This window comes from Limnohabitans sp. 2KL-17 (assembly GCF_003063415.1).
Classification (GTDB): domain Bacteria; phylum Pseudomonadota; class Gammaproteobacteria; order Burkholderiales; family Burkholderiaceae_C; genus Limnohabitans_A.
Window position 1 is genome coordinate 1 of the sequence record NZ_NESK01000007.1, and the last position, 113,271, is coordinate 113,271.

Genomic DNA, 113,271 nt, shown 5'->3' on the forward strand with positions numbered 1-113,271 from the left:
CGCATCGTGAAAAGGCTCTCGGTGAAGGTGTCAGCGCCGCGCATCATGTGTCCGTGTAGTTGCTCAACAATTAACGTTTCTCAGGGGCTCGGCGTGGACCTAAACATGGGAGTATTTCAGCAGCCTGATAGATGTCGCTGGGTCTGGGGGCGGGCAGCAAACGCCGCTCCAGACTGGCCTCATCCATGGCAGCGATGGCAGGCCAATCCAGGCGAGCGGCCACGGCCAGGCCGACGTATTTGGTGACAACGCCTTTGGAGATGCCCAAAGCGGTGGCGATTTGCTGGTGCGACTGCTGGCCTTCGAGTTTGAGACGCAAGGCGTCTTTGAGTTTGCGCATGTTGATCCTTGGGGCGGGCATAGCGGTCCGGCAAAAAGGATTGACGCTAACCCGTAAGCGTCCGGCCGTCCCATCTAGATTTTCGATTTACGCCTGCTCTTAGCAGATACTTGTCCACTTAAAGATCGTGGACACGTAGACACTAAGCCTGGCTCCAGCGGTGCGGCAGCAGCTCGTCAATCCGGCTGTTCATGTGCATCGGCAGCCTCGTCAACACATCTTTCAGGTAACCATGCGGGTCGTGCCCATTCAGCTTGGCCGCATCGTGCCGCTCGATTCGCGCCATGTGCTTCAACAGGCCGTGCAGCGCCTGGTCGAACGCGGCTGGCAAATGCGCTGCGGGCTCGAAGTCGAGTTCCACATCTACCGCCTGAAAGACCCGCTGCATGGACATGACCTCGACCCGGACCGTGCAGGCTGGCCCGGTCCCGCGCCCGAAGTCAGCTTGATTCACCCGGGCTTCAACCTGCTGACCGAGGCCTGGTTCGACCGGGCCGAGGAGCCCCTGCGCATCGTGCAACGCACCGCACAGGCGCTGGGCCTGCCCCTGATCTCGCTCGAAATTGAACTGGGCCCCAGCCAGGTGGAGGCGGTGTTTGACGTGAGCGATGCGCTGACGGCAGCCGACAACATGGTGCTTTTTCGCAATGCCACGCGCCAGGCCCTGCGCCGCGCGGGCTACCACGCCACGTTCATGTGCCGCCCCCCGTTTGAACACATCATGTCGAGCGGCTGGCATTTGCACCAATCAGTGTGCGAGCAGGCCACGGGCCGCAACGTGTTCATGCGCGATGCCCCCGCGCCCGGCAGCAGCCCACTTGATGCGCTTCAGGTGCTGTCTGATGCGGGTGCCGCTTATCTGGCGGGTCTGCTCGCCCATGCCCCGGCGCTCACGGCTTTGTGCACCTCCACCAGCAATGGCTATGGGCGTTTCAGGCCCAACGCGATGGCGCCGCAGTCCATCTTGTGGGGGCGCGACAACCGGGGCGCGATGCTGCGCGTGATTGGTGCGGCGGGCGACGCGGCCACGCGCATTGAAAACCGCTTGGGTGAACCGGCGGCCAACCCCTATCTGTACATGGCCTCGCAAATCCATGCCGGGCTGGCCGGTGTGGACGCGCAGCTGAAAGCCCCCGAAGCCACCGAAACACCTTACTCACCCGGTGCGACCCTCATCCCGACCAGCCTGGCCAATGCCGTACGGGCACTGCAAAAAGACCCCACCCTGTGCCAGGCTCTGGGCCAGCCCTTTGTCGATTACTACAGCACCCTCAAACTGGCCGAACACCAGCGCTTGGCGCAGGCCGAGGACGCGCAGGAATTCCACCGCCGTGAATATTTCGGGCGCATTTGAAACCCTCTTGAAGGACAGCGCCAGACGGCGACGCATTGAACATGATCACCATCCACCTGCAACCCCACGACCCCACACAAGCCGCACGCAGCCTGCAAGTCCAGGAGGGCCAAAGCCTGATGCAGTCCGCTGTCGATGCCAATCTACCCGGCATTCAGGCCGATTGCGGTGGGCTACTGACTTGCGCCACCTGCCATGTGGTCGTGCCTGTGAAATGGTTGGCCCAGCTGCCAGCCATGAGCGGCGACGAGGACAGCATGCTGGCCTTTACCGCCCAGGCACGCGAGCCAGGTAGCAGGTTGTCGTGCCAGATCGTGCTGACCAAGGCACTGGACGGCCTGCGGGTCACGCTGCCCGAGAGCCAGTACTGAGAGGGCAATTCAGCGCGGCATACCGGGGAACCCGCCGCCACCGCCCATCAGGCCTTTCATGGCGCCCATGCGTTTCATCATCTTCATCATCCCGCCGCCGGACATTTTTTTCATCATGTCCTGCATCTGCTCAAACTCCTTGAGCATGCGGTTGACGTCTTGCACCTGAACACCTGCGCCAGCTGCGATGCGGCGCTTGCGGGTGGCCTTGATCAACTCCGGCTTTCTGCGCTCCTGAGGCGTCATGCTGTGGATGATGCCTTGCTTGCGGCCAATGTCTTTTTCGACCTTGCCCATGTCCATAGAAGCGGCTTTGGCAGTCAGCTGCGACGGCAATTTATCCATCAGGCTCGACAGGCCACCCATTTGTTTCATCTGCTGAATTTGGGCCAAAAAGTCATTCAAATCAAACCCACCACCGCTTTTGACCTTGGCAGCCAGCTTTTGCGCCGCTTCCATGTCCACGCCCGCAGTGACCTGCTCGACCAGGGCCAGGATGTCGCCCATGCCCAAAATACGCCCGGCGTGCCGCTCGGCGTCGAACACTTCCAAGCCATCAATTTTTTCACTGGTGCCGGCAAACTTGATCGGCACGCCGGTGATCTGGCGCACCGAGAGCGCTGCACCACCGCGTGAATCGCCGTCCAGCTTGGTCAGCACGATGCCGGTCAGGGGCAAGGCGTCACTGAAGGCCTTGGCGGTGTTGGCCGCGTCCTGACCCTGCATGGCATCCACCACAAACAGGGTCTCGACCGGTTTCAGCTCTGCATGCAAGGCCTTGATCTCGGCCATCAGAGCCTCATCAATGGCCAGCCGGCCTGCAGTGTCCACCAGCAACACATCAAAGAAATGCTTGCGGGCGTAATCGATGGCAGCGCGGGCAATGTCGATCGGCTTTTGATCCGGCGTGCTGGGGAACCATTCGGCCCCGGCTTGCGCGGTCACGGTTTTCAGCTGTTCAATGGCGGCGGGGCGGTACACATCGCCAGAGACTGTGAGCACTTTCTTTTTGCGTTTTTCAATCAGGTGCTTGGCCAGCTTGGCGGTGGTGGTAGTTTTGCCGGCACCTTGCAAGCCCGCCATCAGGATCACGGCAGGCGGTTGTGCGGCCAGATTGATGTCGGACACACCCTCGCCCATGGTGGCGGCCAGCTCACGGTTGACAACACCCACCAGTGCCTGTCCGGGTTTGAGTGAGCCCATGACCTCCTGACCCAGGGCTTTTTCTTTCACACGGGCAATGAAATCGCGCACCACCGGCAAGGCCACGTCGGCCTCCAGCAAGGCCATGCGCACCTCGCGCAGCATGTCCGCCACGTTGGATTCGGTGATGCGGGCCTGTCCGCTGAGGGTTTTGACGAGGCGCGAAAGTTTGTCGGTCAGGGCGGAGGCCATGGGGGAATCCAGAAATATCCGGTCAAGCATGATGGCGGAGCCCCTGTGGCTGCGCCTGAAAGGCTAAACTCGGTGCCATGATTTTAGCGAGTCCCCCATTTTGGATGTTGCCTGCCACCGTCCTAGCTGCTTTGGCCTACGGCTTGCCAGCCTTAGCGGGTGAGCGGCTTTCCCACACACATGCTCGTCGCCTTCTTTGGCTGGCATGGGCCGCGCATGCCGTGGCTTTGCTGAGCTTGCTGGTCGGGCCGGTCCACTTCGGGTTTGCACCCGCGATATCGGTGACTGCCTGGCTCGTGGTGAGCGCCTATATATTAGAAAGCCAGTTTTTCCCCAAATTCAAAGCACGATGGGCTATGGGCAGTTTGGGAACCATCGCCGTTGTTCTGGCCTGGTTTTTCCCGGGTACGCCCTTATCAGCGCAAGCATCGGCTTGGTTGCCTTTGCATTGGGCTTTGGGTTTGTCTGCTTACGGCATGTTTGGTGCCGCCGTGGTGCACGGCTGGATGATGACCCGGGCTGAACGCGATATCCGGATGGCCCAAGATGCCGGAAGCGGCGTACCGCTGTTAACGCTGGAGCGACTTACCTTCCGGTTCGTCTTGGCAGGTTTCTTTTTGCTGACAGGCACGTTGGTGGCAGGCATTTTGTTTGGCGATGCGCTCTACGGCCAAGGGCAAGGCCATTGGCGCTGGGACCACAAAACCATTTTTGCCTTGCTGTCTTGGTTGACCTTTGCCATCTTGCTGATCGGTCGCAGCCAGTGGGGCTGGCGAGGCCGCCGCGCGGTCCGGGTGCTTTACATCGGGGCGGGGTTGTTGCTCTTGTCTTATGCCGGCTCCCGATTTGTTTTGGAAGTTTTGCTGGGGCGCATGGGATGAAATACCTGTTTTTACTGCTGGTGGTTGTGCTGATCATCTGGGCTTTAAAACGTGGGCGTTCGGCCAACAAGACCAATTCGCCTCAAAAAACGGATGCCCAAACGCCATCGGAAATGGTGACTTGCACCCATTGCGGGATCCATTTGCCTTCAGAAGAAGCCGTCTCTGGTCAAAAAGGGCTTTACTGCAGCGCCGAACATCGGACTGCAGCACAAGACCGCAACCCCGGCTAAAACCACTGCGGCCATGTTTGAGTCCGCGCCAGAGACAATGCCACCTTGGCAAAAAGGTTGGCACCCTCAAGCGGTACGACTTGACTCCCCCAACTTCGGTTCTCGTCCCCCACTGGCATGCATTGACCTGATCGTTGTCCACTCTATAAGCCTTCCGCCAGGCCAATATGGTGGCGATGCCGTGCAACGCCTTTTTACCAACCAGCTCGATTGGGAGGCCCACCCCTACTTCCAGTCCATCCGGGGACTGGTGGCCTCATCGCACTTCTACATACGTCGCGACGGATCGCTGTGGCAATTTGTCAGCTGCAATGACCGCGCCTGGCATGCGGGGCAGTCCCATTACCGCGGGCGAAGCAATTGCAATGACGACTCGATCGGCATTGAACTCGAGGGCCTCGAGGGTGATACTTTTGAAGACGCGCAATACCTGCGCTTGGCCGAACTTTGCCGGGACATCCAGCAAAACTACCCCATCGCTCACCTGGCGGGGCATGAACACATCGCGCCAGGCAGAAAGCAGGACCCAGGTCCGGGCTTCCACTGGGCACGTCTGAAGCAGTTGTTGGATTTTCCGCCTCAGGTTTTTCCCTGATCCCGATCTCTGGCGAACCATACCCAAAAATATTTACGCGTTTCAGGCTCAGTTCGAAATTGACTTTTGGATCAAAACAACAGCCACGCCATCGCCGTGCAGCCCAAGACTATCAAGGTATTTTCAGCACAATTGCTTCGCAGGCCGCATCAGGACTGATTTGGCAGATCAAAAGCATTGAAAACAGGCGAATCGAGCCCTCTTTTCAGAAAATGAAAGGCGATCACAAAAGGCCTCGGCAACAATTTATTTGGCACGATCAAGCCAGACTCACAAAACTGACCGGTACACTACCTGTAGTGGCTTGTGCTAATGCCAGACACCAGATATAGTGCTTCTTACAAATTCTCACAACTAAACAAATCGCCCATTGAAGCGGCTTGTTCCAGATTCAACGATCACAGAAATCCAACGATATGACCATGCAAACAGATCTGAAAATCGCCTCCCCATCCCCTGCCCATTTGCACCAGCCTGAAGCCAGGCAAAACAGTATCCCCGGCCTGCAGGCACTGGCCCACTACCAAATCATTCGCCGCAATGGCGCTGTCGTGCCTTTCGAGCCGAGCAAAATCGCTGTGGCCCTGATGAAAGCCTTTTTGGCGGTTCACGGCACACAAGGCGCCGCATCAGCCAGCGTCCGCGAAGTGGTTGAAGAGTTGACACAAAACGTGGTCCGCGCTTTGGTGCGCTCTCGTCCTGGCGGGGGCACATTCCACATCGAAGACGTGCAAGATCAAGTGGAGTTGGGCTTGATGCGCAGCAGCAACCATGAAGTTGCACGCGCTTATGTGCTGTACCGCGAGCGTCGCACCCAAGAACGCGCTCAACAGCAGCAACAAGCAGCCCCCAAGCCAACTGAACCACGCCTGCATGTCATTGATGGCGGCCAACGTGTCGCCCTGGATCTGGATTACCTCAAATCACTGATGGTGAATGCTTGCGCCGGCTTGGGTAAGGACGTCAGCCCCGAACCTATCGTGGCAGAAACCATGCGCAACCTTTACGACGGCGTGCCGATGGAAGAGGTCTACAAAGCATCGATCCTGGCATCACGCACATTGATCGAAAAGGATCCTGACTACACCTATGTGACGGCTCGCCTGTTGATGCACACCATCGCCAAGGAAATTTTGGGTAAGGAAGTGACGCAGGACCAGATGGCCGAAGAGTACATCAATTACTTCCCTCAATTCATCAAAAAGGGCGTAGACAACGACCTGCTCGACGAGAAGCTGCTGCAGTTTGACCTGAAAAAGCTGGCGAATGCACTCAAGCCCGAACGCGATTTGCAATTTGATTACTTGGGTCTGCAAACCCTGTATGACCGTTATTTCCTGCACGTGCGCAAGGCACGCATCGAGATGCCTCAGGCTTTCTTCATGCGCGTTGCCATGGGTCTTTCGCTGAACGAAATCAACCGCGAAGCACGCGCCATCGAGTTCTACGAAATCCTGTCTTCGTTTGACTTTATGTCTTCCACGCCAACGCTGTTCAACAGTGGCACATTGCGATCACAGCTGTCGAGCTGCTACCTGACCACAGTACCCGATGATCTGGACGGCATTTACGAGTCCATCAAGGAAAACGCTTTGCTGTCCAAATTTGCGGGCGGACTGGGCAATGACTGGACTCGTGTGCGTGCCATGGGCTCTCACATCAAGGGCACCAATGGCGAATCACAAGGTGTAGTGCCTTTCCTCAAAGTGGTCAACGACACAGCTGTCGCCGTGAACCAAGGCGGCAAGCGCAAAGGCGCGGTGTGCACTTACCTGGAAACTTGGCACTTGGACATCGAAGAGTTCTTGGAACTGCGCAAAAACACAGGCGATGACCGCCGCCGCACTCATGACATGAACACGGCCAACTGGATTCCCGACCTGTTCATGCGTCGAGTCATGGAAAAAGGCAGCTGGACCTTGTTCTCGCCGTCTGATGTTCCAGATCTGCATGACCTTTTCGGCCTGGCTTTCGAAAAAGCCTACGTTGTGTACGAACAAAAAGCCGAGCGTGGCGAAATCAAGCCCAGCAAGACGGTGCCTGCGACCGACCTGTGGCGCAAGATGCTGTCGATGCTGTTTGAAACCGGCCACCCATGGATCACATTCAAGGATCCTTGCAACGTGCGCTCACCTCAGCAACACGTTGGCGTGGTGCACTCTTCCAACCTTTGCACCGAAATCACCCTGAACACCAGCGACACAGAAACGGCCGTCTGCAACCTGGGCTCGGTCAACCTGTCGCGTCACCTGAAAGACAGTGCCAACGGCAAGATCATTGACCACGAGAAACTGAACAAGACCATCACGATCGCCATGCGCATGCTGGACAACGTGATCGACATCAACTACTACGCCGTGAAAAAGGCCCGTGACTCCAACATGCGCCACCGGCCAGTCGGCCTGGGCTTGATGGGCTTTCAGGACTCGCTGTACGAAATGCGCATTCCTTATGCGTCACAGGCAGCTGTGGAATTCGCAGACCAATCGATGGAGGCCATCTGCTACTACGCTTATTGGGCCTCTACCGAGCTGGCGAAAGAGCGCGGCCAATATGCCACCTACAAAGGTTCTTTGTGGGATCAAGGCATCTTGCCTCTGGACACCCTGAAGCTGCTGGAGCGTGAGCGCGGTGGTTACGTTGAAGTCGACCGCTCATCCACCCTTGACTGGGATGCACTGCGCAAGAAGATTTCATCTGATGGCATGCGCAACTCCAACTGCGTAGCCATTGCGCCGACCGCTACCATTTCCAACATCATTGGCGTGGACGCCTCGATTGAGCCTTGCTTTGGAAACCTGTCCGTCAAGTCCAATCTTTCGGGCGAGTTCACCGTGATCAATGGTTACTTGGTACGAGACCTCAAGCGTCTTGGACTATGGGATGACGTGATGGTCATGGACTTGAAGCATTTTGATGGTTCATTGCGTCCGATCGATCGCGTACCGCAAGAAATCAAAGCCCTTTACGCCACCGCATTTGAAGTTGAAACTACTTGGCTGGTCGAGGCTGCTGCTCGTCGCCAAAAATGGATTGACCAAGCCCAGTCATTGAACATCTACATGGCAGGCGCATCAGGCAAAAAGCTGGACGACACCTACAAGCTGGCTTGGCTGCGTGGTCTCAAAACCACTTACTACTTGCGCACATCCAGCGCCACACAAGCTGAGAAATCTACGGTGCAAGCAGGCTCACACAATGCAGTTTCTTCCTCGGGTTCGCCTACTGGTGGCATGAGTGCCATGGAAGCTGCCGCAGCTGCAGCACAAGTTCAGATGAGTGCATCACCAGCGACCGATATCAAGTTTTGTGCGATCGATGATCCCGGCTGCGAAGCCTGCCAATGATTTCAAAAACATTGCACTTTGCTGTGATAAGCCAAGTGCGATGCAATTGAACAACACTTAACGGTTGTTCAATGCAAAAAAGTTCATCGCTTCTTTGCATTTGATCAGCTTGCTTTCATAATTTGAGAACTGGAATTTTTTATGTTGTCCTGGGACGATCAAGTCAAATCTGCGCCGCAAACTGCGATGCCTTCTTTTTCTGGTGCTGATGAAACAACAGCACCTGCCGCCGCATCTTCAACTGCAAGTCCTCGCCGCATGAATGCGGCTGACAAACGCATCATCAACGGCCAGACCGACGTCAATCAACTCGTGCCTTTTAAATACAAATGGGCTTGGGAAAAATACCTGGCTACCTGCGCCAACCACTGGATGCCGCAGGAAGTGAATATGAACCGAGACATCGCCCTCTGGAAAGACCCCAACGGTCTGACCGAAGACGAGCGGCGCATAGTTAAACGAAACCTCGGCTTTTTTGTGACAGCCGACTCTTTGGCTGCTAACAACATCACGCTGGGCACTTACCGCCACATCACAGCCCCGGAATGCCGTCAGTTCCTGTTGCGCCAGGCATTTGAAGAAGCGATTCACACCCACGCTTACCAATACATCGTGGAGTCGCTGGGTCTGGACGAAAGCGATATCTTTAACGCTTACAACGAAATCAAATCCATTCGCGACAAGGACGAGTTCCTGATCCCGTTCATCAACGTGATCATGGACCCTCATTTCAAGACTGGAACCTTGCAAAACGACCAGGTTCTGCTGAAGTCTTTGATCGTCTTTGCTTGCCTCATGGAAGGTCTGTTTTTCTACGTCGGATTCACACAAATTTTGGCATTGGGGCGCCAAAACAAGATGACGGGTGCCGCAGAGCAATACCAGTACATCCTGCGCGACGAATCCATGCACTGCAATTTCGGTATTGATCTGATCAACACCATCAAACTCGAAAATCCACAACTTTGGACAGCAGAGTTCAAGGCGGAAATCAAAGATCTTTTTCTTCACGCGGTTGAACTCGAATACCGTTACGCCGAAGACACCATGCCCCGTGGCGTGCTGGGCATGAATGCATCCATGTTTAAAGGCTACTTGCGTTATATCGCCAACCGACGCGCCGTGCAGATTGGCCTTGAAGCACTGTTCCCGAATGAAGAGAATCCGTTCCCATGGATGAGCGAAATGATTGATCTGAAAAAAGAACGTAATTTCTTTGAAACCCGGGTCATTGAATACCAATCCGGTGGGGCCTTATCCTGGGACTGATTTTCTGAAAACCTGTCGAATGAAACCCCTTTTCAAGCCACACTCCAAATTGCCCTCGGGCGATATGCGGTGTGGCTTTACTGCGTTCATGGTGTTGAGGGCCTCCTCAGCACCATGGATCGCTTTGTGCAATCCAACAAGCACCAAGCGTTCCCTTTCCGTTGAGTTCTCAACTTGATCAAGGAGAAAACCATGGCAACTGCAAAAAAAGTAGCGGCAAAAAAAGCTGCTCCAGCGAAAAAGGCCGTTATGGCCAAAAAACCAGCCGCTAAGAAAGCGGCTCCGGCTAAAAAAGTAGCCGCCAAAAAGCCAGCAGCCAAAAAAGCTGCACCGGCTAAAAAAGCTGCTCCTAAAAAAGTAGCCGCCAAAAAGCCAGCAGCTAAAAAAGCTGCACCGGCTAAAAAAGCTGCTCCTAAAAAAGTAGCCGCCAAAAAGCCAGCAGCCAAAAAAGCTGCACCGGCCAAAAAAGCTGCACCGGCTAAAAAAGCAGCCGCCAAAAAAGCTGCACCGGCTAAAAAAGCTGCGGCCAAAAAAGCTGCTGCTAAAAAGCCAGCTGCTAAAAAGCCGGCTGTGAAAAAGGCTGCTAAAAAGCCGGCTGCAAAGAAGGCATCCAAAGCACCCGCTGCCCCCGCTGCACAAACCACACTGAATCCTCAAGCTGCATGGCCGTTTCCTTCGGCCGCAAAGCCCTGATTCAACTGTTAGGCGCGCGTAGCCCTAAAGCCCAACACTGGAAACGGTGTTGGGCTTTTTTATGGTTTGCGTGCATCGAGGATAAACCTCACATGCTCAGGATTTCAAAATCAGGGGTAAAAACTAAGGAGACGGTAACCTGATGGCGACAAACCTGCTTCGGGCATGACTTGCAATTTGCCCTCCAAAATTTCTCCTTGTGCCAGCGCTGCAGGCGCCTCAAGTTCCGACACAGAGAAAACGCGCCGCACAAGGGTTTTATCCTGAGCATTCAACAGTGTCAACTCAAGGGCAGGCATCTGCAACTGATGCGATGTGGCGTTGCGCACTGACCAACTTAGCAAAAACCCATCCCCCTGCGGCATCAGACTGGAGTTTTCGATGACCACGCCATCGCGAACTTGCAGCGGCAAGATTTCACAGGCAAGTACACGACAGACCACATGCAATATTTTGGCGACATGTGGGTTCTTTTCCACCAGCGTTTGCCGCTCCATCCAAAGCCACTGAAATGCGAGAGTGAACAACAAGACTGCAGCAAACCATTTGGAGGCCCACGAACCCGACTTACTTCGCTGAGGCTGGGATGTATCCGTCTGATCTGCCCCACGCTCCAATGGCAATGGCGAAAGTGGCTTGAATGTAGAGAGCGCATCTTCGAAGGAAGCGACAGCAGAAACTGTCTGAACATCAGAGGATCGATCTTCCTGCTTGAGCAACTCATCAACGATGAGTCTTTCAACTGCCACCTCAGCAACAATTTCGCCTGGTAAACCATGGACTGCTTCGGGCCAAGCCACGATCAAGCCTGTGCTGTCAAATGCATGCTGGCATTGACCACAACGCAGCCACCCCTGTGCAATTTTCAGTTGATCGGACACCACTTTGTAAGTGGTGCCACATTTCGGGCAGCGAGCGACCCAACTCATGGCATATGAAAGATCATGGCCAACACCAGCACCCCACAGGTCAAGCCAGAGCGACTGGCGATGTGGCCGTCATCAGAATCCAGCCGTCTTCGCTGTCGGCAACTTCCAATTGGATCCAGGGAGCGTACGCGGCCTTCAGTTCATCGGCCTGGCGCTCCAATATGCCTGCGAGCACCAAGGAACCACCTGAGGCCACATAAGAAACCAACAAGGGTGCCAAAACCTTGAGCGGCGAAGCCAGGATGTTGGCCAGAACCGTTTGGTATTGACCTTGTGCTTTGTCAGGTAAGCCAGCGACCAAGTTCACGCCGTTGGCTTCGGCATTGAGAACTGTGGACGTTACGGCGGCAACGTCGATGTCAACGGCGTCGATTTCCCGCGCACCGTATTTGGCAGCCCCAATGGCAAGGATGCCCGAACCGCAACCGTAGTCCAGCACCCGCTGGCCCTGCACGCCATGCTGTGCAATCCAGCGTAAACACATGCGGGTGGTGGGGTGCGTCCCAGTGCCAAATGCCAGGCCAGGATCGAGCCTAATGATCTGCCGGGCTTGCGCCGGTGGTTGGTGCCAAGTAGGCACGATCCAAAAATCGGGCGTAATTTCAACCGGTGCAAACTGCGATTGGGTTAAACGAACCCAATCCTGATCAGCGACAGTCTGAACACCGACCATGTGACAAGCTTCAAAGAAGTCTTGCGCAGAAAGTAGCTGAAGCGCCTCTCGGGCTTGTGACTCTTGCGCAAACAGTGCCGTCATGCGAGACCGTTGCCACCCGTCTTTGGGTGGCGGCATGCCAGGCTCACCAAACAAAGCCTGCTCCGCAGGGGTCTGCGCATCGGCATCTTCAACCGACACGCTCAAGGCATCCAGGGCGTCCAGGGCATCACTCAGAACATCCACACGTTCCTCGGGGCACAACAGGCTCAGTTCAAACATGACGTTTCAGCGCTTGTGCTGGCTCAACCAGTGTTCAAGATAGTGAATGTTGGTGCCGCCCTGCATGAATTTGGCATCCACCATCAACTCGCGGTGCAAGGGGATGTTGGTATTGATCCCCTCGATCACGGTCTCGGCCAAAGCCGTCTGCATCCGGGCAAGGGCCTGCTCGCGGGTATCGCCATGAACAATCAATTTACCGATCATTGAATCGTAATTGGGCGGCACGAAATAATTGTTGTAGGCATGCGAATCGACACGCACACCAGGGCCACCGGGCATATGCCAAGAAGTGATCCGGCCAGGGGATGGCGTGAACTTGAAGGGGTCTTCTGCGTTCACACGGCACTCAATGGCGTGGCCACGAATCTGAATTTGGCGTTGGGTAAAGGGCAGTTTTTCGCCCGCAGCCACCATGATTTGCGTCTTCACGATGTCAATGCCAGTGACCCACTCAGTCACCGGATGCTCGACCTGCACGCGGGTGTTCATCTCGATGAAGTAGAACTCACCGTTTTCATACAAGAACTCGAAAGTTCCAGCACCCCGGTAGTTGATTTTTTTGCATGCCGCCACGCAACGTTCACCGATTTTCTCGATCAGCTTGCGGGGAACGCCAGGCGCTGGCGCTTCTTCGATCACCTTTTGGTGGCGGCGCTGCATGGAGCAATCGCGCTCGCCCAGATAGACCGCGTTCTTGTGCTTGTCGGCCAGGATCTGAATCTCGATATGGCGCGGGTTTTGCAGGAATTTTTCCATGTAGACCGCAGGATTGCCAAAAGCAGCCCCCGCTTCGGCCTTGGTCATCTGAACGGCATTGATCAATGCGGCTTCTGTGTGCACCACACGCATGCCGCGACCACCGCCGCCACCTGCTGCTTTGATGATCACCGGGTAACCAACCGACTTGGCAATGCGGCGAATCTGAACCGGATCATCGGGCAACTCGCCTTCCGAGCCCGGCACGCAAGGCACGCCGGCACGGATCATGGATTGCTTGGCCGAGACCTTGTCTCCCATGATTCGGATCGAATCGGGTGAGGGGCCAATGAACTGGAAACCGCTTTTTTCGACACGCTCGGCAAAATCGGCGTTTTCGCTTAAAAAGCCATACCCAGGGTGAATCGCTTCGGCATCGGTCACTTCGGCGGCCGAGATGATGGCGGGCATGTTGAGGTAGCTCAACGGCGAGGCCGCAGGGCCTATGCAAACAGCCTCCTCGGCCAATTTGACATATTTGGCTTCTTTGTCGGCTTCGGAGTAAACCATCACCGCCTTGACGCCCAGCTCACGGCACGCGCGCTGGATGCGCAAGGCAATTTCGCCTCGGTTGGCTACCAGGATTTTCTTGAACATGAAATCCCCGTTTGCTTATTCGACGATGAACAAAGGCTGACCGTATTCCACCGCCTGGCCGTTTTCACAGAGGATCTGTGTGACCGTACCGGCCTTGTCGGACTCGATCTCGTTCAGAATCTTCATGGCTTCGATGATGCACAGGGTGTCGCCCTCTTTGACCACAGAGCCAATCTGGATGAACGGGGCAGACCCAGGACTGGAAGATCGGTAAAAAGTGCCCACCATGGGTGATTTGACCGCATGGCCAGCAGGCGCCGCAACGGCAATGGGGGCTTCAACCGGGGCCACTGGTGCAGGTGCCAGAGCCGCAGCAATGGGTGCGGCTTGTTGCATCACCACAGGTGCGGCTACGCCCATGCTCTTGACGATCCGGACTTTGCCTTCAGCTTCGGTGATTTCCAGCTCCGACACATTCGAATCGGACACCAAGTCAATCAGGGTTTTAAGTTTGCGTAAATCCATAGAGCCTCCAAAGCAACAAACACAGATAGTTGGCTGAATTTACACTAAATTTCAACAACGTCCATTGAAATTGTCTTTAAAGTTTGGAATTGGGTTTGCTTTCAATGCAAGCAGACGCATCATCAAATGACGGCATGCCCCGCCTCCAACCTGCAAGGCCTCAGCCTTGTGCACCGCGCCATTGCGCGAGATCATCTGGCGTTAATTGCCCCATTTTTTGTCTCCAAATGCTGCCATCTGCCTTGAAAAAAACCGTAAAAGGCAATCCTCCTGAAGCATTACCCAGTAATTTGGCCAACTCGGTTCCTTCCAGTCCGGCCATACCAATCGGAAATCCGAGGGGTTGCCGGGCGAGAAAACGGCGCACAGCACTGGGCTGATCGATGGCCAAAGCCACGACTTGGTGGCCGTTGGCTGAATTTTCGCGCCAGAAGGCGTCAATCATAGGCAGTTCATCGACACAAGGCGGGCACCATGTGGCCCAAAAATTCAGCAAAAGGGGTTTGCCCTGAAAACTGGCCAGCCCCAGCCCCTCGCCAGATGGCGTCTCAAACTGCTGGGCCCAAACTAAGTGAGCAGCCGTTGCGGTCACAGGCAGGGGCTCAAAACGACGCAGGGCCACCCCCACACCTGCCACGGCAGCAGCCGCACCGACACCCAAAATAAGATTGCGCCTTGAAGCACCAGAGCTTTGATTCTTCATGTCCAAATTGTCTTTCATGCGGCCAACAGGCGCTCAAGCGCCTGCAAATCCCCCCGGGGCGAGCGGCCTTGTTTATCGGGCAACAAGGCCCCGCGCAGATCGTCCAGATCGTAAATGCGCAGGTGAACCCCGACATCTTCGTTCAGAGGCTCACAAAAGCTGTGCAAGCTCAACACATCCACGTCATCACCGTGCAGGCCCCGAACGGTTTGCACCTCATAACGCTGGTCCTGGTTGATCAAGGCAATCTCCGCTGATTTGGGGTCATCGCAAAACAAGGCCAGGTCGATGTCACACAAACGTGTGGCCCAACCTTGCCAAACAGCCCCCCCTAAGTGCGGACGAAACTCCTTCAGGCGCAGCATCCAGACCCGGGCCAGTTCGCGCAAGGCCCGCAACTCGGCTGGCTGGGTATCGGCGCAAAACAAGGCAATGTAGTCGCGCACCTCGGACTCGACCACGTCGTTGGTTGGCAAGGCAGTCCGGCCAGGCAAGCCCAGCACTTTGAGGGCGCGGTGCTTGGCAGGACCAAAAGCCAGGCCTTCTTCCACCACCAGGCGGGCGGCAGTGGCTGCAATTTCGAGGGCAACATCGTTCATGGACATGGATTGTGCCCGGCTGAAAGCCGGGAAAGCGCTTGCATCCCCCCTAAAATCCGGACATGCATATACATATTCTGGGCATTTGTGGCACCTTCATGGGTGGATTGGCCGCCTTGGCGCGGGAAGCCGGACACCGGGTGACCGGTTGTGACGCGGGCGTCTACCCCCCCATGAGCGACCAATTGAGCGCTTTGGGCATTGGCTTGATAGAGGGCTTTGGTGCCGAGCAGCTGGCCTTGAACCCCGACATCTACGTGATCGGCAACGTCGTCAGCCGTGCCCGCCTGGGCGATGGGAGCCCCAAATTCCCACTGATGGAAGCCATTCTGGAGGCTGGTGCGCCCTACACCAGTGGTCCGCAATGGCTGTCAGAGCAAGTGTTGCAAGGACGCCATGTGCTGGCCGTTGCTGGCACGCACGGCAAGACCACCACCACCTCGATGCTGGCCTGGGTGCTGGAGCAAGCCGGTCTGCAACCCGGCTTCCTGGTCGGTGGCGTGCCCCTGAACTTTGGCGTCTCCGCCCGCCTGGGCAGTGGCAAGTATTTCGTGATCGAAGCCGACGAATACGACACAGCATTTTTCGACAAGCGCAGCAAGTTCGTGCATTACCGCCCACGCACGGCGATTTTAAACAACCTCGAATTCGACCACGCCGACATTTTTGACGACCTGGCCTCCATTGAGCGCCAGTTTCACCACTTGGTGCGCACCATGCCCAGCTCAGGCCGGGTGGTGGTCAATGGCTTGGAGGAAAGCCTGACGCGCGTGCTGGCACAAGGCTGCTGGAGCGAAGTCCGCAGTTTTGGATCGACCGTGAGCGACTTCGTCGCCGAAGGCGAACCGTCCAACTTCAAAGTGTTGCAGGCGGGCCAAGCCGTGGCCGGCGTGCAATGGTGCATCGGCGGCGTGCACAACCAGCTCAACGCGCTGGCAACCATTGCTGCCGCAGAGCATGTCGGCGTGAGCCCCGTCTTGGCGGCGCAGGCGCTGGGCACTTTCGAGAACGTCAAACGACGCATGGAACTGCGTGGCACAGTGAAAGGCATCACCGTCTATGACGACTTTGCCCACCACCCCACGGCGATCCGCACCACAGTCAATGGCTTGCGCCGCCAGATTGGCAAGGCGCGCATCCTGGCCATCTTTGAGCCACGCAGCAACACCATGAAACTGGGCGCCATGAAAGCCCAGTTGCCTTGGAGCCTAGAAGAAGCCGATCTGGCTTTTTGCCATTCAGGTGGTCTGGGCTGGGATGCCGCAGCCGTCCTCGCACCCATGGGCGCAAAAGCGCAAGTGGGCGCCAACATTGACGAAGTGATCGCACAGGTCATGGCCCAGGTGCAGCCTGGCGACCAATTGCTGTGTATGAGCAATGGCGGCTTTGGCGGCGTCCACGCCAAGCTGCTGGAAGCCTTGCAGCGCTAGCGCATATCACCCATGAAAAAGCCCGCAGATGCGGGCTTTTTCATGGCGCAAGACCTGTGCAATTCAGCGTGACCGTCGTGCCTTCACTGCATCAGACAGCACCTGCAAAACGCCCATGCTGTCATCCCAGCCGATGCAGGCGTCGGTGATGCTCTGGCCGTAAGTCAGCTTTGTCACGTCATCTTTGCCGGCCGTGAACTTCTGGGCGCCATCGACGAGGTGACTTTCGACCATGACACCGAAAACCTGGCGCGAACCGCCGCTGATCTGCGCTGCGATGTCTTTGGCCACGTCGATCTGGCGTTCATGCTTTTTGCTGCTGTTGGCGTGGCTGCAATCGACCATGAGAGTGGCTGGCAGCTTTGCGGCTTCCAGCTCCTTGCAAGCTGCGGCCACGCTCTCGGCGTCGTAATTGGGGGCTTTGCCGCCACGCAATATCACATGGCAATCCTTGTTGCCTTGAGTCTGCACCACAGCGACCTGGCCATTTTTATGCACCGACAAAAAGTGGTGGCCACGCGCTGCGGCCTGGATCGCATCGGTGGCGATCTTGATGTTGCCATCCGTCCCATTTTTGAAACCAATGGGCGCGGACAGGCCGGAAGCCAGTTCACGGTGCACCTGGCTTTCAGTCGTGCGAGCGCCAATGGCTCCCCAGCTGATCAGGTCGCCGATGTATTGGGGGGATATCACGTCAAGAAACTCGCTGCCAGCAGGCACGCCCTGGCGGTTGATTTCGATCAGCAACTGGCGCGCAATGCGCAGGCCTTCGTCGATGCGGTAGCTCTCATCCAGGTAGGGGTCATTGATCAGACCCTTCCAGCCCACGGTGGTGCGCGGTTTTTCAAAGTAAACCCGCATCACGATTTCGAGGGTGTCTGCGTATTGGTCTCGCAGGGGCTTCAAGCGGCGGGCGTAATCCAGCGCTGCAGCTGGATCATGAATGGAACAAGGCCCGATGATGACCAGCAGGCGGTCATCCTTGCCGTGTACGATTTTGACGATCGATTGGCGGGTTTGAGAGATCAGCGTTTCCGTGGCCGTACCGGAGATCGGGAAGAAGCGAATCAGATGTTCGGGTGGAGGAAGCACAGTGATGTCCTTGATGCGTTCGTCATCGGTCTGACCGGTGCGGTCGGCAACATTCGAATACCAGCTTTCAGGGGCTGTGGTTTTGGCGTTCATCGTGGACTCCTCGGATATAAAAACAGGTCAAAAAAAACCGCCGGGCTTTGAGGCTCCGGCGGTGTGTGTCGAGATGTTCGGGTGCTTACGCGCTCGCCTCTCGTCCGCCGGGGACTGAGAACCAAAAATAAAAAAAGTAAAAGAAAGCGCTGCACAAAGACATGGATTCAATGTATCACAGCTTGATGACCGTTCCTGACACGCAGGCACGCGGACAAACCCGAAGGCCCGTTCAAGCCGTGCCGCCCACGGTCAGGCCATCGATGCGCAAGGTTGGCTGCCCCACACCCACAGGTACGCTCTGGCCTTCCTTGCCGCAAGTGCCTACGCCCGAGTCGAGCTTCATGTCATTGCCGATCATGCTGATTTTCTTGAGCGACTCCGGGCCGCTGCCAACCAGGGTCGCCCCCTTGACGGGATAGAGGATCTTGCCGTTTTCCACCCAGTAGGCCTGGCTGGCCGAGAACACGAATTTGCCGCTGGTGATGTCCACCTGACCACCGGCAAAGTTGGTGGCGTACAAACCCTTTTTGATGCTGGCCACGATTTCTTCGGGGCTCTTGTCACCACCCAGCATGTAGGTGTTGGTCATACGCGGCATGGGCACATGGGCATAGCTTTCGCGGCGGCCATTGCCCGTAGGCTTGACGCCCATCAGACGGGCGTTCATGGCGTCCTGGATGTACCCGCGCAGAATGCCGTCTTCGATCAATACGTTTTTCTGGCTGGCATGGCCTTCGTCGTCCACGTTCAGCGAGCCACGCCGGTCGGCGATGGTGCCATCATCAAGCACCGTCACACCCTTGGCGGCCACGCGCTGGCCAATTCGACCACTGAACGCACTGGAACCCTTGCGGTTGAAGTCGCCCTCAAGGCCATGGCCAACGGCCTCATGCAGCAGCACACCCGGCCAGCCATTGCCCAACACCACGGTCATCTCCCCTGCAGGCGCAGGGCGGGCTTCGAGGTTGATAAGCGCGGCAGATACGGCCTCTTGCACATAGGTTTCGACCATGGCATCGTCGAAGTAGGCCAGGCCGAAACGGCCACCACCACCCGCACTGCCCACCTCGCGGCGACCGTTTTGCTCGGCGATCACTGTGACAGACAATCGAATCAAGGGGCGTACATCGGCGGCCAGCGTGCCATCGGCACGGGCGACCATGACCACGTCGTATTCGGTCGCCAAGCCCGCCATGACCTGCACCACGCGTGGGTCCTTGGCTCGGGCGGTCTTTTCCACGCGGCCCAGCAGCTTGACTTTGGCCGTGCTGTCCAGGGTGGACATCGGGTCCAGCGAAGGGTAGAGCGAGCGGCTGGCAGAAATTTTGCGGGCCGGCACCTTGATGCGCTTGTTTTGCGCTGCCGAAGCGATGGTGCGCACCGTCATGGCAGCGTCCATCAGGGAGGCTTGTGAAATATCGTCAGAGTAGGCAAAGGCGGTTTTTTCACCTGACACCGCACGCACGCCCACACCCTGGTCAATGCTGAAACTGCCAGTCTTGACGATGCCCTCTTCCAGGCTCCAGCCTTCGGAACGGGTGTACTGGAAGTACAAATCGGCATCGTCCACAGCGTGCGCTTTGATGGCGGCCAAGGCTTGGCTCAGGTGGGTTTCGTCAAGGCCAAAAGGCTCAAGCAACAGGGACCGGGCCGTGGCCAAGCGTTCGATGGTGGGTTCGCGTGAAATCATGACACTCATTGTAGGCATGGATCAAGACCCTTGCCCGGGCCGGAAAGAACCAAGCCCCCAGCGACAGGCAAGCCCCTGACGGGCAAGCCCGCAGACCTCCTCAACGCTGGCGCATCAGTTGCAGCAAGGCGGCATCGTCCAGATCAGCCCAGCCCATGCCCAGGGCCTGTGCAAAAAGGTCCTTGGCTAATCGGCCCAAAGGTGGGTCAAAACCCGCCTCTTCGGCAGCCTGAACGGCCAAGCCAGTGTCTTTGGCCAACAGCGTGACGTGAGCGCGTGGCGCAAAATCATCTTGCAAAGCGCGATGCATACGGTCTGAGCCGATCCAGCTTTGGCCACTGGAGGCCTCAATGACCGACAACGTGACCCTCGGGTCCAGGCCCAGGCGCTCGGCCAAAGCCATAGCCTCGGCAGCACCCACCAAATTGACCGCCGCCAGCAAGTTGTTCACCAGTTTGGTTCGCGCACCGTCACCGGCACGGGTGCCGACCCGGAACACCTTTTGGCTCAAGGCATCCAGCAGGTTTTGGCTGCGCGCCCACAGCACATCCGAGCAGGCCACCATCAAACTCATGCTGCCGTCTTGGGCCCGCAAGGGGCCGCCCGACATGGGTGCATCAATGCAACCAATGCCCAGCAGCGCCAGTCGCTCGGCCTGAGCCTGCACAGTGCCAGGCCCCAGGGTCGGACAAAGCATCACGGCCTGGCCTGGTTGAAGCGCAGCGCACGCGCCGCCCTCACCCCAGAGCACAGCCTCGGTTTGCGCCGCATCGACCACCGCCACCAGCAACACGCCATCGGGTGCCAGCTTGCGAGCGGCTTCCAGGGCCGAAGGGCAAGGTATGGCCCCCTTCAGGACCGCGCGGGAATGGGCCAGCGGGTCGGTGTCATGCACCCCGACAGACCAACCCAGTTCACACAAACGGGAAAGCATGCCGCCACCCATGTTGCCGGCGCCAACGATCACAACGGACAGGTGTGTATTCATGTTTGAAGCAGTTGTTTGGACTTGGCAATCGACATCAGTATCCCTAGCGCCAAGCCCAGGGTGACCATGGCGGTGCCGCCGTAGCTGATGAAAGGCAGAGGCACCCCCACCACCGGCAAGATGCCGCTGACCATGCCCATGTTGACAAAGGCGTAGGTGAAAAAGATCATGGCCATGCTGCCTGCCAGCAAACGGCTGAACAAGGTGGGCGCGTCGGCCGCAATCATCAGGGCCCGATACACCAGAAAAAAGAACCAGAAAATCAGGAACAGTCCGCCCACAAAACCAAATTCTTCGCCATAAGCGGCAAAAATAAAGTCCGTCGTGCGCTCAGGAATGAACTCCAGGTGGGTTTGTGTGCCTTGCATGAAGCCCTTGCCCCAGAACCCGCCCGAACCGATGGCGATCATCCCTTGAATGATGTGAAATCCTTTGCCAAGCGGGTCACGCGCCGGGTCCAGCAAGGTGCAAATACGTTGCCGCTGATATTCGTGCAAAACCCGCCAGTCCAAGCCGTCAGCACACAAGGTCGGCTCCATGATGACCAAAACCACCACCCCGATGACGCCCAAGGCCACGGGTGGCAAGATCCACCGCCACTGGAGCCCCGCAAAGAAAATCACGGCCAGCCCTGCAGCCAGGACCAGCAAGGCCGTGCCCAGATCAGGCTGCTTCATGATCAGGCCAACGGGAATGCCCAAAATGAGCAGCGCCACCGCAAAATCAAAAGGCCTCAATTGACCTTCGCGTTTTTGAAACCATGCCGCCAGCATCAAAGGCAAGGCGATTTTCAAAATCTCACTGGGCTGTATGACTACGCCCAGATTAACCCACCGCTGTGCGCCTTTTTTGGTGATGCCAAAAATGGCCACCGCCACCAGCAAGACCACGCCGATCGTGTAAACCGGCACGGCCCAAGCCATGATCTTTTGGGGTTGCATTTGAGCCACCACAAACATGATGGCGCCCGCCAGCAGCATGTTGCGCCCGTGGTCAACGAAACGGGTGCCGTGGTCATATCCAGACGAGAACATGATCAACAAGCCCGCGCAGGCGAGCATGAACACGGCAAATGCCAACGGGCCATCAAACCCCTTGAGCAGATACCTCAGGCGCTGAAACAGCGTCGGTTTTTGAATGACTGAACCCATAGGGAAGATTATCTCAGGCTGGGTTTGAAAAATACGGCCCAACCACCGCCTCAGTGGCTTCGCCCACTCCGGAACATGCCGTGGGTTTTACGATGAAGCACACCTTGAGCGGCCAGTTTGTTCATGGACGGGCTGGCATGGGCGTGTGTGATGGCCATGCCCAAGGCATCGGCGGCATCCTGGCGCGGGACCACGGGCAATTGAAGCAAGCGTTTGACCATTTCCTGGACCTGTGATTTTGCAGCCCGCCCGTGTCCAGTGACCGATTGCTTCATTTGTAAGGCGGTGTACTCGGCCACGGGCAGATCACACGACACCAGGGCCGTCAAGCAACATCCTCTTGCCTGACCCAGCAGCAGGGTCGCTTGCGGGTTGATGTTGACAAACACGATTTCGACCGACGCCACATCCGGTTGGTAGCGGGCATGGATTTCACGGATTCCGTCGTAAATCACCTTCAGCCGGGCGGGTAAATTGCCCATGTCTCCCCGGGTGGTCTCGATCACCCCGCTGGCCACATATTGCAGGCGTGAACCGGTCATGTCCAAAACACCAAACCCCGTGGTCTGCAGGCCAGGGTCAATGCCCAAGATGCGCACGGTTTGGGGAGCGGGTGTTGTCAATGCACTCATGGCAACACCACATCACCCATGCGAGCCATGATCGTTTCGGCCCTGCTGGCCAGATAAGCCGACTGCGCCCGTTGCTCAAAATACCGGGGACGAGGCAGCATCACGGACAGTCGCGCGGCCTCCCAATCATTCAGCTGTGCCGCGCTTTTCCTGAAGTAATGTTGCGCAGCCGCCTCGGCGCCGAAAACGCCCTCACCCCATTCCACGCTGTTCAAATAAATCTCCAGAATACGCCGCTTGGACAGCACGGTTTCCAGGGTCAATGTGATCAACATCTCCTGGCCTTTGCGCCACAAGGTGCGTTCACCAGATAAGAAAAGATTTTTAGCCAGTTGCTGGGTGATGGTCGAGCCGCCCACAATTTTTACGTGGGTGGATTTGGTATCCGGTCGTCGCTGGGCACGCTGCTCAGCCACCGCTTTGGCCTTGGCATTTTTTTCCCAGGCCTTTTCCAAAGACTCCCACCAGACACCGCCATGCTGGGTGAATGCACTGTCTTCGGAAGCAATGACCGCTCGCTGCAAACCGGGTGAGATTTTTTTGTAATCCACCCACTCCTGGCGCCAGGGCAAGCGGCCTTGCCGACTCACGATTTGCCAGATCTGCGAGCGCTCAAAAGAAGTCGATTGCGGTGCCAGCGCGTTCATGCTGGCGATACGGAAAACAAAAAATACCTGCAACACCAACACGGCCAGCAAGACCAGAAAAAACCACCGCACAAAAGCCCGCATTGACATCCTTTCTCTTTTTGTTTCAAAGTACAGCCCGACCTGTCAGGGCTGTAACTCATCGGCAGCCAGCATGCGCGTGTCCAATGTGCCCTCTTTGGAGAACTGAAATCTTGTAACGACCACAATTTGTGTCGCCTGACGCCGCATGGTAGCGCTGAACACCTCAAACGGGGCTGCACTGCGAACAATCGCCACCGCCCGTTGGTCCAGCAAGGGTTGGCCAGAAGTTTGGGCAACCTCGGTCTGAACGAGGCGCCCACGGCCATCGACCGTGATCACCATGGTCAATTGGCCATAGAGTCTTTGCCCCCCCACCTGAGGGAAATTGAGCGTGCCGCGCGTTTCTATGGTCTGCCTCAGTTTGTCATAGTACAGCGCATAAACAGCCTCTTGGGTAGCCGGACTGATGAAACGCTTGCGGGGGCCACTTTGATTTTTTTGGACCTGTTGGTCAATCCGTGTCAACTGGCTGGCCAACTGCTGTTGTCGCTCTTGCATTGCCTGACGATCTGGCGCCTGAGCGCTTTCGCCTGAAGGGTCCCGGGTCAATGCCGACAACTCCTGCTGAAGCTGGGTCAACAAGCGAATTTGCTGCAGCCGCAGTGCTTCAATCTGGCGCTGCATGGCTCCGATGTCAGTGCCCAATTCCTGGGTTTCAGAAGGTGGCAAGGGTGAACTTGAAGTTTGCGATCGGGTCGTTTGACCTCCCCCTGCCAGTTGCACCTGGGCCAGGGCCTGCGTCCGTTCAGGGGCCTTTTCGCTGCGGGCGTTGACCAGCAGAACCTCCAGAGAGGTGTCCTCAAAAACACGGTTGAAACTTTGCGGATCGGCAAAGCGCCAGGCGATCAGGGACGCATGGACCAGCACAGAAAAACCCAAGGCCCACCAAAAGGTGTGGCGACGTATCGCCTGCCGCCACCAGGTGGGGTCCTCAGTCGCTGGCTGACCGCTTTCAAGCACCATCGCTTTGCGTGCTGTCATTCAAATCAACAGCAATCGTCAGCGGCCCAGCATTGATCGCCTCGTCTTCCTCCTGGTCCTCAGCCTCCTGGTCTGCTGACACCACAGGCGCATCCAGATGCGCTGTGACCGTGCCATTCACGTCAAGTGCCATCAAGTCCACCTCACCTAATTTGACACGCACGCGCGCACCCCGCATCAAACCTTGCGCACCCATCACGCTGAACATCAACGGCAAGCTATCAGCCCGCACCAGCCAGATGCCCCCACCCATTTCCTTGACCAGACTGGCCTCCAGCTCGTCGATGCTTTGCTGCTGTACATGGCGCAATGTCCAGTAGCGCTCCATGCTGGACTGCACGCTGTTGTAGGCGCTGTAGGCGGCATCAAAACCACTGATGATGGAAAACAACTCGGCATCTTTGGGTTTGAATGGTGCAGCCAACGCGGCCGTGGCACCATGGCGCGCACACGCAATGATTTGCCATTGATTGACCAAGTCGGTGTAGCGACGCAGAGGGGATGTGCTCCAGGCGTAGCTTGGAACGCCAATCCCGGCATGTGGCAAAGCCTTGGTGCCCATGCGCACCTTGACGCCCGGCGCCATGCTGGCCTGGCTGCGGTAAATACCGGGCACACCCAGGCTGGCCATCCACTGGCCCCAAGTGCTGTTGGCCAGGATCATGGCCTCAGCCACCATCAAATCAAGCGGTGCACCGCGCTGGCGCGCATCAATCCGCACCACCTCGTCGCCTGTCGGTGGGGCCTCGTTGCTCGGGCGATCCAGTTTGAAGCTGTAATCAGGGCGGTTGAAATTCTCGGGTTTGCCACGCACCACCTCACGGCGGGTCTTGAGGGTCTGGGCCAAGCGCCAGAAAAATGCCAACGTCGGCCGGTCCACCGGCAAATCGGTCGGGGTATCGGCCTCGGCGCTTTCCAGCCATTCACGGGTGATGGTCTGATCGAGCTGGTCATGCCGCAAGTTGGCCAAAATGGCCACACGTTCGACACGCGTTTCGGTCTTCAGCACTTCCAGATCGGTTTCATTGAAGGTCACATACAAAGACACCGCAGGGCAGTCACGGCCCTCGATCAGGGTGTAGGCCTGCACCACACTGTCGGGCAGCATGGTGATTTTGTAGCCTGGCATGTACACCGTGGACAAACGCTGTCGCCCCAACTGGTCGATTGCACCGCCTGGCGACAAGGCCAGGCCAGGGGCCGCAATGTGGATGCCCACCGTGACAGTCCCTGTGCCTAGGCCTTGCAGGGACAAGGCGTCATCGATCTCGGTGGTGTGCGAGTCATCGATCGAAAAGGCCTGCACGGAGGCCAAAGGCAACTCGTCGTGAATGGCCGGGGCTTGCAGCGCCGGGAAACCCGTGCCTTTGGGGAACAGGTCAAACAAGAACCTCTGCCAATGAAAATCCCAGGCTGACGCGATGGCACCTGCGTTTTGCAACAGATCCAAAGGTGCCGTCTGGCTGGTTTTGCTGGCCTCAACCACGGCTTTGTACTCGGGGGTATTTTTATCCGGCCGAAACAGAATTTTGTACAACTGCTCCCGCACAGGGGTTGGGCAGACCCCTGCCATCAGTTCGGCAGACCAGGCCTCGATTTGCGCCTGGATCTCTTTCTTTTTTTCGATGGCGAGCAAGGCCTGTTGCACGATTTCAGCGGGCGCTTTGCGGTAGCGGCCTTTGCCCCCCCGGCGGAAATAATGAGGTGCTTCGTGCAGCCTCAGCAATGCGGCCACCTGTTGCACCGTGGTGGCGCCTTCGCTGAAATAGTCTTTGGCCAGATCGGCAAAACCGAATTCTTCCTCAGAGGCGAATTCATAGGCCAATTCAAGCTCAATGCTTTGGCTTAAAGCCGAGGCTTCGCTCAGCAAGCTGGCAGGGGCTGGCTTGTCAAACTTCAGTAGCATTTGTGCTGCCTTGACTTTGACCCGCTTGCCCGAATCCAGCTCCACCTGGGCGGAGGCTTCGGCTTCGGAAAGGATCCGTCCGGCCATGAATTTGCCGGCTTCTTCAAATAATGCGTACATGACCCGATTTTCCCATGTGACACCACCTGGAAGGGCACAAGGGATCAGGCCAAGCGAAGAAATTCCAGGATTTCGGGCAGGTAAAGGTCGAAATCGCTCAGCGCGTGATCGCCGCCCTCCACCAGGCGCACACGCCCGGCCTCATGGCAAGCCAGCATTTCGCGCCAATCCAGCACCTCATCCCCCTTGGCGATCACGGCCAGTTTTTTTGTTGTGTGGGGCTGGTGGGGCTGAATTTTCGACTCCAGATCGGCCAGTTCCCGCACATAGTCCGCCTCAAAGAAAACCTTTTGAGAGGGGTCGTGCCAAGCCGGATGTTCGCCAATGTAGCCCGCCAAATCACGCGCGGGGTGCACAGCGGGATTGAGTAAAACGGCCGGGCAACCCAGTTGCTGTGCCAGCCAGGCGGCATAAAAGCCGCCCAACGAAGACCCCATGATCGCCATGCGCTCTCGAGGCCAGGCTGAAACACCCGCCAACAATGCATCGATGGCCTGACGGGGAGAAGCGTGCAACTGCGGGCACCACCAAGTCACGCCCGGATGGTCTGCCTGAACAATCCACGCCATTTTTTGGGCTTTGGCCGAATTCGGCGAAGACCGGAAACCGTGCAAATAAAGCAGGTGGGTGGTGCGGGTCATCACCAGGCAGGTTGAAGGGCGGCCAGTCCACGGGGGGCCTCAGAGGCATTGTCAAAGGTCACCACTTCATAGGCATCAGGACGCGACAACAACTCCCGCAGCAAGCGGTTATTCAAGGCATGCCCTGAACGGAAAGCGCTGTATGCGGCCAACAGCGGTTTGCCCAAGATGTACAAATCGCCCATGGCGTCCAGAATCTTGTGCTTGACGAATTCATCGTCATAGCGAAGACCATCCGAGTTAAGCACCTTGTAATCGTCCATCACGATCGCATTGTCCAGTCCCCCACCCAGGGCCAGGCCATTGGCGCGCAACATCTCCACATCTTTGGCGAAGCCAAAGGTTCGGGCTCGGGCGATGTCGCGGGCATACACACCCTCAGACATGTCGAACACCACTTGCTGCCCCGTGGAGTCGACGGCAGGATGACGGAAGTCGATTTCAAAACTCAGTTTGTAACCATGGTAGGGCGTCAAACGCGCCCACTTGATGTTCTCACCCTCCCCTTCAGACACTTCCACAGGTTTGAGCACGCGCACAAAGCGCTTGGGCACAGACTGCTCCACCACACCCACGCTTTGCAGCAAAAAGACGAATGAGGAAGCCGACCCGTCAAGGATGGGCACTTCTTCAGCGGTGATGTCGACATACAGGTTGTCAATCCCCAAACCTGCGCAGGCCGACATCAGGTGCTCGACCGTCAAGACTTTGGCTTGCCCCACAGAAATCGTTGAGGCCAAGCGGGTATCGGTCACCGCCTCGGCACTGACCGGAATATCAACCGGCTCCGGCAGGTCAATCCGGCGAAACACGATACCAGTGTCCGGTGCCGCCGGGCGCAGGGTCAACTCGACCCGCTGGCCACTGTGCAAACCGACACCCACGGCTTTGGTCAGGGTTTTGAGAGTACGTTGTGCAAGCATGTGCAAATTTTAAAGGGCCAGGAATTCAATGGCGTTGACAAGGCATTCATCCACACGCAAATTGGGGGCAGACAGGCACATGCCCATCTGCCCCCAAAGCACCCGAAATGTCCGTCAGATCAGCAGATCAGCAGATCAGTCTGCCTGTTTGCGCAAGAACGCGGGGATTTCGATGTCGTCCATCCCCGCACTGGCCATGCCATCCACACGGGCAGCGGCATGGGTGCGGTTGCTGCGCCAGATGGCAGGTGTGTTCATGCCGCTGGTGGCCAAGGGTGCGCCCGCCTGCGTCGATGCAGCCATTGCGTTTTGACCGCCCATGGTGAAGGGCACGTTGTCGGTGCCAGTGCGCAGCACTTGCAGCGGCGGAGCCGTGCGGCGAGCACCCAGTTTTGACAAGCCTGTGGCCACAACGGTCACACGGATTTCGTCACCCAGCGACTCGTCATAGGCTGTACCGTAGATCACATGGGCATTTTCCGAAGCGTATGCACGGATGGTGTTCATCGCTTGCTTGGACTCGGACAGCTTCAAGGAGCCTTTGGCTGCACTGATCAGCACCAAAACACCTTTGGCACCCGACAGGTCCACCCCTTCAAGCAGTGGACAAGCCACAGCTTGTTCAGCGGCAATGCGCGCACGATCCGGGCCACTGGCCGCAGCGGTACCCATCATGGCCTTGCCGGGCTCACCCATCACGGTGCGCACATCCTCAAAGTCGACGTTCACATGCCCTGGCACGTTGATGATTTCGGCAATACCGCCCACCGCGTTCTTGAGCACATCGTTGGCATGGGCAAAAGCCTCGTCTTGCGTCATGTCTTCGCCACCGGGCAATTCCAGCAGCTTTTCGTTCAGCACCACGATCAGTGAGTCGACATTGGCTTCGAGTTCCTGCATGCCCAAATCGGCATTGGACATGCGTCGGCCACCTTCAAACTCGAACGGTTTGGTCACCACACCCACGGTGAGGATGCCCATCTCCTTGGCGATGCGCGCAATCACTGGCGCAGCGCCTGTGCCTGTGCCGCCACCCATACCGGCGGTGATGAACAACATGTGCGCGCCCTCGATCGCAGCGCGGATATCGGCTTCTGCGCTTTCTGCAGCTTCGCGGCCTTTTTCAGGCTTGCTGCCTGCTCCCAGACCGGTTTGACCCAACTGGATGAAGCGGTGTGCGGCGCTGCGGGCCAAGGCTTGTGCGTCGGTGTTGGCGCACACGAACTCAACGCCCTGGACTTGGCGCTCGATCATGTGTTCAACAGCGTTGCCGCCGCCGCCGCCGACGCCGATCACTTTGATCTGGGTGCCTTGGTTGAATTCTTCGGTTTGGATCATTTCAATGGTCATGGTGCTTCTCCTAAATTGGTTTGCAGTTGCCTGGGTGTTCTGAAAGCGTTTTTATTGGGACGGGAATACCAACATCGACACGGTCGCGCTGCCGGTGGACTGGCTTTGGCTAAATAGGGGTTTTTCCAGTTCATCAGAAGTTCCCCACAATAAAGTCTTTGAATCGGCCAAAAGCGTTGTTCACGGAACTCTTCTTTTGTGTGACCTTGTAACCACGCAAGCGGGCCAAACGGGCTTCTTCAAGCAAGCCCATCACGGTGGCAGCGCGCGGCTGACTGACCATATCGGCCAAGCCTCCTGCGTACTTGGGCAGGCCGCGGCGCACGGGCTTGAGAAAAATGTCTTCGCCCAACTCGACCATGCCGGGCATGATGGCGCTGCCGCCAGTGAGCACGATGCCCGAAGACAACACTTCTTCGTAGCCCGATTCGCGGATAACCTGGTGCACCAGCGAGAAAATTTCTTCAATGCGTGGCTCGATGACGCCTGCCAGCGCCTGCCTACTCAGCATGCGTGGGCCACGGTCACCCAGCCCAGGCACTTCCACCTGCGCGTCAGGATCGGCCAGCAACTGCTTGGCGAATCCGCTTTCCACCTTGATGTCTTCGGCGTCTTTGGTAGGCGTGCGCAAGGCCATGGCGATGTCACTGGTGATCAGGTCACCGGCGATCGGAATCACTGCTGTGTGACGGATGGAGCCGTTGGCAAAAATCGCCACATCGGTGGTTCCCGCGCCGATGTCAACGCACACCACGCCGAGCTCACGCTCGTCTTCTGACAACACGGCCAGGCTGGAGGACTGGGGGTTAAGCAACAACTGGTCCACTTCCAGCCCACAGCGGCGCACGCACTTGATGATGTTTTCTGCAGCACTTTGTGCACCGGTGACGATGTGCACTTTGGCTTCCAGACGCATGCCGCTCATGCCGATCGGCTCTTTGACTTCTTGCCCATCGATCACGAATTCCTGTGGGGCCACCAAGAGTAGGCGTTGATCTGTCGAGATGTTGATGGCACGGGCGGTTTCCATCACACGTGCCACATCAGCCTGAGTGACTTCCTTGTCCTTGATGGCGACCATGCCGCTGGAGTTGAGCCCTCGAATGTGGCTGCCGGTGATGCCCACGTTCACGCGGGTGATCTTGCAATCTGCCATCAACTCGGCCTCTTTCAGCGCTTGCTGAATGCTTTGCACCGTGGCATCAATGTTGACCACCACGCCACGCTTGAGGCCATTGCCCGGCGCAATACCAAGTCCTGCAATCTTCAGCGAACCGTCCGGCATCACCTCGGCCACCACCGCCATGACTTTGGATGTGCCTATGTCCAAGCCAATCACCAGATCTTTGTACTCTTTTGCCATATCAATCACCGTTTCCGTTTCATTCTTGCGTTTTGATCTCTTAGGGCTTTTTATTGCCATCTGCTTCCAGCGTAGTGACGCCACGCAAGCGCAAGGCATAACCATCTTTGTGGCGCAAATCTGCACCCGCCAAGGCTGTGGGCGTGCGGCCATAACGGGCCGTCACTTGCGAAAGCGTACTGAAAAAAACTTTCAGCTGCGCTGCGATTTCAGCTTCTGTACCCCGGCCCAACTCCAGCAAGGCACCTCGTTCTGTTTGCACACGCCAACTGCCTCGTGGCGTCAATTCGAGTCGGTCAATGCCCATATCCATGGCTTCAAATAGGGGCACCAAATCACGGTACATCTGCACAACAACAGCCGACTGGTCATCAGGGCCTTTCAAACGCGGCAAAGTTTCCACGTCGAGGTCTTCCACGTTCGCTTCAAATACACGACTTTGCTGATTCACCATTTTGTTAGCGCCATCGTCACCCCAAAGGGCCATGGGCTCATGCTCCACCAACACCGCTCTCAAACGGTTGGGGAAGTCACGGTGCACCACCGCACCCCGAACCCAAGGCACAGCTTCAAATGCTTCGCGCGTGCGGTTCAAATCGATGGTGAAAAAGTTGCCACTCAATTGCGGCATCACATTGGCCCGCAATGTGACCGCGTTGTTACGTGTCACTTCACCTTGCACCGTGATCGCCTGAATCGCGAAGGCGGGGTGACGCAGCAGCCACCAGGCCACCCCACCCACAAGCAGCAACACGAATACAAGCACCAGCGATGCAGCGGCCATGTTCATGAGCCTGATATCGATTGGCAGGGGCATGGATTTTTTCACCCTTGATCCTCCTGCGCATGGTCCAGCTTGGCAGCGTCCAGCAACTGGCAGCACAAGCTTTCATAGCTGATGCCTTCAGCCTTTGCGGACATGGGCACCAGTGAATGCCCTGTCATGCCCGGCGAAGTGTTGATCTCGAGCAGGTAGGGTTGCCGTGTCGATGCATCGATCATCACATCAATGCGCCCCCAGCCTCGGCAGCCCAGCACCTGGTAAGCCTTGATCACCAAGGTTTCAATCTCAGCCTCTTCGGCTGCAGGCAAGCCACTGGGCACCAAATATTGGGTGTCATCGGTGAAGTACTTGTTCTGGTAGTCGTAGTTGCCCTGAGGCGCAACGATGCGAATCACCGGCAGAGCCTTGGCTGTATCACCTTCACCCAACACCGGACAAGTCACCTCATCTCCCACGATACATTGTTCACACAAAATGTCGGCATCGCACTTCGCGGCCATCGTCAATGCGGCAGGCAAGTCTTTGACCTGCTCAACCTTGGTCACACCAATCGAAGACCCCTCCCGAGCAGGCTTGACAATCATTGGCAGGCCCAAGGCCTTCACAAGACCGTCCACCGACACACTGTCCAATTGCTCGCGACGCACCAACACATAGGCGGGTGTGGGCAAGCCTTCGGCCAGCCAAACGCGCTTCGTCATGGTCTTGTCCATGGCGATGCTGGAGGACATCACACCCGATCCGGTGTAGGGAATGCCCAGCAACTCAAGCGCACCTTGCACCGTGCCGTCTTCGCCATAGCGGCCATGCAAAGCAATGAAGCACGCGTCAAAACCCTCACGCTTCAACTCACTTAAATCACGCTCGGCCGTGTCAAACGCTGACGCATTTACACCGGACGACTGCAGCGCTCTCAACACACCTCGTCCAGACATCAAAGAGATTTCACGCTCGGCAGAGCGCCCACCCATGAGAACGGCAACCTTGCGGAAATTGAAGGTACTCACGATGCACCTCCCATCTCAACGACTTTGGCGGGTACTGCGCCAATGGATCCAGCGCCCATGCAGATCACCACATCGCCATCGCGGGCGTTGTTCAGGACAGCTTGGGGCATGTCCGTGATCGCATCCACAAACACCGGCTCCACCCTGCCGGCCACGCGCAACGCACGGGCCAGCGAGCGGCCATCAGCAGCCACGATTGGGGCCTCACCTGCGGCATAAACCTCGGACAACAACACACTGTCGCAGCCCTGGCCAATCACTTTCACGAAATCTTCAAAGCAATCACGGGTGCGGCTGTAGCGGTGCGGCTGGAATGCCAGCACCAGACGCCGTCCAGGAAATGCGCCACGGGCCGCAGCGAGCGTAGCGGCCATCTCAACCGGATGATGGCCATAGTCATCGATCAATGTGAACGCGCCTGCACCACCGGCCACCCGCACATCGCCATACCGTTGAAAGCGACGACCGACCCCTTTGAACCCTGCCAATGCGTGCTGCACAGCCGCATCGTCCACACCCAATTCAACCGCTACAGCCACTGCCGCCAGCGCGTTGAGCACGTTGTGGTTCCCTGGCAGGTTCAACACCAAATGCAAATCTGGCAAAGTCACGCCGTTGCGCCGTTGCACGGTGAAATGCATCCGGCCATTCTCGGCACGCACATCCACAGCACGCACCTGAGCGCCTTCGTTCAAGCCGTAGGTGGTCACAGGCCGGGCGATGTCACCCACGATGGACTGAACCCCGGGATCGTCAGAACACACAATGGCCGTGCCGTAAAAAGGCATCCGGTGTAAAAACTCCACGAATGCCGCTTTGAGTCGTTTTAGATCGTGGCCGTATGTTTCCATATGGTCGGCGTCGATGTTGGTCACCACAGCCATCACCGGCAGCAGGTTCAAAAATGAGGCATCCGACTCGTCTGCTTCAACCACGATGTAATCACCCGTGCCCAGTTTGGCATTGGCGCCCGCACTGTTCAGCCGGCCTCCGATCACAAAAGTCGGGTCCAAACCGGCTTCAGCCAACACACTGGCCACCAAGCTGGTGGTGGTGGTCTTGCCGTGTGTGCCCGCAATGGCAACGCCCTGCTTCATGCGCATGAGTTCGGCCAGCATGACCGCGCGCGGCACGATCGGGATATGACGTTCGCGTGCAGCCAGCACCTCAGGGTTGTCAGACTTCACAGCCGTCGATGTGACCACTGCATCGGCATCCTTGACGTTACTTGCAGCGTGGCCCACATGGGTCTTGATTCCCAATGCCGCCAAGCGCCGCAGTGTGGCACTGTCTGACAGATCAGAGCCGGAAATGACATATCCCGAATTGAGCAGCACCTCGGCAATACCACTCATACCAGAGCCACCAATGCCGATGAAATGAATTTTTCGGATGGCGTGTTTCATGCTGTCAGTTCCTCACAAGCCAATACGACTTCTCGGGTCGCATTTGTTTTTCGCTGCACGTAGGCTTGTTGTGCACAGGCCAATAAAGTCTCCCGATTCAAACCCGAGAGACGCTCAGCCAGTGCCTGCGCTGTCAACTCGGCTTGCGGCAGAAGCCAGCCCCCGCCCTGCGCCACCAAAAACTGTGCATTGGTGGTTTGGTGGTCGTCCACCGCAAAGGGAAAGGGCACAAACAAGGCCGCCGCACCCACGGCTGCAATTTCGGTCACCGTGCTGGCACCTGCCCGACAGATCATCAGATCAGCCTGCGCAAATGCGGTGGCCGTGTCATCAATGAACGGCGTCAATTCCGCCTGGATGCCTGCCGCCTCGTAGTTGGCCCGCAAGGCGTCAATTTGTTTTGCCCCGCTTTGGTGTGTCACCAGTGGGCGCGTGTGTGCAGGCATCAAAGCCAAGGCCTGCGGCACGATGTCGTTCAGGGCCTTGGCGCCCAGACTGCCACCCACTACAAGGATCCGCAATGGACCTGTCCGGCCAGCAAAACGGTCTGCCGGAGGGGCTTGCTCCGTGAACTCACGGCGCAGTGGATTGCCCACACATTGACCCTGCTTGAATACGCCTGGAAATGCTGTGAAGACCCGATCAGCAATCTGCGCCAGGACTTTATTGGCCAGGCCCGCCACCGAATTTTGCTCATGCAACACGACAGGCTTTCCACACAAACTGGCCATCAGCCCACCTGGGAATGTGATGTAGCCACCAAAGCCGAGAACCACATCAGGCCGAACGCGGCGAACCACCAGCAAACTTTGCCAGAACGCCCGCAGCAAACGCAAAGGCAGCAGCGCGAATGTCTGAATGCCTTTGCCGCGAACACCACCAAAGGCCACCACTTCAAAGACAAAACCACGCGGTGGTACCCATTGGCTTTCCAAGCTGTCGGGTGCGCCCAGCCAATGCACGCGCCATCCTTTTTCACGCAATGCCTCTGCCACAGCCAGTCCTGGAAAAATATGCCCCCCTGTGCCGCCAGCCATGACCAATGCGCATTTGGTTTTCATGACCGCCCTCCACGCATCATCTGTTTGTTCTCGGCATCTATGCGCAACACCACAGCGATGGCGATCAGGTTCATCATGATGGCCGAGCCCCCATAGCTCATCAAGGGCAGCGTCAAACCCTTGGTGGGCAATGCCCCCAAATTGACACCCATGTTGATGAAGGACTGAAAACCGATCCAGATACCCACCCCCTGGGCGACCAAACCCGAGAAAACCTTGTCCAGCGCGATGGCCTGACGGCCAATCACCATGATGCGGCGACTGAGCCACAAGAACATGAAAATCACCAGTGACACACCCACCAAGCCAAATTCTTCACCAATCACAGCCAACAAGAAGTCGGTATGCGCCTCTGGCAACCAGTGCAACTTTTCCACGCTGCCCCCCAACCCAACGCCCCAGACCTCGCCACGTCCGATGGCAATCAGAGAGTGGGACAACTGGTAGCCCTTGCCCAACGCATGCTCGGCGCTGAACGGATCAAGGTACGCAAAAATACGTTCCCTGCGCCAGGAGGATGCGGCAATCATCATCACGAATGCGCCCACCAGCACCGCGAAAATCAGGAAGAACATGCGGGCATTGACACCCCCCAAAAACAAAATACCCATCGCAATGATGGCGATCACCATGAAGGCACCCATATCAGGTTCGGCCAGCAAAAATACACCTGCAAGTGCCACTGCTGCGCCCATGGGCAAGACGGCGCGAAAGAACCGCTCTTTCACTTCCATCTTGCGCACCATGTAATCGGCTGCATAAATGATGGTGGCAAATTTCGCCAACTCGGACGGCTGAAAATTGATGACCCCAAAGGAAATCCAGCGCCGTGCACCATTGACCCCTTTGCCGATGAACGGAATCAGGACCAATGCCAACAAAACCAGGGAAATCACAAACAGAGGCCTGGCAATTTTTTCCCAGGTTTCTGTGGGGATCTGAAAAGCAAGAAGAGCCATGACGCTGCCAACCAGCATGGAAATTACATGACGGGTCAGGAAATGGGTCTGCGTGTAACGTGAAAAACGGGGGTTGTCCGGCATGGCGATCGATGCCGAATAAACCATCACCATGCCCCACATGAGCAAGGCCACGACCACCCAGACCAGCGCCTGGTCCACACTTTGCAAACGGGTCGCCGATCCTGGGGCGTTGCGGGCAAAGTCATAACTGCCCAGATTCACGGGAAGGGCTTGAGAACCCGCACCCTGTCCGCTCAATGTGCGGCCCGTCAAGAGTCGGCCCATGCGCGCAAAGCCTGCCTGAATGCGTTGGTTGATGGACAAGATGTCGCTCACAACCCGCCCTCCATCGACACGCCCGCCACCTCGGCCAGGCGGGCAACCGCCGTGCGAAAGACCTCAGCACGGTGGCCGTAGTTGTCAAACATGTCAAAACTGGCACACGCGGGTGACATCAACACGGCATCGCCACTTTGGGCCAGCGCAGCCGCTTGCGCGACCGCATCGTCCATGTCTACCGCATCCTGTAATGGCACGCCACTGCCTTGCAAAACCTCCCGTATGCGTGATGCATCACGGCCGATCAAGACCACGCTCCGCGCAAAGCGCGTAACGGGTTCAAACAACGGGCCAAAGTCCTGGCCCTTGCCATCACCGCCCAGAATCACCACGACGCGACGGTCAAGGCCCAAACCGTGCAAAGCCGCCACGGTTGCACCGACATTGGTGCCCTTGCTGTCATCGAAATATTCCACTTCATGGACGATGGCCACCGATTCCACGCGGTGCGGCTCACCCCGGTATTCGCGCAGGCCGTAAAGCATGGGTCCTAAGGCGCAACCGGCATGGCTGGCCAGAGCCAGTGCCGCCAGCGCATTGACAGCGTTGTGACGACCCCGAATGCGCAAGGCATCTGCGGGTATCAAGCTCTGGATGTGCAGCTCCTCGGCTTCCTCTTTGCGACGTCTGCGGGTTTCATCGGCTTCCAGTGCACGCACCAACCAGGTCATGCCGTTCATCACTTCAATACCGAAATCACCAGGCCGGGTTGGCATGTCGCCACCAAATGTCACGCAGGCACGCTCTAGGGGTTTTTGCAGCTTGACCCGAACGGGCTGGGGACGCATGGCCATGACCTGCGGGTCTTCACGGTTCAGCACCATCAAGGCCTGTGCACCAAAAATTCTGGCCTTGGCTGCTGCATAAGCAGCCATCGAACCGTGCCAATCCAAATGGTCTTGTGAAATGTTCAACACCGTGGCGGCTGTGGGCTCAAAACCCTCGCAGCTGTCCAGTTGAAAGCTGGACAGCTCCAGCACCCAGACTTGTGGCAATGCACCGGCCATGGGGTGAACGGCCGCGGGCGCCACCGGGGCCTGCGGCCGCGGCTCGTCCTCTTCACCATCCGGTGTGTCCAGGATTTCGTGGTCGGCGCTTTGGAGCGCTTCAATGCGGGCATCGTTGACCGGCTCAGTCACCTGTTTTTCTTCGCGTTCCAGGTCTTGCTGAGCCACCTGCATATCGGCATGCGCCATGGCTTCGGCCAATGTATCGAGCAAGGTGGGGCCAATATTGCCAGCCACCTTCACCGTTTTTCCCGCACGTGCCACGAGTTGCCCCGTGAGCGAAGTCACCGTGGTTTTGCCGTTGGTGCCCGTGATCGCCAGGACCTGGGGGGCATAGCCAAAACGGGCTTTCAAATCTTGCAGGCCATCAGCAAACAAACTGAGCTCACCGCCTTGCCAAAGGCCGATGGCATGGGCTGCGTCGACCACCGGGGCCACGACACTGGGTGCCAGGCCAGGGCTACGGAACACAGCGCGCACCGAAGTGCCCTCAACCAGACTGGCGACAAAGGGGCCAAATATAAACCGCACCTGCGGCCACTCGGCCTGCAGCACCGACAACTGCGGCGGCGCTTCACGGGTATCGGCCACCGTCACTTCTGCGCCGGCATGGGCGCACCAACGGGCCATTGCCAGGCCCGAAGTACCCAAACCGAGAATCAGAACGTGTTGGCCTTGAAGCTGCATGGTTTATCTCAGCTTCAAGGTCGACAAGCCGATCAGGCAGAGCAGCATGGTGATGATCCAGAAGCGGACAACCACCTGCGTTTCTTTCCATCCGCTTTTTTCGAAATGGTGGTGCAAGGGCGTCATCTTGAGGATGCGTCGGCCTTCACCGTATTTTTTCTTGGTGTATTTGAAATAGGCGACTTGCGCCATCACCGACAAAGCCTCGACCACAAAAATGCCGCCCATGATGGCCAATACGATTTCCTGGCGAACGATGACCGCGATGGCGCCCAAAGCGGCGCCCAACGCCAAAGCACCTACATCGCCCATGAAGACTTGTGCAGGGTGCGTGTTGAACCATAAGAAGGCCAAGCCAGAGCCCGCCATGGCAGCACAAAAAATCATCAACTCACCGGCGCCGGGAATATACGGAAAGAACAGGTATTTGGAGTAAACCGAACTGCCTGTGACATACGCAAAAACACCCAGCGCTGAACCGACCATGACCACCGGCATGATGGCCAAACCATCCAGGCCATCGGTCAAATTGACCGCGTTGCTGGCACCGACAATGACCAAGTAAGTCAGGAGCACAAAACCCAACACGCCCAGCGGGTAGTTGACCTCTTTGAAAAAGGGCACCTGCAAACCGGCCTTGGGCGGCAGGTTCACATCGAATCCAGACATGACCCATTTGCCAAACAGGTCCAGCACGCGCAAATTCGATACTTCGGAAATACTGAAAACCAGATACAGCGCCGCCAACAAACCGATCACCGACTGCCAGAAATATTTTTCGCGCGAGCGCATGCCTTCGGGGTCTTTGTTGACCACCTTGCGCCAGTCATCCACCCAGCCAATGGCACCAAACGCCAGGGTCACGATCAGCACAATCCAGACAAAGCGGTTGGACAGGTCAAACCACAACAAGGTTGAGATCGCAATCGACAACAAAATCAACACACCACCCATGGTGGGCGTTCCACTTTTGGCCAGATGCGACGCCATGCCGTAACCACGGATCGGCTGGCCAATCTTGAGTGCTGTCAGGCGCCGAATGACAAAGGGGCCAGCCGCCAAGCCAATCAACAGCGCCGTCATCGCGGCCATCACGGCACGGAAGGTGATGTATTGAAAAACGCGCAGAAAGCCCCATTCTGGTGACAAACTTTGTAACCATTGCGCCAAACTAAGCAACATGGGTTTGCCCTTTCAAGTCAATGGGAGTTGTTTGCTGTTTTTCGCCATGCAACAGCAAGGCTTCGACCACACGCTCCATCTTCATGAAGCGTGAGCCTTTGACCACCACGCTCTGAAAGCCGCCGATGTGCGATGTGACCGCGGCCAGCAGGCTGTCCATGGCGTCAAAATGGTGCGCACCGCCAAACGCAGGGCACGCGTGCACGCACAAATCACCCAAGGTGTAGAGCATTTCGATGTCGCGTTCGGCGGCATAAGCACCGACTTCGGCATGAAACTCGGGGCCCTGGTTGCCTACTTCGCCCATGTCACCAAGTACCAGCAAACGCGGTGCAGGCAACTCGGCCAGGACGTCGATCGCGGCACGTACCGAGTCGGGGTTGGCGTTGTAGGTGTCATCGACCAATGTGATCTCACCGGTCTGGGTGTGCAGCACCAGGGCGCGTGAGCGGCCCTTGACGGGCTCGAAAGCTTGCAGCCCTTGGGCCACCACGGCCAACGGCACGCCGACAGCGAGCGCACAAGCACTGGCAGCCAGCGCGTTTTTGACGTTGTGACGGCCCGCTATGTGCAAGCGTACAGGCGCAGTGCCCTCAGCCGTCTTGAGGGTGAACTGCCAGGCACCCGAATGCCAGACCACCACGGCGGCCCCGACATCAGCGGGCACTTGGCAAGGAGCCAATGCAAATGTGCGCTGTGTACGTTGCCCCGCCAAGTCTTGCCAGAGATTTGTAAAGACTTCGTCAGCTGGAAAAACCGCCACACCACCCACGGGCAAAGCCTGCAGCACCGCACCATTTTCCAGCGCCACAGCATGCACTGTGCCCATGAATTCCTGGTGTTCTCGCTGTGCATTGTTCACCAGCGCCACAGTGGGTTGGGCCATTCGGGCCAGGCTGGCGATTTCGCCTGGATGGTTCATACCCAACTCGACCACGGCCAGGCGGTGGTGGGCGCGCAGATTGAACAAAGTCAATGGAACACCGATGTCGTTGTTCAGATTCCCCTGGGTCGACAAGGCATCAGGACCCACATAAGCGTTCAAGATCGAAGCGATCATCTGCGTCACCGTGGTCTTGCCATTGCTGCCGGTCACGGCAATCAAAGGCAAGTCGAACTGTGCGCGCCAGCCGGCCGCCAATTCACCCAAGGCGATGCGCGCATCAGGCACCACCAAGGCGGGCAACCCCTGTGCAAGGGCTTGAGACTCACCCGAGGGCTCGCACATCACGGCTACAGCCCCTTGGGCCTTGGCCTGGGCGATGAACTGGTTGCCATCAAATCGTTCGCCGCGCAATGCGACAAACAGATCGCCAGCCTGCAAGCTGCGGCTGTCGGTGTGAACCCGATCGACCACCACAGACTGAACATTCACGCCCCGTGCCTGGTTCAGCCAAGCCAATGCCACGTCGAGGCTGAGGTTCATTTTGGAATTCGCGCTGCTCATGCGTTCAATCCCTGGCTTTGAGCCGCCCGCTGCCGCAAGGCGATCTGAGCCTGAGCTACGTCCGAAAAAAGGTGACGCACACCCATGATTTCTTGCTCGGTTTCATGCCCCTTGCCCGCCACCAGCACGACATCCTGAGTTGCGGCTTGCGCCACTGCTTCGGCAATGGCCAAAGCCCGATCTGTCTGAATGCGGGCCAGCGCAGGTCGGGACAAGCCTGACACCATCGCAGCCAGAATCGCTTCAGGTGATTCGGTGCGGGGGTTGTCACTGGTCAGCACCACTTGGTCGGCAGCGGCTTCGGCGGCGGCGGCCATTAAAGGGCGCTTGCCTGCATCACGGTCTCCGCCGCAACCCAGTACGCACCACAAGCGGCCGCCACGGGCTGCTGCCTGCGAACGCAGCGCGTTCAGGGCGTGCGACACAGCATCGGGGGTATGCGCGTAATCAATCACCACCAAGGGCTGTTTCTGTTCAGTCTGCCCCGAGGTCACACGCTGCATACGGCCAGGCACAGCCGACAAATGCGAACAGGCTTGTACAGCCTCTTTCAAATCAACGCCCAGGGCGCGCAAACTGCCGATGACACCCAGCAGGTTGTCGATGTTGTAGTCACCCATTAAATCGGTGTTCAGGGTCTGCACATCCTGCCCTTCAACAACCTCAAAAGCGATGCCGTTTTGGCCAGTCAAGGGACGGGCTTGCAAACGGGCAGCACCGCGCCGCGAGCAGGTCCACAACTCCAGCGAGGTCAGCTGCAGCTGCTTGGCCAGCTGTGCGCCTTGCGCATCATCGATGTTGATGACCGCCGCTTGCAAACCGGGCCAGTTGAACAAGGCGGCTTTGGCTGACCAATACCGGGCCATGTCACCGTGGTAATCGAGGTGGTCTTGCGTGAAATTGGTGAATACGGCCACATGAATGTGCGTGCCGTCCAGGCGGTGTTCAGCCAGCCCGATGGACGAAGCCTCTAAAGCGCAATGTGTGACCGCTTCATCGACGAACACCCGGAACTGTCGCTGCATCAGCACCGGGTCGGGCGTGGTCATGCCCGTGTGAACCAGATCAGGCAAGCGGCCCACACCCAATGTGCCGATCAATCCACAGGCCTTTTGCAACACAGGCGACGACAAGGCCTGTGCCAGCCACCAGGCGGTGGAGGTCTTGCCATTGGTGCCTGTCACAGCCAGAACACGCAGTGTCTGGCTGGGGTGTTGGTAATAGGCATCGGCCACCAAGCCAGTTTTTGACTTGAGGCCTGGCATCACTGCCAGCGCCTGCAGTGCATCAGGTTTGACTGCGCCAAGCCAGCGTTCGCAGTCTTGTGCCTCCATCAGACAGGCCGTGGCCCCCTGATTCAGGGCTTGCGCCAGATAACGGCGCCCATCAGTGGCCGCACCGGGCCAGGCGATGAACGCATCACCGGGCTTGACCATCCGGCTGTCGGTACGCAACTCGCCCGTCACGCGGGCGTGCAGCCACTTCGCAGTTTCGGGGGCGCTGTGCAAGGTCTGCATCAGAACGACTCCTCGACCGACTTGGCCACAATTTGTGGTTTGACCGCCATGTCGGGCTGCACACCCAACAAGCGCAAGGTTTGTTGCACGGTCTGGCTGAACACGGGTGCAGCCACATCGCCACCGTAATACCGGCCATTGCTGGGTTCGTCGATCATCACCGCCACCACAATGCGAGGCGCCTCGATGGGCGCCATTCCGACAAAAAAGCCCCTGTATTTTTTACCGGCGTAACCTTTGCCTTCCTGTTTGTGTGCCGTCCCGGTTTTGCCCCCCACGGAATAACCCATGGTTTGGGCTTTCTGTGCAGTACCCCCCGGGCCTGCGGCCATTTGCAGCATCTTGCGCATGGCTTTTGCGTTTTCGGCACTGATGACGCGTACACCCGCTACCTGTTGCTCAGCCTTCATCAGTGTGGCCGGGACCACTTCGCCATCGCGGGCAAACACGGTGTAAGCCCTGGCCACCTGGAACAAGCTGCCCGAAATGCCATAGCCATAACTCATGGTGGCCTGCTCGATGGGTCGCCAGGTTTTGTAGGGGCGCAAGCGCCCGGTGACCACGCCCGGAAAAGGAAGTTGCGGCTTTTGTCCGAAGCCGACTTGCGCAAACATTTCCCACATTTCGCGAGGCTGCAGTTGCATTGCCAGCTTGACCGTGCCCACATTGCTTGATTTTTGAATGATCTCGTTCACCGTGAGCACCCCATGCGGGTGCGCATCGGTGATGGTCGAGCCGGTGATGGTGATGCGACCGGGTGCCGTCTGAATCGGCGTCTCGGGTTTGACCAGCCCTTTTTCCAGCGCCAGCGCCACTGCAAATGGCTTCATGGTTGAGCCTGGCTCGAAGGTGTCGGTCAAGGCCCGGTTGCGCAATTGCTCGCCACTCAGGTTGATGCGTTTGTCAGGGGAATAGCTGGGGTAATTGGCCAGCGCCAGAATTTCGCCAGATTGGGCATCAAGCACCACCACGCTGCCGGCTTTGGCCTTGTTTTCAAGCACCGCTTCGCGCAACTTCTGGTACGCAAAAAATTGCACCTTGCTGTCGATGCTCAACTGCAAATCCTCGCCATCAACGGGGGGCACGGTCTCCCCCACGTCTTCCACGACCCGCCCCAATCGATCCTTGATGACACGGCGCGAGCCCGGCTTACCTGAAAGCTGCTTCTGGAACACCAGCTCAACGCCTTCCTGACCCTGGTCTTCTACATTGGTAAAGCCCACGATATGCGCTGCCGCCTCACCCTCAGGGTACAAACGCTTGTATTCCTTGATGTCGTAAACACCCTTGATGTTGAGCGCAAGAATTTGCTTGACCACGGGCTCGTCAAGTTGCCTGCGCAACCAGACAAAGGTCTTTTCATCGTCTTTCAATTTTTTGTCCAGCTCGGACGTCGACATTTCCAGCAGACGGGCCAATTCACGCAACTTGACAGGGTCACGCTCCATGTCTTCTGGGTTGGCCCAGATGCTCGGCGCAGGCACGCTCGATGCCAGCAACATACCATTGCGGTCCAGCACGCGTCCCCGATTGGCAGGCAATGTGAGCGTTCTCGTGAAACGGACCTCACCCTGGCGAATGAAGAAATCATTGGCGAAGACCTGCACATAGGCGGCACGCGCCACAAGACCCATGAAACCCAAAGCGATGGCGGCCACAATCAGCTTGCTGCGCCAGACTGGTGTTTTGCTGGCGAGCAACGGGCTGGAAGAGAGCTGGACACTGCGGCTCATGGTCGAACCTCCTTGCCGGAGACAGCAGCATCTTTGGCCGACACGTATTGAGTGATGGCAGGAGAAGCGGGGCGCATTTGCAACTGCTGCCGTGCGATTTGCTCGACCCGCAAAGGGGTCGCTTGGGCCCGGCGCTCGACCTGCAGCCGGTCCTGATCGATCTCCAGCCGTTTCGCTTCTTTACGTGCCGACTCCAGTGCCATGAACACGCGCCGGGTTTCGTATTGGCTGTGCACCAAAACCAGCGCACTGACCATCACCGCCAGCAACAAAAAAACGCTCAAGCGGGTCATGCGGGCACCTCGGTTCGCTCAGCCATGCGCATGATTGCGCTGCGCGAGCGGGGGTTTCCACGCACCTCGGCTTCACTGGGGCGTACACGCCCACAGGTTTTCAAGCGCATCTTTACGGGCTCTGCAAAAGGAACACGCCGGTCCACCACTTCTTTGGAGTGCTTGGCCATGAATTGTTTGACGATGCGGTCTTCCAGCGAATGGAAACTGATCACCACCAGGCGGCCACCTGGCGCAAGCACATGCAAGCTGGCTTTTAGCGCTTGTTCGAGCTCCGCAAGCTCTGCGTTGATGAAAATCCGAAAAGCCTGAAATGTCCGCGTTGCAGGGTTCTGGCCCGGCTCGCGGGTTTTGACCGTGTCAGCCACGAGCTGGGCCAAATCGGTGGTGGTTGAAATTGGGCCCCGCTCTTGTCGGCGAGCCACAAGCGCCTTTGCAATCTGAACAGCAAACCGTTCTTCGCCATAGTCACGTATCACCTCCGTGATTTGATCCACCGTGGCTGCTGCCAGCCAATCGGCCACACTTTCTCCGCGCGTGGTGTCCATGCGCATGTCGAGCGGGCCCTCAAAACGAAAAGAAAAACCCCTCTCGGGGCTGTCGATCTGGGGGGAGCTGATGCCCAGGTCCATCAGCACACCATCGATGCTGCCAGGTGGCAACTCACCCAGATGCGAAAAACCTTCGTGCCGAATCGAAAAGCGGGCATCGTCAATGCGCCCCGCCTCGGCAATCGCCTCTAAGTCTTTGTCAAAGGCCTGCAACCGGCCTTGCGCCGACAGACGAGAAAGTATCAAGCGAGAATGGCCGCCACGGCCGAATGTGGCATCCACATAAGAGCCGTCCGCGCCCGCTGCAGCTTGGAGCAATTCATCCACAGCTTCGCTCAAAAGTACCGTCGTATGGGTCAATTCAGTGGGAGTCATGGCGTTCAAAAGGAAAAGTCCTTGAACACATCGGGCATGTCGCCCTGCATGGCCTGCGCCTCTTGCGCTTCATAAGTGGCTTTGTCCCACAATTCAAAGTGATTGCCCATGCCCAACAGCATGGTGTCTTTGGAAATGCCGGCAGCCTGCCGCAACTCGGGTGAAATCAGCACACGCCCCGTGCCATCCATTTCCACATCCATGGCATTGCCCAAAAAGATGCGCTTCCACCATTGGGCGGACATGGGCAACTGGGCAATTCGCTCGCGGAATTTTTCCCACTCGGTACGTGGAAAAACCATGAGGCACCCGTGCGGGTGCTTGGTGATGGTCAGCTGGCCCTGTGCCGTGGCGCTCAGGACGTCACGGTGCCGAGTCGGTACAGACAACCGCCCTTTGGCATCCAGACTCAGCGATGAGGCCCCTTGAAACACAGCGATGACCTTTTCCTGTTGAAATTTGCAAGTGAAGACACTTTTCCCCACTTAATTGCACTTTTTTGCACTGTATCAGGAATTCAACGCAACTCATCAGGTGTAGATCGATTTTTTTCAATGAAATCAAGGGCTTAGCGGCGAAACCGAACCTTGATGAATCAGGAATTTCTATGTAAATTAGGCACTTACGAGAGGCAATGAAAGTAACCTATGAAGGATTTTAAAAAAATTAAAAACATGTAAATCTTCAAAATAAGTTCGATGTTTTCACTTTTCGTGGTTTGCGTCCAAGCGTAAAAAAACCCCTGGGAAGGGGTTTTCAGGTGTGGCAAGTGGGGGCTCAGCTCAATCACCGAACATTTTTTGCTTCAACTCACGCCGTTGCTGAGCCTCAAGGGACAAAGTCGCTGTGGGACGGGCCAGCAATCGACCGACTCCGATCGGCTCGCCGGTTTCATCACAGTAGCCATATTCGCCCGCATCAATCAAACCAATCGATTGCTCGATTTTCTTGAGCAATTTGCGCTCACGGTCACGGGTGCGCAGCTCCAGAGCATGTTCTTCTTCAATAGTGGCACGGTCTGCCGGATCAGGCACCACCACGGTGTCTTCGCGCAAATGCTCGGTGGTTGCGCCTGCGCTGTTCAGGATTTCTTGCTTCAGAACAGACAGCTTGCGGCGGAAATACGCCATTTGAACCTTGTTCATGTACTCCGAGTCGGGCATGGCCAGAATTTCGGCATCGGTCAAGCTCTCGACCGGCTTGGTCTTCCAGTTGTTGGCCAGTTTGGGGTCTTTCTTGATCGGCGCAAAAGGTGCAGAGACAGCCGCCACGGGGGCGCTGGGCATGAAACTGGCCTTTGCAGCTGTGGAGGCCACCGCAGGAGGCAGTGAGGGCACGGTGATCTGGGCCAAACGCGCAGAAGGTCGGGTTGATCGAATCAATTGATCGGGGCCAGCGGGCGCCACTGCCATCACGGCAGCTTGGGCGACCGGAGGGGTCAGTGTCGCCACTTTTTTAACAGTCATAGGTTTCGCTTCAGGTACGGGGGTCTTCTTTTGAGGAGAAGGTGCGGATTTGACCTTGGCCTTGGGGGCTGGGGTCGACTTCGGTGCAGCAGTGACTGCCTTTTTAGCGATCGGCACTGCAGCTTTGGGTTTGTTTTTGGAAGTTGCCACCTTGGAAGGCACAACGGCAGGCTTGGACTGCTTGCCAGGCTTAGCGGCAGGTGTGGTTGTTTTGGTTTTCGTTGCAGCTTTGGTGCCGGGTGAGGCTTTGACAGCGCCCTTGCCTGGTGATACCGGCTTGGCAGGCACGGGCTTTTTGGGGGGCAGGGCTTTTGAAGGTGCCGTCTTTTTGACCAGTGCAGATTTGGAGGTCACCGATTTTTTGAGTGGTACAGGTTTGGAGGGGGCCGACTTTTTGACCTGTGCAGGTTTGGCAGAGGCCACCTTTTTAACCGGTGCCAGCTTTGTTTTCGCCTTGCTTGCAATCACTTTTGTCGTTATTTTTTTATTCGAGGTCTTCACGTCTTGTCTCCTGGCCGTGTGAAAAGGCAGGCCCAAACCCCTTGCCACACAGCAGCAACCGATTGGAAAACCTGTTCATTTGCGTTTCGAGCCCCTGTTATAGACCTGACAGGGTTCACCAGCCTTGCCCAAAAGGGAGGCCTCAGGCGGGCGATTGTAGCGATAAGAAGGATCAAAAAATGCCAGGCAGACGATTAAAGACAGGAATGCAAAAAATGCCATAAAGGCAGCTTATGCGGTGCCCAGCCCATCAGACGAGGCACTGCTCCAAACCTTGCAGCAGAATGTCTTTGGGTAAATCGATGCCAATGAACACCATCTTGCTCATTTTGGATTCACCATCGGCCCACATCGGACCCAAATCGCTGCCCATGAGTTGGTGCACCCCCTGGAAAATCACCTTGCGCTCTGTGCCGCGCATGTTGAGCACGCCTTTGTAACGCAGCATGCGAGGGCCATAAATGTTGACGATGGCACCCAGAAAGTCTTCCAGCTTGGCCGGCTCAAACGCCCTGTCCGACCTGAAAACAAAACTTTTCACATCGTCGTCGTGGTGATGGTGATGGCCTTGTCCTTGGCCCTTTTCAGGGGCATGCGAGGGGTGGTCGCAATGCTCGCCATGGTCGTGATCATGTTGGTGTGAAGGGTGGTCGCAGTCATCACCATGCACATGGTCATGGTCATTTAAAAAGTCCGGGTCGATGTCAAGTTTGGCGTTCAGATTAAAGCCTTTGAGATCGAACACCTCCGACAGCGCCACCTCACCAAAATGCACCACTTTTTGCGGCGCACGCGGGTTCATGTGTTTCAGGCGGTGTTGCAGGGCGTCGAGTTCTTGCGCTGGCACAAGATCGGCCTTGCTGATGAAAATCTGGTCGGCAAAACCCACCTGTCGACGGGCCTCCTGCCGGTCGTTCAGTTGCTGGGCAGCATGCTTGGCATCCACCAAAGTCAGAATCGAGTCGAGCAAAAAGGTCTCGGCAATCTCATCGTCCATGAAAAATGTTTGCGCCACTGGTCCCGGATCGGCCAAGCCGGTGGTCTCTATCACAATGCGGTCAAAGTTCAGCAGGCCCTTGCGGCGCTTGGCAGCCAGCAACTGCAAAGTGGCACGCAGGTCCTCGCGAATCGTGCAGCAGATGCAGCCGTTGCTCATCTGAATGATTTGCTCATTGGTTTCCGACACCAGGATCTCGGTGTCGATGTTCTCCTCGCCAAACTCGTTTTCGATCACAGCGATTTTCTGGCCGTGGGCCTCGGACAGCACGCGCTTGAGCAGTGTGGTTTTGCCCGAACCGAGAAAGCCTGTGAGGATGGTGGTGGGGATCAGGGACATGTCGCAATTCCGCTCAAAAGGTCAAAAAAACAAGAGTGCAAGTGTAGCGACACATTCAAATCCACCGTGCGTAGGTCGGGCTTGGCCTCACACAGCGAGCGTGCACCAGCCCAGCAGATTCATTTGCGTTTGGCCCGAGGGTGTGCGGCGTCGTAGGCCTTGGCCAGATGCTGAAAATCCAGCCGCGTGTAAACCTGCGTGGTGGTGATGTTGGCGTGGCCCAGCAGCTCCTGCACAGCCCGCAAATCACCGCTGGACTGCAGCACATGACTGGCAAACGAATGACGCAGCATGTGCGGGTGCACGGGTGTCGCCAAGCCCGCCAGCAAGCTGCGCCGCTTAAGCCGTTGTGCCACACCGCGCGCCGTCAGGCGCGTGCCATGTCGACCCGGAAACAGCGCCAGCGCCAGCGCCGATGTGCCCGGGGCTGAGCGAGTCAACATGCCGGGCAACTGGGGCCGCACCGCCAGCCAATGGGTCAGCGCCTCGATGGCTGAGCGACCCAAAGGAACACTGCGGCGCTTGCTGCCCTTGCCCTGCACCTGGACCTCGGCATTGGGCAAATCGATCCAGCCACGTCCGGCGCGATTGGCCTCTGTGCTCGCCACCACATCCAGCCCCGTCAATTCGGCAATGCGCAGTCCACAGCCATAAAGCAGCTCCACCATCGCTGCATCACGCGCTTCCAGCCACGGGTCATCCCCGGTTTCTTTGTGCTCGGCCAATTGCACAGCCTCGTCCACACCCAGCGCTTTGGGCAAAGGCTTGGCCACGCGTGGCGCACGCACATCGACCACCGGGTTGTGTGAAACCAGGCCTTCGCGCCCCAGCCATGTGTAAAAACCGCGCCATCCCGACAAAATGAGGGCAATGCCGCGACCACTGCGTCCCGCACTGTGCATCTGCGCCACCCATCGGCGCACATGGCCGCTTTGCACCTGCAGCAAGGGGACCTGTGATGCCAAGGCCATGTCGGCCAGCCGAATCAAGTCAAGGCGGTAAAGAGTGCACGTGCGCTCGGCCAGCCGCTTTTCAAAACGCACATGCGCCAGATAACGAATAACCAGCGGATCGGTGCTTGCCGCATCGGACATGGGTCAGGCCTGTGGTGCCCGCAACACAGACAAAGCAGCACCCGCCAGTTCGGCCAGACGCTCGAGCAAGTCGGTGCCCATCTGGCTGTTGAAGCGCTGCGCGTCGGGTGATGCCAGAACCAGCAAGCCAAAAGCCGGCTGACCTGGCGCAGCACGCAAAGCCAGCAACGCCAAAGAGGCCGCTTGCGTGGGCTGGTCCAACCACTGAACGGCTTCGTAGCCTGCATTCGGTCCGACATAAGGCGTGTCCAGCGATGTGGCCAAAATTTGCACCGCTTCCGTCACGCCTTGCGCACATGCCGCCTGAGCGTATTGACCTTGCAGCGACCACAAACGCAACGCCACTTGAGGCACCTGAAACAACTCGCGGATGTTGTCCACTGCCAAATCGGCCAGGTGATCAGGCGGCGTGACCAGCAGTTCGCACGACCAGCGGTGCAGCTTGTCAGTGAGGATCATGTTTTCGTTGCCATGCCGGATCATGTCCATGATGCGGTGCTCCAAGCCCTTGATCTTGTCGCGCAGCATTTGCGCCTGGCGCTCTTGCAAGCCCACCGTGCGGTGGCTTTGCGGGTGCGTCAGTTGCACCGATGCCAGCAAAGAGGCGTGACGCTCAAAAAAATCAGGCGTATTCACCAGGTAGTCGGCGATATCGTCTTCGGTGATCGGGCTCATTGGCTCGGAGGGGTTCATTTCATGGCTCCAAAAATTCAGGAAAGATGGTCGGGCACGTTGATTTCGCCCTCAAAAACGGAGGTGGCGGGGCCCGTCATCAGCACTGGGCTGTCGGCCTGGCCTGCCCATTCGATGGTCAGCGAGCCGCCGTGGGTTTGCACATCGACACGGTTGTCTAGCCAGCCCTGGCGGATGCCCGCTACCACCGCCGCACAAGCGCCCGTACCGCACGCCAGCGTCTCGCCAGAGCCGCGCTCGAACACCCGCAACTTGATCTGGCTGCGGGAGACAAGCTGCATGAACCCCGCATTCACCCGTTTGGGAAACGCCGGGTGATTTTCAATCAGGGGGCCTTGGGCCAAGACAGAAAAGCTGTCCACGTTGTCGACCCTCTGAACGGCGTGCGGGTTGCCCATCGACAGCACCGCCACACGGGCAATGCCTGACTGGCCCAGCGCCAGATCAAACACCGGCCAGCCGTTGACTTGGTCACTGACCAGTCCGATCGGGTTGAAGGGCACGCGGTCCCAGTCGAACACCGGCGCCCCCATGTTGACGGTCACTCGGCCATCGGGGTTCATGTGCAACTCGATTTCGCCTTGTTGCACCTTGACGCGCACCGTGGTTTTGTCGGTCAGCCCCTTGTCGAGGACATAACGCACAAAGCAGCGCGCCCCGTTGCCGCAATGCTCGACCTCACCGCCATCGGCGTTGTGGATCACGTATTCAAAGTCCAGCCCGGCAGCCGGTGATGGCCGCACGCTCAGGACCTGGTCAGCACCCACGCCAAAGTGGCGGTCAGCCAAAAAACGGTACTGGGCTCCGCTCAGGCCCAGGCGACCACGGGTCTCATCGAGCACGACAAAATCGTTGCCGGCCCCTTGCATCTTGGTAAAGCGAATGTGCATGGCGGGGATTATCGCCTTTGAGACTGGCATGCACCGGGGGACAGTCGCCTCGGCCGGCCCGATAATGCGGCATGGCACGCACATCCCAACTCCTGCACACCCAACGTGAACCTGCGCCCCTGCGCCCTGCAGCCACCGTGCTGCTGCTGCGCGATGGGCCCGATGGCATCGAGGTCTTGATGACACGCCGGTCCATGACCGCCAGCTTTGCGCCTGGCGCCTACGTATTTCCCGGCGGCGGCATTGACAGCGCGGACGCCCAGGCACACAGCATGGCCCACCGCCGCGCCAAGCAAAGTGACCTGCACCTGACCCAAGCCATCGCGGCCATCCGCGAAAGCTTCGAAGAACTGGGCGTTTTGTTCGCCCGCCACGCCGATGGGCGATGGGCCGACAACGCCGACATCGCCACCATCAACCGCCAAGCCCCCCCTGACACGTCGTTCTACGCCCAATGCCAACACCAGGGTTTGACGCTGGCCGCAGACCAAGTCTTTGTGCTGGCCCACTGGATCACCGACCGCGACCTGCCGCGCCGCTTTGACGTGCCCTTTCTGGTCGCCCAAATGCCTGAGGGTCAAACCCCGGTGGCCGACGAATCCGAACAGTTCGAACCCGTCTGGGTGCGTCCTGCCGATGCTTTGTCACGCCATGCAAACGGCGACTTCTTCATCGTTTTCCCGACCATCCGCACACTGCAACGGCTGACAGCCTTTGCCCTGGTGCAAGACGTGCTGCAAGCCTGCGCCGTGAACGACGAACCCCTCTGGACCAGCTGCCCTCGGGCGGGTTGGCTGGCGGGCAACGAAGCGCGCTATATGGAGCACGAGGCTCCTTTTGGCGAATTGGCGCTGGTCACACCCGATGGGCAAATCCACCACCACCTGGACTGGCAAACCGAGGGCCCCGTGCCCTTGCTCAAAAACCTGCAGCGCCTGACGGCCCCCAACCCGGGCGTGATGACGGGCCCCGGCACCAACAGCTACTTGTTGGGCGACCCGAACACCGGCTACATCGCCATCGACCCCGGTCCTGCCGATGTCGATCACCTGAAACGCATCTGGCGTGCAGCGGGTGGACACATCCGCATGATTGTCTGCACGCATTCGCACCCCGACCATTCACCGGGTGCCCGGCCTCTGCAAGCGCTTTGCACCCACAAACCACCCATCCTGGGTATGGCCTCGCGCCCCACGTCGCGGGCCAACAGCCAGTTCGTACCCGACCGGGAACTGGAAGACGGTGAAAAACTGGTTCTGCAAGGCACTGGGCCAGATGGCGACATCACGCACACGCTGCGCACCGTCCACACCCCCGGCCATGCAGCCAACCATCTGTGCCTAGTGCTCGAAGAAGACGGCTTGCTTTTTTCAGGCGACCACGTGCTCAACGGCAGCACCACCGTGATCGACCCGCCCGATGGCCACATGGGCGACTACCTGGCCTCCCTGGACAAACTGGCCACCGCTTGTGAAGCAGACGGCATCGAGTTCATCTTGCCTGCCCATGGCCATGTGCTGGGCTTTGCGCACCAGGCTATCACCCAGCTGCGGGCGCATCGCCTTCGGCGGGAAGCCAAAATCGCCGCCGCCATGCAGGCCATGCCCCAGGGCAGCTTGCAGGAATGGGTCGAAAAAGCCTACGACGACGTGCCGCCGCGCCTTTGGCCTGTGGCCGCACGCTCGCTGCAAGCGCATGTGGACCACATCCGGGAACAAGCATTGGCTTGCGAGCCATGAGGCTTTTTGAGATTTTTTGAAAGACTTGATGACCCCCTCTGAAGAAGGTATCCGATTGGCCAAGCGCGTGGCGGCGGACCAAAATTGCTCTCGCCGTGAAGCCGAAGCCCTTATCGTGGCAGGTGGCGTGCAGGTGACGGGCAAAGTGGTCACCGACCCGGCCCGGCGCGTCAAGGACGAGCAAGCCGTTAACGTCAATCGCCTGGTCTCCATGGCAGCACTGGCACCGCTGACCCTGGTGCTTTTCAAGCCTGCCGACCTGGTTGCCAACCTGGCCTGGCTGCAAAACACCGTGGGTCTGAAGTCACCCCGGCCGGGCATTTGGGGCGCCGAGCGGCTGGCCAAAATGCAGCAACCCCTGCCTTTGCCCAAAGCGGCCAGTGGCTTGAGTATATTTTCCGACGATGTGGGGGTGTTGCGCCACCTCGAAGACCGCCGCAGCCCAATGGAACAAGAATGGATGGCCACCCTCGGGGGGCCAGTGCCCGAGGGCCTGCTCAAAGCCCTGAGCGGACCAGGCTTGCGCCCCAGCATCAACCGGCAGACCGAAACCGTCACCGTGCTGCGCATTGCAGGCAAAGACATCGATGGCCAAGAGCTGGGTCGGTGGCTCGACCAGCAATGCCCCCTGCAAGACCTGCGCCGCCAGCGCGTGGGCCGCCTCAGTCTGGCACCAATGGTCCCAGGCGAATGGCGGCAGCTGGAAGGCTACGAACGCTTTTAGTTGATTTTCGACAAAAACACACAGGATTTACCCTTGAATTACAACGGGCAATCCCCAATTATTCTTTCAGTCTGAGAAAATGACTCACCAGTCATAACTGCAACCAGCAGCCAATGACGAGGCAAAGCCCAACAGGGTTTTGTCCAACGCAGAAAGGAGCACACCATGCGTTTGAGCACCAAGAGCCGATTTGCCGTCACCGCCATGATCGACGTGGCACTGCGCGAAGACCGCGGGCCCGTTTCATTGGCCGCTATCAGCGTGCGCCACCAGATTTCGCTGTCCTATCTGGAGCAGCTGTTCAGCAAATTGCGCCAACAAGGCCTGGTTGAAAGCACCCGTGGCCCTGGCGGCGGTTATTCGCTGTCGCGCAATGCCGAAAAAATCACCATGGCCGACATCGTGGGCGCGGTCGATGCATCGTCAGACGAAGAAGCGGCTGCCGATGGCGGCTGGATGAACAGCGACCTGTGGGCCAGCCTGAACGAAAAGATGCTGACGCATCTGCAGTCCATCAGCCTGCGCCAACTGGTGGCCGAGCAACGCACCAAGGGTGTGACGGTCGAGCCAGCACCACAGCCTGCCATCAAGCGTGGCGTGTTTGCCAAGCCCAAAAGCACCCTGAAAATCACTGCACCCAACTCGGTGTTTGCGCTGGCCAACAGCCTGATGCCCTCGCGCGGCTGACGCGGTGAAAATCTGGCGCTGGCTTGATCACCGCCCCACAAAAAACCCGCTTCGGCGGGTTTTTTTGTCATTGAAAAGTGTGAAGCTCGCCGATAAGCCGGATTCTGTGCACAACGGTTGCCCGTTGTGTGACCGCCATTACTCTGGACCGGGGGTCGCCCACCCGGCTCGATGCTACCTACCCGCCAACTCACCCCGCGGAACCACAGGGAGAAACAACGCGGCGAACCGCGTCACTTCAGGAAGGCCTACTTGGTATTGCTGCGCGTAGAGATTGCCCGTTTCACCCGCACTGAAGCGGCTCGTCTCTGTTGCTCTGATCCTCACCTCACGGTGGAGAGGCATTGCCTCCTACGCTGTCCTGTGCAGTCCGGACGTTCCTCCAGTGCACCCTTTCGGGTCTTGCACCAGCGACGGTCTGGCGAGCTTCACATGCCAATTATCGCCTGCGGGCATATGCTCATGCCGATAAAGGTCTGAACTTTCACGCACAATGTTTTTTTGCCCCAAAGTTTCAGCCTGGAGAAGCGACATGAAAGCCCAAAACATCCTCGACACCATCGGCAATACGCCTCATGTGCGTATCAACCGCCTGTTTGGCCCCGGCGCCAACGTTTGGATCAAGTCCGAACGCAGCAACCCCGGAGGCTCCGTCAAAGACCGCATTGCACTGGCCATGGTCGAAGCGGCTGAGAAATCCGGGGCACTCCAGCCTGGCGGCACCATCATCGAACCCACCTCGGGCAATACAGGCATCGGCCTGGCCATGGTCGCTGCTGTCAAGGGTTACAAATTGGTGCTGGTCATGCCCGACAGCATGAGCATTGAGCGCCGCCGCCTGATTCTGGCTTATGGCGCCACGTTTGATTTGACTCCCCGCGAAAAAGGCATGAAGGGCGCCATCGCCCGCGCCGAAGAGCTGGTGGCCAGCACCCCCGGCTCATGGATGCCCCAGCAGTTTGAAAACCCCGCCAACATCGAGGTCCATGTGCGCACCACCGCGCAAGAAATCCTGGCGGACTTTCCCGATGGCATTGACGCCCTGATCACCGGTGTGGGCACTGGCGGCCACCTCACGGGCACAGCACGCGTGCTCAAAGCCAAGTTCCCCCAGCTCAAGGTCTTTGCGGTCGAGCCGGCCGCTTCACCGGTCATCTCGGGCGGCGCACCCGCACCCCACCCCATCCAGGGCATTGGCGCTGGCTTTATTCCCAAAAACCTCGACACCGCTGTGCTGGACGGCGTGATCCAGGTCGATGCTGAAGAAGCCCGAGAATACGCCCGCCGATGCGCCCGCGAGGAAGGCATGCTGGTCGGCATTTCGTCGGGCGCCACACTGGCGGCCATAGCGCAAAAACTGGCCGAATTGCCAGCAGGCGCCACCGTGCTCGGTTTCAATTACGACACGGGTGAACGCTATCTGTCGATCGAGGGCTTTTTGCCAGCTTGATCGGTTAATGCCACGCATCGCCCTGAATGGCCAACGCCGTGCCCAAGGCTGGTCAAAGCGATAATCACCGCTTCTTGCTTGATAACCACAAGCCACAGAGGTTTCCATGATCCGGATTTCAGAACTCAAACTCCCCCTTTCGGCGCTTCCTGTTGAGGTGCGCCGTGCGGCAGACGCGCCGTCCGAAACCGACGAAGATCGTCTGCCCACGCCCCATCCCGAGAAGGCCTTGCGTCAACTGGCGGCTCATGCGCTGGGCATTGCCGATACAGAGATCGGCGCACTGAATGTGTTCAAGCGCAGCTTTGATGCGCGCAAAGCCGAATTGCTGGCGGTGTACATCGTGGACTTGTCGCTCAGCGATACCCAGACCGAAGCGGCATGTCTGCAAAAGTTCAAGGCCAACCCACACATTCAGCCCACGCCCGACATGCAGTGGCATGCGCCCTTTCAGGCCCCCAAAGATTTTGGCATCCAGGAAGGCGAGCGTCCCGTGGTGGTCGGCTTTGGGCCTTGCGGTATGTTCGCGGCGCTGGCTTTGGCGCAAATGGGTTATCGACCCATCGTGTTGGAGCGTGGTAAACCAGTGCGAGAGCGCACCAAGGACACATGGGGCCTGTGGCGCAAGAAAGTGCTCGACCCCGAGAGCAATGTGCAGTTTGGCGAAGGCGGCGCTGGCACCTTTTCAGACGGCAAGCTCTACAGCCAGATCAAGGACCCGCGCCACCTGGGCCGCAAGGTCATGGACGAATTCGTCAAAGCCGGTGCACCGACCGACATCCTGTTTGCGGCGCACCCGCACATCGGCACCTTCAAGCTGGTCAAGGTGGTGGAAAACATCCGTGAACAAATCATCGCGCTTGGCGGCGAAATCCGTTTTGAGCAGCGCGTGAGCGATGTGCTGCTGTCTCCAACCGCAGATGGCCATCGCCTGAACGGTCTGCAAGTGCTGGACCTACGCACAGGCCAAAGCCAGACCTTGCACACACGCCATGCGGTGCTGGCCTTGGGCCACAGCTCACGCGACACCTTTGTCATGCTGCACCGCCGTGGCGTGGCCATTCAAGCCAAGGCGTTTTCGATTGGTGTGCGCATCGAGCACCCACAAAGTGTGATCGACCAGGCCCGCTGGGGACGCCACGCAGGCCACCCCTTGCTGGGTGCGGCCGACTACAAGCTGGTGCACCATGCCAAAAACGGCCGAGCGGTGTACAGCTTTTGTATGTGTCCTGGTGGCACTGTGGTCGCAGCCACCAGCGAACCGGGCCGTGTGGTCACCAACGGCATGAGTCAATACTCGCGCAACGAGCGCAATGCCAACGCTGGCATGGTGGTGGCCATCGACCCGCCCGACTTCCCGCTGGACAAAGCCGCCTGGCAAGCCGCCTTTGGCGAAGAAGACGGCGAACAAATGGCACAAGAGGCGCAGGCCCTTGCCCAAGAACAGCCCCCTGCCACGCACCCCCTGGCGGGTATCGTGTTGCAACGCCAACTGGAAACGCGCGCCTTTGAAGTGGGTGGCGGCAACTACGAGGCACCTGGTCAATTGGTGGGCGACTTTTTGGCGCAGCGCACCTCCACTCAGTGGGGCAGCGTGCAACCCTCTTACAAACCTGGCGTGAAGCTGATCAACCTGTCCGACGTGCTGCCCGACTACGCCGTGGAAGCCATGCGAGAAGCACTGCCGGTATTTGGTCGCAAGATCAAGGGCTACGACATGGCCAATGCGGTGATGACGGGTGTCGAAACCCGCACCTCGTCGCCACTGCGTATCCCCAGAGGCGATGACCACCAAAGCACCAACACCCCGGGCCTGTACCCTGCCGGTGAAGGGGCCAGCTACGCGGGTGGCATTTTGTCTGCAGGGGTCGATGGGATCAAGGTGGCTGAATCCTTGGCAAAACAAATCGCTTTGCGACTCATGTCAGCGTCAACACACTGAAGTCACACCGTGGGCGTTGTCATTTGTTGATGGCATGAGCACGCCCGCGCCATCAGCCCTTGCGGTACGCTGGCCTGTAACCAGCCTTCATGCATTTCAAAGCCCCAAGAGTGTGACGTGTCCGTCGCGCACTCCTGCATCTGTATGAGCGAATGCCTGATGGACAGTGGCAAGGATTGGATGTGCAAATCCAGCCTGGTCCTTGACGACTGTGCCCAACAATACAAAAGCCAACTGGCCAAGCGTTGTTCCGCCGTGTGATGCTGCACACAAAATGACCATTGGGCCATTTGGCCGATGAGTCCTTGCGTTGCGGCCATGGCATGGCGCAGCCATGTGGTGTAGCGCTGCGGGTCCTTTCTTATCTGAGCCCAGTCCATGCGCCAGGCCTGGCCCGAAGCCATCACATGGGCTTGAATGGAACTGCCGCCAAGCTGATGTGGCAACACACAACCGTGTCGCCCAAGAACGGCCAACGCAGTCTGCCCCAAAGGCTCGGGCCCCAGAGTAATCAAGGCATCCACCGGAAAATATGCCCACTCGGCCCGATCTGCCTGATCGCATGGCAAGGGGCCGGTCTGCAAATCAACAGGCTCGCAATTCAACGCAGGCACGACCGCATCATCGGCAAGCATCAAAGCCAGCAAGGAATTTTCAATGGTTTTGTCAGCCAAATGTTTGCGCTCCGGGCGTCTGTGTTGAGTGATCTGACGGCCTGCAAGGCTGCAGATTTTTAGATTTTTTTATTCCATTTATTTTATGTGCTTTAACGAACACACATGATCGTACGGTGTGTATTCAACTGATGGCGCTTGAACATATACTGCCCGTGCTTTTTAAAAATGCACCCACGGACTGGCGCGCTGCTTTCTGTGCAGCCCCTCCCAAAACCCCTGCCATTCGGGTAACTCTAGTGACGCTATTGACCAACGGGCTCGTCTTTCAACTCGCCAAGGAAGATCAAAGCCAACTGCAAAAAATTTGCGAACCCGTTCAACTGGTTGCAGGTCAAGTCTTGTGCGAACCCGTGCAGCATGGAACCCCCAAGGTCTACTTTTTGGACGGTGCATGCGTGGCCCTGATGGTTGAAAACCAAAACAACAAACTGGCCGTTGGCTTGGTCGGTTCCGAAGGGATGATCGGTCTGGGTGCAGTGCTGGGAAGCCGTCATGAAAATCTGCGCTTTCGTGTGCAAACCAGTGGCACTGCATGGGTTTCAGAAAGTGCTGATCTGGCCCTTTTGTTGCACCAGCGGCCGGGCATGCTTTGGGTCATCTCCGTGCATCTTTGGCAATTGGCGGAACATGTAGCGACCATGTCTGCGTCAGTTCAATTTGACGACATCGTCACACGGCTTGCATATTGGCTGGTGCTCTCCGCCGATCGGGCGCATACCCAGCGCCTGCACTTAACACACGAACATTTGGCTCGAATGCTCGGCGTTCGACGCGTCAGCATCACATTGGCAGCGGGGTCACTGAAAGAGCAAGGCCTCATCGCCTACCAACGAGGTGCCCTCGACATTCTGGACCTGCCTGGTCTGAGGAAAATCGCTTTGCCGATTCGCCCAGAGTCAACCGTTTGATCACAGTTTCTTAAATAAACACACCATCAACGGCATCTGCTTATGTTCCATGAGGAACATATTGGCCTAAAAACTCTGCTAAATTAGCATCTCGATTATTGAAATTTACGCTTATGCCAATCGATTTCAATTCAAATAGCCTTATTGCACTGCTGCCTGCCTCCACTCTGCTTGAATGGACACCTCATTTCGAGCGTGTGGAATTTTCGCTGGGTCAACAGCTCTTCGATCCTAGCCATACACAAGAGCACCTGTATTTTCCTCTCACGGCGATCGTGTCGTGGATGAACACCCTTCAAAATGGGTCTGCAACCGAAGTCGCCATCACAGGCAGAGAGGGCATGGCTGGCATCTTTTTACTGATGGGCGCCGCACATACACAAAACAACGCTTATGTGCAAAAAGCCGGATCAGCCCTGCGGATCCGATTGCGTGTGGTGCAGGAAAGTTTCGACCACAACACGGATGTTCAGAAAATTTTCTTCAGGTTCACGCAATCCGTCCTGACACAACTGGGCCAAAGCACGGCATGCCACCGACATCACTCACTGGATCAGCAACTTTGCCGCAAGCTCTTGCACACCCTGGACCGACAAGACGGTGAGGTCATCCTGATGACGCACGAACTCTTGGCCCAAGCGTTGGGGGTTCGGCGCGAGGGCATCTCGCACGCAGCGTACCGTCTGATGAAAGACAACATCATCAGCTATGCCCGTGGACGCATACAAGTGATCGACCGACAGGCCCTGGAAAACCGTTCTTGCGAGTGTTATGGCGTGATCTCCAAGGGGTTTCCTTTTTTCATAAACAAGATGGACGTGCCACCCCTCGCGCCAGCAGACTAGACCGACACCATCTGGTTGCGAATCGCATAACGGGTCAAGTCGGCCACCTTGTGCAAGCCAATCTTGCGCATGATGTTGCGGCGATGAACCTCCACTGTGCTGGGTGCAATTTGCAGGTTGCGTGCAATTTCCTTGGACGAATACCCGTCGGCAATCAAACGAAGCACCTGCTCCTCTCGCCCTCCCAGATGACTCTTAAGGCTGACGTCACCTGATCTGGCCTTTCGAACGCTCTCCATCATTTCTGATGCTGCGGCCTGACACAAATACACACGACCGGCTGCAGCGGCCCGAACGGCAGACATCAACTCGTCAATGCTGCTGGTTGTCGATACGTAGGCTTTGGCCCCCGCATCCAGAATTTCGATGATCGAATTGCGATCTGACTCGGTGGAAAATGCCACCATGTTTTTGGTAGGTTGATGGTTTGCGATCTGATGCATCAGTTGGATATCTTGTGAATCCTTGCCATGCATGCCGATCAGGACGACGTCAGGGTCCAATTCATCACACAAGGCATTGGTCTGAAGGCCGTTGTCAGATATGCCCACCACATCCATGTCCTGGTGTGTGCGCAAAACTGCGGCAATCCCTTCAGAGACCACTTTATGTTTGGAAGAAAGCAAAACTCGAATTGACATGTCAACGCCTCCAAATATGGCCAAAACGGCCTTCGAATTAGCAAGTCAAACCAATCGATCAGTGTTCATCACTCCCAAGGCAGCTGTACTTCACAACATACTCTGGACAGTGTATTGAGTGGTCACATGTTTGACTGTGCGTAAAAACACAAAACAGCAGAAATAACAGCCGTCTTCAACAAGCATCTCACTGCAGCAACGACCCGCCTGAAGAGCTCGGAAGAGCTGGCAATGAGACATTTTTGGTGTTCATTTTTTCACTGATGTTCAACGCCTCTTTCAAATGCTCATGGGCATTGAAGGAGTGGTGCTTGGACAACTTGGCATGGTGCAATGCGGCCTTGAAAGCACCAGCCTCATGGTGCCTGGCGGCTTCCTTGTTGCGCTGGTATGCATGCAGCAGCTCATCTGAGGCACGACGATAGTGTTCGCCAATGTGCTCTGCGTAGGCCTTTTCAAGCACTTCATTTTCATGGGTCATGTCAGCTCCTTGTGGGTCATTATTTGTGGTGTAGCCATGCTTCAAACCAGACCGTGCTCTTGCATGTACCGCTGCAAAGACATACGACCAGGGCAATTGAGCTTTTGATAAATGTGATGCAGGTGCAGCTTGGCTGTGCCCTCACTGATGAACAATTTATTGGCAATTTTTTTGTTCGGCCAGCCTTCGGTCACCATGCGTGCCACGGTCATTTCACGTGGCGTCAACAAATGGGACGGGTTCGCATTTTTCTTTTTCTGCTCCAGCAAAAGAGACATGGTCTTAACGGAGAGGTCACGATCGAGCCACTTGCCACCTTCGTGCACCGACTTGATACATCGAAGCAGAACGTGCTTGGATTTTTCTTTGGAAACCAGGCCAGACACATCCAGATCCAGCGCACGCATCACTTCGCCAATGGGCGCGCCCGTGAACACCACGGGACGTGTCTGAAGTTTTTGCGCCCTGATCTCTTCCAGCACAGCCAGACCGCTTCTCTGTGACAAAGACAAATCCATCACCAAAATATGCGGTTGATGTTGCGCCAGAGCGCGCAAAGCCTCATCGCCATTTCTGACGCAAGACTTGACCGAAAAATCTGGCAAGTCATGAAACACGTGGGACAAGCCCTCCAACATCACCGGATACGGGTCGGCAAGCACAAGATCAATGGACATGAATTTCATCCTCTTCAAGGTTTTACTCAGACGAAAAGATTGTTTCCAACAGGAAATACCTCGCCTAGTCTTCCTGTCCAGAATAGGACACGATGCCCTTCTTTGTGATCCCTTGAATTGCTGAGTCGCACTACGTTCAAACCAGTAAGCCCACAGAAACAGGCAATCAAAACAGTGGTTTTTGATGTCAAGAAAATACCGTGGACACGTGCCGGCCTCCTTCAGCGAAACACCTTGTGTTTGATCGGCCGAATGGGTTTGGGCGCGCTTGCAGGCTTGTTGCCCAGGTATTCGCAAGCATGCCGAAAGCGTTGAAGTGTTTTTTGTGCACGTCCCAAAACGCTGCCTGCGGGATACCCGTTGACACCCAATGCGCCAAAGCACACACCGGTCAAGAGCGCCATACCTTCGCTGGCCGTCTCCGCCACATGGATGTGAAATTTCCCATCAGATACCGCTTTGACCACCCGCTCATCGAGCATCAAATGCCTTTGGTTTCGGCTGGGCATCAGCACCCCTTGCTGACCATCCAGGCCCAGGCTTTCACAACTTCGAAAGTAGCCTTCAATCTTTTCGTTGATGCCGCCGACAGGCAGCAATTCGCCATGCTGATTGACCGCCCCCGTCACCGCAATGCCTTGCCGCAAGGGCAGGCCCGACAAACTCGACAACAAGGCAAAAAATTCGGCACATGAAGCCGAGTCACCCTCAACTCCGCTGTATTCCTGCTCAAATACCACCGCTGCATTCATGGCCAATGGCGCAATGTGGGCAAACAAGGCTGATAAATAGCTGTGCAAGATCAGCACCCCTTTGTCATGAATGGGGCCCGACAATTCCACCTCGCGCTCAATGTTGAGAAGGCCTTCTTCACCGGCATAGGTACAGGCCGTCACGCGCACCGGAAAGCCAAAGCGGTAGTCCCCCAAATCCACCACGGTGAGCCCATTGATCTGTGCCACCTGTTCGCCCGTCACGACCAGCAGACGTTCACCATCCACAATGGTTTCCTGCAATCTTTGCTCCGGGTAGTTGTGTCGGTGAATCCGTGCCTGTCTGGCCTTTTCCACATCGATGGCATCCACGGTGTTGTTGCCGCGCTGTTTGGCCAGCGTTGCACTTTCAATCACCAAGGCTTCAGTCAAAGCAAAGATCGCGCTTTGTCGATCCTGGTCATCTGCCGTGCGATGGGTCTCCTCGATCAGGGCCGCCACGGCGGAGGCCGAAAAATGAGGCAAATTCATTTTTCTGCAGGCATGGCCTACAAAAATGGCCGTGGCATGAGCCGACTCGGTGGTGGCCGCAAAGCTCTCGGCAAAATCGACCTTGCAACGAAATCGCCGGGCAAACTCCGGGTCGGCTTCCTGCACTGCGTAGTACTCGTCGGCCGAAGCTACCAAAACAATCTTCACATCGATATCCAGCGCTTCGGGCTCCAGTGACACCGCTGCAATGGGGGCATACATCATGCCGGGCTCTTCGATCTGCAAGCGGCCATTGCGCATGAAGCGGCGCAGTTTTTCCCAGACATGAGGATCGGCCAGAAGATCACGCAGGTGCAACATGAGGAAGCCCCCATTCGCCTTGAGCAAGCTGCCTGCTCGAATCCTTGAGAAATCGGTCACCAACTCCCCGCTGTCCGATTCGTATTCGATGCTGCCAAACAGCGTTCTGAACAGGGGGTTATCCTCCAAAATGACAGGTGCGCCCTGCAGTGCATGGTTGTCCACCAGCAGGTTGACGCGAAACAGCGACAGCACGGCATCCAGCGCCTCCAGCCGAATTTCTTCTTCGTCACCGGGCTCGAACAAGGTCACATTTTCAAGAATGCTGTGGTGAATTTGTTCCATGAAAACGCCCAGCTTGACCCCATCTGACAGTGGTTGCTTGAGCGCATCCCGGATCAACTGGATTTCATGGTCCAGCATGGGCTTGAGGGTCTGCCGCCGCAGGGCCGACAAGCCCTCATTCATGACACGTTCCATGGCGCGCATTTTTTCCAGGTAGCGGCTGATCTCGCTTCGGAGTGACTCTTCGCTGACATCGATTTCTGCGCGTTGTTCGCGGCTCAAGGCCAAGGCTTTTCCCGCTGTCACGGGTTCACCCTGTGCATCTTTCAAGGTGAACACCATGTGCCCCTGGTCGCGCATCAAGGCGAAGTGGTGCGCCTCGGCATAGGCACTGAGGGCAAGATACCCACGATCTTCCTCGGTCTTGTAAGACGCCTCAATTCGCTTGCTTTCAGCCTTGAAGTCGTCTTGTCCCAAACGCTTGGGTACTTCGCTTTGCAGTCGCTTGGCCAGCTGCAGCATCAACTGGCGCAGCACACGACCTTGACCGGCCATCAGGCGCAAGGCCTGAGGGCGTTCTGGTTCATCAAAGTTATGCACATAACAAAGGTCTGGGGGAACCGGACGCTTTTCGGCCTGCATGTGCATCATCTGGCTGAGCAAGGTGGTGCGCCCACTGCCCACTTCGCCCAACACAAAGAGGTTGTAATCCGGCCCGGTCATGCCCATGCCGAACTGCGCGGCTTGTTTGGCCCGCTCCTGCCCGATCCAGGGCAATGGCTGGTGCAACAACTCGGAGGTGTCCGAGAACCCCAGCGAACCAGGCTCCACCGTTCGGCGCAACTGGGCCGCCCGCAACTCAAACAGCTTGCCTGTTGCCAAGGCAAAGGCAGGGTCCATGTCAAATGCCTCCAATGGTTCAACGGCTCAATACGGATACGATCAACTCTGCACCCACTGATCTGGAATTTATGCCCCGGTGACTTGCTTTTCCGTGTGCTGTATCACCCAGTCGAAATCAAGAGACAATGGAAACATGCAAGCTTCACCACCCGACAACCCACAAGCGCGCAACCCGCTTCATGGCCTGACCCTTGAAACCATCGTGACCCAACTGGCCGACCATTACGGCTGGGCTGATTTGGGTGTCCGCATTCCGATTCGCTGCTTCACACACGACCCCAGCGTGGGGTCTAGCCTGAAATTTCTCAGAAAAACCCCTTGGGCCCGCGACAAGGTGGAAAGTCTTTACCTGTTCATGCTGCGCGACCAGAAACGGCAACTGCAGTCAGGCACCTGAGGACTGGTGCGCCAGCCAACAGACGCGCCCCCGTGGTCGCATTTAAGGTGGAGGCCTTTATTTCATCCAAGCTTGAAGCGAGTTCACATGACTGACCCTCAAACATCCCCCGAGAAACTGGTTGGCGCGACTGCTGGCGTTTCAGCCACCCTGCAAGAGGCTGCGCACGAAGCCAAGCCTGCTTTTGAACGTCTGGCGGATCGACTGTCCGAGAGCATCAGCGATATGGCGCACCACAGCCGTGATGCGGCTGTAGAAGCCCAAAAATTGCTGGAGCAAAAAACACACAAAGTCAGCTCTACGGCTGAGCATTACATCCATTGCGCTCCCTTCAAATCGGTTTTGATTGCAGCCGGTGTGGGCGCCGTTGCCGCCACCCTGGTGAGCTGGTTGATGCGTGCACGCCCCCATTGATGTCCAGGTTGTTGCTCAAGCTTTTTCTGCTGCCCCCGGACTTGCTCAAAATGCACGTTCATGGCTATGCCGATTTGGCCTCGGAGGAATGGGAACGGCAAGTCTGTGTCTGGAAAACACGCCTGCTTGTTTATGCCATGGGCACTGCGAGCGGGATCCTTGGTGTTCTGTTGGCGGGCGTGTCCTTGTTGCTTTGGAGTGCTCTGCCCGTGATCGATGAGCGCAGTGCGTGGCTTATGTGGCTTGTCCCTTCGGTGCTTTGCCTGTCCTCTGTCGCTTGCTGGGCTTGGGCCAGTCACTTCAAAATATCGCCTTCGTTTGGAAGACTGAAAGCCCAAATCGAGCTGGACATGCTGGCTTTGCGTCAAAGCCGAAACCCATGAGTGCGCCACAGACTGCCACGCCACTGACTGCCGAGCAACGTCTGGATGTGTCCAGAGCCCAGTGCCTCCAGGCCTTGCGCCAGCCCACATGGCTTCTTTTTGCCCAGCGTGTGTGCATCAAGCCAGCCCACGCACCAGGCGAACCACCCTCACAAAGCATGGCCGCCGAGCTGTTCGGTCTGTGCATAAAAACGTTTCTTGACCAGCTCGACAACGCCCACGTAAGCCAGCGTCAAGACGACCATGCCCAGCATCAGGGGCCAGGGTAACGGGACAAAACCAAAGACCGCGCTGAAAGGCAAATAAGGCAAGGTCAGCGCCACCATGAGCACGGCCAGGGTGCTCATCAACAGCAGCCTTGCTGGGCGGCTTTGGTAAAACGGACGCCGTGTCCGGACAACCAGGGCAATGACCAATTCAGTCATGAGCGACTCGACGAACCAGCCCGTTTGAAACTCTTGCGGTGCTGCCTCAAAAATCCACAACAAAGCCCCGAAAGTCAAAAAGTCAAAGGCCGAACTGAGCAAACCAAAAACCACCATGTAGTTGCGAATGAACGGGGTATCCCAGTGCCGGGGTTTGGCCACCCACTCCGGGTCCACCCGGTCACCCGCAATGGTGGCCGCAGGAATGTCTGACAAGAAATTGTTGAGCAAGATCTGGGATGCCAGCATCGGCAAAAAAGGCAAAAATACAGAGGCCACAGCCATGCTCACCATGTTCCCGAAATTGGCGCTGATGGTGGTGAGAATGTATTTGAGGGTGTTGGCAAACGTCACCCGTCCCTCGTCAATGCCTTGACTCAAGATGTCCAGATCCTTGCGCAGCAGCACAAAGTCCGAGGCATCCTTGGCCACGTCGACAGCGGTATCGACCGAGATGCCCACATCGGCAGCATGCAGCGCCAGCGCATCGTTGATGCCATCCCCCATGTAACCCACCACGTGACCTGTTTTTTGCAAGGCCAGGATGATGCGCTCTTTTTGATTCGGGTCCACTTCGGCAAAGACGACCGTCTGCTTCACGGCATGCATCAGCGCGTCATCGGCCATGTCATTGAGTTCGCGGCCAGTCATGACATGGCCCTCTGACAGGCCCAGCACTTGCGCCAAATGCCAAGCCACCTGGCGGTTGTCCCCCGTGATGACCTTGAGCTGAACGCCGCGTTGTGCCAAATTTTCAAGGGTTTGGCGCACATCGGTTTTGGGCGGGTCCATGAACAACAAGAAGCCGTCCAGATTCAACCCCGACTCATCCTCGCGCACATAAGGCTCGGTGCGCTCATCCATCGGCCTGGATGCCACGCCGAGGACTCGGTAGCCCTGTGCACTCCAGCCCTCCAGCAAGGCCACCAGGCTGGCCCGCCCGGCGTCGTCCAGCGGGACACTGTCTTCCCCTTGGGTGATGCACAGTGACAGCACTTTTTCAAAGGCCCCTTTGGTGATCAAGGTGCACCGGCCAGGCGGATCGATGACCACGACCGACAAGCACTTGCGCACAAAGTCGTAGGGGATTTCATCCACCTTGGTGACCGCAGCAATGTCCACCTGCGCGTTGCGCGCGGCCATGCCGATGGCGTCGTCCAGGGCATTGGTCAAACCCGATTGGAAATGTGCGTTGATCGCCGCAAGCCGAAGCACCTTGGCAGACGCGATGCCCTGGGTGTCCAAAGCCCCATCCAGGCCCACCACACCCTCGGTCAATGTGCCTGTTTTGTCGGTGCACAGCACGTCCATGGCGCCCAGGTTTTCAATCGCATTCAGCCGGCGCACGATCACCCCCAGCTTGGCCATGCGGTTGGCGCCGTGGGACAAGGTGATGCTGACAATGGCGGGCAGCAGCTCAGGGGTCAGGCCCACCGCCAAGGCCAGCGCAAAGAGCAAGGAGTCAATCGGTGGTTTGTCCATGAACACATTGATCGCCAAAACAAGTACGACCATCACCAGCATGACGCGGGTCAGCAAGTAGCCGAAGCGGTGAACGCCCCGTTCAAATTCGGTCATGGGCGGGCGCAAGGCCAACTTGAGCGCGATCTGGCCAAACACCGTGGACTTTCCTGTTTTCACCAGCAACACGCGTGCAGTGCCACTGCTGACACTGGTGCCCATGAACACACAGTTGCTGCGTTCGCTCAAACTGGCGGTCTCCGCCACGACCCCCGGTTTTTTCTCCACCGGGAAAGTTTCACCCGTGAGCACCGCTTGGTTGATGAAAAAATCTTTGGCCTCCAACACAACACCATCAGCGGGTATCAAACTGCCAGCAGACAGGGTCACCACGTCACCTGGCACCACCAGGTCGGAAGGGATTGGCCTGAATCGCCCATCGCGCAATACGCTGGAATGAATTTTGACCTTGGCGCGCAGCCTCTTGATGGCATTGCTGGCCACGTACTCCTGAGTGAAACCCAGCACGGTGCTGCCCAGCACAATGGCCAGCACCACCCCGGCATCCACCCATTCGGCCGCGAACATGGAGATGACCGACGCCACCATCAAGATCAGCACCAAGGGGTTTTTGAACTGGCTGATCAACAACCCAAAAAATGTGTCCCCTGCCGTGGCATCGAGTACGTTGGCGCCCATCTGCCGGCGTCTGACTCGGGCAGCTTGTTGGGTGAGGCCCTCCACGCTGGAATCCAGCGCCTGGGTCAAATCTTTGGAAGCCCGACTCCAGTAAGCCCCCATGTCGGGCTGAGAGGGTGTGCCTGAACGGGCGACATGTTTGACATGAAAGGGGAACACTGCTTTTCCTTGAAGCCATTCACGCTGAAGCGGATCGCGCGAACGTGGCGTGTCCGATCATGCGCAATGCGGGTGGCGCGCGCCCTGACTTGGGTCAAGTTCGCAGTCAGGCCTTCGCCGATGGGCCCTGTTTCAGTCTGACGCCAGCATCGTGCCCCGGCATTTTTTGGCGCCGCAGCGGCAGGCATAACGGGCTTTGAGTGCCTCGGTCATCGGCTCGTCGCTGAACAAGCCATAGTCAAATGTCAGCTCTTCCCCCCGGAATACCGGCCTGCGCGTCTTGATGAAAATGCGCCCCTTCACCTCGTCAGGCGCGCAATTGGGGCGGCAAGAATGGTTGATCCATTTGGAGTCGTTGCCGCCATACAGCGCATCGATCACCCGGCCATCGTCCAGGTGAAAGTAAAACGTGTGGTCGGGGTTGTGGCTGTCGTGCGGATGGCGGCGAATGGCCTCGACCATGGTGATGACCTCGCCCACGTATTCAATGACCTTTTCACCCACCGCCATGTGGCGCGTGGCGAACACGCCTTTGCCGTGCACGCGGGATTGCTCAACCCAAATCGGGCTGTCAACGTGGGAATCGGACAAATCAACCATGGCGTCAGAACCGCAAAAAAATGTAACTAGGAGCATACCTGCGCCTTACCCAATCCAAAGCCACCCAACGCCCCCGCAAAACCACGCGGCAAAAGCTGGCGGATGCACTTGGGCTGTCAAATAAACAGACGGTGGGATGATTCACAGAGACTCCTAACTTGACGGCAATGAAAACCCGGAAGGCACCTAAATTAACAATTTTTCTTTAACAAACCGCGTTCAAGTCTTTTTTAATAAAAAAATTTGATGAAAATTTTATTAAGAGATAGACTATCCGTTCCTTGTGAAAGCTAAATCCATGGATCACCCCTATCGTGCAGGACGTTTCGTCCAACAAACTACTGGCTACAAAGCATTCATTCCTGCGCCACTGCCACCCGAACCGCCCCTGACTTACAGCGGCGAACTGCAAAGTCTGTTGTCCGACGCCGACCGCAACATCGGGCGACTCGATGCGCTGGCCTCCATGCTGCCCAATCCCGATTTGTTCGTGGCCATGTACGTTCGCCATGAAGCCGTTCTGTCATCGCAAATCGAAGGCACGCAAAGCACGCTGGAAGACGTGCTCGCCTTTGAAGCCGATGCGCTGCGTGATGACACACCCAAAGACGTAGAGGAAGTCGTCAATTACGTGCGCGCCATGAACCATGGCCTGAACCGCCTGCCAGACTTACCGCTGTCGCTGCGCTTGTTACGAGAAATTCATGCGGAGCTCATGAAAGGCGTCCGTGGCGGAGAAAAATCACCCGGGGAATTTCGAACCTCTCAAAACTGGATTGGCGGGCGTGGAAGTTCATTGCGTGACGCTTCATTCATTCCCCCGCCACCGCATGAGGTGATGAATGTCCTGGGTCAACTCGAAAAGTTCCTGCATGCAGAGCGTACGCAGGTTCCCTTGCTGATCCGCTGCGGTCTGGCTCATGCCCAATTCGAAACCATCCACCCCTTTCTCGATGGCAATGGCCGCGTAGGGCGACTGCTGATCACGCTGATACTCTGCGAAGAGAAAGCGCTGTCACGGCCCCTGCTCTACCTGTCGCTTTTCCTCAAAAAACACCGGGCCGAGTACTATGACCGCTTGACCGCCATTCGCATGCAAGGGCATTGGGAACAGTGGCTCATGTTCTTCCTTCGAGGCGTCAGCGCCACAGCACTGGCGGCCACGCAAACCGCAAAAGACATCGTGGCGATGCGCGACGCACACCGAAGTGAAGTCGCCAAGAACGCCAAGGCGCTCACATTGCTGGATCATCTGTTTCGCTACCCCACGGTATCGGTCAACAACGTGTGCAAGCTCATGAACTGCACATTCCCAACGGCAGCCAAATTGATTGCAAATTTCGAGTCTCGCGGCTGGCTGCAAGAACTGACAGGCCATGAACGCAACCGACTTTGGCGCTACCAACCCTATCTGAACCTTTTCGCCAGGGATAACATCGCAACATGACTGCACTGGAACTCCTGCAAAGCCTGAACCTGCTCGACGAAACCGAGCGCATCGAGGCCAAACGCGCTAGCGAGAGCGGCAAATCACTGCTCGAAACCGTGTGTGCCTTTGCCAACGAACCCAGCTTAGGAGGCGGCTGGCTGCTGCTGGGCGTGGAGCGCGAAGACCAAGCCCTGTTTCCCAGCTACCAAGTCGAAGGTGTGCCCCAGCCCTACAAACTCTGCGCCGACCTCGCCACCCAATGCCGCGAAACCTTCAACCAGCCCGTGCGCATTGAGCTGAGTACCGAGCAAGTCAACGGCATGGCTGTGATCGTGGCCTTCGTGCCCGAGGCGCAGCCACAAGACAAGCCCATTTTCTTCAAAGCCCAAGGCTTGCCCAAAGGCGCACTGCGTCGCGTGGGCAGCGTGGACCAGCACTGCACCGAAGACGATCTGGCCGTGTTTTACCAAGGCCGCCAGCGCGAAAGTTTTGACGCCAGCTTGGTGCCCGACGCGACCCTTGACGACATCGCCCCCGAGGCCCTAGCCGATTACCGCAAAACCCGCGCCGAAGCCAACCCCGACGCCGAAGAGCTGCGCTGGACCGACGATGAGCTGCTGCATGCGCTCGGCTGCATCGGCAAAGACGAGCAAGGCAGCTTACGGCTCACCTTGGCGGGCATCATCTTGTTTGGCAAACCCCAGGCGCTGCGCCGCTGCTTTCCCATGACTCGGGTGGACTACATCCGCGTGCCGGGCCGTGAATGGGTGCCCAACCCTGAACATCGTTTTGACACCATTGAACTGCGTGACCCCCTGTTCAGGTTGATCCGCCGCGCTCAAGCCGCCGTGCTGGACGACCTGCCCAAAGGCTTCGCCCTGAAAGAAGGTGACCTGCAACGCCAAGACAAACCCGTCATCCCCCAGCGCGTCATTCGCGAAGCACTGGTCAACGCCCTCATGCACCGCAGCTACCGCAGCCACAGCCCGGTGCAAATCATTCGCTACGCCAACCGGCTCGAAATTCGCAACCCCGGCTACTCACTCAAGTCGCCCGAGCATTTGGGCGAACCCGGCAGCGAGCCGCGCAACCCTCGCATTGCCAGCGTGCTGCACGAAACCCGTTTTGCAGAAACCAAAGGCAGCGGCATCCGCGTGATGCGAGACACCATGGAGCAAGCCGGCCTGACCCCGCCTCTGTTTGAATCCGACCGGAGCGATGACAAATTTGTGGCCCGCTACTTCTTTCACCACTTTTTGGGTGCCGATGACGTTGCGTGGCTGGCCCAGTTCAAAGATGCCCAGCTCAGCCCCGATGAAGCCAAAGCGCTGGTCATCGTGCGCGAGGCCGGCGCGATTGACAACGCCGCCTACCGGGATCTGAGCAAAGTGGACACCCTGACCGCCAGCGCCGCCCTGCGCCGCCTGCGCGATGCAGGCTTGCTGGTTCAGAAAGGCCGGGGCTCGGCCACCTACTATGTGCCCGCCGAACGATTAGGGCTGAGTAAAAACACAGTTAACAACGCCTTATCTGGTAACCCCGGTGCTTTATCTACCAACCCTGACGGCTTATCTACCAACCCTGACGGCTTATCTAGCAACCCCGAAGGCTTGTCTGGTAACCCCCAATCCAGCGCGCAAGACGCTGCCCGAGCTGCCCTGCTGGACGATCTGCCCGGGGTATTGGCTGCACGCATAGGTGGCTTTGGCCAAAGGCACCCTCCTGGCGAAGTGTGCGATGCCGTGGTCGAGCTGTGCAGCTTGCGTGAATGGTCAGCAGAAGAGCTGGCGGCGGTATTGCGCCGCCACCCACGGTATGTGCGCAACAACTACCTGCGCCCCCTCATGCGCGACGGCCGCCTGGCCATGACAAACCCCGAAGAACCCAACGATCCGCAACAGGCGTATCGAGCCCTATTTCAAAACAAAGCCTGACCCATGCCCACCCTCGACTGGCTTGACCGCCAAGCCGCCTTCTCAAAGGCTACCCAAACCGCTACGCATGTGCTGCGCCCCCACGCCGCAGGCCCCAACGCAAATGGCATTTTTGGCGATGCCGCTGCTGCCAAGGGCAACCTGCTGATCCAAGGCGACAACCTGCAAGCCCTCAAGGCCCTGCTGCCGTTTTACCGGGGGCAAGTGAAGTGCATCTTCATCGACCCGCCCTACAACACCAAGAGCGCGTTTGAGCACTACGACGACAACCTGGAGCACAGCCAATGGCTGAGCATGATGTTGCCGCGCTTGCAGATCTTGCGAGACTTGCTGAGCGAAGACGGCTCGATCTGGGTGACCATCGACGACAACGAAGGGCACTACCTCAAGGTGATGATGGATGAGGTGTTTGGGCGGGGAAATTTTGTGGCAAACGTTTTCTGGGAAAAAAAGTTCTCCCCACAAAATGACGCTCATCAACTCAGCATCAATCACGATCATGTGTTGGTATATGGCAAAACCCCTGGTGTGTGGCGGCCAAATTTGTTGCCACGAAGTGAAAAGCAAGCTGGCAGTTTTAAAAATCCTGATAGCGATCCACGAGGCCCATGGCTGTCAGCGGACTACACCTGCGCCAAATCAAATGAAGAGAGACCTAATCTTTATTACCCAATTCTGAACCCGTTTACTTTGCAAGAGGTTTGGCCATCGAGAACGAGAGTTTGGGCATTTGATCGGAGTTCAACCGAAGCAAATGCGAAAAACAATCTTCTTTATTGGGGCATCAATGGCTTGAACGAACGTCCCAGACTCAAAAAATTTCCAGACTCAATACAACAAGGCACGGTGCCAACTACGTTTTGGAGGCATGACGAAGTCGGGAATAACCAAGACGCGAAAAAAGAAATATTGGCATTTGATGCGCACGCCCCTTTCGCCACACCCAAACCAGAACGCTTGCTGCAGCGCGTCCTGCATCTGGCCACCAACCCCGGCGACCTCGTCCTCGACAGCTTCCTCGGCAGCGGCACCACGGCCGCCGTCGCCCACAAAATGGGCCGCCGCTGGATCGGCATTGAAATGGGCGAACACGCCACCACGCATTGCACACCGCGCTTGCAAAAAGTCATCGCCGGCGAACAGGGCGGCATCAGCACCGCCGTGGGCTGGCAAGGTGGCGGCGGGTTCCAACTGCTGCAACTGGGCGCACCGCTGTTTGACGAGCAAGGCGACATTCACCCCGAGGTGCGCTTTGCCGACCTGGCCGCATTCATCTGGATGCGCGAAACCGGCACCGCTTTGCCCACGCAAGCGGCCAGCGGCCCCCTGCCCTTGCTGGGTGTGCACGAGGGCACGGCGTATTACCTGCTGTTCAACGGCATCTTGGGTGACCGCCGCCCAGCCAGCGGCAATGTGCTGACCACGGCGGTGCTGCAAGCCTTGAACGAACTGTGTGGCCATGACGGTCCCAAGGTGATTTATGGCGAAGCCTGCCGCCTGGGCGATGCCAGGCTGAAAGCCGAAGACATTAGCTTCAAGCAATTGCCCCACGCGGTGCCGCGCTAAAGCGCATAAGCAAAAATTAAAAAACTCAGGGAGCAGTCCATGGCCTTATTGACCCTTAAGCGCTACCAGCAGCAATCGTTGGACGAGCTGGACAAATACCTGCGTGCGGCTCGCTTGACCGGCCCGCGCAGTGCTTTTGAAACGCAAACCGGTTTTGGCTACAACACCGACCCGTTTGGTGACATGCCCTGCGTGTGCCTGCGCATCCCGACCGGGGGTGGCAAGACGCTCATGGCCGCCGAGGCCATTGGCCGCATGGCGCGTGAATGGCCCACAGGTTTGGCGCAGCCTTTGGTGTTGTGGCTGGTGCCATCAGACACCATTCGCAGCCAAACGCTGAACGCTTTGCGCGCACCTGGCCACCCGTTTCGCCAAGCGTTGGCGCAAGGCGTGGGCGACGATGTGCGTGTGTGTGAGCTGGACGAGCTGGCCACGCTGTCGCCGCAAGACTATGCTCAAAAGGCTGTGGTGGTCGTGGCTACCATCCAGAGCTTCCGGGTGGAAGACACTGACCAGCGCAACGTGTACTCCTTCAGCGAGAAATTTGAGCCGCACTTCAAGGGCATGCCCACTGCACGCTTGCAGGTCTTGAACGACTTGCCCGACGCAGTGGTGACCGCCGAAGATGTGAGCAGCGCCAAAGCCGGGCGCGAGATGCTGGCGCGTTTTGTGGGGCAACTGCGCTGGAGCCTGGCCAACTGGCTGGCCCTGCATCAACCCTATGTGATCGTGGACGAAGCGCACAACACCAAGACCGAGCGCAGCTTTGAAGCGCTCAAACGCCTGAACCCGTGTTTGATTTTGGAGCTAACGGCCACGCCCGTGCCCAAGCGCACCAATGTGTTGTTCCATGTGTCGGCCCAGCAGCTGCAGGCCGAAGACATGATCAAGATGCCGATTGCCTTGGTAGAGCACACCCGGGGCTGGCAGGCTGCGGTGTTTGATGCTGTGCAAAACCAGCGCTTGCTGGAGGCCGAAGCCCAGCAAGAAGAAGCAGATGATGGGACGAACAAGGGCGACTACATCCGCCCCATCGTCTTGCTGCAAGCGCAAAACAGCACCGAGCCGGTGAATGCCGATGCCCTGCGCCAGCACCTGATTGAGCAGCTGCACATTCCTGAAGACCAAATCAAGATCGCCACGGGCACACAGCGCGAACTGGAAGGCCTGGACCTGTCGGCCCGCGATTGCGCGGTGCGCTACATCATTACCGTGCAGGCCTTGCGAGAAGGCTGGGACTGCCCGTTTGCCTACATCCTCTGTTCGGTGCAATCCATCCGGTCTGCAGCCGCCATTGAGCAGTTGCTGGGGCGCGTGCTGCGCATGCCTTATGCCAAAAAGCGCAGCCGCCCCGCCCTGAACAAAGCGTATGCCCACATCACGGAGACTGAAACTGGTTTGGCCGCCAACGCGTTGGCCGACCGATTGATTGACGGCATGGGTTTTGACCCGTTGGACATGTCGTCCATGATCGCGCCACAACTGCCTTTTGGTTGGGCAGATGGGCACGGTGATGGGCCTTTGTATGACGCCTTGGCCCGACAAGTGGCATTGCCATCGCTTCAAGTGGATGTGCCTGCGGGCAAGCCCCTACCCGCCCAAGTACAAGCCGCAGTGGACCAGGGTCTGGCCAGCGTGAGCACGGACGGAACACGCCAGCGCGTGCAGTGGCGCGGCGCGGTACCGGATGCCGTGGCGCAAGAATTGGCGTCGCTGCTGCGCGGCAAGCAAAAGGAACAGTTGGGCCAAAGCATTGAACGCCACAACGCCGTGGTGCAGGGTGCACTGGCCCCCAGTAACCGGGGCGAAGTGTTTGCAGTGGTGCCGCGTTTGGCTTACCGACCCGGTGGTGCGCAAGGTGAACTGCAATTGCTGGAGCGCGAGTCGGTCACCGAAGAACTGGACTTGAACTTGCTTGCCGAGCCTGTCTCCTTGTCTGGCTTTCACATGGCCGAGCAAGGCACGCTGTGGGAGGTTTATTTGGACGGCACACGCCTGCGCGTGGGCAAAGGCGATGCCGAGCAATTGCCGCTGGATGCGGTGAGCACCACCATCAGCGAAGAAGACCTGGCCCGCTGGCTGGCGGCTGAGTTGCAACACCCCTCGCGCAATGCGGCGCGTGACGTGCTGCCCGCGCACCTGCGCGCTTTTGTGCTGGCCACGATTCGGCACCTGATCAACGAACAGCGCATTCCCTTGGCCCAGCTGGCACGCCATCAATACCCGTTGATGCAAAAAATTGCACTGAAGATTGAGGAGATGCGGGACAAAGCCGCCAAGACCTCGTTCACCCAACTGGTGTTAGACGGTGGCTGGGCGCTGGAAACCTCGCCACAAATTGCCTTTGTGTTTGAGGCCAACCGCTACCCGGTGCCAACCAACAAGCTGTATCGGGGTAAGTTTAAATTTAGCAAACACTACTACCCCGTGCCCGCCGACCTGGAGGACGGCGGCGAAGAATGGCGCTGCGCACTGGCCATTGAAGAACATTCGCAAGTGAAGCGCTGGGTGCGCAACCTCGATTCCGACCCCGTGGCGGGGTTCTGGCTACCCACATCCAGCGGGCGCTTTTACCCTGACTTTGTTTGCGAACTGACCGATGGCCGTGTGCTGGTGGTTGAGTACAAGGGCAGCCATATCAGCGGCATGGCCAAAGAAATCGAAAAAGGACAAGTGGGCAAGGTCTGGGCTGAACACAGCGGGGGCACGGCTTTGTTTGCAATGGTGTTCAAGAACTTGGATGGGAGGGGGGTGGGGCAGCAGCTCGATGCAATCATTTAAAGGCTGGTTTTAGCTTACATACAATTTCAACCTTCAATGTGAGTCGTTCTTGCCTGAGCTTGCCTTTCTTGTAGATAGAAAACACATGCTCAGCACCTAGCAAGCAGCCATTGACCGAGCGTGTGCCTGATTTCGTCAACAAGTTAGCGATTGCCTCAAAAGTCAGTTGTTCTCTTTTACGCAACAAAAAGACCCTGCCAAACAGCCCTTGCTGACTGTTTGAGTAGGGTCCAATGAAAAGCGCCTTGCTTTTCAGTTTGACGACCATGACCACTCTTGTCAGATCGTCAAAATTACTCACTGGCTGAACTACTCCACGGTCACGCTCTTCGCCAAATTCCTCGGCTTGTCCACATCCGTGCCCCTTGCGCAAGCCGTGTGATAGCTCAACAACTGCAAGGGCACAACGTGCAGGATGGGTGAGAGCACGCCGTAGTGCTCGGGCATGCGGATCACGTTCACGCCTTCGCTGCTTTCAATCTTTGTGTCGACGTCGGCCAGCACATACAGCACACCACCCCGGGCGCGCACTTCCTGCATGTTGCTCTTGAGTTTTTCCAGCAGTTGGTCGTTGGGGGCGACGGTGACCACCGGCATGGCGCTGGTCACCAGGGCCAGCGGGCCGTGTTTCAGCTCGCCTGCGGCATAGGCTTCGGCGTGGATGTAGGTGATTTCCTTGAGCTTGAGCGCGCCTTCCAGGGCGATGGGGTAGTGCGTGCCGCGGCCTAAAAACAGGGCGTTTTCCTTGCTGGCAAATTCTTGCGCCCAGCTGATGATTTGCGGCTCCAGCGCCAGCACGGCTTGCAGCGCAGCGGGCAGGTGGCGCATGTCCTTGATGTGCATGGCCTCTTCTTCGTCCGACAGGCGGCCTTTGGTCTGCGCCAGCGCCAGCGTGAGCAAAAACAAGCCTGCAAGCTGCGTGGTGTAGGCTTTGGTCGATGCCACGCCGATCTCGGTTCCGGCGCGGGTCACATAGGCCAGCTTGCATTCGCGCACCATGGCGCTGGTGGACACGTTGCAAATGGTCAGGGTGTTCGTCATGCCCAGGCTTTGCGCGTGGCGCAGTGCAGCCAGCGTGTCAGCGGTCTCGCCGCTTTGGGTGATGGTGACGATCAGCGTGTTGGGGTTGGGCACCGATTCGCGGTAGCGGTATTCGCTGGCGATCTCGACCTGGCAGGGCACTTTGGCGATGGCTTCGATCCAGTACTTGGCCACGCAGCCGCTGTAGTAACTGGTGCCGCAGGCCAAAATCAAAACGTTGTCGATGGCTTTGAAGATGGCATATGCGCCGTCGCCAAACAGTTCAGGCGTGATGCCTTCGACGCCTTCCAGCGTGTCGGCAATGGCGCGCGGCTGCTCGAAAATTTCCTTTTGCATGTAATGGCGGTAAGGGCCCAACTCTGCTGCGCCACTGTGTGCGTGCACAGTCTTCACAGCACGGGTCACGGCCTTGTGGTCACGGTCCACCACCCAGTATTTGCCCAGCTGGATGTCGACCACATCGCCCTCTTCCAGGTACAAGATCTGGTCGGTCACACCGGCCAGCGCCATCGCGTCACTGGCCAAAAATGTTTCACCGTGGCCAACGCCCAAAATGAGGGGCGAGCCGGCGCGGGCGCCAATCACGCGCTGCGGCTCGTCCTTGTGAAACACCGCGATGGCATACGCGCCGTGTAACTGGAGAATGGCGGTCTTGACGGCTTCGAAAATATCGCCGTCGTACAGACTGTCCACCAAGTGGGCGATGACCTCGGTGTCGGTCTGGCTCAAGAACACGTAGCCCTTGGCTTGCAACGCAGCGCGCAGTTCTTCGTGGTTCTCGATGATGCCGTTGTGCACCAAGGCGACACGCCCTGGCCTGTCAGGGGCGCCTGCCAAATCAGCGCCAGGCTGAGCAAGGGCGGGTCCGTGGCTGAAGTGCGGGTGCGCGTTGTGCACCGCAGGCACGCCGTGCGTGGCCCAGCGGGTGTGCGCGATGCCGGTGCCGCCTTCGATGTGATCGGCAGTGACTTGGTCCATCAGTTCGGCCACGCGTGATGTGCTGCGGGCGCGTTGCAGGCCACCCTTTCCGCCGTTCAGGCTGGCCGAATGCACGGCCACACCGCAGGAGTCATAGCCCCGGTATTCGAGCCGCTGAAGGCCCTGAACGAGGATGGGAACGATGTTGCGGGAAGAAACGGCGCCGACGATGCCACACATGGTGATGCTCCTGATGAGGTGTTGTCCATAAACTGTGGCGATGTTAGGCCTTGTCTTGTAAAATTTCAGGTCAATTAATTTTGTAAATTGGTGTTTTATTTCAAAATTCGAAATGACTGAAATTAAATTTTATTAAAATACTTTTTATGGAATTAAATAAACTCGACGCCATCGACCTGCAACTGCTGGACAGTCTGCAACACGACGCCAGCCTGAGCAATGTGGCTTTGGCCGACAAGGTGAATGTGTCGCCCCCCACTTGCCTCAGGCGCGTCAAGCGTCTGGCCGATGGGGGCTGGATCGAGCGGCAAATTGCCGTGCTGAACGCCGACCAACTGGGCGCCAGCCTGGGCCATGGCCTGAGCGCTTTGGTGGAGGTGTCGCTGGACAAACAAGGCGCTGAACACCTGGACACTTTTGAGGCCCGGGCCGTGGCGCACGGTGCGGTGCAGCAATGCTGGCGTGTCTCGCCGGGACCGGACTTCATGCTGGTGGTGCAGGCCCGGGACATGCCGCATTACCTGGCGATCAGTCAGGCCCTGTTCACGCAAGACGCCAATGTGCGGAATGTGAAAGCGTTTTTTGCCACCAAGCGGGCCAAGTTCACCACGACCTGGCCCCTTTTCAAGTAGGGGCGTGGGCGCCGCTGCACGCAGACCTGAGCCTATTTTTTCTTGTTGGGCCGAGCCCAGTTGGCGATGCTGATTTGCTTGCCCCGCGCCACGCTCAAAGCGCTGGGCTCGGTGCTCTTGGTGATGGTTGAGCCGCCGCCCACGGTGCCACCTGCGCCAATGGTGACCGGGGCCACCAGCACGCAGTTGCTGCCAATGTGCACGTCGGCTTCGATGATGGTTTGGTGCTTGTTGGCACCATCGTAGTTGGCCGTGATGCTGCCCGCGCCATAGTTCACGCGTTCGCCCACGGTGGCGTCGCCCAGATAGGCCAGGTGGTTGGCTTTGGCGCCCTTGGCCAGGGTGGAATTCTTGACCTCCACAAAGTTGCCAATGTGCACCTCAGCGCCCAATTGGGCGCCAGGGCGCAGGCGGGCAAACGGACCGACCAAGGCGCCCTCGCCCACGCTGACGCCCAGCTTTTCGCCGTCGATGTGGGTGAAGGGGTGGATCACGGCGCCCGCCGCAATGGCGCAATTGGCAATCACGCAGTTCGCGCCAATCTTCACGCCTTCGCCCAATTCAACACGGCCTTCAAAAATGCAGTTCACATCGATTTCGACGTCTTGTGCGCAATCGAGTTGGCCGCGCAAATCGAAGCGAGCCGGGTCTTTCAGGCGCACGCCTTGTTCCATCAGGCGATGGGCTTGGCGCAGTTGGTGGGCACGCTCCAGTTCGGCCAATTGCACAGGGCTGTTGATGCCCGCCACCTGCAATGGGTCATCAATCTTGTGCGCCACCACGGACACACCATCGGCCACAGCCAGTTTCACCACATCGGTCAGGTAGTACTCGCCTTGCACGTTCTGGTTGTCGATGCGGCCCAGCCAGTTTTTGAGCCGCTTTGCAGGTACTGCCATGATGCCGCTGTAGACCTCTTGGATCTGGCGCTGGGCGTCGGTGGCGTCTTTGTGCTCAACGATGGCTTGTACCTTTTGGCCATCGCCACCACCACCCCGGACGATGCGGCCATAGCCGGTGGGGTCGGCGAAGTCGATGGTCAGAAGCGCCAAATGTTGGCCGCCGCACTGGGCAATCAGGGCTTGCAAGGTGTCGGCCTGGGTCAGGGGCACGTCACCCGACAAAATGACCACCACCCCGTCGTCAGCCAAGGCGGGCACGGCCTGCTGTACGGCGTGGCCCGTGCCCAACTGCGGCTCTTGTCGCACGCACCGCACGGCCAGCGCCTGGCCCGGGACCAACAACAAGGGCTCGACCTGGTCGGCACCATGACCGGTGATGACCACCGCCGAACGGGCGTTGAGCTGCGCGGCCGTGTTCAAGACATGCTGCACCAATGGCACTCCCGCCAGGCGCTGCAACACTTTGGGCCATCGGCTTTTCATGCGCGTGCCTTTGCCAGCGGCCATCACGACGACATCAACGGGAAACGGGTGACTCATACTCATGGGCGTCTTTCTAAAGCGCGCTGCTGATCGGCGCAGCACACAGGCTTCGATTATCGCCAGACTGGGCACCGGTCCTGCCGTGCTTGAGCCCCATCGAAAGAAGGGCTTCACAATGCATGGACAATTGTTAAAGTTAATGTCCGCTGCTTTTACTTGAAGCCAGCCAAATCCCAACACCTTGCGGAGCCTTGAATGAGATCACCCCTTTGGACTGCGGCCATGCTCAGCATGACTTTTTTCATGGCCAGTTGTGGGGGCGGGGGCAGCGATGTGACCCCAAACACTTCACCTGACCAAGTGTCCTGTGGTTTTGTCCCGAAATACGCTGACGGATTTTCCAACGGTAGCGGCAGACCCATCAACTTGACTGCAACGACAGAGCCGCAACCCATTTCCCAATGCAGCATCACTTCACTGACCTTTGTCACTGTGGGTTTATGCCTGAAGGACGCTGTATTGAGTGAGTTGACTGCGAAATTGACTCAACCAAACAACACTGAAATCAGCGTTGCCCTGACAGCCCCAGCTTCAGCTCAGCCTTCTTGCTTGACCGATGGGACGCTGATGACTTTCTCCTTGCCTGCAGCCTCAATCAACCAGACCAATGGGTTGTGGAAACTTTCAGTCACCGACACCAATAACGCCCAATACAACAATGGGTATCTTGTAGGTTGGTCACTTCAGCTGACTGGCAACAGATGATCCGTGGGTTCATTTGCTTATTTGGCTTGCTGCTGCTGCAAGGCTGCAGCGCCATCAAGCTGGGCTACCAACAGCTGCCCACCCTTTCTTACTGGTGGCTCGACAGTGCCATCTCGTTCAATGACACCCAGACCGATCGGGCCAAAGAGGCGCTGAACAGCGTCTACCGCTGGCACCGCCAGCAAGAGCTGGTCGCTTACCTGGATTTGTTGCAACGCGGCTCAGAACTCAGCCAGACCTCTGTGCAAGCCAGCCAAGTCTGCAGCGTTCAGGCCGATATCCTCAACAAAATGGACCGGGCCATGCGCGTGGCGATCACCCAAGCCGCCCCTGTGGTGCAGATGCTGGGGCCGCGCCAACTGAGCCACCTGGCACGGCACCAGGACAGCAAGAACGAAGACTGGGACAAGGAATGGCTGCAAGGCAGCGATACCGAAAGGCTGGCGCGGCGTCTGGACAAGACGCTGGAGCGCTACAAATCGTTTTATGGCGAGCTGAGTGCCGCACAAGTCGCCTTGGTCAAAACCCAGCTGAGCCAGTCGGCATGGACCCCGGAATGGGGTCGGCAAGAGCGGCGGCGGCGCGAACAAGATTTGCTGTCGACCTTGCGGCAACTGGCGCAAAGCAACGCACCCACAGAACAGGCTGAAGCGGCGCTTTGGGGCGTCTGGCAACGCTGGTTCATGCCGCCCGACCCAGCAGGCAGCGCGTTGGTGCAAAAGATGACACAGCAAAACTGTGACAACATGGCCCAGTTGCACAACACCACCAGCCCCGAACAGCGGCAACGGGTGGCACGCGCTCTGCGCGGCTATGACCGCGACATCCGGGACCTGCTCAAGCCCTGAGTTGCCCCTAAAAGCGTCGGGCATACCCACAAAAAACCCGCCGGGTCAAGGCGGGTTTTTTAATGGGCATACAACCTCTTGCTTCAGCTTTGCAGCGCTTTCCACATCTCCATGTCGCGCTCGGCGGTCCAGATGCGGGGGTTCTTGATGCCACTGGCTTCGTCGTAGGCACGGGTCACATCAAACGGCAGGCAGTGCTCGTAAATGAACACATGGCCGAAGATCGGGTCCATGCTCTTGCGGGTATGGGCCATGGCGGCTTTCAAATCCATCTTGCCGGCAACAGCTTCCTTGCCCGCCTTGAAAAGCGTTTCAACCCAGCGCTTGGTGTAATCCAGGGCCTTGTTGACATTGGCGTTGCCCTTCATGGCTTCGCCGCGACCGGGCACGATGAACTCGGCCTTGAGGGCACGCAGGGCTTCCAAAGTGGCGGGCCACTCTGCCAGCTGGGCGTCACCGGTGTACACACCGGCTTCGTATTCAACCAAGTCGCCCGAGAACAGCACTTTTTCCTCTTCCACCCAGGCGATCGTGTCGCCACGGGTGTGGCCCGGACCTGGATGCCAGATCTGCACCACCACGCCGCCCAAGTTGATACTGAGCTTGCCGGGCACCTGGCCTTTGGTGGGGTTGCCGCCAGCGATCACCATGGTTGGCCAGGTCAGGCCGGTGACGCTGTCTGCGCCGCGAAACAAGCGTGGGAAGCGTTCCATCTCGCTTTTCATGTCTTGAGCGCCGCGCTCTTTGATCAGGTCAAGCGTGCCTTCGCTGGCAATGATTTCAGTCGCGCCTTCGGCGGCGTAGGCATAAGCACCCAGCACGCGCACCGCGTGGTAATGGGTCAGCAGCACATATTTGATGGGCAGATCGCTGACGGTGCGGATCTTCTTGATCAGGTCTTGCGCCATGGCCGGCGTGGCGGTGGCGTCGCTGACCATGATGAATCGATCCCCAATGATCACGCCCGAATTGGGGTCGCCCTCGGCGGTATAGGCCCAGCAGTGCGCACTGAGTTGCTCGAAGGTGATTTTCTTTTCGCTCAGGTCGGCCTGACTGGCAAATGCTTTGGTAGTGGCTTTGGACATGGTGATTTCTCGGGTCAATGAACAGTCTGCATTTTACCTAAACGAAATGCGTTACGGATTGGTGAATTGGGCTTGACCATCAACCCAGCCCTTTTTCGAGCATGGCAATGACTTCATCGGCAAAGGCGGCATAGCTGATCGGACCACCGGGGCGCAGCCAGGTGAAGGTCCAGTTGATCATGCCCAGCAGCATCATGGTCAGGGCCGTTTGGTTGGTCGGAGTCAGGCGCTCAGGGTAGGCGCGCTTCATGAAACGGGTCATGGCGGCCACGATGTCACGCTGGCGATTCAGGATCAGTTCGCGCGGCGATGTGGGCACCGAGCCCAGCGATGGATCGGGCACATCGCTCAAAAACTGGGTGTCGTTGAGCAAGGCCGCATGCCGGGTGGCCGAGGTTTCGTATTCCTGCAAGAACGCCCGCACCAGCTCGTGCAGGGCCGCCCGATCGTTCAGATCCTTGCGCTGCGCGGTGGCCTCGGTTTGCGCAATCAGCGCCAGCAGGCGCTGGGTGTGGCGGTCCAGCAAGTCAAACAGGATCGCCTCTTTGCTGTCGTAATAGTGGTAAAGCCTTGCCTTGGAGGTGCCGCAGGCGGTGGCGATCTCGTTCATGCTGGCCGCCGGGTAGCTGCTCTGGGCAAAGCATTGCGCGGCGATGTCCAAAATGGCGTCGCGCTTGATGTCGTGGGTTGCTGATTTGGGTCGGGCCATGGCGACATTTTGCCAGCCATGGCCCAAGAGCACCTTCAGGGGGCCGCCGGTCAACCGGGCGAGACCGACTCAAACCGGCAGGTCACATGACTGAGGAGGACGCGAAAAGGGACGCCACAGTCCACGCACCAGACGGCCAGTCGTCCAAGCCAATAACCCCAAAGTCTGCACCCACTGCCGCGCCAGCTCGGACAGGCTGTTTTCGGGCGAAGGGCGTGCCGATAGACAATGCGGCATTTCACACAAGTCAAAGTGCAGGACCTCGTGGGCGTGGCGCGCCTCAATGACCAGACGGGCTCCGGCGGGCACATCGATGATTTGCCCGGCCTCCAGAAAATGATCCCCATCGCTTCGGGCCCAATGCCCGATCGGTTTTTCCAAGGTGATCCATGCGCAACCCTGCACAATCAACAACTGGGTATCTTTCCGGGGCAGCAGGCTCATGGCACGCTGGGAAGCCAGATGCCAGGCGCCTGTCCAGCGAATAGTTTTCAGCTTTTGACAGTCTTGCAAAGAAGTGCACGGATCGGGTTCGGACATCTCCATCTCCAGGTTTCCATCGACACCGACAACATCGTCGGCACAGTCATGATGTAATCTAAAGCATTCACCGTCCAATGAAAATACTCACCCACATTGATGCATTCAAAGCATGAATAAAAAAGCGCAGCACCCGTATCATGGCCCTCACCATGACGCCCGCTTCAACCCCATCCTCACCGCTAGCCCCCGCTTCTGGGTCCGTTACTGCTGCCCGCACCCGTTCCATCTCCATGAGCTACCTGCGGGCATTCGAGGCGGTCGCGCGGCATCTGAACTTCAGGGTGGCGGCCGAAGAACTGGCCCTGACCCAAAGCGCTGTCAGCCGGCAGATCCAGTCGCTGGAGAACGAGGTGGGTACCTCGCTGTTTTTGCGACACACCCGCTCGGTAGAGCTGACCAGCGCAGGCAACCTGCTGCACCGGTCAGCCAGCACATCGCTGGAGCGCATCGACTCGGCGGTGCGGCAAATCCGCCAGAGCAGTGGTCGCCAAAGTGTGTCGATCACCACCTGGTCCTCGTTTGCCAGCATGTGGCTGATTCCACGACTGGAGGCGTTTCAGCGCGAACACCCTGACATCGACATACGCATCGATGCCACCGATGCGGCCGTGGACATGAACAACACCGACGTGGATCTGGCTTTGCGCTACGCCAACCCCAGCCAAATCAGCGGTGGCGCCATGCGCCTCTTTGGCGAACAGCTGACTGTGGTCGCCAGCCCATGGCTATTGAAATCACAGCCCATCCGCAATGTGGCCGATTTGATGCGCTGCACACTGATCGAAGCGGGCGACGTCTACCGCATCCAACACATGGAATGGCTGAGCTGGCAGCGCTGGCTTGACACATTCAGCCCTCATGCCCCAGGCAAAACAGCCGCCCCATCCCCTGCTCGCTGGTTGTATTTCAACTACACCCACCAGATCGTGCAGGCCGCACTCACCGGCCAGGGCGTGGCCTTGGCACGCCAGCCTCTGGTGGCAGAGAGCCTGGTCAACGGTGACCTGGTGGAAGTGCTGCCAGAGATGCGATTGAGTTCACCGCTGGCTTATTGGCTGCTTGTGGCCCCCCGCAGCAAGGCGCGGGCTGAAGTGCGCGCCTTTTGCGACTGGCTGCGCCAACAGGCCGATAACACCCGCTTGACCACTGGCGATGTGTCTGACCCCGAGACGCTGGCCTCACCCGATTAAAGTAAACGGACGGAGATCACCAAAGCGGTCATCAAAGCGGCCACACCACCCCGTTGTCGTTGAGGATCGCATCCAGTGGTTCGTCGTGCGCTTCGGGCTCCAGATCGTCCACAAAGCCGTGGGTGAAGCCCAGGCCCACCGTGAAGGGTTTGGGCTGAAGGGTGGCCAGCGTGCGGTCGTAAAAGCCCCCGCCGTAGCCAAGTCGGTAGCCGCCTGTGCCATAGCCCACACAAGGCACAAACAGCAAAGTCGGCACGATGATTTCAGTGTCTTTGGGTTTGGGGATGCCGTAGGCGTCTTCTTCCATCGGGCAGCCGGGGTACCAAGTGTGAAAAGTCAGGGTTTTGTGCTGCTTGTTGACCACGGGCAAACCAATGCGGCGGCGCTGTGGCTCACCATTGAGCTCGCCGTCTTCCTTCCAGCGGTGCAAGGCGGGCAAGGGGTCAAACTCACCTTTGATCGGCCAATAGGCGCCGATCACGGTTTCGGGCCGGTCAAACAGCCAGATGCGCATGACGCGCTGCAGGGCTTCTGCGCGTGCCAGGCGGTCTGACAGGTTCAGCCTTTCTTCAATCAAGGCTTTTCGTAAGGCTTTTTTAGCTTCGGCTTTGTCCATAATCGACCCATGAAATTCACTCAGATTCTGACACTGGTTTGTGCATTGGCTGCGACAGGCCTCTTGAGCACCCACACCCAGGCCCAAGCCCAGGCCCCAAACAAGGGCGACGACGTCATCCTGGAGATGCACCAGGCCTTTCGAAAAGCCGATAAAAACCGCTTGTCTGCGCTGCTGCCCCAAACCCGGGGCCATGTGCTGGAGCCTTTGGCCGGTTACTGGGAAATGCGCACGCGCTTAGACGTGGCCCCGCCCTCAGAGATCCGCAGCTTTTTGACCAGCTATGCAGGCAGTTATTACGAAGACCGCCTACGCGCCGACTGGCTGCTGCAACTGGGCAAGCGCCGTGACTGGGCCACTTTCACCGCCGAATACCCGAGCTACCGCATGCGCGATGACCGCGAGGTGCGCTGCTACGCCCTGGCCACAGAGGCCATGAACAGCAAGGCCAATGTGTCCGAAGAAGCCAAACGCTTGTGGTACGCCCTGCGCGAAGCCGACGAGGGTTGCACCTATGTGGCCGAGCATTTGCATTCAGGCAAACAGATCAATGGCCTGGACCTGTGGCGCAAGGCACGCCTGGCCATGGACGCCAACCGCCCCCGCCCTGCGCAGGCTGCTGTGGACATCGAAGCGCCGCGTTTGTCCGAGCAAGTGACACTGATCCACGCCGACCCGGAACGGTATCTGGACAAACGCATCATTGCCATCACCCGCAACCGCAAGGAATTGGCAGTGCTGGCCTTGATCCGCTTGGCCGCCAGCCAGCCCGACAAGGCCGCCGAGTTGCTAGACAAGCGCTGGTCCATTCAACTGAGCCAGGAAGAGCGCAACTGGACCTGGGGGGTCATTGGCAAGCAAGCCGCACAGAAGCTGCAGGACAACGCCAGCAGCTACTTTGCCAAGGTGCAAAAAGACAGCGACCTCAACGACGATTTGCTGGCCTGGAAAGTGCGCGCAGCTTTGCGCCAGGGCCAATGGCGCCAGGTGCTCACGGCCACACAGGCCATGAGCCCCGAGTCGCAAAAAGATCCCGCATGGGTTTACTGGCGCGCACGCGCCCTGAGCGCCACAGCCCAAGACGACGCACAGCGCCAGGAAGCCCAGGGCTTGCTGCGCGGCATCGCCAGTGTGAAGGGCTTCTACGAGCAACTTTCTCTTGAAGAGCTGGGCCAGACCATCAACGCACCCGAACGTCCCAGCGCGCTGACCCCGCCAGAAAAAGCTGGGGCCTTGATCAACCCGGGTTTGCAACGTGCGCTGTACGCCATCGCCATCGGTTTGCGCCCCGAAGGCAACCGCGAATGGAACTACAGCACCAACCTGCACAGCCCCGGCGGCATGAGCGACCGTGAGCTGCTCGCCGCCGCCGATCTGGCTTGCCAACGTCAGGTGTGGGACCGCTGCATCAACACCAGCGACCGCACAAAAAACGTGATCGACTTTGACCAGCGCTTTCCCATGCCACTGCGCGACATCGTGGTGCGTCGGGCCGGAGACATCAAACTCGACCCGGCTTATGTGTATGGCCTGATCCGCCAGGAAAGCCGCTTCATCATGGACGCACGCTCACACGTGGGCGCGTCGGGCCTGATGCAAGTCATGCCCGCCACCGCCAAGTGGACGGCCAAAAAAATCGGCTTGACCAACTTCACCCCCGAGCAAATCACCGACCGCGAAGTCAACGTGGCCATTGGCACCGGCTACCTGAAACTGGTGCTGGACGACTTTGAAGAATCCATGCCCATGGCCACTGCGGCCTACAACGCCGGCCCCAGCCGCTCGCGCAACTGGCGCAAGGGCCCTGTGCTGGAGGCCGCCATCTGGGCTGAAAACATTCCGTTCCAGGAGACGCGCGATTACGTGAAAAAAGTGCTGTCCAACACCACCAACTACGCTGCCATCCTGACGCGACAGCCCCAGTCGATCAAGGCGCGCTTGGGGTCAGTGGGGCCACGCAACTCACCGAACGCCGAGGTGAACCAGGACTTGCCTTGAGCAAACGCGAGCAGGCCGAGACGCAAGGGCTCTGAGGCCCTTCAGGCGGCTGACTCGGAGCCCAGCAACTCGTCCAGATTGGCCTTGATTTTTTCTTCGATGCGGGCGCTGTAGGCACCCAGCAAAAAGCCCAGCTTGAGTTGCAGGTCAAAGCGGGTTGCGCTCACCGCCAGTTCCCCACTCACCCCGCTTCGGGCAAAGCGCAGCAGGTCTTGGGTTTCGCCCGACTCAGACTCACACGCCATGCCCCACTCTTGCTCGGCTTGCTCTCGCCAGCGCTCGGCCACTTCGCGCGCACCGGCCAAACCCAATGCGTGTTCGCGCTCAATTTTCAGTTCAGGCATGGGTCATGTCCTTGGCGAGTAACGCCGTGAATTCGGGGTCCGGAGCCACCTCCACCAGGCAGTCGTAAAACACCGGGGCACGGCCCAAATCGGTCAGGTTCTGGCTGGTCAATTCGTTCACATTGGTGCCATTCAGACCCAGCTTGCGCCACCAGATGCCCAGGCCATTGACCACGCCAGGCCGGGCACGCTTGTTGACCCGCGCCTTGCAGTGGTAACTGCCACGGTCGTTGAACACCTTGACCACACTGCCGTCGGCAATGCCGCGCTGCAAAGCATCTTGCGGGTGCATCTCCAGCACCGGCTCGGCTTCGATGTCGCGCAGGCTTTTGACGTTGACAAAGCTGGAGTTCAAAAAGTTGCGGGCAGGCGGCGAGATCATGGCCAGGGGGTAACGACCGCCCGGCGTGGCCAACTCGTAATTGGGCAAATGATCAGGCAAACCGTCCAGGCCCTGGTCGGCCAGCCGTTGGCTGAAAAATTCGCAGCGCCCTGAAGGCGAGGGGAACCCACCCTGCGCAAACGGTGCATCGGGCAGCGGCAAGGAGGCAAAGCCGTTGGCCAGCAGCTGCTCAAAATCCTTCTCGTCGCCGATGGCACTGCGGCACAGACTTTCGTCACTCTCGGTAAAACAGGGCTCGTCAAAACCCATGCGCTGCGCCAGCGCCCTGAAGATGCCGGTGTTGGTGCGGGCTTGTCCAACGGGTGCAATGGCGGGGCGGTTCAGCAGCACATCGGTGTGGCCATAGCTGGTGTGGATGTCCCAGTGCTCCAGCTGGGTGGTGGCCGGCAAGATGAAGTCGGCGTAGTCGGCGGTGTCGGTCTGGAAATGCTCGAGCACCACGGTGAACAGGTCTTCGCGGGCAAACCCCTGCACCACCTTGCCCGACTCGGGCGCAATCGCCACCGGGTTGCTGTTGTAAACGATCAGGGCTTCAATCTTGGGGCCAAATTCGGGCGATGCCGGGCGCAACAAATCGTCCCCAATTGTGGCCATATTGACCGTACGCGGGCGCCGCTCGCCCAACAAATCGGGCCGCTGCAAGGCCGCACGCCGAACCGGGAAATGCCCCGAGCTGCTCAACAGCAAGCCACCCGCACGGTGCCTCCAGGCGCCTGTCAGCGCGGGCAAACAGGCCACAGCCCGCACCGCGTTACCGCCCCCGCGCACACGCTGCATGCCGTAGTTCAGGCGGATGGCTGCGGGCTGGGTGGTGCCCCAATCGAGCGCCAGTTGCCGGATCTGCGCTGCCGGCACGCCGCACACATCGGCAGCGCGTTCGGGTGTCCACTGCAGTGCCCGAGCGCGCAGGCCCTCCCAGCCCAGGGTGTAGCGGTCGATGTAATCGGTGTCGAGCCAGTTGTGGACGATCAGTTCGTGCATCAAGGCCAGCGCCAGCGCGGCATCGGTGCCGGGTCGGATGGCGATGTGCTCGTGACATTTTTCGGCCGTTTCAGTGCGCCGTGGGTCGATGCAGACCAACTTGGCGCCCTTGCGTTTGGCCTCTTGGGCGATGCGCCAGAAATGCAGGTTGCTACCGATCGAGTTGCTGCCCCAAATCACGATGAGTTTGGATTCGACAAAAAACTCGACCTTCATGCCCACCTTGTCGCCCAGGGTCTGGGTCAGGGCCTCTGCCCCGGCCGAGGCGCAAATCGTGCGGTCCAGCAGCGAGGCGCCCAGCTTGTGGAAAAAACGCCCAGCGATCGATTCGCTTTGCACGTGGCCCATGGTGCCGGCATAGCTGTAGGGCTGCACCGCTTGGGGGTCGCGCGCGGCAATGACTTTCAGACGGTCTGCAATGGCATCCAGCGCCTCGTCCCAGCCCACGGGCTCGAACTGCCCCGAACCCTTGGGGCCCACCCGTCGCAACGGTTGCAGCAAACGATCGGGGTGGTAAGTGCGCTCGGTGTAGCGCGAGACCTTGGTGCACAACACGCCATCGGTGGGAGCGTGCGCGGGGTTGCCCTGGACCCTGGTGGCGCGGCCCTGCTCGACCGTGGTCAGCAAAGCACAGGTGTCAGGGCAATCGTGCGGGCAAGCGCCGCGCACAAGGGTGGAGGTGGGAACTTCGTTCATGGGGCGGGTGTCGTGCGTCATATTAAAAGTGAAAGTCGATTGTCGCGCAACCCTTCAACGAGCCTCGGGCCGCTGCCCAGCCACACATTGACCCACAGCCGCGTCACCCCGCTGCCAGCAGGGGCTGGCCGCCCAGTCGTCGCGCTCGGGTATCCCATCCATACGGATTTGGGCCACACGGGTATCAAGCAGGCGCACCCCTTGTTTGTCCAGTACCAAGCGCAAGACCCAGCCGCGTCTCTGGTTGGCGTTGTCGGTCTCTTTCATCACGAAGTTGCCCACGCTGTAAATGACGGGCTTTCCCAAGATGTGTTCAATGTCTTGCGTTACGTGGGGGTGCCCACCAATCACGGCGTCTGCACCGGCCGCGACCATCAACCGGGCCAGTTGCCGCTGGCGAGAATTGGCAACAACTTCATTTTCCCAACCCCAATGCATGATGGGAATGACCAGATCCGCACGGTGGACCTGGCGGGCTTGGCGAATGTCGTCCACCACCTGTTCGTCTTCGCTCCAGGCCACACCTGGGGCATCGTGGTCGGCTTCAAAACTGCGCGGGATGAATTCGTTGTAGCTCAGGATCGCAATCCGCAGACCATGGCGCTCGATGATCCAGGGGGCATGGGCCTCCTTCAAATTTCGCCCACCGCCCACCTGGGCCAAGCCCGCTTTTTTCAACAAGCCGAGCATTTCGGCGAAGGCCTCGCGGCCAAAATCGCCCGAATGGTTGTTGGCCAGCGCAACGCCATCAAAATGGGTCTTGAGCACGGGCAAGACGCGTGGGTGCGCCCTGAAAGTGAAATTTTTTTGCCCAGCGCTGCCCCCGGTGGCCACCACGCACTCCAGGTTGGCGATGCGGATATCGGCACCCGCAAATACGCTTGAAAAATCGGCAAAAGGGTCGCCCCCACGGGCAATCAGGGCGCCGGGGTCATCGTCGAGCACCGTGTCCCCCGCAAACACCAAGGTCACGGGCCGACCCGAAGAGAGTACCGGTTGGGCCCATGCCTGGGCAAGCCAACACACAGCCGCTAAGGCGACAAACAGCTTTTTCATGGCGCCATTCCCTCCAGGGTGCAGCTGTAAATCAGCTCCCGCTCTTGCTGACCGCCGTACACATGTTGCTGGCCCGTGATCGGCCAGGGCTGTGCGGATGGCAGGTAAGGCGGCAAATATTTGGCCTGGTGCAGCAAGACCGGGTGGGGGTCGGCATCCAGGTAGGTGTACAAAAGAATGCGATCCACCCGGGTGGCATCCCCCACCATGACCGCCTTGAACCGGAATCGCCCCAATATGTCCACCGATGGCACCGGGTACGGGTCGGCCACCGGTTGGGCCACCACGGTTTGGGTGGCGCCAGCGTAGGTCACCTGGCAAGTGAGTTTCGGCTCGGCAGCCGCCGCGGTGCAAAGCAGCGCCCCCAAAAGCTCAAAACGGCACGCATGGTCACGGACACTGAATTGGAATTGGAATTGGAATTGGACTTGAACTTGGACTTGGACATGAACAAGGAAATGGGCAAGGGCATAAAAATGAAAGGGGTGATTTGCGCATCGCTGCCTGATTTTGCACTTTGGCAAAGGCACCCAGGTGACAGTCGGGTCATTTCAGGCCAACGCTTGGCAAAGGTCTGCAAGTCCCGCTAGACTGTGTCCATGAAAATCATCGACTCCATCCTCACCGACGCGGCCAGCATCTCGGCCATTCGCAAAGACATTCACGCCCACCCCGAGTTGTGCTTCCAGGAAGTGCGTACGGCCGATGTGGTCGCCAAGCAGCTGACCGATTGGGGCATCCCCATCCACCGGGGCATGGGCACCACGGGCGTGGTTGGCATCGTGCACGGGCGTGACGGTGGCGCCTGCGGACGGGGCATTGGTTTGCGCGCCGACATCGACGCGCTGCCCATGCAGGAGTTCAACACCTTTGCCCACGCCAGCAAGCACCAAGGCAAGATGCATGCTTGCGGCCACGATGGCCACACCGCCATGCTGCTGGCCGCAGCCAAGCATTTCTCCAAACACCGCGACTTTGACGGTACGGTGTACCTGATCTTCCAACCTGCCGAAGAAGGTGGCGGCGGCGCTCGCGAAATGATCAAGGACGGCTTGTTCGACAAGTTCCCCATGCAAGCCGTGTTCGGCATGCACAACTGGCCAGGCGCGCCGGTGGGAACTTTTGCGGTCAGTGCCGGCCCAGTCATGGCGTCCAGCAACGAATTCAAAATCGTGGTGCGCGGCAAGGGCAGCCATGCCGCATTGCCGCACAACGGCATCGACCCTGTGCCGATTGCCTGCCAGTTGGTGCAAGGCTTTCAGACCATCATCACCCGCAACAAGAAACCCGTCGATGCGGGCGTGATTTCGGTCACCATGATTCATGCGGGTGAAGCCACCAACGTGGTGCCTGACTCGTGCGAGTTGCAGGGCACCGTGCGTACTTTCAGCATCGAGGTGCTCGACTTGATCGAGTCCCGCATGCAGAAGGTGGCCACTTCAATTTGCAGCGCATTTGACGCCACCTGCGAATTCGAGTTCATCCGCAACTACCCCCCCACCATCAACAGCGCTCCGGAAGCTGACTTCGCCCGCCAGGTGATGTCGGGCATCGTGGGTGCAGAGCAAGTTTTGCCCCAAGAGCCCACCATGGGCGCAGAAGACTTCTCGTACATGCTTCAGGCCAAGCCTGGGGCCTATGTGTTCATCAGTAACGGCGACGGCGCCCACCGCGAAATGGGCCACGGCGGCGGCCCCTGCACCTTGCACAACCCCAGTTACGACTTCAACGACGACCTCATCCCCCTGGGCGGCACTTATTGGGTGGAATTGGCCACGCAGTGGCTGGCCAAGCCCACTCAAACGGCCTGACCGGAAACCGGCATGAATGCAGTTCAAAACGGCTTTTCCAAAAGCTACGCTGAGGCCCGCCAAAAATTCCACAGCGTCGCACAGGCTGCCGGCCTGCAGGTTGACGCCAATGTCCACCCGCTAGCGGGTCGTGATGGCGAAGAACTGGCCATGGATGTGGTGTTTGACGGTACGCCAGATGCCTCCAATTTGCTGGTCGTCAGCAGCGCCTGCCACGGCGTGGAAGGCTATTGCGGCTCAGGCGTACAAGTGCACGCTTTGCAAAACACCTCATGGCGCGAAGCCGCCAAGGCCAAGGGCGTGGCTGTGCTTTACATCCACGCACTCAACCCGCACGGGTTCTCACACGTCAGGCGGGTGACCCACGAAAACGTGGACATCAACCGCAACTTTCAAGATTTCAGCCACGCCCTGACAGACAACCCGGCCTACCGCGAAATCCAGCCCCTGTTGTTGCCCGACGTGTGGCCACCGGACGCCGCCAACGCGGCAGCGACCGACCATTACATTGCCGAGCGCGGAATGAAAGCCTTTCAGGCGGCCATCTCCAAGGGGCAACACGAATTTCCGGACGGTTTGTTCTTTGGTGGCCAAGCGCCCACCTGGAGCAACCTCAGCTTGCGCAAGGTGCTGCAAAAATATGGCCAGAATTGCCAGCATTTGGCCTGGATTGACCTGCACACCGGTTTGGGCCCGAGCGGCGTGGGCGAGCGCATTTTTGCTTGCGCCGACGATGCAACGGCTTACCAGCGCGCCAAAGCCTGGTGGGGCCAGGGCATCACCTCGATCTACGACGGCTCGTCGAGTTCCCCCATGCTGACTGGACTGATGTGGATGGCCGCCTACCAAGAGTGCCCGCAAGCAAAGTACACCGGCATTGCCATGGAGTACGGCACGCAGCCGCCAGACAAAGTCATGCACGCCTTGCGCGGTGACCATTGGCTGCAGTTGCACCCTGAAGCACCTGAAGCCTTGCGTGGGCAAATCAAGCAAGCGCTGATGGACGCGTTTTATACAGACACCGACGCTTGGCGCACCCAGATCGTCGACCAAGCCATGGGCGCCATGCACCAAGCCGTCACGGGCCTGGGCGCCTGATTGAGACAATGAACACTCCCCGCGTTTTGGTTTTAGGTGGCAGCGGCTTTGTGGGCCGCCAAGTCTGCGAACAATTGGCCCGTTTGGGCTGGCACATCACCGTGCCCACCCGCCGCGCGGTCAATGCCGCCAGCGTGCAGAGCCTGCCAGGGCTGACCGTCATCGAAGCCTCGGTGCACAACGAAGCCGATCTGGCCCGATTGATGCCCGGGCACGATGCGGTCGTCAACCTGATCGCGGTGTTGCATGGCAGCGAGGAACGCTTCGAACAAGTGCATGTCGACTTGCCGGGCAAGATCGCCAGCGCCATGAAAAAAACGGGTGTACACCGACTTGTGCACGTCAGCGCTTTGGGTGCCGACCCGCAAGGCCCGTCGATGTACCAGCGCAGCAAGGCGCGCGGCGAGACTGTGCTGCACAACGCCAAGCTGGCCATGACAGTTTTGCGCCCCAGCGTGATCTTTGGGGCCGAAGACAAATTTTTGAATTTGTTTGCAGACCTGCAAGCGGTGGCACCTTTCATGCCGCTGGCCGGCAGTGGCACACGTTTTCAGCCTGTTTGGGTGGGCGATGTGGCGCGGGCGGTGGTGACTTGTTTGCAAAAACCGGACACCACAGGTCAGACCTATGAATTGTGTGGCCCTGATGTGCTGACCCTCGGCGAGTTGGTCAAACTGTCGGGGCAATGGGCCGGGGTGAACCATGGCAAAGGCCGTCCCGTGGTCGGCTTGCCAATGTGGGTGGGCTGGCTGCAAGCGCTGGCCATGGAACTGGCCCCGGGTGAACCGCTCATGAGCCGAGACAATCTGGCCTCCATGGCGGTGGACAACATCGCCACCGGTCAACGGCCAGGCCTTGCAGCGCTGGGCATCGCGCCCGCCTCTGCGGCAGGAGTCGCCCCCACCTACCTGGGCCATCGCGGACCTCGCAGCAAAATGAACCGCTGGCGCGCACAAGCGGGCCGCTGACCATCGCGTCCTTTCATGGCGGCACTCCTGGTGCTGCCAGTGCGGTTGAATCATTGCAAGCGCTCAGGCTGGGGTTGAGGTGCCAAGTCCCGTTAACATCCCATCTCTTGTCACGGGAGAAAACATGGTCCAGCTGTACATCGCCAACAAAAACTACTCGTCCTGGTCGATGCGGCCCTGGGTGCTGCTGCGCCAGGCGGGCATCGATTTTGAAGAAATTTTTGTCCGATTTGACAGCTTTGCACCCGACTCGCAGTTCAAGGCGGCACTGAAAGGCATCAACCCGGCGGGCAAGGTGCCAGTGCTGGTGCACGACGGTCTGGCCGTGTGGGACTCCCTGGCCATTGCCGAATACGTGGCCGAGCAATTCCCGGAAAAGAAACTTTGGCCCACCGACCGCGCGGCCCGAGCACGCGCCCGCAGCGTCTGCGCCGACATGCACAGTGGCTATTTGGGCCTGCGCAGTGCCTGCCCAATGAACATCGAAGCGCAACTGCCCGACATTGGCGCCCTTGCCCTGCGCGACAAACCCGCTGTGCGTGCCGACCTGGACCGACTTTGTAACTTGTGGAGCGGCCTGCTCAGGGAACACGGTGGCCCCATGCTGTTTAGCGACTTCAGCGTGGCCGATGCCTACTTTGCGCCTGTGGTCATGCGTCTGAATACCTACGTATTGCCCGTGCCCGCCGATGTACGTGCTTACATGGACCGTGTGCGCGCCTTGCCCAGCGTGAAAGCCTGGACCCTTGGCGCGCTGGCCGAGCAGGACTTCATCGACTTTGAAGAGCCTTTCCGGCTTCACCGCTGAAGGCAACTATGGCTGTTTTTGTCGTCGGCGGTGCGGTGCGCGATGCCTTGATGGGCTTGCCCGTGAACGACCGCGACTGGGTGGTGGTGGGCAGCACGCCCGAGGCCATGGCCGCGCAAGGCTATTTGCCGGTGGGCAAAGACTTTCCGGTTTTTTTGCACCCTCGCACCCGCGAAGAATATGCCCTGGCCCGCACCGAGCGTAAAACCGCCCGAGGCTACAAAGGCTTTGCGGTGCAGGCCGACCCGGGTGTCACGCTCGAAGAAGACTTGGCTCGGCGCGACCTGACAATCAATGCCATGGCGGTGCCGGAGTCTGAGGCAGCCGCCTTGCAGTCATCTGTGCCGGCAGAGAAGGCGAGTCGGGCACCCGCTTGGCTGGATGAAGTGATTGACCCCTGGGGAGGCCTGGCCGACTTGCGCGCCAAACAACTGCGCCATGTGACGGCCGCTTTTGCGGAAGACCCGGTGCGCATCTTGCGCGTGGCCCGCTTTGCTGCTCGCTTCAACGACTTTGCCGTGGCCCCCGAGACCATGGCACTCATGCAGGGCATGGTCGAAGACGGTGAAATCAACCACTTGGTGGCAGAACGGGTCTGGCAAGAGTTGTCCAAGGGCCTGATGAGCACGCAGCCCTCGCGTCTGTTTGAAGTGCTGCGGGCCTGTGGCGCGTTGAAAGTCTTGCTGCCCGAACTGGACCGCCTGTGGGGCGTGCCGCAACGGCCCGAATACCACCCCGAGGTAGACACTGGCGTGCACATGATGCTGGTGATGGACGTGAGCGCCCGGCTGAACATGCCACTGGCCGTGCGCTTGGCCTGCCTGATGCACGACCTGGGCAAAGGCACCACGCCTGCGGAGGCGCTGCCCCGTCACATCGGTCACGAAGACCGCAGCGTGAAACTTTTGCAAAAGGTCTGCGAACGCCTGCGCGTGCCCAGCGACTGCAAAGAACTGGCCGAGGTGGTGGCGCGTGAACATGGCAACATCCACCGCAGCGCAGCGCTGGGGCCAGAGGCAGTGCTGCGCTTGCTGGAACGCTGCGACGCGATTCGCCAACCTGAGCGTTTTGTGCGGGTGCTGCAAGCCTGCGAATGCGATGCACGCGGGCGCTTAGGGTTTGAAGAGGTGGCTTACCCACAAGCGGCCCGACTGATGCAAGCCCAACATGCAGCGCTGTCGGTCCTGACGGCACCGATTGCACAAGCGGCGGCTAGCGAGGGTTTGGCAGGCCCGGAAATTGGCAAACGGATCGCGCAAGCGCGGCTGAAGGCGATCGGTCAAGCACTGGGCTGAAGCAGAGACCTGCAACAGACCCACTCAGGTCAACTCACAGGTGAGAACGTGTCCAGTCGGCAATGTCTTGCGCCGTGCGGAAGGCGCCGGCCTGACGGGCGACTTCTTTGCCACCGATGAACAAAGCCAGGGTGGGGATGCTGCGGATGTTGAAGCGGGCTGAGATGGCCTGCGCGTCTTCGGTGTTGAGTTTGGCTACCCGGACATCGGGCTCCAGAAGGCTGGTAGCTTGCTCGTAAGCGGGCGCCATCATTCGGCAAGGACCACACCAAGGCGCCCAAAAATCCACCAGCACGGGCACGTGGCTGCGGCCAATGTGCTTGTCAAAAGTACTGGCGTCCAGTGCAAGTGGGTGCCCCCCAAAAAGGGCCTGGTGGCATTGTCCGCAATCGGGTGCAAGGCGCATATCGGCCACACGCACCCTGTTGGTGGTGTGGCAGTGCGGACAAACAATGTGCAAGGCTTCGGCCGAATCCATCATGAAACTCCCCGTGTTCAAAACCACTCAGGTGCCATGCTCGACGATTCAGATGCCTTGCAGGTTGACTCAGGTCAACGAGAGCGAAAGAACCGAGTCAGCGTGCAGGTGGACGGCGTGGTGCCATCGGTGCGCGGCCTGCCAGGTGACGGAAGCTGATGCGGCCTTTGCTCAGGTCATAGGGCGAGAGCTCCAGCGTCACACGGTCACCCGCCAGAATGCGGATGTGGTTTTTGCGCATTTTGCCAGCCGAGTAGGCGATCAATTGGTGGCCGTTGTCCAGCGTCACGCGAAAACGCGTGTCGGGCAAAACTTCGTTCACCACACCCATCAGTTCAATCAGTTCTTCTTTAGCCATTTAAAACGTCTTTCTCAAAGCAGGATCGGTTTGGAGGTCTGGCGCTCCACCCACAACATGCCTTCGTCGAGGGCATATTGGCTGGCGGCGTCAGGCGTTGCAAATTCGGGCACAAAACGCATCACACGGTCAGTGCTGGCGCTGCCACGGCCACTGGCCACGGACACCTGGGCGCCAAAAGCGCCATTGGGCAAAGCCCTGGAGCAGGGTTGAATTCGGAATTTTCCCATGGAGATGGGTTGGTGTGAACAGTATTGAATGGTCATATATTTTAACGAAGGGGGTCGAGCCGCTTTTTTGCCCCTCGGGAGGCTGTCAACGGCTCGTGTATTGGCATGTCCTGCTGCCAAAAAAAGCCCCCGATGTGCAAGCCCTGAGGTCTGCCAAAGAACATCACCGTGCAGAGGTGCGTCAAAAGGAAGCAAAAAAATCGTCTGGGCCCAGCTCGAAAAAGAGCATGGCGGGCGATGTGCACAGTGGAGGACAAGACTGGCATCCCTCTGCCGGGATGCGCTATCGGCTCAGAAAGAGCGTGATGGGCATAAGTCGCCAATGGCGTGTCGCACTGTACCACGCTAACGGTTTTGATGCTTTTGCAAGCTTTCGGACTCACAACCACTTGGCGATCAGCGCGGCCACCATGCTCAGCAACAAGGTGCTGGTCAGGGGCACAAACCATTCGCGCCCAAACAGGCGAAAGCGGAAGTCACCCGGCAGGCGGCCAAATCCAAATTTTTGCAGCCATTTTTGCAGGCCACTGAAAATGATCAAGGCCAAAAACACCACGATGAGCCAGCGCAACATAGCTTGCCTTGATGCCGTTTAAAGGCGATGCGACCGGTCACCCCGGGCAAAGCCCTGGGCCGACCAGTCGGCTGCTGTGGCAAAGCCGATCACTTTGAACAGCTCGCCCATTTCATGCTCATTGATCAGACGCTGCGCCTGGCTGCGCTCAGGCAATGTCGCGGACGACATGCGCTCGGCCAAGCCCAAGTTCAACAAAAACCAGGCCTGACTGGCATAACCCAAGACTTCCAGCCCGGCGTTTTGTGCTGCCAGGGCCACCCCTGTGAAGTTGACATGGGCTGTGATGTCTTTTTGGCCCACGGCCACCAGTGGGTTGTCGTCGGCCTGGTGCAACTGGTGGCACATGACCGTGCCCATGTGGCGTTGCGGGTGAAAGTATTCACCTTCAGGAAAGCCGTAATCCAGAAAAAATGCGGCACCGCCCCGGCCCGCCAACAGCCGCTCGGCCAGGCTGGCGACAAAGGCCTCGGCCTGGGGGTGAATCTCGGTCAGGTAATCGTGTTCGCCTTCGATGTCGAGAGGGGGACGCAAGTCGGTGACTCGGTCTTGCCAGGCAAAACCCTCGCCAGCCGAGATCACGCCTCGTTCATGCCATACGCCTTGTGTGCGCTGCAGCAGTTGCACGGGCATGGCATCCAGCACCTCGTTGCCCACCACCACACCCTCGATGGCATCTGGCCAAGCATCGAGCCAGCGCACCTTGTCGGCGTACTTCAGCAAGGTGTCTGCCTGGCGGGCGCGCAAGCTGCCCGACAAGTCGACGATGGTGTACCTGTGCACGGCATCGCCCAGACTGTCCAACAACTGCAAGGCCAGGGCGCCGGTGCCGGCACCAAACTCCCACACCTCGCGGGTCCGCGTGGCCTCCAGGGCCTGGCGCACTTGGATCGCCAAGGTCTGGCCAAAAAGCGGGGACAAGCCCGGTGCGGTCACGAAATCGCTGCCCGACGAGGGCATGGTGCCAAATTTTTGTAGCGCATTGGCGTAATAGCCCAGACCCGGCTCATACAACGCCATCGCCATGAAACGGTCAAATCCCAGCCAGCAGCCAGCTTGGGCGATGGCGTGCTGGATACGTTGGTGCAATTCTGAGGGGCCGATGGCATTTGACGGGTTCACGCGGTGATTGTCGCCGAAGGGCCATGGCATCTTGGGGGGTCAAAATGGGCGAAAAGGGGCTCGCATGCGCGGCTTGCCCGATAATTGGATTCTTTGTTGGTCTTCTTTATTCTGTACAGCCCGAGCTGTCAGGCCATCTATCCATGAAACAAGTTCTGGTCACCGGAGGCGCGCACCGCCTGGGCGCAGCGATTGTTCGCCAATTTGCGGCGGCCGGATGGCGCGTGTGGTGCCATTACCAGCGCTCGGAAACGGCTGCTCGGGCCCTGCAAACCGAATTGCAAGCCACAGGCGCACAAGTTGAGCTGGTGGCGGCCGATCTCGGCCAAGCCCACGAAGTCGAACAAATGCTGGCTCGCATCGGGCAAAGCCACGGCCCGCTGCATTGCCTGGTGAACAACGCCTCTTTGTTCGAACCGGACTCTGGCACCGAAATGAACCTGCCCGCTGCACGCCAGCAGCTTGAAGTGAATCTGATGGCTCCGCTGGCTTTGGCCTCGCTCATGACCAGGCAAACCGCACCCGACGTCCGGCCTGGTGAGCGCAGCGTGATCCATATCCTGGACCAAAAGGTGTTCAACCTGAATCCCGATTATTTTTCCTACACCGTGTCCAAGCTGGCGCTGGAGCGCTCGGTGGCACTGCAAGCCCAGGCCTTGGCGCCAGCGCTGCGCGTTTGTGGCGTGGCCCCGGGCCTGATGTTTTTAAGCGGGCCGCAAACGCAAGACAACTTTGACCGGGCCAGCCGCGTCAACCTGCTGCGCCAGCCGATTGACCCGACCCAGGTCGCAGCCACCTGCCTTTTTCTGGCACAAAACCCCTGCATCACCGGCACCACGGTCTGCGTGGACAACGGCCAGCATCTGGTGCCCCTGGAGCGCGATGTGATGTTTCTGGCAGATATCACCAAGACGAAAGCCGACGCATGAACGATGCCGTCAACGCACTGGCGCTGGACTGCCGCCGCCTGTTTCTGCGCAACCACACGGTGGATGTGCGCATCGGCGCACACGACTTTGAAAAGCTCGGCCCACAGCGCATCGTCTTCAACGTGGAGTTGTTCGTGCCCTACAGCGAATCCACCCCCATGCAAGACGAATTGTCCGAAGTGGTGGATTACGACTTCATCCGCGAGGTGATTGCAAAGCGCGTGGCGAAAGGCCACATCGTGCTGCAAGAAACCCTTTGCGACGATTTGATGCGCGAGCTGATCGCGCATCCTCAGGTGCTGGCCGTGCGCCTGTCCACCTGCAAACCCGATGTGTACCCAGACTGCGAAGCGGTCGGGGTTGAAATTTTCAAGATCAAATCTGCCCCATGAAAACCCCTGCCGGACACCAAACCCTGGAGCTCACCGGTTTGCGCTTTAATGCCAACCTGGGCATCCTGGAACACGAAAAAATCGACCCGCAACCGATCCAGGTCGATGCCGAGCTGAACCTGGGTTCGCAAGCGGTTTTGCCCAGCGACGATGACATCATGCATGTGCTGGACTACCGCAAAGTGCGCAAAATCATCATTGAGGAATGCACCGCCGAGCACGTGAACCTGTTGGAAACACTGATCGGCAAACTCTCCAACCGCCTGATGCAATTGCCAGGTGTGCTGGGTGTGCGTGTCAAGATTGCCAAACTTGAAATTTTTGAAGACTGCGAAGTGGCCATTCGCATGGAAACAGGACAGTGGTGAAGCCATGAACACAGCAACCAACAACACTTGGGTCGAGCCCGAAGTGAGCGATGCGGCCAAGGCCGTCAAGATCGAACGCGAAATCCACAAACTGGAAAAGCGCCTTTGTCGCCAAATGGGTCAGGCGATCTCCGACTTCAACCTGATTGAAGAAGGCGACCGCATCATGGTCTGTATGTCGGGCGGCAAGGACAGCTACGGCATGCTGGACATCTTGCTCAAAATGAAGGCCCGCGCCCCGGTCGACTTCAAGCTGGTGGCAGTCAACCTGGACCAAAAGCAGCCAGGTTTTCCCGACCATATCCTGCCCGCCTACCTGAAAGAGCTCGGCGTTGAATTCCACATCGAAACGCAGGACACTTATTCGATCGTCAAGGACAAGATTCCCGAAGGCAAGACCATGTGCAGCCTGTGCTCTCGTCTGCGGCGGGGCATTTTGTACCGCGTTGCGCGTGAGCTCAAATGCAACAAGCTGGCTCTGGGCCACCACCGCGATGACATGCTCCAGACTTTCTTTTTGAACATGTTTTTTGGCGGCAAGCTGAAGGGCATGCCACCCAAATTGGTCAGCGACAACGGCGAATTCATGGTGATACGGCCACTGGCCTATGTGGCCGAGACCGACCTGATCCGTTGGGCAGAGCACCGACAGTTCCCGATCATCCCCTGCACACTGTGTGGCAGCCAGGAAAATCTGCAGCGCGTGCAGGTCGGCAACATGCTGCGCGAGTGGCAAAAAAAGCACCCTGGCCGCATTGAAAACATGTTTTCGGCCCTGCAGAACGTGGTCCCTTCGCATTTGATGGATGCCAAACTGCATGGCTTCAAAAGCCTCAAAATCACCGGCATCGAATCGGATGAAGGAGACAAGGCCTTTGATGAAGAAAGTTTCTCTGAACCCGGTTTGCCGGGGATTCAGGTGATCTCGGTCTAAATCCCCTCGGGAGGTGTGCCATGAACAGGGAAATTCGACGCTTGTTTGGACTGGTCTGCGTTCTGGCCTTGAGCCTGCTGACAGGTTGCGCCTCCATGCGCATCATCGACAGCGACGTCGTATCGGTGGCTGCCGTACCAACCGGCATGAGCTTGCAAGGCGCCAAATACCGGTTTGAACGGCTGCCCTCGCAAGTCAACAACCCAGAAGCTGGACTGGCCGAACAACAGGCCCAGGCGGCCATGACGGCGGTGGGTCTGGTGCGCGACGATGCGAGCGCTCAAATCAGCGTGCTGGTGAATTTTTCGGGTGTGCAGTACCTGGCCGACCCTTGGGGTCGCCCTTTGCCTCCGGGCTGGACGCCCTATGGGAACATCTACCTGGGCAGCGGCCTCGGACCCCATGTTGGCTTGGGAATGGGCATGGGCATGCGCTTTCCGCCACCCACGCATTACCACCGGGAAGTGGGGCTGATCATGCGCGACCTCAAAACAGGCCAAGTGGTCTACGAAACCCGGGCCTCGCACGACGGGCCTTGGCGAGACAACAACACCATTTTTGCCACCTTGTTTCAAGCCGCACTGGCCAACTTCCCGAACCCGCCTGCAGGCCTGCGCCGGGTGAACATCGAACTGCCACGCTGACCCAAGGACTTCATGGACGCCACCCGCATTCTGGCCATTCGGCACGGAGAAACCGCCTGGAACGTGGACACCCGACTCCAGGGGCATCTGGACATTCCACTGAATGAAGTGGGGCTGCGACAGGCAAGCCATCTGGCGCAAGCCTTGGCACAGCGCGACACGGTCGATGCCATTTATGCCAGTGATTTGTCGCGCGCCCACGCCACTGCCAGTGCGATTGCTCAGGCCATGGGCCAAACAGTGGCGGTGCATGCTGGTCTGCGCGAGCGGCATTTTGGTGTGTTTCAGGGCCGCACATTTGCCCAAATCGAAGCCGAATTGCCCGAGCACGCGCTTCAATGGCGCAAGCGTGTGCCCGAATGGACGCCCCCCGGTGGTGGCGAGTCTTTGGTCATGCTGCATGAGCGCATCCTGAACACCGTCGATGAACTGGCCGTGCAACACCCAGGCGAGCAAATCGTTTTGGTTGTGCACGGTGGCGTGCTTGACGTGTTGTACCGCGCGGCCACCCGCCTGACGCTGCAAGCCCCGCGCACCTGGCAGCTGACCAACACCGCCGTCAACCGGCTGCTGTGGACACCACAAGGGCTTTCACTGGTGGGCTGGGGCGACACCTCGCATCTGGAGGCGCTGGGCGAAGACGAAACAACGACCTGAAGAGATTGGATTTGCAGACGCTCAGCGTGGCGTCAACCGCATCGATCAGAGTCGGTCGCCAAACGACTTGGGCGGCGTAACCCCCAAATGCTTGAACGCAGCCAAAGTGGCCATGCGACCGCGTGGTGTGCGTTGCAAGTAGCCCTGCTGAATCAGATACGGCTCGATCACGTCTTCGATGGTGTCGCGTTCTTCACCGATGCTGGCAGCGATGTTGTCCAGCCCAACCGGGCCACCATCAAATCGGTGGATCACGGCTTCCAGCAGTTTGCGGTCCATCAGATCAAAGCCTTCCGGGTCAACGTCCAACATGACCAGGGCCGACTCCGCCAGGCCTTTGTGGATGGTGCCATCGCCTTTCACATCGGCATAGTCACGCACCCGGCGCAGCAGGCGGTTGGCGATGCGCGGCGTGCCACGTGAGCGGCGGGCGATCTCGAAAGAGCCTGCAGCATCGATCGGCGCCTTGAGCAAACCTGCGCTGCGGGTGACGATGCGGGTCAGCTCTTCGGGCGTGTAAAACTCCAGCCGCGAAACGATGCCAAAGCGGTCGCGCAGCGGGTTGGTGAGCATGCCCGCACGGGTGGTGGCGCCCACCAGCGTGAAGGGTTGCAAGTCGAGCTTGATGCTGCGGGCGGCAGGGCCTTCGCCGATCATGATGTCGATCTGGTAGTCCTCCAGCGCGGGGTACAAGATCTCTTCGACCACGGGCGACAGCCGATGAATCTCGTCAATGAAGAGCACATCGTTGCGCTCCAGATTGGTCAAAAGCGCGGCCAAATCCTTGGGTTTTTCGAGCACCGGGCCGCTGGTCTGGCGCAGGTTCACACCCAGCTCGGCCGCGATGATGTGGCTGAGCGTGGTTTTACCCAAACCCGGCGGGCCAAACAGCAGCACATGGTCCAGCGGTTCTTCGCGCATCTTGGCCGCGCTGATGAAAATCTCCAACTGCTCGCGCACCTTGACTTGGCCCACGTATTCATCGAGCAGCTTGGGCCGCAGGGCGCGTTCGATGGCCTCTTCTTGATGGGACACGGGGGCCGCAGAAATGACCCGGGGTTCGGGCTGCGGGGCAAAGTCGTCGGTGCGGATGCTCATGACAATGACTGGGTGGCTTTAATAGGAATTGCGGGAGGTACCCGATGCTAAAAATGATGTGGATTTAGAGCAGTTGGGGTGCGTGTTGGAGCAATACTTGTTCAGCCCTAACGCCATAAAACTGGCGACTAAGACTGAAAAAACGATTAAGTTTTCCATCGGAGGGCAGCAGGTGAACTTGAGCCAATTTGCGCATGGCCTCTGAGTGATCACTAGACGATTTTTCAAATCCGTCTAGTTCCTGCCACCAACTTTTCCGCATTGCTCTCAAATAAGGACTATCTAGGTTTAACTGCCGGATGGTGTACTCGGCTTTAAGGTATTCAACGGTGGAGGGAGCCAAATTTGGATTCGGAATGATTCGGCCATCGGAGAGGTACCGAAAGAAAGGTGCCGAGCTGATTGCCTGGTATGGATGAATAAATTGAGTCATATCAACTGATTGCGCTTTTAAAGGAGCATGCCCACCAAACAAGCTCACGCTCAAGCCCTCAGATTGCGCTTTAAGTTTTATAAATCCTGAGTTGCTGTCGATTGCGCAGGCAGCAAGATTTTTCGGATCAAAGGTACGCGCTGGGTTTTGGCTTTTGTTTTCAACATGCTCAATGTGGTATCCCAATTCTTCCTCGTCTGCCCTTACCTCGCTATAACAGCAAAGGTGATATTGCTCTGCTAGCAAAGCATTCAGAACTGAAGATTTGTTTCCGAATCTGTCCCATGCGCGTGTTGCCTCACCTGATGTGCTTGGGGATTGCCGACCCCGCAGAGGCAAGTAGCCCTGATTCGCCAAGTCTTTAACAACTACTCTCATTTTTTTAGAGCCTCCATACGTCGAATGTTTCGTTGCAATGTAAGGAGTTGAGGGTGGTGTTCACCCAGTTGGTCTTTCAAAAGTGAAAATAATTCCTCTACCCGCGGTTGGCTGTATTGACCTGTATCTACCAATTCAGTCAACTCATCCAACTGCGGTTTTTCTTGAATCGGTGGTTGGGGATCAACCTGTTGGACACGGTGCATCACATCGCTGCTAGGCTGGCCGTAGGTCATGGCCAAAGGCATGTGAGCAGCGTTGCCGCTAAGCACGCGGATGTTTTCTCGGTGGATGGTGCTGAGCACCTGCGGGCTGTGAGTCGTGACAATGAATTGCGTCAACGGAAAAGTTCTCATCAAATCCTGCAGCACGCGCTGCTGCCAGGACGGATGCAGGTGCAGGTCAATTTCGTCCACCAGCATGATGGCAGGGGCACTCATGGGCAGTGCCTCATGGAATGGGTCGGCAGTAGGGATGCCCAAGCTTGCCAGCTGCACAATCGCCTGATGGATCGTCTGGATAGCGTAATCGTCGTCCTTGTATTCCAGATGCGGATTTGCAATGGCCAGGCGCCGCGCAAAGTCCATGGCCAGGGCAAGCATGCTCTGATAGCCTTGGCTGAGTTGCTCGACCAGCATAGGAGCGCCGTCGCTCTCACGCGTGAGCATGAACTTGTGCTTGCTGTTGAAGTGGGGATTTCTGAACTGCCCCAACAGACCAACAACAGCAGCGCGGACGGCATCAAGCGACTGGAAAGGCAAAAATTTATCGCCCACCAAGCCCTTGTTTTCTCGCAGTTCAGAGGACTCCTCCAGATCAAACCACTCCAACATTTCACGGAAGTCGCTGGCAGGGTCGAGGCAGTCATAAAGCGCTGCAGTTGGGTGGTCGTAGTTAAGTTTGGCTTCCCGCAGACGTTCTGGCACCTTGATGCTGCCTCGACTGGCACCGTAATAGGCAAAGGTGGGGGTCAACCCTGGAGTGGCTGTCTTATAACTGGCATAGATTGCTCCAAGATACTCCTTTAACTGCGTTTCGCCCCACTTTTCGGGCGGCTCCACCCCCTTGGCGTTGCCAGACGGTCGCCAGTAGTCCCACCGCAGGTCACCATGGGCTTCCACCATGACTTGGGCAAAGTCTGCTTTGGCCCATTGGTTTTTTCCGCCACGGCCCGTGGTGGCCTCAAGGCGAAAGTCAGCGTCCTTGATACCCCTACCGCTCAAACGCTGATTTGCAGATGACAGGTGAGATAACACAGGGGTGAGCGCGGTGGCAATACCGTCCAGCAAAGCAGTCTTGCCTGCGCCGTTGTTTCCAACAATGACTGTAAGTTGGGGGTGCAGTTCTAGCCTGAGGTGTTCAAAGCACCTGAAGTTGTTCAGCGTGACAGATTTAAGTCGCATTGTGAAAGTCTCTCGTTTTGAAGGTTCGACTCATTTCGGCCAGTCAAATCTGCCCCAAACTCCACGCCTTGGGGTCGGTCTTGCATTGCCTCACCTCCATTTTTGCATGCAATCATTTAACCAATGATCCATTTACTGGCACACACTTATCATCAGATGCAATATTGATAACAAAGGGCTCCCTATAATAAATACACACACCGATTGGATATAAGATTTGGCTTGTATCGACAATATCAAGCCTCTTAACATCGGGACCAATTTTCAAAAAATACACCTTTCTGAATGCAGTTACGGGGGATTTATTTGCAAGACTTCCAAGCACCCCCCCCATTAACCCTGACTGCAATTGCCCCATGGCACTGTAATTAAAAATATTTCGTGTATCGATGTATGCAGCTTGAGCCACCAATGCGCCAATTTGTGAACCTGTGGTGTTGCCCGATCTGGACTCATCGATCAGTTGAGCCCCCATCACACGCCCGAAAATGGTCACAGACTCTTCCCACTTTTTATATCTATCAGCCCAATATTGAGCCTGCTCTGCCTCCGGCAGTTTTGCAACACGCGCCCTTTCAGCAACTTCTTTAAAGTGCGACGAAAGCTCGGCTCCAAATTCTTTGGCAAAAACCAATTCAGCAGTTTTAAGCAAGTCAAAATCTGCGTAGCTACGAAAAAGCTCTAGTCTTTTATGTTCAATCTTAAAACTCTCTGAACGACCATAGGTTTTTATTGATTCCTTTAACGCATCTTCAGTAAAAGTTTGGGCACCAGCTCGGAGAATCTCTGGTCGGTTTTTGAATAGCTCTTGAACAGTTATCTTTTGACTTGCCGTTGGCTCCTCAAGGAATCGATAAGCTGCCTCTAAATTTCCATCTTTAAAGTTAGACAACCCACGATCAAAATTCGATGGAGCAGTAACACAGGCAGTCACCATCAGCAACGGAATAAGCCACAAGATTGTTTTCATATAATTAATGAAAGAAATTTATTTATTCAAGGCCTTGAGTGCCAGCTTGATGCCCTCGCTCACGCCCACATCGGCGGGCAGGCTCTTGAGGGCAGCCGCTGCCTCTTTGTCACTGTAGCCCAGCGCCAGCAAGGCTTGCTGGATGTCGTTTTGGGCATCGCTGGTGTTCGTGGCAAACAGGCCGCCCAGGTCACCCCCCAGCTTGCCTTTGAGTTCGAGCAACAGGCGCTCGGCGGTTTTCTTGCCAATGCCCGGCACTTTGACCAAGCGCCCGACTTCTTGCGTGGTGATGGCCTGCGCCAGGTCTGACACGCTCATGCCCGACAACACGCTCAAGGCCGTGCGGGGACCGACGCCGGAAATCTTGATGAGCTGGCGAAAGGCCTCACGCTCTGACAAGGTGGCAAAGCCGTAAAGAATCTGCGCATCCTCGCGCACCACAAAGTGCGTGACCAGACTGACTTTTTCACCGGTCGCAGGCAGGTTGTAAAAAGTGCTCATGGGCACGTTGACCTCGTAGCCCACGCCATGGCAATCCACCACCACCTCGGGTGGGTTCTTGTCGCTCAGGATGCCTGTGAGTTTGCCAATCATGGGGGGCCTTTAGGTTGCATTGATATGGAGGAGAATCGGGGCTCCTCGGCCGGCAAATAACCCAGCGAAACCACCACGAACAGGATTATCCACTTGATCGTCAGACACACCTTCACCCCGCACAACAATACCCGCCTGGCACACCTGTGCGGTCCGATGGACGCGCACCTGCGCACGATCGAAGCAGGCCTGCAAGTGGGCATCGCGCACCGCCATGAGCAATTCAAGGTGGACGGGCCCAAGGCCGTGGCCGTGCGTGCCATGGAGATTTTGCAAGCCATATATGAGCGGGCCGACCGCCCGATTGCCCCTGACATGGTGCAACTGATGCTGGCCGGAGACCCCGCCGCAGAGACAGGCATGACGCCACCCGACTTGCAAACCCGCCGTGCCGACCTGAAGGCCCGCACGCCCGTTCAGGCGGCGTACCTTGAAAATATCGCCACCCACGACATCACCTTTGGCATCGGGCCTGCGGGCACCGGTAAAACCTATCTGGCCGTGGCCTGTGCGGTGGATGCGCTGGAGCGGGCCAGTGTTCAACGCATCGTGTTGACGCGGCCAGCCGTGGAAGCCGGCGAAAGACTGGGCTTTTTGCCCGGCGACCTGTCGCAAAAGGTCGACCCTTATTTGCGCCCGCTGTACGACGCGCTGTACGACCTGATGGGTTACGACAAAGTACAAAAGGCCTTCGAGCGCAACGCCATCGAGATCGCGCCGCTGGCCTTCATGCGCGGGCGCACACTCAACAACGCTTTCGTGATCCTGGACGAAGCGCAAAACACATCGACCGAACAGATGAAGATGTTCCTGACCCGGATCGGCTTTGGCGCCAAGGCGGTGGTCACTGGCGACGTCAGCCAGGTCGACCTGCCAAAGAGCCAGCTCAGTGGCCTGATCGACGCCGAACGGGTGCTCAAACGCGTCAAGGGCATCGCCTTTACCCGCTTTTCGAGCGCCGACGTGGTGCGTCACCCCCTGGTTGCCCGCATCGTGGATGCCTACGATGCGCAAGGCAGCGCCGTCTTGCGCGCGGGCATATCGACCCGCCGCAAACCTCTGCCCGCCGACGAATGACACAGACCCAACCGACATGGCACTGAAACAACTCCAACTCTCGCTTCAATTCGGCGACATCCCCCACGCCGCCCGACACCGCGCCGCCCTGCCCCGCCATGCGGTCACCCGCGCCATCCGCCACGCGCTGGCAGACGATGCCGAGATCACGGTGCGCATCGTGGGCGAAGAAGAAGGCCGGAGCCTGAACAGCAGCTACCGCAAAAAGGACTACGCCACCAACGTGCTGACCTTCGACTACGCACAAGAACCTGTGGTGATGGCCGACCTGGTGTTGTGCGCGCCGGTGGTGGCCCGCGAGGCGAAAGAGCAGGGGAAAACGCTGGCCGCGCACTACGCACACTTGCTGGTGCATGGTGCTTTGCATGCCCAGGGCTGGGACCACGAAACCAGCGAGGCCGACGCTGAAGAGATGGAGGCCTATGAGATCGACATCCTGACCGGGTTGGGACTCAAGAACCCGTATAAGTGACTGAGTGAGGTTTCGGTTGACAACCGAAATCGTTGTGCATGTCAACAACTCGTGAATTTTGAACAGCAGCCAAGGTGAATGGGGCGATGCGGTGGGCACCGATTTTCGGTACCCCGTCATGAGGTGCCCGCCACATCGCCCCATTCACCGCTCTCACATCAAATTTAGAGCTGCCGAACCTTCACACTCTTGCCCTTGACCTTGCCGTGTGACAGCTGCGTCTCCACCTTGCGGGCCAGTTCAGCCTGAACCGCCACATAAGTCGAAAACTCGTTCACATTGATCTTGCCCACCTGCTCACGGGTGAGGCCGCATTCGCCAGCCAGCGCGCCCATCACATCGCCCGCACGGATTTTTTCTTTGCGACCACCGACGATTTGCAAAGTGCGCATGGGCGGTTGCAAGAGGCCACCGGGGGCTGGGTTCAAATCAGAAATCGGCGCCCAAATGGACTCGCGGCCTTGCATCAGCTCGATCTTGCCGACCGAACCCATCTCGTCCATGCTGACCAGCGTCAGCGCCAGCCCTTCGGCGTCGCCCCGTCCGGTGCGGCCGATGCGGTGAATATGGATTTCGGAGTCGGGTGTCACATCGACGTTGATGACGGCTTCCAGGCCTTCCACGTCCAAGCCACGTGAGGCGACATCGGTCGCCACCAACACCGAGCAACTGCGGTTGGAAAACTGCACCAGCACCTGGTCGCGTTCACGCTGCTCCAGCTCGCCAAACAAGGCCAAGGCGCTGTAACCCTGCGCCTGCAGCACGGCCACCAGATCACGGCATTGCTGCTTGGTGTTGCAAAAGGCCAGCGTGCGCTCTGGTCGGAAATGCGCCAGCAGTTTAGACACGGCATCCAGTCGCTGGCTTTCGCTCACCTCGTAACAAATTTGGCGGATTTTGTGGGCGCTGTGTTGCGCTTGGACCTTCACTGTTTGCGGGGCGCGCATGAACTGCGCCGCCAGCTTGGCGATGCCTTCGGGGTAAGTGGCCGAAAACAGCAAAGTTTGCCGGTCTTTGGCACATTGGCGCACCACCTTGGCAATGTCATCAAAAAAGCCCATGTCCAGCATGCGGTCGGCTTCATCAAGCACCAAGGTGTTCACGCCCGCCAGACTGAGTGAGCCCCGCTCCAGATGGTCCAGGATGCGGCCAGGCGTGCCCACCACCACATCGGCACCATGCTCCAGGCTCACGGTCTGGCCGCGCAAGGGTACGCCACCGCACAAGGTGACCACTTTGACGTTTTGGCGTGCGCGGGCCAAGCGCCTGATTTCCTGGGTGACCTGATCGGCCAGTTCGCGCGTGGGGCACAAGATCACGGCTTGGATGGCGGTACTGGGAGACCCGGCGCTTTGCAGGCGCTCAATCAGAGGCAACCCGAATGCGGCTGTTTTGCCACTGCCGGTGCTGGCCTGCGCGATCAGGTCTTGCCCGTCCAGGGTCAACGGCAAACTGGCGGCCTGAATGGGCGTCATCTGGGTGTAGCCCAGCTGCTCGAGGTTTTGAAGGGTGGCGGGGGCCAGTTGGAGCTGGTCAAAGCGAGCAGATGTCGCGGCAAGAGAGGTTGCAGTCATGCGGGGATTATCGTTGGACGCCCCCCGACAAAACCTCAGGCCGTCATGCGCATCGGAATCGTGATCGGCCCGTCGTTGACCAAAGAGACCTTCATGTCGGCGGCAAAGCGCCCGGTTTGCACCTCTGGGTGGGCTTTTCGGGCTTGCGCCACAAAATGCCCATACAGGTGAAGACCTTCTTCAGGCGTTGCGGCCTGGGTGAAGCTGGGGCGGTTGCCGCCTGCCACATCGGCCGCCAGTGTGAACTGGCTGACCACCAGCAAACCACCGCCCACATCCTGCAGGCTCAGGTTCATCTTGCCTCCAGCATCACTGAAGATGCGCAACTTCAGTATCTTGGCCAGCATCTTGTCGGCCACCGCTTCGGTATCGCCCTTTTCGGCGCACAAAAGCACCAGCAGGCCGGTACCAATTTGACCGATCACGACACCTTCGACCCGGACACTGGCTTCGCTCACACGTTGCAGCACCGCGATCATTTCAAATCCCGGGGGTCGTCGAAGTGCGCTTCCACATCACTGGGCAAGAGCTGGATGGAGGCGCGCAATCCGG

Annotated in this window: 110 protein-coding genes, 1 other RNA gene and 3 pseudogenes (1 of these 114 only partly in view); 42 read left to right on the forward strand and 72 right to left on the reverse strand. The window is 58.2% G+C overall.

The genetic code is table 11. The features are described 5' to 3' along the window. Positions 1 to 115 precede the first annotated feature (115 nt). Positions 116 to 340 (reverse strand): annotated as a pseudogene (locus B9Z45_RS04410) (IS21 family transposase); the annotation flags it as partial. A 142-nt stretch (positions 341 to 482) separates the two neighbouring features. Continuing rightward, positions 483 to 602, reverse strand: a pseudogene (locus tag B9Z45_RS04415) (transposase domain-containing protein); the annotation flags it as partial. Between B9Z45_RS04415 and B9Z45_RS04420 the strand changes: the two are divergent. After that, positions 573 to 1,694 carry a glutamine synthetase family protein gene (locus tag B9Z45_RS04420; RefSeq protein WP_108406027.1) on the forward strand — a complete coding sequence of 374 codons (1,122 nt, stop codon included), beginning with the start codon at positions 573 to 575 and terminating at the stop codon, positions 1,692 to 1,694. The pseudogene B9Z45_RS04415 and the gene B9Z45_RS04420 sit on opposite strands and share 30 nt — an antisense overlap. 41 nt (positions 1,695 to 1,735) lie before the next feature. Further along, a complete protein-coding gene (locus B9Z45_RS04425; protein ID WP_108406028.1) occupies positions 1,736 to 2,065 on the forward strand; it encodes a 2Fe-2S iron-sulfur cluster-binding protein in 330 nt (109 codons plus the stop codon). A gap of 9 nt (positions 2,066 to 2,074) precedes the next feature. Here the strand turns inward: B9Z45_RS04425 and ffh are convergent, their stop codons facing one another. After that, positions 2,075 to 3,460, reverse strand: coding sequence for a signal recognition particle protein (gene ffh, locus B9Z45_RS04430; RefSeq protein ID WP_108406029.1), 1,386 nt, complete (start codon positions 3,458 to 3,460; stop codon positions 2,075 to 2,077). A gap of 77 nt (positions 3,461 to 3,537) precedes the next feature. On the opposite strand from ffh, the gene B9Z45_RS04435 reads away from it, so the two are divergent. From B9Z45_RS04435 to B9Z45_RS04460, 6 genes are all read left to right on the forward strand, one after another. Continuing rightward, positions 3,538 to 4,341 (forward strand): inner membrane protein YpjD, encoded by an 804-nt coding sequence (locus B9Z45_RS04435; protein ID WP_108406030.1) that lies wholly within the window; start codon positions 3,538 to 3,540, stop codon positions 4,339 to 4,341. Then, positions 4,338 to 4,574, forward strand: a complete 237-nt coding sequence (locus tag B9Z45_RS17530; RefSeq protein WP_108406031.1) for a PP0621 family protein — start codon at positions 4,338 to 4,340, stop codon at positions 4,572 to 4,574. The genes B9Z45_RS04435 and B9Z45_RS17530 overlap by 4 nt, the downstream gene beginning before the upstream one ends. Positions 4,575 to 4,587: 13 nt before the next feature. After that, positions 4,588 to 5,169 carry a 1,6-anhydro-N-acetylmuramyl-L-alanine amidase AmpD gene (gene ampD / locus B9Z45_RS04445; RefSeq protein WP_108406032.1) on the forward strand — a complete coding sequence of 194 codons (582 nt, stop codon included), beginning with the start codon at positions 4,588 to 4,590 and terminating at the stop codon, positions 5,167 to 5,169. Between the two features lie 422 nt (positions 5,170 to 5,591). Next, on the forward strand, positions 5,592 to 8,516 hold the full coding sequence (locus tag B9Z45_RS04450) for a ribonucleoside-diphosphate reductase subunit alpha (RefSeq protein WP_108406133.1): 2,925 nt from the start codon (positions 5,592 to 5,594) through the stop codon (positions 8,514 to 8,516). Positions 8,517 to 8,657: 141 nt separating this feature from the next. Then, positions 8,658 to 9,785, forward strand: a complete 1,128-nt coding sequence (locus B9Z45_RS04455) for a ribonucleotide-diphosphate reductase subunit beta (RefSeq protein WP_108406033.1) — start codon at positions 8,658 to 8,660, stop codon at positions 9,783 to 9,785. A 192-nt stretch (positions 9,786 to 9,977) separates the two neighbouring features. Continuing rightward, positions 9,978 to 10,478 carry a histone H1-like DNA-binding protein gene (locus B9Z45_RS04460; protein WP_108406034.1) on the forward strand — a complete coding sequence of 167 codons (501 nt, stop codon included), beginning with the start codon at positions 9,978 to 9,980 and terminating at the stop codon, positions 10,476 to 10,478. A gap of 110 nt (positions 10,479 to 10,588) precedes the next feature. Here the strand turns inward: B9Z45_RS04460 and B9Z45_RS17235 are convergent, their stop codons facing one another. From B9Z45_RS17235 to B9Z45_RS04490, 7 genes and pseudogenes are all read right to left on the reverse strand, one after another. Continuing rightward, the gene (locus B9Z45_RS17235; protein ID WP_199221848.1) at positions 10,589 to 11,278 is read right to left on the reverse strand and encodes a DUF3426 domain-containing protein; all 690 of its coding nucleotides are present in this window, start codon (positions 11,276 to 11,278) and stop codon (positions 10,589 to 10,591) included. Positions 11,279 to 11,338: 60 nt separating this feature from the next. Further along, positions 11,339 to 11,407 (reverse strand): annotated as a pseudogene (locus B9Z45_RS17590) (zinc-ribbon domain-containing protein); the annotation flags it as partial. A gap of 40 nt (positions 11,408 to 11,447) precedes the next feature. Next, positions 11,448 to 12,344, reverse strand: a complete 897-nt coding sequence (prmA, locus tag B9Z45_RS04470) for a 50S ribosomal protein L11 methyltransferase (RefSeq protein WP_108406036.1) — start codon at positions 12,342 to 12,344, stop codon at positions 11,448 to 11,450. Positions 12,345 to 12,350: 6 nt separating this feature from the next. Next, the gene (accC, locus tag B9Z45_RS04475) at positions 12,351 to 13,700 is read right to left on the reverse strand and encodes an acetyl-CoA carboxylase biotin carboxylase subunit (RefSeq protein ID WP_108406037.1); all 1,350 of its coding nucleotides are present in this window, start codon (positions 13,698 to 13,700) and stop codon (positions 12,351 to 12,353) included. Between the two features lie 15 nt (positions 13,701 to 13,715). After that, positions 13,716 to 14,165, reverse strand: a complete 450-nt coding sequence (gene accB / locus B9Z45_RS04480; protein ID WP_108406038.1) for an acetyl-CoA carboxylase biotin carboxyl carrier protein — start codon at positions 14,163 to 14,165, stop codon at positions 13,716 to 13,718. A gap of 160 nt (positions 14,166 to 14,325) precedes the next feature. Next, complete coding sequence (locus B9Z45_RS04485; protein WP_108406039.1) at positions 14,326 to 14,886, reverse strand: TlpA disulfide reductase family protein; 561 nt, start codon at positions 14,884 to 14,886, stop codon at positions 14,326 to 14,328. Continuing rightward, complete coding sequence (locus B9Z45_RS04490; protein WP_108406040.1) at positions 14,883 to 15,473, reverse strand: hypothetical protein; 591 nt, start codon at positions 15,471 to 15,473, stop codon at positions 14,883 to 14,885. The genes B9Z45_RS04485 and B9Z45_RS04490 overlap by 4 nt, the downstream gene beginning before the upstream one ends. Before the next feature lie 56 nt (positions 15,474 to 15,529). Between B9Z45_RS04490 and mpl the strand changes: the two genes are divergently transcribed. After that, positions 15,530 to 16,897, forward strand: a complete 1,368-nt coding sequence (mpl, locus tag B9Z45_RS04495; protein ID WP_108406041.1) for a UDP-N-acetylmuramate:L-alanyl-gamma-D-glutamyl-meso-diaminopimelate ligase — start codon at positions 15,530 to 15,532, stop codon at positions 16,895 to 16,897. Between the two features lie 63 nt (positions 16,898 to 16,960). On the opposite strand, the gene B9Z45_RS04500 is transcribed toward mpl, so the two are convergent. From B9Z45_RS04500 to dksA, 26 genes are all read right to left on the reverse strand, one after another. Further along, entirely contained in the window at positions 16,961 to 18,082 is a 1,122-nt protein-coding gene (locus B9Z45_RS04500) for a 3-deoxy-7-phosphoheptulonate synthase (RefSeq protein ID WP_108406042.1), read from the reverse strand. 232 nt (positions 18,083 to 18,314) lie between these two features. Then, positions 18,315 to 19,775, reverse strand: coding sequence for a metalloprotease TldD (gene tldD, locus B9Z45_RS04505; protein WP_108406134.1), 1,461 nt, complete (start codon positions 19,773 to 19,775; stop codon positions 18,315 to 18,317). 100 nt (positions 19,776 to 19,875) lie between these two features. After that, the gene (locus tag B9Z45_RS04510) at positions 19,876 to 20,763 is read right to left on the reverse strand and encodes an NAD(P)-dependent oxidoreductase (protein ID WP_108406043.1); all 888 of its coding nucleotides are present in this window, start codon (positions 20,761 to 20,763) and stop codon (positions 19,876 to 19,878) included. Then, complete coding sequence (gene rodA, locus B9Z45_RS04515) at positions 20,760 to 21,914, reverse strand: rod shape-determining protein RodA (protein WP_108406044.1); 1,155 nt, start codon at positions 21,912 to 21,914, stop codon at positions 20,760 to 20,762. The genes B9Z45_RS04510 and rodA overlap by 4 nt, the downstream gene beginning before the upstream one ends. Positions 21,915 to 21,964: 50 nt before the next feature. Then, positions 21,965 to 22,513, reverse strand: coding sequence for a crossover junction endodeoxyribonuclease RuvC (gene ruvC, locus B9Z45_RS04520; protein WP_108406045.1), 549 nt, complete (start codon positions 22,511 to 22,513; stop codon positions 21,965 to 21,967). Between the two features lie 29 nt (positions 22,514 to 22,542). Beyond that, positions 22,543 to 23,277, reverse strand: a complete 735-nt coding sequence (gene mtgA, locus B9Z45_RS04525) for a monofunctional biosynthetic peptidoglycan transglycosylase (RefSeq protein WP_108406046.1) — start codon at positions 23,275 to 23,277, stop codon at positions 22,543 to 22,545. A gap of 42 nt (positions 23,278 to 23,319) precedes the next feature. Further along, positions 23,320 to 24,258, reverse strand: coding sequence for an energy transducer TonB (locus B9Z45_RS04530; RefSeq protein ID WP_233252072.1), 939 nt, complete (start codon positions 24,256 to 24,258; stop codon positions 23,320 to 23,322). Further along, positions 24,230 to 26,284 carry a ribonuclease catalytic domain-containing protein gene (locus B9Z45_RS04535; RefSeq protein WP_108406048.1) on the reverse strand — a complete coding sequence of 685 codons (2,055 nt, stop codon included), beginning with the start codon at positions 26,282 to 26,284 and terminating at the stop codon, positions 24,230 to 24,232. Before B9Z45_RS04535 ends, B9Z45_RS04530 begins: the two co-directional genes overlap by 29 nt. Before the next feature lie 44 nt (positions 26,285 to 26,328). After that, complete coding sequence (locus B9Z45_RS04540; RefSeq protein ID WP_108406049.1) at positions 26,329 to 26,925, reverse strand: YqiA/YcfP family alpha/beta fold hydrolase; 597 nt, start codon at positions 26,923 to 26,925, stop codon at positions 26,329 to 26,331. Further along, complete coding sequence (lpxC, locus tag B9Z45_RS04545; RefSeq protein ID WP_108406050.1) at positions 26,925 to 27,848, reverse strand: UDP-3-O-acyl-N-acetylglucosamine deacetylase; 924 nt, start codon at positions 27,846 to 27,848, stop codon at positions 26,925 to 26,927. The genes B9Z45_RS04540 and lpxC overlap by 1 nt, the downstream gene beginning before the upstream one ends. 135 nt (positions 27,849 to 27,983) lie before the next feature. Further along, entirely contained in the window at positions 27,984 to 29,198 is a 1,215-nt protein-coding gene (gene ftsZ, locus B9Z45_RS04550; RefSeq protein WP_108406051.1) for a cell division protein FtsZ, read from the reverse strand. A gap of 133 nt (positions 29,199 to 29,331) precedes the next feature. Continuing rightward, on the reverse strand, positions 29,332 to 30,561 hold the full coding sequence (ftsA, locus tag B9Z45_RS04555) for a cell division protein FtsA (RefSeq protein ID WP_108406052.1): 1,230 nt from the start codon (positions 30,559 to 30,561) through the stop codon (positions 29,332 to 29,334). A 40-nt stretch (positions 30,562 to 30,601) separates the two neighbouring features. Further along, the gene (locus tag B9Z45_RS04560) at positions 30,602 to 31,378 is read right to left on the reverse strand and encodes a cell division protein FtsQ/DivIB (protein ID WP_233252073.1); all 777 of its coding nucleotides are present in this window, start codon (positions 31,376 to 31,378) and stop codon (positions 30,602 to 30,604) included. Positions 31,379 to 31,386: 8 nt separating this feature from the next. Then, entirely contained in the window at positions 31,387 to 32,355 is a 969-nt protein-coding gene (locus B9Z45_RS04565; RefSeq protein ID WP_108406054.1) for a D-alanine--D-alanine ligase, read from the reverse strand. Beyond that, entirely contained in the window at positions 32,349 to 33,758 is a 1,410-nt protein-coding gene (murC, locus tag B9Z45_RS04570; protein WP_108406055.1) for a UDP-N-acetylmuramate--L-alanine ligase, read from the reverse strand. Before murC ends, B9Z45_RS04565 begins: the two co-directional genes overlap by 7 nt. Next, positions 33,755 to 34,819 (reverse strand): undecaprenyldiphospho-muramoylpentapeptide beta-N-acetylglucosaminyltransferase, encoded by a 1,065-nt coding sequence (murG, locus tag B9Z45_RS04575; protein ID WP_108406056.1) that lies wholly within the window; start codon positions 34,817 to 34,819, stop codon positions 33,755 to 33,757. The genes murC and murG overlap by 4 nt, the downstream gene beginning before the upstream one ends. Beyond that, the gene (gene ftsW / locus B9Z45_RS04580; RefSeq protein WP_108406135.1) at positions 34,816 to 36,066 is read right to left on the reverse strand and encodes a putative lipid II flippase FtsW; all 1,251 of its coding nucleotides are present in this window, start codon (positions 36,064 to 36,066) and stop codon (positions 34,816 to 34,818) included. Before ftsW ends, murG begins: the two co-directional genes overlap by 4 nt. A gap of 47 nt (positions 36,067 to 36,113) precedes the next feature. Beyond that, positions 36,114 to 37,814 carry a UDP-N-acetylmuramoyl-L-alanine--D-glutamate ligase gene (gene murD, locus B9Z45_RS04585; RefSeq protein ID WP_108406057.1) on the reverse strand — a complete coding sequence of 567 codons (1,701 nt, stop codon included), beginning with the start codon at positions 37,812 to 37,814 and terminating at the stop codon, positions 36,114 to 36,116. Positions 37,815 to 37,817: 3 nt separating this feature from the next. Further along, the gene (gene mraY, locus B9Z45_RS04590) at positions 37,818 to 38,996 is read right to left on the reverse strand and encodes a phospho-N-acetylmuramoyl-pentapeptide-transferase (protein WP_108406058.1); all 1,179 of its coding nucleotides are present in this window, start codon (positions 38,994 to 38,996) and stop codon (positions 37,818 to 37,820) included. Next, positions 38,986 to 40,443 carry a UDP-N-acetylmuramoyl-tripeptide--D-alanyl-D-alanine ligase gene (gene murF / locus B9Z45_RS04595; RefSeq protein ID WP_108406059.1) on the reverse strand — a complete coding sequence of 486 codons (1,458 nt, stop codon included), beginning with the start codon at positions 40,441 to 40,443 and terminating at the stop codon, positions 38,986 to 38,988. Before murF ends, mraY begins: the two co-directional genes overlap by 11 nt. Continuing rightward, positions 40,440 to 41,960, reverse strand: coding sequence for a UDP-N-acetylmuramoyl-L-alanyl-D-glutamate--2,6-diaminopimelate ligase (locus tag B9Z45_RS04600; protein WP_108406060.1), 1,521 nt, complete (start codon positions 41,958 to 41,960; stop codon positions 40,440 to 40,442). Before B9Z45_RS04600 ends, murF begins: the two co-directional genes overlap by 4 nt. Beyond that, complete coding sequence (locus B9Z45_RS04605; protein WP_108406061.1) at positions 41,960 to 43,693, reverse strand: penicillin-binding protein 2; 1,734 nt, start codon at positions 43,691 to 43,693, stop codon at positions 41,960 to 41,962. The genes B9Z45_RS04600 and B9Z45_RS04605 overlap by 1 nt, the downstream gene beginning before the upstream one ends. Next, positions 43,690 to 43,986: a cell division protein FtsL gene (ftsL, locus tag B9Z45_RS04610; protein ID WP_108406062.1), complete on the reverse strand. Its 297-nt coding sequence runs from the start codon at positions 43,984 to 43,986 to the stop codon at positions 43,690 to 43,692. The genes B9Z45_RS04605 and ftsL overlap by 4 nt, the downstream gene beginning before the upstream one ends. After that, positions 43,983 to 44,912 (reverse strand): 16S rRNA (cytosine(1402)-N(4))-methyltransferase RsmH, encoded by a 930-nt coding sequence (rsmH, locus tag B9Z45_RS04615; protein ID WP_108406063.1) that lies wholly within the window; start codon positions 44,910 to 44,912, stop codon positions 43,983 to 43,985. Before rsmH ends, ftsL begins: the two co-directional genes overlap by 4 nt. A 5-nt stretch (positions 44,913 to 44,917) precedes the next feature. Next, entirely contained in the window at positions 44,918 to 45,346 is a 429-nt protein-coding gene (mraZ, locus tag B9Z45_RS04620) for a division/cell wall cluster transcriptional repressor MraZ (RefSeq protein ID WP_108406136.1), read from the reverse strand. A gap of 348 nt (positions 45,347 to 45,694) precedes the next feature. After that, positions 45,695 to 46,378: an RNA polymerase-binding protein DksA gene (gene dksA, locus B9Z45_RS04625; protein ID WP_370445805.1), complete on the reverse strand. Its 684-nt coding sequence runs from the start codon at positions 46,376 to 46,378 to the stop codon at positions 45,695 to 45,697. 49 nt (positions 46,379 to 46,427) lie between these two features. On the opposite strand from dksA, the gene B9Z45_RS04630 reads away from it, so the two are divergent. Continuing rightward, positions 46,428 to 46,901, forward strand: a complete 474-nt coding sequence (locus tag B9Z45_RS04630; protein ID WP_108406064.1) for a hypothetical protein — start codon at positions 46,428 to 46,430, stop codon at positions 46,899 to 46,901. A gap of 228 nt (positions 46,902 to 47,129) precedes the next feature. On the opposite strand, the gene B9Z45_RS04635 is transcribed toward B9Z45_RS04630, so the two are convergent. From B9Z45_RS04635 to dapF, 4 genes are all read right to left on the reverse strand, one after another. Beyond that, entirely contained in the window at positions 47,130 to 48,215 is a 1,086-nt protein-coding gene (locus B9Z45_RS04635; protein ID WP_108406065.1) for a GTP-binding protein, read from the reverse strand. A 119-nt stretch (positions 48,216 to 48,334) separates the two neighbouring features. Continuing rightward, entirely contained in the window at positions 48,335 to 49,309 is a 975-nt protein-coding gene (xerC, locus tag B9Z45_RS04640) for a tyrosine recombinase XerC (RefSeq protein ID WP_108406066.1), read from the reverse strand. A gap of 3 nt (positions 49,310 to 49,312) precedes the next feature. Next, positions 49,313 to 50,002 carry a DUF484 family protein gene (locus B9Z45_RS04645; protein ID WP_108406067.1) on the reverse strand — a complete coding sequence of 230 codons (690 nt, stop codon included), beginning with the start codon at positions 50,000 to 50,002 and terminating at the stop codon, positions 49,313 to 49,315. 17 nt (positions 50,003 to 50,019) lie between these two features. After that, entirely contained in the window at positions 50,020 to 50,892 is an 873-nt protein-coding gene (gene dapF, locus B9Z45_RS04650; RefSeq protein ID WP_108406068.1) for a diaminopimelate epimerase, read from the reverse strand. A 71-nt stretch (positions 50,893 to 50,963) separates the two neighbouring features. On the opposite strand from dapF, the gene B9Z45_RS04655 reads away from it, so the two are divergent. The 3 genes from B9Z45_RS04655 to B9Z45_RS04665 all read left to right on the forward strand — a co-directional run bounded on the left by B9Z45_RS04655 (position 50,964) and on the right by B9Z45_RS04665 (position 54,042). Then, entirely contained in the window at positions 50,964 to 52,631 is a 1,668-nt protein-coding gene (locus B9Z45_RS04655) for an MBL fold metallo-hydrolase (protein ID WP_108406069.1), read from the forward strand. A 28-nt stretch (positions 52,632 to 52,659) separates the two neighbouring features. Beyond that, positions 52,660 to 53,355, forward strand: coding sequence for a S4 domain-containing protein (locus B9Z45_RS04660; RefSeq protein ID WP_108406070.1), 696 nt, complete (start codon positions 52,660 to 52,662; stop codon positions 53,353 to 53,355). Positions 53,356 to 53,520: 165 nt separating this feature from the next. Continuing rightward, positions 53,521 to 54,042, forward strand: coding sequence for an Rrf2 family transcriptional regulator (locus tag B9Z45_RS04665; protein WP_108406071.1), 522 nt, complete (start codon positions 53,521 to 53,523; stop codon positions 54,040 to 54,042). A 77-nt stretch (positions 54,043 to 54,119) separates the two neighbouring features. Here B9Z45_RS04665 and rnpB read toward each other — a convergent pair. Beyond that, positions 54,120 to 54,472, reverse strand: an RNA gene (gene rnpB, locus B9Z45_RS04670) — RNase P RNA component class A. Between the two features lie 102 nt (positions 54,473 to 54,574). On the opposite strand from rnpB, the gene cysK reads away from it, so the two are divergent. Beyond that, positions 54,575 to 55,492 (forward strand): cysteine synthase A, encoded by a 918-nt coding sequence (gene cysK, locus B9Z45_RS04675; RefSeq protein WP_108406138.1) that lies wholly within the window; start codon positions 54,575 to 54,577, stop codon positions 55,490 to 55,492. A 106-nt stretch (positions 55,493 to 55,598) separates the two neighbouring features. Next, positions 55,599 to 57,434 carry an NAD(P)/FAD-dependent oxidoreductase gene (locus B9Z45_RS04680; protein WP_108406072.1) on the forward strand — a complete coding sequence of 612 codons (1,836 nt, stop codon included), beginning with the start codon at positions 55,599 to 55,601 and terminating at the stop codon, positions 57,432 to 57,434. A gap of 2 nt (positions 57,435 to 57,436) precedes the next feature. Here B9Z45_RS04680 and B9Z45_RS04685 read toward each other — a convergent pair whose 3' ends face one another. After that, positions 57,437 to 58,108: a hypothetical protein gene (locus tag B9Z45_RS04685; protein ID WP_108406073.1), complete on the reverse strand. Its 672-nt coding sequence runs from the start codon at positions 58,106 to 58,108 to the stop codon at positions 57,437 to 57,439. Between the two features lie 248 nt (positions 58,109 to 58,356). Here B9Z45_RS04685 and B9Z45_RS04690 point away from each other — a divergent pair, with 248 nt between their 5' ends. Together B9Z45_RS04690 and B9Z45_RS04695 are read left to right on the forward strand one after the other, a co-directional pair. Further along, entirely contained in the window at positions 58,357 to 59,019 is a 663-nt protein-coding gene (locus B9Z45_RS04690; protein ID WP_158270379.1) for a Crp/Fnr family transcriptional regulator, read from the forward strand. A gap of 284 nt (positions 59,020 to 59,303) precedes the next feature. After that, complete coding sequence (locus B9Z45_RS04695) at positions 59,304 to 59,864, forward strand: Crp/Fnr family transcriptional regulator (protein WP_233252074.1); 561 nt, start codon at positions 59,304 to 59,306, stop codon at positions 59,862 to 59,864. Here the strand turns inward: B9Z45_RS04695 and B9Z45_RS04700 are convergent. From B9Z45_RS04700 to B9Z45_RS04715, 4 genes are all read right to left on the reverse strand, one after another. Continuing rightward, positions 59,861 to 60,505 carry a response regulator transcription factor gene (locus tag B9Z45_RS04700; RefSeq protein ID WP_199221847.1) on the reverse strand — a complete coding sequence of 215 codons (645 nt, stop codon included), beginning with the start codon at positions 60,503 to 60,505 and terminating at the stop codon, positions 59,861 to 59,863. The genes B9Z45_RS04695 and B9Z45_RS04700 overlap by 4 nt on opposite strands. A 187-nt stretch (positions 60,506 to 60,692) precedes the next feature. Continuing rightward, the gene (locus B9Z45_RS04705; RefSeq protein WP_233252075.1) at positions 60,693 to 61,031 is read right to left on the reverse strand and encodes a hypothetical protein; all 339 of its coding nucleotides are present in this window, start codon (positions 61,029 to 61,031) and stop codon (positions 60,693 to 60,695) included. Beyond that, positions 61,028 to 61,663 carry a LuxR C-terminal-related transcriptional regulator gene (locus B9Z45_RS04710; RefSeq protein ID WP_108406141.1) on the reverse strand — a complete coding sequence of 212 codons (636 nt, stop codon included), beginning with the start codon at positions 61,661 to 61,663 and terminating at the stop codon, positions 61,028 to 61,030. The genes B9Z45_RS04705 and B9Z45_RS04710 overlap by 4 nt, the downstream gene beginning before the upstream one ends. 221 nt (positions 61,664 to 61,884) lie before the next feature. Continuing rightward, positions 61,885 to 64,353, reverse strand: coding sequence for a Lon protease family protein (locus B9Z45_RS04715; RefSeq protein ID WP_108406076.1), 2,469 nt, complete (start codon positions 64,351 to 64,353; stop codon positions 61,885 to 61,887). Between the two features lie 136 nt (positions 64,354 to 64,489). On the opposite strand from B9Z45_RS04715, the gene B9Z45_RS04720 reads away from it, so the two are divergent. From B9Z45_RS04720 to B9Z45_RS04730, 3 genes are all read left to right on the forward strand, one after another. Further along, positions 64,490 to 64,753 (forward strand): VF530 family DNA-binding protein, encoded by a 264-nt coding sequence (locus B9Z45_RS04720; protein ID WP_108406077.1) that lies wholly within the window; start codon positions 64,490 to 64,492, stop codon positions 64,751 to 64,753. 87 nt (positions 64,754 to 64,840) lie between these two features. Next, positions 64,841 to 65,167, forward strand: a complete 327-nt coding sequence (locus tag B9Z45_RS04725) for a DUF883 family protein (protein ID WP_108406078.1) — start codon at positions 64,841 to 64,843, stop codon at positions 65,165 to 65,167. Then, positions 65,167 to 65,550: a hypothetical protein gene (locus B9Z45_RS04730; protein WP_108406079.1), complete on the forward strand. Its 384-nt coding sequence runs from the start codon at positions 65,167 to 65,169 to the stop codon at positions 65,548 to 65,550. The genes B9Z45_RS04725 and B9Z45_RS04730 overlap by 1 nt, the downstream gene beginning before the upstream one ends. A 149-nt stretch (positions 65,551 to 65,699) precedes the next feature. On the opposite strand, the gene mgtA is transcribed toward B9Z45_RS04730, so the two are convergent. After that, positions 65,700 to 68,294, reverse strand: coding sequence for a magnesium-translocating P-type ATPase (gene mgtA, locus B9Z45_RS04735; protein ID WP_233252076.1), 2,595 nt, complete (start codon positions 68,292 to 68,294; stop codon positions 65,700 to 65,702). A gap of 132 nt (positions 68,295 to 68,426) precedes the next feature. Next, the gene (locus B9Z45_RS04740; protein ID WP_108406080.1) at positions 68,427 to 68,894 is read right to left on the reverse strand and encodes an SET domain-containing protein; all 468 of its coding nucleotides are present in this window, start codon (positions 68,892 to 68,894) and stop codon (positions 68,427 to 68,429) included. Positions 68,895 to 69,192: 298 nt separating this feature from the next. Between B9Z45_RS04740 and B9Z45_RS04745 the strand changes: the two genes are divergently transcribed. From B9Z45_RS04745 to B9Z45_RS04760, 4 genes are read left to right on the forward strand one after another with little or no spacing between them, the layout of a single operon-like run. Next, positions 69,193 to 70,341, forward strand: coding sequence for a Fic family protein (locus B9Z45_RS04745; protein WP_108406081.1), 1,149 nt, complete (start codon positions 69,193 to 69,195; stop codon positions 70,339 to 70,341). Then, positions 70,338 to 72,257 (forward strand): ATP-binding protein, encoded by a 1,920-nt coding sequence (locus B9Z45_RS04750; RefSeq protein ID WP_108406082.1) that lies wholly within the window; start codon positions 70,338 to 70,340, stop codon positions 72,255 to 72,257. Before B9Z45_RS04745 ends, B9Z45_RS04750 begins: the two co-directional genes overlap by 4 nt. 3 nt (positions 72,258 to 72,260) lie before the next feature. Next, entirely contained in the window at positions 72,261 to 73,823 is a 1,563-nt protein-coding gene (locus B9Z45_RS04755; protein WP_108406083.1) for a site-specific DNA-methyltransferase, read from the forward strand. Between the two features lie 39 nt (positions 73,824 to 73,862). Beyond that, positions 73,863 to 76,604: a DEAD/DEAH box helicase gene (locus B9Z45_RS04760; protein ID WP_108406084.1), complete on the forward strand. Its 2,742-nt coding sequence runs from the start codon at positions 73,863 to 73,865 to the stop codon at positions 76,602 to 76,604. On the opposite strand, the gene B9Z45_RS04765 is transcribed toward B9Z45_RS04760, so the two are convergent. Together B9Z45_RS04765 and glmS are read right to left on the reverse strand one after the other, a co-directional pair. After that, positions 76,597 to 76,872, reverse strand: coding sequence for a hypothetical protein (locus B9Z45_RS04765; protein WP_108406085.1), 276 nt, complete (start codon positions 76,870 to 76,872; stop codon positions 76,597 to 76,599). The two genes, B9Z45_RS04760 and B9Z45_RS04765, sit on opposite strands and share 8 nt — an antisense overlap. 41 nt (positions 76,873 to 76,913) lie before the next feature. Next, positions 76,914 to 78,803: a glutamine--fructose-6-phosphate transaminase (isomerizing) gene (gene glmS / locus B9Z45_RS04770; protein WP_108406086.1), complete on the reverse strand. Its 1,890-nt coding sequence runs from the start codon at positions 78,801 to 78,803 to the stop codon at positions 76,914 to 76,916. A gap of 146 nt (positions 78,804 to 78,949) precedes the next feature. Here glmS and B9Z45_RS04775 point away from each other — a divergent pair, with 146 nt between their 5' ends. Next, positions 78,950 to 79,435, forward strand: a complete 486-nt coding sequence (locus B9Z45_RS04775) for an Lrp/AsnC family transcriptional regulator (RefSeq protein ID WP_108406087.1) — start codon at positions 78,950 to 78,952, stop codon at positions 79,433 to 79,435. A gap of 32 nt (positions 79,436 to 79,467) precedes the next feature. On the opposite strand, the gene glmU is transcribed toward B9Z45_RS04775, so the two are convergent. Beyond that, positions 79,468 to 80,883 carry a bifunctional UDP-N-acetylglucosamine diphosphorylase/glucosamine-1-phosphate N-acetyltransferase GlmU gene (gene glmU, locus B9Z45_RS04780; RefSeq protein ID WP_108406088.1) on the reverse strand — a complete coding sequence of 472 codons (1,416 nt, stop codon included), beginning with the start codon at positions 80,881 to 80,883 and terminating at the stop codon, positions 79,468 to 79,470. A gap of 219 nt (positions 80,884 to 81,102) precedes the next feature. Between glmU and B9Z45_RS04785 the strand changes: the two genes are divergently transcribed. Beyond that, complete coding sequence (locus tag B9Z45_RS04785; RefSeq protein ID WP_158270380.1) at positions 81,103 to 81,585, forward strand: proprotein convertase P-domain-containing protein; 483 nt, start codon at positions 81,103 to 81,105, stop codon at positions 81,583 to 81,585. Continuing rightward, positions 81,582 to 82,433 carry a DUF6279 family lipoprotein gene (locus tag B9Z45_RS04790; protein WP_108406090.1) on the forward strand — a complete coding sequence of 284 codons (852 nt, stop codon included), beginning with the start codon at positions 81,582 to 81,584 and terminating at the stop codon, positions 82,431 to 82,433. The genes B9Z45_RS04785 and B9Z45_RS04790 overlap by 4 nt, the downstream gene beginning before the upstream one ends. A gap of 83 nt (positions 82,434 to 82,516) precedes the next feature. On the opposite strand, the gene B9Z45_RS04795 is transcribed toward B9Z45_RS04790, so the two are convergent. The 3 genes from B9Z45_RS04795 to B9Z45_RS04805 form a co-directional block, all read right to left on the reverse strand. Next, entirely contained in the window at positions 82,517 to 83,518 is a 1,002-nt protein-coding gene (locus B9Z45_RS04795) for an MBL fold metallo-hydrolase (protein WP_108406091.1), read from the reverse strand. Between the two features lie 79 nt (positions 83,519 to 83,597). Next, complete coding sequence (locus B9Z45_RS04800; RefSeq protein ID WP_108406143.1) at positions 83,598 to 84,227, reverse strand: TetR/AcrR family transcriptional regulator; 630 nt, start codon at positions 84,225 to 84,227, stop codon at positions 83,598 to 83,600. 69 nt (positions 84,228 to 84,296) lie between these two features. After that, complete coding sequence (locus B9Z45_RS04805; protein ID WP_158270381.1) at positions 84,297 to 84,767, reverse strand: DUF2917 domain-containing protein; 471 nt, start codon at positions 84,765 to 84,767, stop codon at positions 84,297 to 84,299. 140 nt (positions 84,768 to 84,907) lie between these two features. Between B9Z45_RS04805 and B9Z45_RS04810 the strand changes: the two genes are divergently transcribed. After that, positions 84,908 to 85,960 carry a LysR substrate-binding domain-containing protein gene (locus B9Z45_RS04810; protein WP_370445806.1) on the forward strand — a complete coding sequence of 351 codons (1,053 nt, stop codon included), beginning with the start codon at positions 84,908 to 84,910 and terminating at the stop codon, positions 85,958 to 85,960. Positions 85,961 to 85,991: 31 nt separating this feature from the next. Here the strand turns inward: B9Z45_RS04810 and B9Z45_RS04815 are convergent, their stop codons facing one another. Further along, on the reverse strand, positions 85,992 to 86,576 hold the full coding sequence (locus B9Z45_RS04815; RefSeq protein WP_108406093.1) for a 5-formyltetrahydrofolate cyclo-ligase: 585 nt from the start codon (positions 86,574 to 86,576) through the stop codon (positions 85,992 to 85,994). A 9-nt stretch (positions 86,577 to 86,585) separates the two neighbouring features. On the opposite strand from B9Z45_RS04815, the gene B9Z45_RS04820 reads away from it, so the two are divergent. Beyond that, positions 86,586 to 88,574 carry a lytic transglycosylase domain-containing protein gene (locus B9Z45_RS04820; protein WP_108406094.1) on the forward strand — a complete coding sequence of 663 codons (1,989 nt, stop codon included), beginning with the start codon at positions 86,586 to 86,588 and terminating at the stop codon, positions 88,572 to 88,574. Positions 88,575 to 88,615: 41 nt separating this feature from the next. On the opposite strand, the gene B9Z45_RS04825 is transcribed toward B9Z45_RS04820, so the two are convergent. Genes B9Z45_RS04825 through B9Z45_RS04840 form a run of 4 tightly spaced genes read right to left on the reverse strand, consistent with a single transcriptional unit; the run spans position 88,616 to position 92,368 of the window. Then, the gene (locus B9Z45_RS04825; protein ID WP_108406095.1) at positions 88,616 to 88,918 is read right to left on the reverse strand and encodes a polyhydroxyalkanoic acid system family protein; all 303 of its coding nucleotides are present in this window, start codon (positions 88,916 to 88,918) and stop codon (positions 88,616 to 88,618) included. Then, a complete protein-coding gene (locus tag B9Z45_RS04830; protein WP_108406145.1) occupies positions 88,911 to 90,998 on the reverse strand; it encodes a molybdopterin-dependent oxidoreductase in 2,088 nt (695 codons plus the stop codon). Before B9Z45_RS04830 ends, B9Z45_RS04825 begins: the two co-directional genes overlap by 8 nt. Before the next feature lie 54 nt (positions 90,999 to 91,052). Then, a complete protein-coding gene (locus B9Z45_RS04835) occupies positions 91,053 to 92,054 on the reverse strand; it encodes a CapA family protein (protein ID WP_108406096.1) in 1,002 nt (333 codons plus the stop codon). Then, on the reverse strand, positions 92,051 to 92,368 hold the full coding sequence (locus B9Z45_RS04840) for a hypothetical protein (RefSeq protein ID WP_233252077.1): 318 nt from the start codon (positions 92,366 to 92,368) through the stop codon (positions 92,051 to 92,053). Before B9Z45_RS04840 ends, B9Z45_RS04835 begins: the two co-directional genes overlap by 4 nt. 285 nt (positions 92,369 to 92,653) lie before the next feature. Between B9Z45_RS04840 and B9Z45_RS04850 the strand changes: the two genes are divergently transcribed. The 5 genes from B9Z45_RS04850 (at position 92,654) to B9Z45_RS04870 (ending at position 98,034) form a co-directional block, all read left to right on the forward strand. Then, the gene (locus B9Z45_RS04850) at positions 92,654 to 93,865 is read left to right on the forward strand and encodes a M20 aminoacylase family protein (RefSeq protein ID WP_108406099.1); all 1,212 of its coding nucleotides are present in this window, start codon (positions 92,654 to 92,656) and stop codon (positions 93,863 to 93,865) included. Positions 93,866 to 93,877: 12 nt separating this feature from the next. Beyond that, positions 93,878 to 94,963, forward strand: coding sequence for a M14 family metallopeptidase (locus B9Z45_RS04855; RefSeq protein WP_108406100.1), 1,086 nt, complete (start codon positions 93,878 to 93,880; stop codon positions 94,961 to 94,963). Positions 94,964 to 94,971: 8 nt separating this feature from the next. Continuing rightward, positions 94,972 to 95,931 (forward strand): complex I NDUFA9 subunit family protein, encoded by a 960-nt coding sequence (locus B9Z45_RS04860; RefSeq protein ID WP_108406101.1) that lies wholly within the window; start codon positions 94,972 to 94,974, stop codon positions 95,929 to 95,931. Between the two features lie 124 nt (positions 95,932 to 96,055). Next, complete coding sequence (locus tag B9Z45_RS04865; protein ID WP_108406102.1) at positions 96,056 to 96,739, forward strand: glutathione S-transferase family protein; 684 nt, start codon at positions 96,056 to 96,058, stop codon at positions 96,737 to 96,739. Positions 96,740 to 96,747: 8 nt separating this feature from the next. Beyond that, a complete protein-coding gene (locus B9Z45_RS04870) occupies positions 96,748 to 98,034 on the forward strand; it encodes a multifunctional CCA addition/repair protein (RefSeq protein WP_108406103.1) in 1,287 nt (428 codons plus the stop codon). Positions 98,035 to 98,068: 34 nt separating this feature from the next. On the opposite strand, the gene trxC is transcribed toward B9Z45_RS04870, so the two are convergent. From trxC to B9Z45_RS04895, 5 genes are all read right to left on the reverse strand, one after another. Continuing rightward, a complete protein-coding gene (gene trxC / locus B9Z45_RS04875; RefSeq protein ID WP_370445807.1) occupies positions 98,069 to 98,512 on the reverse strand; it encodes a thioredoxin TrxC in 444 nt (147 codons plus the stop codon). A 97-nt stretch (positions 98,513 to 98,609) separates the two neighbouring features. Further along, a complete protein-coding gene (infA, locus tag B9Z45_RS04880; RefSeq protein WP_019426546.1) occupies positions 98,610 to 98,870 on the reverse strand; it encodes a translation initiation factor IF-1 in 261 nt (86 codons plus the stop codon). A gap of 14 nt (positions 98,871 to 98,884) precedes the next feature. Next, positions 98,885 to 99,100 carry a hypothetical protein gene (locus B9Z45_RS04885; RefSeq protein WP_233204898.1) on the reverse strand — a complete coding sequence of 72 codons (216 nt, stop codon included), beginning with the start codon at positions 99,098 to 99,100 and terminating at the stop codon, positions 98,885 to 98,887. Between the two features lie 379 nt (positions 99,101 to 99,479). Then, positions 99,480 to 99,674, reverse strand: a complete 195-nt coding sequence (locus B9Z45_RS04890; protein ID WP_108406105.1) for a DUF2905 domain-containing protein — start codon at positions 99,672 to 99,674, stop codon at positions 99,480 to 99,482. Between the two features lie 18 nt (positions 99,675 to 99,692). Next, positions 99,693 to 100,826, reverse strand: a complete 1,134-nt coding sequence (locus B9Z45_RS04895) for a class I SAM-dependent methyltransferase (protein ID WP_108406106.1) — start codon at positions 100,824 to 100,826, stop codon at positions 99,693 to 99,695. A 113-nt stretch (positions 100,827 to 100,939) separates the two neighbouring features. Between B9Z45_RS04895 and B9Z45_RS04900 the strand changes: the two genes are divergently transcribed. Genes B9Z45_RS04900 through B9Z45_RS04925 form a run of 6 tightly spaced genes read left to right on the forward strand, consistent with a single transcriptional unit; the run spans position 100,940 to position 104,720 of the window. Next, complete coding sequence (locus B9Z45_RS04900) at positions 100,940 to 101,725, forward strand: SDR family oxidoreductase (RefSeq protein ID WP_108406107.1); 786 nt, start codon at positions 100,940 to 100,942, stop codon at positions 101,723 to 101,725. Then, entirely contained in the window at positions 101,722 to 102,117 is a 396-nt protein-coding gene (locus B9Z45_RS04905; protein WP_108406108.1) for a dihydroneopterin aldolase, read from the forward strand. The genes B9Z45_RS04900 and B9Z45_RS04905 overlap by 4 nt, the downstream gene beginning before the upstream one ends. Continuing rightward, complete coding sequence (locus B9Z45_RS04910) at positions 102,114 to 102,485, forward strand: dihydroneopterin aldolase (protein ID WP_108406109.1); 372 nt, start codon at positions 102,114 to 102,116, stop codon at positions 102,483 to 102,485. The genes B9Z45_RS04905 and B9Z45_RS04910 overlap by 4 nt, the downstream gene beginning before the upstream one ends. 4 nt (positions 102,486 to 102,489) lie before the next feature. After that, a complete protein-coding gene (gene ttcA / locus B9Z45_RS04915) occupies positions 102,490 to 103,419 on the forward strand; it encodes a tRNA 2-thiocytidine(32) synthetase TtcA (protein ID WP_108406110.1) in 930 nt (309 codons plus the stop codon). A 20-nt stretch (positions 103,420 to 103,439) separates the two neighbouring features. Beyond that, a complete protein-coding gene (locus B9Z45_RS04920) occupies positions 103,440 to 104,063 on the forward strand; it encodes a DUF4136 domain-containing protein (protein WP_108406111.1) in 624 nt (207 codons plus the stop codon). A 12-nt stretch (positions 104,064 to 104,075) separates the two neighbouring features. Next, positions 104,076 to 104,720, forward strand: coding sequence for a histidine phosphatase family protein (locus tag B9Z45_RS04925; RefSeq protein ID WP_108406112.1), 645 nt, complete (start codon positions 104,076 to 104,078; stop codon positions 104,718 to 104,720). Between the two features lie 45 nt (positions 104,721 to 104,765). On the opposite strand, the gene ruvB is transcribed toward B9Z45_RS04925, so the two are convergent. The 5 genes from ruvB to ruvA all read right to left on the reverse strand — a co-directional run bounded on the left by ruvB (position 104,766) and on the right by ruvA (position 109,596). After that, positions 104,766 to 105,818 carry a Holliday junction branch migration DNA helicase RuvB gene (ruvB, locus tag B9Z45_RS04930; protein ID WP_108406113.1) on the reverse strand — a complete coding sequence of 351 codons (1,053 nt, stop codon included), beginning with the start codon at positions 105,816 to 105,818 and terminating at the stop codon, positions 104,766 to 104,768. Between the two features lie 64 nt (positions 105,819 to 105,882). Further along, positions 105,883 to 106,629, reverse strand: a complete 747-nt coding sequence (locus B9Z45_RS04935; RefSeq protein ID WP_108406114.1) for a retron system putative HNH endonuclease — start codon at positions 106,627 to 106,629, stop codon at positions 105,883 to 105,885. Further along, positions 106,626 to 108,032, reverse strand: a complete 1,407-nt coding sequence (locus B9Z45_RS04940; RefSeq protein WP_108406115.1) for an AAA family ATPase — start codon at positions 108,030 to 108,032, stop codon at positions 106,626 to 106,628. The genes B9Z45_RS04935 and B9Z45_RS04940 overlap by 4 nt, the downstream gene beginning before the upstream one ends. A 112-nt stretch (positions 108,033 to 108,144) precedes the next feature. Further along, positions 108,145 to 109,002 (reverse strand): hypothetical protein, encoded by an 858-nt coding sequence (locus tag B9Z45_RS04945; RefSeq protein ID WP_108406116.1) that lies wholly within the window; start codon positions 109,000 to 109,002, stop codon positions 108,145 to 108,147. 18 nt (positions 109,003 to 109,020) lie between these two features. Further along, entirely contained in the window at positions 109,021 to 109,596 is a 576-nt protein-coding gene (ruvA, locus tag B9Z45_RS04950) for a Holliday junction branch migration protein RuvA (protein WP_108406117.1), read from the reverse strand. Between the two features lie 93 nt (positions 109,597 to 109,689). Between ruvA and B9Z45_RS04955 the strand changes: the two genes are divergently transcribed. Next, positions 109,690 to 110,673, forward strand: coding sequence for a PhoH family protein (locus B9Z45_RS04955; protein WP_108406118.1), 984 nt, complete (start codon positions 109,690 to 109,692; stop codon positions 110,671 to 110,673). A gap of 16 nt (positions 110,674 to 110,689) precedes the next feature. Beyond that, positions 110,690 to 111,145, forward strand: a complete 456-nt coding sequence (gene ybeY, locus B9Z45_RS04960; RefSeq protein WP_108406119.1) for an rRNA maturation RNase YbeY — start codon at positions 110,690 to 110,692, stop codon at positions 111,143 to 111,145. Positions 111,146 to 111,309: 164 nt separating this feature from the next. Here ybeY and dbpA read toward each other — a convergent pair whose 3' ends face one another. The 3 genes in view from dbpA to B9Z45_RS04975 are tightly spaced (at most 35 nt apart) and all read right to left on the reverse strand, a layout consistent with a single transcriptional unit that may run on beyond the window. Continuing rightward, a complete protein-coding gene (gene dbpA, locus B9Z45_RS04965; RefSeq protein ID WP_108406120.1) occupies positions 111,310 to 112,719 on the reverse strand; it encodes an ATP-dependent RNA helicase DbpA in 1,410 nt (469 codons plus the stop codon). 35 nt (positions 112,720 to 112,754) lie between these two features. After that, positions 112,755 to 113,198, reverse strand: a complete 444-nt coding sequence (dtd, locus tag B9Z45_RS04970; RefSeq protein WP_108406121.1) for a D-aminoacyl-tRNA deacylase — start codon at positions 113,196 to 113,198, stop codon at positions 112,755 to 112,757. Continuing rightward, positions 113,195 to 113,271, reverse strand: the end of a protein-coding gene (locus B9Z45_RS04975; protein WP_108406122.1) for a cation diffusion facilitator family transporter. The gene runs 850 nt beyond the window's last position; only the last 77 of its 927 coding nucleotides appear in the window; its start codon lies beyond the right edge, outside the window; its stop codon occupies positions 113,195 to 113,197. The genes dtd and B9Z45_RS04975 overlap by 4 nt, the downstream gene beginning before the upstream one ends.

Coding starts and splice junctions, on each gene's coding strand:
- prmA (WP_108406036.1), bottom strand. CDS start 12,344: ATGTTTGAACTGAGCCTGTTGTGCCCCGAGGAACGTGTGGATGTTCTG.
- B9Z45_RS04510 (WP_108406043.1), bottom strand. CDS start 20,763: ATGAATACACACCTGTCCGTTGTGATCGTTGGCGCCGGCAACATGGGT.
- cysK (WP_108406138.1), top strand. CDS start 54,575: ATGAAAGCCCAAAACATCCTCGACACCATCGGCAATACGCCTCATGTG.
- B9Z45_RS04740 (WP_108406080.1), bottom strand. CDS start 68,894: ATGGTTGATTTGTCCGATTCCCACGTTGACAGCCCGATTTGGGTTGAG.
- dtd (WP_108406121.1), bottom strand. CDS start 113,198: ATGATCGCGGTGCTGCAACGTGTGAGCGAAGCCAGTGTCCGGGTCGAA.
- B9Z45_RS04895 (WP_108406106.1), bottom strand. CDS start 100,826: ATGCCATGGCCCTTCGGCGACAATCACCGCGTGAACCCGTCAAATGCC.
- trxC (WP_370445807.1), bottom strand. CDS start 98,512: ATGGATTCGGCCGAAGCCTTGCACATTGTTTGTCCGCACTGCCACACC.
- B9Z45_RS04635 (WP_108406065.1), bottom strand. CDS start 48,215: ATGTCCCTGATCCCCACCACCATCCTCACAGGCTTTCTCGGTTCGGGC.
- B9Z45_RS04825 (WP_108406095.1), bottom strand. CDS start 88,918: ATGCCTGAACTGAAAATTGAGCGCGAACACGCATTGGGTTTGGCCGGT.
- B9Z45_RS04535 (WP_108406048.1), bottom strand. CDS start 26,284: ATGTACGCATTATTTGAAGAAGCCGGCAAATTCATGGCCGGACGGATC.
- B9Z45_RS04680 (WP_108406072.1), top strand. CDS start 55,599: ATGATCCGGATTTCAGAACTCAAACTCCCCCTTTCGGCGCTTCCTGTT.
- B9Z45_RS04940 (WP_108406115.1), bottom strand. CDS start 108,032: ATGCGACTTAAATCTGTCACGCTGAACAACTTCAGGTGCTTTGAACAC.
- infA (WP_019426546.1), bottom strand. CDS start 98,870: ATGGCTAAAGAAGAACTGATTGAACTGATGGGTGTGGTGAACGAAGTT.
- dapF (WP_108406068.1), bottom strand. CDS start 50,892: ATGCACATTCGCTTTACCAAGATGCAAGGGGCCGGCAACGATTTTGTC.
- glmU (WP_108406088.1), bottom strand. CDS start 80,883: ATGAGTATGAGTCACCCGTTTCCCGTTGATGTCGTCGTGATGGCCGCT.
- B9Z45_RS04935 (WP_108406114.1), bottom strand. CDS start 106,629: ATGAGAGTAGTTGTTAAAGACTTGGCGAATCAGGGCTACTTGCCTCTG.
- B9Z45_RS04760 (WP_108406084.1), top strand. CDS start 73,863: ATGGCCTTATTGACCCTTAAGCGCTACCAGCAGCAATCGTTGGACGAG.
- B9Z45_RS04870 (WP_108406103.1), top strand. CDS start 96,748: ATGGCTGTTTTTGTCGTCGGCGGTGCGGTGCGCGATGCCTTGATGGGC.
- B9Z45_RS17530 (WP_108406031.1), top strand. CDS start 4,338: ATGAAATACCTGTTTTTACTGCTGGTGGTTGTGCTGATCATCTGGGCT.
- B9Z45_RS04425 (WP_108406028.1), top strand. CDS start 1,736: ATGATCACCATCCACCTGCAACCCCACGACCCCACACAAGCCGCACGC.
- B9Z45_RS04900 (WP_108406107.1), top strand. CDS start 100,940: ATGAAACAAGTTCTGGTCACCGGAGGCGCGCACCGCCTGGGCGCAGCG.
- B9Z45_RS04745 (WP_108406081.1), top strand. CDS start 69,193: ATGGATCACCCCTATCGTGCAGGACGTTTCGTCCAACAAACTACTGGC.
- B9Z45_RS04420 (WP_108406027.1), top strand. CDS start 573: ATGCGGGTCGTGCCCATTCAGCTTGGCCGCATCGTGCCGCTCGATTCG.
- B9Z45_RS04455 (WP_108406033.1), top strand. CDS start 8,658: ATGTTGTCCTGGGACGATCAAGTCAAATCTGCGCCGCAAACTGCGATG.
- B9Z45_RS04645 (WP_108406067.1), bottom strand. CDS start 50,002: ATGAACCCCTCCGAGCCAATGAGCCCGATCACCGAAGACGATATCGCC.
- B9Z45_RS04720 (WP_108406077.1), top strand. CDS start 64,490: ATGCAAGCTTCACCACCCGACAACCCACAAGCGCGCAACCCGCTTCAT.
- mpl (WP_108406041.1), top strand. CDS start 15,530: ATGCATATACATATTCTGGGCATTTGTGGCACCTTCATGGGTGGATTG.
- xerC (WP_108406066.1), bottom strand. CDS start 49,309: ATGTCCGATGCGGCAAGCACCGATCCGCTGGTTATTCGTTATCTGGCG.
- B9Z45_RS04790 (WP_108406090.1), top strand. CDS start 81,582: ATGATCCGTGGGTTCATTTGCTTATTTGGCTTGCTGCTGCTGCAAGGC.
- B9Z45_RS04435 (WP_108406030.1), top strand. CDS start 3,538: ATGATTTTAGCGAGTCCCCCATTTTGGATGTTGCCTGCCACCGTCCTA.
- B9Z45_RS04660 (WP_108406070.1), top strand. CDS start 52,660: ATGACCCCCTCTGAAGAAGGTATCCGATTGGCCAAGCGCGTGGCGGCG.
- B9Z45_RS04560 (WP_233252073.1), bottom strand. CDS start 31,378: ATGCCCCTGCCAATCGATATCAGGCTCATGAACATGGCCGCTGCATCG.
- B9Z45_RS04865 (WP_108406102.1), top strand. CDS start 96,056: ATGGTCCAGCTGTACATCGCCAACAAAAACTACTCGTCCTGGTCGATG.
- B9Z45_RS04795 (WP_108406091.1), bottom strand. CDS start 83,518: ATGTCCAAAGCCACTACCAAAGCATTTGCCAGTCAGGCCGACCTGAGC.
- B9Z45_RS04810 (WP_370445806.1), top strand. CDS start 84,908: ATGGCCCTCACCATGACGCCCGCTTCAACCCCATCCTCACCGCTAGCC.
- B9Z45_RS04665 (WP_108406071.1), top strand. CDS start 53,521: ATGCGTTTGAGCACCAAGAGCCGATTTGCCGTCACCGCCATGATCGAC.
- B9Z45_RS04750 (WP_108406082.1), top strand. CDS start 70,338: ATGACTGCACTGGAACTCCTGCAAAGCCTGAACCTGCTCGACGAAACC.
- B9Z45_RS04710 (WP_108406141.1), bottom strand. CDS start 61,663: ATGTCCATTGATCTTGTGCTTGCCGACCCGTATCCGGTGATGTTGGAG.
- B9Z45_RS04785 (WP_158270380.1), top strand. CDS start 81,103: ATGCTCAGCATGACTTTTTTCATGGCCAGTTGTGGGGGCGGGGGCAGC.
- ttcA (WP_108406110.1), top strand. CDS start 102,490: ATGAACACAGCAACCAACAACACTTGGGTCGAGCCCGAAGTGAGCGAT.
- lpxC (WP_108406050.1), bottom strand. CDS start 27,848: ATGCTTGCACAACGTACTCTCAAAACCCTGACCAAAGCCGTGGGTGTC.
- murD (WP_108406057.1), bottom strand. CDS start 37,814: ATGCAGCTTCAAGGCCAACACGTTCTGATTCTCGGTTTGGGTACTTCG.
- B9Z45_RS04775 (WP_108406087.1), top strand. CDS start 78,950: ATGGAATTAAATAAACTCGACGCCATCGACCTGCAACTGCTGGACAGT.
- B9Z45_RS04485 (WP_108406039.1), bottom strand. CDS start 14,886: ATGAAAGACAATTTGGACATGAAGAATCAAAGCTCTGGTGCTTCAAGG.
- ftsA (WP_108406052.1), bottom strand. CDS start 30,561: ATGGCAAAAGAGTACAAAGATCTGGTGATTGGCTTGGACATAGGCACA.
- B9Z45_RS04765 (WP_108406085.1), bottom strand. CDS start 76,872: ATGGTCGTCAAACTGAAAAGCAAGGCGCTTTTCATTGGACCCTACTCA.
- B9Z45_RS04830 (WP_108406145.1), bottom strand. CDS start 90,998: ATGAACGAAGTTCCCACCTCCACCCTTGTGCGCGGCGCTTGCCCGCAC.
- mraY (WP_108406058.1), bottom strand. CDS start 38,996: ATGTTGCTTAGTTTGGCGCAATGGTTACAAAGTTTGTCACCAGAATGG.
- ftsW (WP_108406135.1), bottom strand. CDS start 36,066: ATGGGCCGACTCTTGACGGGCCGCACATTGAGCGGACAGGGTGCGGGT.
- dksA (WP_370445805.1), bottom strand. CDS start 46,378: ATGACTGTTAAAAAAGTGGCGACACTGACCCCTCCGGTCGCCCAAGCT.
- murG (WP_108406056.1), bottom strand. CDS start 34,819: ATGAAAACCAAATGCGCATTGGTCATGGCTGGCGGCACAGGGGGGCAT.
- B9Z45_RS04695 (WP_233252074.1), top strand. CDS start 59,304: ATGAACACCCTTCAAAATGGGTCTGCAACCGAAGTCGCCATCACAGGC.
- tldD (WP_108406134.1), bottom strand. CDS start 19,775: ATGATTTCACGCGAACCCACCATCGAACGCTTGGCCACGGCCCGGTCC.
- ftsL (WP_108406062.1), bottom strand. CDS start 43,986: ATGACCCGCTTGAGCGTTTTTTTGTTGCTGGCGGTGATGGTCAGTGCG.
- B9Z45_RS04800 (WP_108406143.1), bottom strand. CDS start 84,227: ATGGCCCGACCCAAATCAGCAACCCACGACATCAAGCGCGACGCCATT.
- B9Z45_RS04500 (WP_108406042.1), bottom strand. CDS start 18,082: ATGAACGCCAAAACCACAGCCCCTGAAAGCTGGTATTCGAATGTTGCC.
- ffh (WP_108406029.1), bottom strand. CDS start 3,460: ATGGCCTCCGCCCTGACCGACAAACTTTCGCGCCTCGTCAAAACCCTC.
- B9Z45_RS04890 (WP_108406105.1), bottom strand. CDS start 99,674: ATGTTGCGCTGGCTCATCGTGGTGTTTTTGGCCTTGATCATTTTCAGT.
- B9Z45_RS04820 (WP_108406094.1), top strand. CDS start 86,586: ATGAAATTCACTCAGATTCTGACACTGGTTTGTGCATTGGCTGCGACA.
- B9Z45_RS04460 (WP_108406034.1), top strand. CDS start 9,978: ATGGCAACTGCAAAAAAAGTAGCGGCAAAAAAAGCTGCTCCAGCGAAA.
- murC (WP_108406055.1), bottom strand. CDS start 33,758: ATGAAACACGCCATCCGAAAAATTCATTTCATCGGCATTGGTGGCTCT.
- accC (WP_108406037.1), bottom strand. CDS start 13,700: ATGTTCAAGAAAATCCTGGTAGCCAACCGAGGCGAAATTGCCTTGCGC.
- rsmH (WP_108406063.1), bottom strand. CDS start 44,912: ATGACTCCCACTGAATTGACCCATACGACGGTACTTTTGAGCGAAGCT.
- B9Z45_RS04540 (WP_108406049.1), bottom strand. CDS start 26,925: ATGACCCGCACCACCCACCTGCTTTATTTGCACGGTTTCCGGTCTTCG.
- B9Z45_RS04910 (WP_108406109.1), top strand. CDS start 102,114: ATGAAAACCCCTGCCGGACACCAAACCCTGGAGCTCACCGGTTTGCGC.
- B9Z45_RS04600 (WP_108406060.1), bottom strand. CDS start 41,960: ATGCAGACCTTGCACAGCGCCCCCGAAACTGCGAAGTGGCTGCACGCC.
- B9Z45_RS04860 (WP_108406101.1), top strand. CDS start 94,972: ATGAACACTCCCCGCGTTTTGGTTTTAGGTGGCAGCGGCTTTGTGGGC.
- rodA (WP_108406044.1), bottom strand. CDS start 21,914: ATGGGTTCAGTCATTCAAAAACCGACGCTGTTTCAGCGCCTGAGGTAT.
- murF (WP_108406059.1), bottom strand. CDS start 40,443: ATGAGCAGCGCGAATTCCAAAATGAACCTCAGCCTCGACGTGGCATTG.
- B9Z45_RS04920 (WP_108406111.1), top strand. CDS start 103,440: ATGAACAGGGAAATTCGACGCTTGTTTGGACTGGTCTGCGTTCTGGCC.
- accB (WP_108406038.1), bottom strand. CDS start 14,165: ATGGATTTACGCAAACTTAAAACCCTGATTGACTTGGTGTCCGATTCG.
- mtgA (WP_108406046.1), bottom strand. CDS start 23,277: ATGCGGGCTTTTGTGCGGTGGTTTTTTCTGGTCTTGCTGGCCGTGTTG.
- B9Z45_RS04605 (WP_108406061.1), bottom strand. CDS start 43,693: ATGAGCCGCAGTGTCCAGCTCTCTTCCAGCCCGTTGCTCGCCAGCAAA.
- B9Z45_RS04805 (WP_158270381.1), bottom strand. CDS start 84,767: ATGTCCGAACCCGATCCGTGCACTTCTTTGCAAGACTGTCAAAAGCTG.
- B9Z45_RS04450 (WP_108406133.1), top strand. CDS start 5,592: ATGCAAACAGATCTGAAAATCGCCTCCCCATCCCCTGCCCATTTGCAC.
- B9Z45_RS04885 (WP_233204898.1), bottom strand. CDS start 99,100: ATGGGAAAATTCCGAATTCAACCCTGCTCCAGGGCTTTGCCCAATGGC.
- B9Z45_RS04715 (WP_108406076.1), bottom strand. CDS start 64,353: ATGGACCCTGCCTTTGCCTTGGCAACAGGCAAGCTGTTTGAGTTGCGG.
- ruvA (WP_108406117.1), bottom strand. CDS start 109,596: ATGATTGGCAAACTCACAGGCATCCTGAGCGACAAGAACCCACCCGAG.
- B9Z45_RS04755 (WP_108406083.1), top strand. CDS start 72,261: ATGCCCACCCTCGACTGGCTTGACCGCCAAGCCGCCTTCTCAAAGGCT.
- glmS (WP_108406086.1), bottom strand. CDS start 78,803: ATGTGTGGCATCGTCGGCGCCGTTTCTTCCCGCAACATCGTTCCCATC.
- B9Z45_RS04725 (WP_108406078.1), top strand. CDS start 64,841: ATGACTGACCCTCAAACATCCCCCGAGAAACTGGTTGGCGCGACTGCT.
- B9Z45_RS04855 (WP_108406100.1), top strand. CDS start 93,878: ATGAATGCAGTTCAAAACGGCTTTTCCAAAAGCTACGCTGAGGCCCGC.
- ybeY (WP_108406119.1), top strand. CDS start 110,690: ATGGCACTGAAACAACTCCAACTCTCGCTTCAATTCGGCGACATCCCC.
- B9Z45_RS04905 (WP_108406108.1), top strand. CDS start 101,722: ATGAACGATGCCGTCAACGCACTGGCGCTGGACTGCCGCCGCCTGTTT.
- B9Z45_RS04655 (WP_108406069.1), top strand. CDS start 50,964: ATGGCACGCACATCCCAACTCCTGCACACCCAACGTGAACCTGCGCCC.
- B9Z45_RS04945 (WP_108406116.1), bottom strand. CDS start 109,002: ATGAAAACAATCTTGTGGCTTATTCCGTTGCTGATGGTGACTGCCTGT.
- B9Z45_RS04530 (WP_233252072.1), bottom strand. CDS start 24,258: ATGACAGCACGCAAAGCGATGGTGCTTGAAAGCGGTCAGCCAGCGACT.
- ftsZ (WP_108406051.1), bottom strand. CDS start 29,198: ATGACCATTGAAATGATCCAAACCGAAGAATTCAACCAAGGCACCCAG.
- B9Z45_RS04815 (WP_108406093.1), bottom strand. CDS start 86,576: ATGGACAAAGCCGAAGCTAAAAAAGCCTTACGAAAAGCCTTGATTGAA.
- B9Z45_RS04730 (WP_108406079.1), top strand. CDS start 65,167: ATGTCCAGGTTGTTGCTCAAGCTTTTTCTGCTGCCCCCGGACTTGCTC.
- B9Z45_RS04700 (WP_199221847.1), bottom strand. CDS start 60,505: ATGTCAATTCGAGTTTTGCTTTCTTCCAAACATAAAGTGGTCTCTGAA.
- ruvB (WP_108406113.1), bottom strand. CDS start 105,818: ATGAGCATCCGCACCGACGACTTTGCCCCGCAGCCCGAACCCCGGGTC.
- ampD (WP_108406032.1), top strand. CDS start 4,588: ATGTTTGAGTCCGCGCCAGAGACAATGCCACCTTGGCAAAAAGGTTGG.
- dbpA (WP_108406120.1), bottom strand. CDS start 112,719: ATGACTGCAACCTCTCTTGCCGCGACATCTGCTCGCTTTGACCAGCTC.
- B9Z45_RS04490 (WP_108406040.1), bottom strand. CDS start 15,473: ATGTCCATGAACGATGTTGCCCTCGAAATTGCAGCCACTGCCGCCCGC.
- B9Z45_RS04925 (WP_108406112.1), top strand. CDS start 104,076: ATGGACGCCACCCGCATTCTGGCCATTCGGCACGGAGAAACCGCCTGG.
- B9Z45_RS04850 (WP_108406099.1), top strand. CDS start 92,654: ATGAAAATCATCGACTCCATCCTCACCGACGCGGCCAGCATCTCGGCC.
- B9Z45_RS04835 (WP_108406096.1), bottom strand. CDS start 92,054: ATGAAAAAGCTGTTTGTCGCCTTAGCGGCTGTGTGTTGGCTTGCCCAG.